We start from the raw sequence: 115343 nt of genomic DNA on the forward strand, positions 1-115343 counted from the left end.
TGAATAAGGTTTATATAAATTTCTGTCTTTCCACTTCCGGTGATGCCATGTAACAATACCGTTTCCTTGTTTTCAAATTGGGCTTTTATGTCCTGCAAGGCCTGTTCCTGGAATGCCGCCAATGCAATGTTCACATCTCCCCCAGGAAGATGCTCAAAGCGGCTTATGGTAACCTTGAACTCCTCAAACACTCCCTTTTTTACCAAACTTGCAACCGCACTTGGGGAAAATCCCTGGTCTATGATCACTTTTTTTTCCAGACCCTCGGCGTTTCTTTTTGGGTTTTGGTAAACTGGTATTTCCTGAAGGTACTTTAGCAAAACCTCTTCCTGCTTCTGAGCCCTAGAAAGACTTTGAAAAAGGGATTCAAGTGCCGATTTTTCCTTTAGATAGTCTCTATGCAGCCTTACCCTAGTTTCCGTTTTGGGTTGGTATTTATCTTTTAACTCTTCGAAAATCAAAATCGCCCCCTTGGCTAGAAGGCTTTTAATTATGGTATGGGAGGATTTCTGCGAAAGCAACTCATTACAGCTCTGTAGGTCCAACTCCTTTTCTCCGGATAAGGCCTCTAATATCACCCATTCCCTGTCGTCAATGGGCATCCCAGGCTTTTCAATGTCAAAATCAGGGTGAAGTTGCACCTTGCTTTCACTACTGATCTTCAGTCCACTCGGTATTGCGGCATTCATTACCTCCCCGATGTGGCAACAATAATAGTCGGCCATCCACTTCCAAAAATTGATTTGGAGGGGATTTGCCACATGGGACTCATCCAACATGTCCAAAATTGCCTTAGCCTCATAGGCAACAGGGGGCTTTTGGTGAACTTTCCCTACTATCCCCGTCAGTATTTTACGCCTTCCGAAGGGAACAATCACCCTAAAGCCAATACCGATTTTATCCAACATCTCGGGGGGGATGCGATAACTGAACAGTTTGGGAATGGGTACCGGCAAAATAACATCTGCAAATTGCAATGCTGGCACTTGGGTCTCTGGTACTGGGCCAAACAAATCTTCCATAGAAAAAGTAAGATAAAACTTGTCAAAATTGGGAAATTAATCCCAAGTAGGCAATTGTGAAATTGCTTCTTCCAGTTTCGTCACCGGCCTTCGGCAGGACCTGTTATAGCAAACATAAAATGTGGTGGCTTCATCTATTAGCTCTTTGCCTGACAGAAGAGGTGGATGCTCCTCCCCCTTCCCCCCTGCTGAAAGGATGATGTTTGGGTGATACCTGCTAAGCAATTGGCCTGCCGCATCTTTGGCATGCTCACCCACTACCGCAATTTCAGCCGTTGGAATCATCTGGCTCAAGAGCACATTGGCCCACTGACTCATGAAACCAGGTTCCTGCATCACCAACTTGCTTACTAGCCCCAGCATCTTTTTCGATCGCTGCACCCACTTATCCTCCTGAAAATAGCTCCCTAGAAGATGTAAATTTTTTGCCATCAGTGCGTTGCTACTTGGGATCACATTGTCGAAAATCTCCTTTTTATCCGCAATTAGCTTTTCCGCTTTGGGGTCATTGTAAAAATAAAGCCCTTCCTTTTCATCCCAGAAATGTTCATTCACGTGGGTCATTAGAGTTTTTGCAGTTTCTAGCCATTTAAAATCGAAGTCGACTTGATAAATCTCAATGAGAGCCTGTATCACAGCAGCATAATCCTCCAAAAATGCGGGAGTATAGGCCTTGCCACTTTTATAACTTCTATATAATATGTCATTGCCCATCATTTTTTGCGTGAGGAATTGGGTCGCTTGTAAAGCAAGTTCATAGGCCACTCTATCTCCCACAGCCCTATAGGCCTGTACCAACCCTATTATGGCCCAGGCATTCCAACCGCTTAACTGTTTATCGTCCAGACCGGGGCTAACCCTTTTGGACCTTTGCTCAAGCAACACAGCTTTAACTTGACTTAATTTTTCCTTTAGCTCCCCTTCCTCTAGGCCATGATCCTTGGCCACTTTTTCATATGATTTTGTTTGAAAGAGGATATTTACCCCATTTTCCCAATTTCCATCTACTTTGAGGGAATAAAGGTCCTGAAACCAAGCCATGTTCTCCTCCCCTACAAAGCTCTTGAGCTCTTCATAGGTCCAGCAATAATATTTACCCTCTTCCCCCTCACTATCGGCATCTAAGGCAGCATAAAAACCCCCATCGGGACTCTGCATCTCCCTTTTTAACCAACCCGAGGTCTCTAGCACCTTTTCCTTGAAAAACACATCCTGTGTCACTTGATAAGCCTTGGAGAAAAGACTAAGCAACTGCCCGTTGTCATAGAGCATTTTCTCAAAATGCGGGGCAAACCACTCTCCATCCACACTGTACCTAGCGAATCCTCCACCTACAGCATCATATATGCCACCCATTCCTATTTTTCTCAGAGTGAAAATCACCTTACCCAACATGGGCTCATCGTCTTTCAACAAGCCATAATCCAGCAAAAATGCCCAAATAGCAGGCATGGGGAATTTGGGCACCCTTTGTAGCCCCCCCCACTTGGGATCAAAATTACGGATGAGTAGCTGTGCCGCCTGTTCCATTTCTTTTCGCTGGGGTAAATCCCTGGCATCCGTTAAGCCGTATTTAGCCACCACACTATCTTGAAGGGACCGTCCAAATCCATCAGCACTCTCATCCAGCTTTTCCCTGTTGGATTGGAAGGCCTCCGCGATGCCCTTCAATAATTGCATCCAGTTCTTTTTTGGAAAATAGGTGCCTCCATAGAAGGGCTTTTGTTCTGGGGTCACAAAAACATTCAAAGGCCAACCTCCCTGTAGGCCCATAGACTGTAAGGCATCCATATAGATATTGTCCAGGTCTGGCCGTTCCTCCCTATCTATTTTTATGGAAATAAAGTGTCTGTTCATCCATTCAGCCACTTCCTCGTCCTCAAAGCACTCCCTTTCCATTACATGGCACCAATGGCAGGCTGAATAGCCAATACTTACAATGATTGGTTTGTCTTCCTCTTTGGCTTTCTTCAGGGCTTCCTCTCCCCAGGGATACCAATTGACGGGATTATTGGCATGTTGAAGTAAGTAAGGACTTTGGCTTTGAGCCAAATGGTTGGTATGTGAAGCCATTTTTTTTTGGTTTTAGTTGGTGTGTAGTTGAGCCTTCACCTGGCTGATCTCCTTTGCAAAATCAAATTCCCCGCTGAATTGTTCCATTTCTTGAAGAAGCTTTTTCAGAAACTTTTGATGGGCGGCACCTTGGGGAAAAAAGGGTTTATGGGCTAAGGACTGATGAATTTTAAGTATAGCCTCGTAGGTTTCTATTACGGACTTCTCCATAAAAACCTGGATGAATTTTTCCCATATATAATCCTCTGCCAACTTACTGGGATGGATGAGGTCCTCTGCATAGAAACGATAATCCCTTAGGTCATCCAAGAGCCATTCATAGGCTGGGAAATAACTGACATCTTCATACTTTTCCTCAAGTTCATGGCAGAAAACCCTTAATAAACTCTTACTCACTTGGTTTTGAGGTAGGCCATCTTTGATGTGCCTTACTGGACTTAGGGTAAGGATGATTTGCATTCCAGGAGAAATCGCTTTCAATTGAGGATAAACCTCTCGAAACTTTTGATGCATCTCTTCAAGGGTCAATAGTCGCTTGGTGAAGAGTTTGGTGGGTTGCTTATGGCAGTTAGCAACCAAGCTTCCATCGGCTTTTCTTTCATAAGCATATGCGGTACCCCAGGTGAGAAAAAAATGCCCTGCATTTCGCAAACTGGCCAGTACATCTGCCTGGATATGCTTAGTATGACGAAGAAACGGTTCCTCTTCCACCCCGAAAATACCAGAATGAAGATGATAATGAAGGATATGGTCCTCTCGCTTAAGCAAAGCGGAAGGATCCAATCCTTCCTCCTTAATGGTAAGATATATCAAGTGGAGTAAGGAAATTGGATTGTAAATAATACCAAAGGGATTACAAGTAACCTTAAATTTTCCCCTTTCTAGTCTTGCACCTATCATATCAGCAAAGCAGGAACCCATAGAGATGATAGGTAATCGGTAATTCAGGGGTTTTGGAAAGGCAGGAAATTCAAACGTGGTCCTTAACTTCATAGAAAGTAATTGGCTAAAGGCAAAAGCAGGCCTTCACAAAAATACTAAATCCAAAAGGTAAAGTCATTGGAAAGGATAACAAGGAGTTTACATTTTGATAAAATTAGAACCGAAATTTTAAATTAATATTAACACAAATCCCGTGCTTTAATAATTTGATAAAATTTTTTGGAAAAATTTGGATATTTGAACAAAGTTAAAGATTATTGCGGTAAAATTCAGGGTTTGCAATAACCACCACTTAAACAACGACTTATGAAATAGAGCATGACGAAGAAGACACACAGAGGGATGATTATTGAACATGCGAGATTCTCCCCAGCGAGTCCCCCTAAACAAGTTCGGGGCAGGCTATATTGCCATTGAAAAGAAAATATAAACACATGAAATGCCCATGAGAAAGTATTCTAACACAGGGGGATGATTAATCTGGGCATTCCATCTGACCATTGAAATACAAATATAAACAGATGAAATCGAGCATGACGAGCACGTCACACACTGGGATGATTATCGTTGCGAGATTCCCCCGAAACAAGTTCGGGGCAGGCTATATGACCGCTGAAAAGAAATTATAAACATATGAAAACAGCACTATTAGAAAAAACAGTAGAAAACACCATTGAGAAATTACAAAAGCTAAATGCCAATGAGGCTTTGGTATCCGAATTGGAATGGTGTCTTGGGAGTTATCGTTATGACCAGAATCCGGCAGGTTTGATCGAAAAAAGCCAAACGGCGTATGAATTGCTGAAGACTAAAAAAGAAGAAAACAGCAGAGCAGTTTCCCAGAAGCTACTTCAAGACCTTGAAAAAATCACCCTGAATTAAAAAAAGAGGGGATTTTTGTAGAAGATAAGAGGCCTTTCCACGGGAAAGGCCTTTTTGCGTTTGGCCTCTAAAGCTATTTTGACCGTACTTTACAATGGAAGCCTACATTTAAATTTACCAGTAGCTTTATACCATATAAGGAGGACAGGTCCGAATTTGGGGAGAGGATTTATTGAGTATACCTCTGAAGTAGATTATATCGATAGTTTCCTTCTGGTCATAGATACATTGGTATGATCATTGACATTCATATAAAAAACCCAACACTATGGAAACTCAGCAATTAATTCAACTATTAAACAAATGTAAATCAGCATGTGAGATTTGCGCAGATGCCTGCCTTGCGGAATCAGACCTAGCCCATATGGAAGATTGTATTCGCTCATGCAAAGTTTGTGCTTCCATTTGCGCGACAAGTTCCTCCATGCTGGCAACCTCTTATCAAAATGTGAGTCCTTTACTAAACTATTGCATTCAAGTTTGCGAGGATTGTGCCAAGAATTGCAAAGAGCATTCGCATGAGCATTGCCAAAAATGTGCGGAAAGCTGTGAGGAATGTGCCAAAAACTGTAATATTTACCTAGAAACTATTCAGGAAATCACGCTTTAAGGTTCTTAAAATCCCATAATTTTTTTAACTTTTCAAATCAATAATTTACTCTCCCATGACATCATCTTCAAACCGATTTGAAAAAACGATAGAGGCCATAGATTCCTTGAACTCCTTGGATCCACACCTTGAGGAAAGCAATGGTTCCCAGATTCCCAAGGAGCTGCTTTACAGTCAGCGAATGACCGAAACGCTTAACCAGTATGAGCCATCGGCATCAGAGACTCTAAAGATCGCAGCAAGGGCCCAGCATATTCAACGTTGGAAAATTCCCAGGGAAAGTTACCCCATGGATAGAAAAGGATATTTGCTTTGGCGTACGGAACTTAAAAAATTCCACGGTAAACTTACAGCCGATATTATGGCCAAACATGCTTACTCAGAAGCTGAAATAAAGAAAGTGGAAGACTTGATCAATAAACGTAGATTGAAGACAGATCCGGAAGTACAAACATTGGAAGATGTCATCTGCTTGGTTTTTTTGCGATATTATTTTGACGAATTCATCCAAAAGCACGAAGAAGAACAAGAAAAAATCGTTGAAATCATACATAAAACATGGAAAAAGATGTCGCCTGAAGGACAGGAAGCCGCCCTTAAACTTCCGCATTCTCCGAAAGCCTTAGAATTGGTTTCGGAGGCAATAGATGAATAGAGTCAGAGGAGCCTAAAAGCCGACTTGGGACTCTCGCAAACCGGACAGCTATAGTCTGTAGGAAGCTTGGAGAAAGTAGTCCCTGGTTCTATCTCGGCACTGGTGTCCCCATATTCCTCATTGTAAATCGTTAAGCAACTGGAGCATTGGTATTTTTTATAGTTAAGAAGCTTGGGAACCCTCCCCGGTTCGGTAGTTTCTTCCTTTTTTCTCGCATCTAATTGATCATAATAAACATGACTAAGTTCTATCAACAAGGCAGGTAAAGTCTCCAGTAATACCCCTTTTACAAAATAGGAGTATTCCATCAGGTTGGGGTTGAAATCTTTGGAATACATGATATTAAAGGTGTTGTCACCCCCGTCTGAGGAATCTATATTTTGTTCTATCACTATAGAGGTGAAAAGTACCATTTTAGGAGCTACTTTCACGGAAAATGAAAGACCATATGTACTTATATCTTGTTTATCCAATGCCCTTACCAGGTAGTTTTTGATTTCTAATGCCTTTTCTTCCAATACCGGTAAATGCCAGTTCAACTCCAAGGAACTATGGCGAATATTGATACCGTATTTTCCCAGTAACTTTTCCCAACTCAACCTGTCTTTTTCTGCAATACCCCGGACAATGAGTGATTTCCAAGGAGTCAGGCTTAGCTTACCAATATTGGTAGCAACGCAAAGGCCACAAAGGGCTTCCAGAAAGTCAATGGTAAACCGATTATTCCTCCAATACAGCCCTAGCCAATATTTGCCTCCGGCCACTCTGTTTAACCCCTCATAATACGGGGAAGTTGCTTCTGGGTAGTTCAACTCCTGGTCTACAGGCTGAACGTTGACTTTCAGACTTTTTCTGGCTTTCTGATAAACCTGTTCATAGCCCAACCCTGCCTCTTGGGGTTTGAGGGCTTCCAGAGCCTTTGCCAGATGCACAAGATCGTACCCAAAGATCAATTCGGGTGCGCACCAGGGCTTTGCAGATATCTCGGAAAATCTTAAAAACACATACCAATAATTATCCTGATTTGAAGCTATGAAATTGATATTGCCAGTAAATAGCGGAACCAAGGTTTGAACCGGGTCCACAATATTAATTTTCAAACTTGGCTGGTAATCAAAGGTATCCAATACATAGTGATAAATATGGGATGCTAACCAATGGGTGGTGGGCATGACATCCAGAGCCGTAAAGGAACTAACTATATTTTGAAATGATTCCCCATCCGTATCATAATTGGTCTGAATGGACTTGAACGTTTCGTCGAGTACTTTGATGTCCTTGTTTTTGACCGGAAAAAGAACGTCCTGCCTGGATCCCAAGTGGATATAGGTGGCTCCAAGGGAACGGGCGGTTTGTATGATTTTCTTAAAATCACCCGGAGAAATTATCCCTCCCTTTACAAACACCCGAACCAGGTCTGCTTTTTCCAAAGGTGTGTTTTCGCTCATCCTTCACTCATTTCGGGCAATTTACACAATTGATTGAGAATATCCTTTACCTCGGGTTTACATGAACCACAGCCCAAACCGGCTCCCGTGGATTGGCAAAGTTGCCTAAAATCCACTACCCCTCCTTCAATGGCTTTTTGCAGATTTCCCCTACCCACATTACCGCAACTACAGACCATCTTCCCCAAAGGTGGTTCCTTTGTGGTGTTGGCCCTGAGCAGTTCCTGCCTTTTTTCTGAAAGTTCAATCTTGTCTTCAATGAGGGTTTTGAAGGTGGCGAACTCGGATTTGTCCCCCATCAAAATAGCCCCCACTAACCTGTCTTGGTACACGATACATTTTTTGTAATAAGTTTCGGCAGCATCTATAAACACCACTTCTTCATACCCTTTCGATTGGGCAGGAACCTCTGGTATGCCCAGAGAACAAAGATCCAGATCAGCAAATTTAAGTATGTTCATTGGAATAGTTCCCCTATACATGCTCCACTGGTCCCCATTGATGTACCTAGCTGCGATATCGGCTTGCTGTTCGGCAGCAGCAGTGATGCCACTCAGCTTTTGTTCGAATTCTGCGATTTCGCCCAAGGCAAAAATCCTTGGATCACTGCTTTGCATATAGGCATTTATCTTTACCCCTACGCCGCATTGCAACCCTGTAGATTTTGCCAGTTCCACATTGGGCCTTGTCCCTATGGCATACACCACCGCAGTACAGGAAATAGATTTCCCTCCCTTCAGTTGAACCTCCAGGCCTTCCTTTGCTGTGATCTGGTTCACCTGGTTATTCAGATAGACGTTAACCTCCATCTCTTCCATTTTTTCCTTAAGCAAAGAACTGGCCAAGGGATCGAGTTGTCTTTCCATCAGCCTGGAGGCCAATTGTACAATTGAAACTTCTATATCCATTTCCTTAAGGGATGCCGCAAGTTCCAAACCTAACAATCCCCCGCCCACGATCAAGACGTGACTTTCTGGGTTTAGCCTTTCCAGTAAGCTATCTGCGTCGTACCTCGAACGCATCGTAAATACACCCGGTAAATGCATGGGTGCATCCGGTGGCACAAATGCCCTACTTCCTGTGGCCATCACCAGCAAATCATAAGAGTACACCTTCCCTTTCTCATCCACTACGGATTTCTGCTCCTTATCAATTGCCGCTATGCCGTTTCCAATTTGTAACTTTATGTCAAGTTTTTCGATTTCTCCTTCCTTGAACTTCTGCAGGTCCTGCCAGGTTTTGTGCTTACTGACGTAATCGGGGAGCAAAACTCTATTGTAAAAAGGGTGTTTTTCCTGGGAAAATACGTATATCTCATCCTCTGTATTCAGTTCCCGGTAGGTTTGTATAAACCGATAAGCCGCAGCTCCTGCACCTACGACCACTATGCGTTGTTTGGGTTTGATAAACGGAGAGACCTGAACCCTAGAAAATTTGAAATCAGGCTGTTTGGAAACAGGGTCTATTCCATTTCCAGTCAGGTTATTGGTTCTAGAAAAATCTCGGTCCATTACCTTTCCCCAATGCATGGGCAAGAATACAACCCCTTTTTTCATTTTTGGGGACACCCTGGCATTTACCTTCACTTCTCCCCGGTGACCATGGATGACAACGGGTTTTCCATCGGTAATTCCCCTCATTTCTGCATCATCTGGATGAATTTCGAGGTAAGGAGCAGGGGCATGTTGATTTAGCCTATTTACTTTCCCAGTACGGGTCATGGTGTGCCACTGATCCCTAAGCCTTCCTGAGGTAAGTACAAGGGGAAAGGTAGGGTCTTCGGGTTCAGGGGTATGAAAAGGACCATCTGAAATAAGCTTGGCCCTCCCATTTTCAGTGGCAAATTGCCCATTCGTAAAAGGCCTGGAAGGCTCTTTCCCATTTGTAAAATAAGGCCATTGCACAGCGCCCTTTTGCTTAAGGGTTTTATAATCCAATTCAGAGATGTCTATATTAGACCCCTTTGTAAGGGCAGCATGCTCCGCAAATATTTCTGCTGGGCCATCAAAATCAAAGCCATTGAATCCCATTTTCTTTGCAAAACGCATGACGATTTCGGTATCGGGCAAGGCCTCTCCCGGAGGTTGAACCGCCTTGGAGAGATGGCCAATCCTACGTTCTGAATTGGTCATGGTACCTTCTTTTTCGGCCCAACCAGCAGCAGGCAACACGAGGTCTGCATAGGGGATGGCAGATGCGTTTTTGGAAATATCCTGTACTACCACAAACCTGGCTTTTTTCAGGGCCTTCTCTACCCTTCTACTGTCTGGCATACTGACCAGTGGATTGGTACATACTATCCAGATAGCTTTTAAACTACCTGTCTCCAAGGCTTCCACCATTTCTGTAGCGGTAAGCCCTGGTTTTTTGGAAATTTCCCCGACACCCCAAAAATCCGCCACTTCCTTTCTGTGGATAGGGTTGGCGAGTTTTTTATGAGCTGCCAGAAGGGTGGCCATGCCACCTACTTCCCTACCGCCCATGGCGTTAGACTGACCTGTTAATGAAAGCGGGCCTGCCCCTGGTTTGCCTATTTGCCCAGTTAAGAGGCTAAGCGCTAAAAGTGCGTGGTTTCGGTTCACCCCATCCCCACTCTGGTTGAGTCCCATTGCCCAAAGGCTAATGAACCCTTTTGCATTGCCAATCCACCGAGCAGCCTTTCGGATATCCGAAGAGGAGACATCACAAATTACCGCAGCCTCCTCCACTCCCTGAGCAAAGGCTCTCTCCTTATACAATTCAAAACCATCGGTGTGGTTCTCGATAAAGGAAATGTCTACCTCTCCTTCCTCAATTAGGCATCTTGCCATTGCTCTATAAAGTGTCGTATCCGTACCGGGTTTGATCTGCAAGTGCAAATCTGCCAACTCACAGGATTGGGTATGTCGGGGATCCACTACCACGATCTTAACATCAGGATACCTTTCCTTGTGCTTCTCAATCCTTCTCCAAAGGATGGGGTGGCACCAGGCAGGGTTTGCGCCAGCCACAAAGAAACAATCTGCCAGCTCAATGTCTTCGTAGGAAACAGGGACGATATCCTCTCCAAACACCTGTGTATGCCCTATCACGGCCGCACTCATACACAGCCTGGAATTGGTGTCTATATTATTGGTTTTGAAATACCCCTTAACAAGTTTATTGATAAGGTAGTATTCCTCAGTAAGGCATTGGCCGGAAATATAAAAGCCAACAGAATCTGACCCATATTTTTCCACTAGGGTACGAAAAACTGCCGCTCCCCTTCCAAGGGCAGTGTCCCAGTCCACTCTTTCCAGGGGCTGCTCCTTTCCCCACCTCATTTGGGGAAATTGCAAACGGTCCGATGTATCATTTACCACATGATTGAGATTCATACCCTTGGAGCATAGCATACCCTTATTGACGGGATGATCAGGATCACCTGTAACCTTAAGCTGACCTTTTTTGTCGGTATGGATCAAAATACCACAGCCAACGCCACAATAGGAACAGGTGCTTTTATAGGTTTCCGGTTTCTTCATTTTTACCTTTTGTTTTACTTTTCCATGCTGAAGGCAGGGGCCATTTCCAGGTCCTTGGATGCCAAGGCAACCTCTAATTCCTCCGCTGCTGCCTTTTCGTCTTCTGTAGAAAACCTTACCGCCAAAGTCAAGATAGAAATAACGGTGACGCAAATGCCAAGAATAAACAAGCCCTGTTGGTAGGGTATGCTTTCGGATTTAAAGAGAAACCCGGCCATCACCGCACCTACATTACCGCCAGCGCCTACTATTCCAGAAACTGCTCCTACAGCCTTTTTATTGATAAAAGGAACAACCGCAAAAGTGGCACCTTCGGCCATTTGGGTAAAGAGGCTAAAAATTACCAAGGCTACGATGGCCAAAGAAAGTAAAGACATCTGGGAAAAAACCATCAGAAAAACGCCTTCCAACAGTAAGAGTCCACCCAATAGCCAGACCCTACCTTTCAATCCCCATTTAATTCCTGACTTGTCCCCAAAATAACCACCCGCAGATCGCGCAAAGAGGTTCATAAGCCCAAACAAACCAGCGATTAGGCCAGCAGTTTTTAAGTTTAGTTGGAACTGGTCATGAAAGTAGATGGCTGCTACGTTGTTTATGGTCAACTCAATCCCAAAACAGGCACCATAGATCATAAAAAGCGCCCATACCCTGCTGTCTTTTAATGCTTTCTTAAATGCGCCTTTGCTGTCCTTTTTCCTTTTGGCATGGTGAGCATCATTGCTCAGGTCCTTGATATTGCCTTCTGGAAAATCAGTTGTATATCGGTAATACACTATCCCACATACAATCATGGCAATTCCCGGCACGACCATGGCAAATCTCCAAGCCTGCTCATTCAGGAACCCCAATGCTACAAATCCCGCGAAAACCAAGGGCATTATCATTTGGGTCACTCCTCCACCCAGATTTCCCCAGCCTGCGCTGGTGGCATTTGCAGTTCCCACTACATTTGGAGCAAACATCACAGAGGTATGGTATTGCGTGATGACGAAAGAGGCGCCTATTGCCCCAATAGCTAGCCTAAAGATCATAAAGGCCTCATAACTGTTGCTTAACCCTATTCCCATTACTGGTAAAGCTCCAAGTATCAGCAGATAGGTATAAGTGAGTCTGGGGCCATATTTGTCACAAATCCAACCCACCAGAAGCCGGGCTATTACCGTAATGGCTACCGAGGCAATGATGATGTTACCAATTTGGGACTTGGTCAAACCCAATTCGTCTCTTATCAGGGGCATGAGTGGGGCTATGCCAAACCAACCGAAAAAGCATAGGAAAAAAGCAATCCAGGATAAATGAAAAGCCCTCATTTGAGGGGTTTTTAAGCTCAACAGCCGAATAGATGTGGCTTTTTGTGCACGAACTTTCATAAGTGTCTTTTTTTTAGGGGTTAAAGATCAATCCAAGGCTATTTAGGGTTCGCTTAGAAGTCGCAAGATAAAAAAGAAAATAATAAATTAAGTATTTTTACTTATTTATTTACGTATTTTTTGAAAAATTACTTAGTTTTGAGGCAAAAAAGAGAGTCTAATACGTAAATTTAACTATAGAACACTAAGTAATATTTTCATAGCTTATTACGTACAGAACTTGTTTGGTACTTAAAAACCCTTAGATTTGTAACTATAATATTTAAAATCTTTTCAAAACCTGATTTTTATCATGTGTTTGAATTGCAATAGGTTATAGTTTTACGTCGCAATAATACCTAACAGCAGCTATGGGTACTTGGAGAAAAACTAAAAGGAAGCTATTTCAATACAACCTGATACCACCGAAAAGGTGGAGACCAGTGGCTATCGTATTAGTTGCCAGTATTTTTGGACTGGGATTGTACACGTTGAAGTTAAGCAATGCGGCTTCTTACCTCTCAGACGACCCCCAGGCCTGCGTTAATTGCCATGTAATGACCCCTCAGTATATTACCTGGACGCATAGTTCTCACAGGGAAGTGGCACATTGCAACGACTGTCACGTCCCGCATGACAATGTGTTGAACAAATATTACTTTAAAGCCTCTGATGGATTGTACCACAGCACAATTTTCACACTTAGGGCAGAACCCCAAGTAATCAAAGCAAGAAAGGCATCCATAAATGTGATTCAAAACAATTGCATAAGGTGCCATCAAGACCAGGTTACTGATGCCAAACTGATGGACATGGTTGCGGATCACCAGCATAAGCGTACAGACAGGTTATGTTGGGAATGCCATCGGGAAGTACCCCATGGTAAGACCAGAAGTCTTTCTTCCGTCGGCCATCAGATTGAACCAATCAGGGCACATGCCCCTCCGGATTTGGAAGTTATCCCCAACTGGTTAAAAGAAACCATGAAACAAGAGAAGCAAAAATAATCCTTTCAACTAAACTCAACCTAAGATGAAATCGAGTATTGCGAGCACGTCACACACCGGGATGCCCCCCCCGATAGCTATCGGGGTTATCGGGGCGTAGCGAGATTCCCCCGAAACGAGTTCCCTGAAGCGAGTTCGGGGCAGGCAGGGGCAGGCTACCTACCTGACGGTTTACCTGCCGAAGGCATGGCAGTCAGGTATGACCGCTGAAAAAAAATTATAAAAAAAAATCATAAACCTATGAAAAACTGGATACTTTTTGGATTAACAGCGATAGTGGTATTTCTGCTTGCCATGTTGGCCTATACCATAATGGACCGGAAAGCAGAAGCAAGGTTTGCCTATCAGCCTAAGGTGCAAATAGAAGGTATAGAACCCAGAGACAGTGTATGGGGGCTCAATTATCCCCGGCAATATCAGTCCTATATGAAGACCAAGGACACCACCTTTCAGAGTATGTATAATACCAGTGGGTTTAAAGATGTTTTGGACGAGCAACCTGAGTTGGTGATATTATGGGCAGGTTACGCATTCTCCAAGGACTATAACCATCCACGGGGACATGCCCATGCGGTTTCTGATGTTCACGAAACCCTTCGAATAGGTGCACCTATGGAAGAAGGAGATGGGCCGCAACCCAGTACCTGCTGGACATGTAAGAGCACTGATGTACCTCGTCTGATGAGTGAGATGGGGGTTACGGAGTATTATAGCCATAAGCTATCAGATTTTGGTAGTGAGGTGATAAATCCCATAGGCTGTGCGGATTGCCATGACCCAAAAACGATGAACCTCACCATCACCCGGCCTGCATTAATAGAGGCTTATGAAGCCATGGGAAAAAACATCAATGAGGCCTCCCACCAGGAAATGCGTTCGCTGGTGTGTGCCCAATGCCACGTGGAATATTATTTTGACAAAACCAAGGAAGGCAAAGAGGATGCTCAATACCTAACCTTTCCATGGCACAAGGGTATGGATGCCCAATCCATAGAAGCCTATTTTGACGAAATTGACTTCACAGACTGGACCCATCCCCTTAGCAAGGCAAAGATGCTGAAAGCACAACACCCTGATTATGAATTATACACTACAGGGGTACATCATAAAAGAGGCGTTTCCTGTGCGGATTGCCACATGCCATATAAAAACGAAGGAGGACAAAAATTCACCGATCACCATATCGGTTCTCCTTTGAGTAATGTGGAAAACTCTTGCTTTGTTTGCCACCGGGAAAAAAAGGAGGATTTAATGACCGATGTTTTTGACCGGCAAAGAAAAATAAAAGAGGGTTCCTCCCAGCTTCAAAAGCTCATAGCAAAGGCCCATTTGGAAGCTGCCAAAGCATGGGAATTGGGTGCTACAGAAAGTGAGATGGACCAGATACTAAAGGGGATCCGGCATTCTCAATGGAGATGGGATTATGTGGTGGCATCCCATGGTGGTGCCTTCCACGCACCCCTGGAATCCAGTAGGCTGATTTCCTCTGCTACTAACCTTATTCAGGAAACCAGGGTTTCTCTGGCCAGGTTACTTGCGGACAAAGGACACAACAAACCTGTGGAAATGCCGGATTTTAATGACAAGGCTGAATTACAAGCTTATATAGGCTTGGATATCGAGTCCGAAAAGGCAGCTAAAGAGAAATTTCTGGAACAAGTGGTGCCCAAATGGCTAAAGGAGGGCAAACAAAGAGAAGCAAAAAAGGAAGTGAAAACGGTAAGCTCCAAATAACCTACCACCTTAATATCTCAAACCTTTAATATTCAAAGACATGGCCAGGTTATCAATTATCTGGATAGGGATACTTACATTCTTGTCCATACAGGATCTCTATGCCCAATTTAGCGTTGATGGGCAAATCATTCAACGATCCGAATTTAGGAACGGGTTCAACAGAATGATTCCCGAAGACCACAACCCTGCATCGTTTATTGCCCACAGGGCAAGGTTACAAGCTCGGTATGAATTTGAAAACCTAACCCTTTACATGAGTGTACAGGATGTGAGGACATGGGGTAGCGCTCCACAGGTAAAAGCCACCGATGCCTACCTTTCCCTACATGAAGCCTGGGCAGAAACCAAAATTGGGGAGTACTGGAGCGTCAAGCTGGGAAGACAGGAACTGAATTATGATAATTTTAGGTTTCTTGGCAACTTGGATTGGGCATTGCAGGCACGGTCTCATGATTTTGCGTTGGTCAAGTACGAAAGGGACAACGCCAAGCTGCATCTCGGTGGGGGATATAACCAAGATGCCCAATTTTTAAGTGGAAATGTGTTTCTTACCCCAAATCAGTACAAAACGGCACAAATGGCAAGGTATGAAAACCTTTTTGGCAACTTGGAGTTCTCGGCCCTTTTCTGGAATGACGGTAGGCAATTCGTGGTTCGGGATGGCACAGGTACTATCACCGAAGAAAGACTCTTTCACAGGCAGACACTCGGAATCCCCATGCTTCGCTACAAGCATGGTCAAAATTCCCTGCAATTTTATTATTACCACCAATTCGGCAAGGATCCCATAGGGAGAAATGTAAATGCCTTCAATGTTTCCTTGAATTACAGTCATGTGATTCCTTTTGATGCCGAAAAAGGCAGTGCACTCACCCTATTGGGAGGGGCGGAAATCCTATCAGGAACGGACAATAACCAGGTAGGCACCAGCAATTCTTACAACCCTCTATATGGTACCAACCATTTGTTCAATGGCTATATGGACTTGTTTTATGTGGGAGGTACTCATGAAAACACAGTAGGACTTCAGGATTATTACCTTAAATCCCGCTATGCTTTTAACAAAAAACTGTTCCTTCAGGGAGATGTGCATGCCTTTTTTTCCGCTGCAGAGGTATGGAGTGCACCGGAGGGAACTGGAGGGGAAAGAATGAGTTCCTTTTTTGGAACCGAATTGGATCTGTCATTGGGATATGTTTATACCTCTGCTATTTCCCTACAGGCGGGCTACAGCCAACTTTTCCACTCCGATACTTTTGCGTATATTCAAGGAATAAGCGCACCAAAAAACACACAGAACTGGGCCTATTTGATGTTGATATTTAGGCCTACCATGAAAAATAAGTTTATTGGAATATTGCTTTAAATCCAAAAAATTGAATATGAATATAGCGACACATGGGAAGATACGCCAAACTCCGATAGCTCGGGGTAATCGCTGAAAAATAGGTATAAACACATGAAATCGAGCCTGTCCTGACGGCAGTCAGGACATGAGGAGAACCTCACACGGAGGGATGATTATAAAACATGCGAAGATTCCCCCGAAACAAGTTCCCCGAAGCAAGTTCGGGGCAGGCAGGGGCAGGCTATATGACCGCTGAAAAGAAATTATAAACAGATGAAATCGAGCCTGTCCTGACGGCAGTCAGGGCATGACGAGCACGTCACACACCGGGATGATTATCGTTGCGAGATTCCCCCGAAACAAGTTCCCCGAAGCAAGTTCGGGGCAGGCAGGGGCAGGCTATGTGACCGTTGAAAAGAAAATATAAACACATGAAAAAACTTCAACTATTAGTATCAACTCGTGTCACTTTGGTATTGTTCCTTGCTTTTGCTGGAGCCATGGCAGTGGCCACCTTTATCGAAAACGACCATGGTACAGCAGTGGCAAGGAGTCTGGTGTATGAGGCCTGGTGGTTTGAAATAATAATGGGATGGATGGCCATCAACTTCATCGCTCATATTGGGCATTATAGGCTTTTTCGTCGGGAGAAATGGCCCATAGGGCTGTTTCATATCGCCTTTGTGATAATTGTATTAGGTGCAGGAGTCACAAGGTATTTCAGCGAGGAGGGCGTGTTGCATATTCGGGAAGGAAGGGCACAGGACACCTTCTTCAGCAATGAAAATTTCGTTCAACTGCACCGCAAGGAGGATCCTTCTGTTTCCCCATTTAAAAAACAAGTATCCCTGATTCCAAAGGGGTTTAAACCCAGGGAAATAAATGCAAATATTGGTAACCAACCCTTCAAAATCACTATCGAAGAATACATTTCCGGAGCCAAACAGGTTTTTGAAGATGGGGAAGAAACCTATTTGGACATAGCCGTTGCGCTTCAAGGGGGAAGAGAAGATTATTTGGTGGATATGGGCAAATACCTGGAGCTGGACAACTTTACCTTAGCCACCAAAAATGACCCGGAGCATGCTGTCCGGATTTTCAAGGAAAATGGAGATTGGGTGATTTATACCGACACCCCCATGCAAATTATGGAAATGGAAACCCAAAAAATGGGCAACCTTCCATCCGGAGAAAAAAAAGCCCTAAAATTACGGACATTGTACCAATGGGACGGAGGTGCCTTTATGGTCAAGTCCATCCATGAAAATGCAAAGGTGAGTTTTGTGGCAGAAAGGAATGAAAAAATGGCTGAAGATTTGCCCGACGCGGTGAAATTGTCGGTTATTAATCCCGAAAATGGAGAAATTCTTAATGTTTCCTATAGCAAATTAACCCGACTTGGTACGGATTGGACACAATTCGAACACGAGGGAAACCTGTATGTGGTGGCTTACGGAGCCAAAGCAAAAAACCTTCCTTTCTCTCTATATTTAAATGCCTTTGAATTGGAAAGGTATCCAGGTAGCCAAAGCCCCTCCAGCTACGCTAGTGAGGTGATGGTAATGGATGGGAAGGATGAGTTTCCCTACAGGATTTTCATGAACAATGTATTGGACCACAAAGGATATCGGTTTTACCAATCCTCGTTTGACAATGACGAAAGAGGTACTATACTATCGGTAAATAGGGATAGGGCAGGAACCATGATCACCTATCTGGGATATTCTTTATTAACCCTTGGTATGTTTTTGACCCTTTTTACAAAAGGAAGTAGGTTCCATCTTCTTAACTACAAATTGGGATTGAAAAAAAAGACGGAAGATACGGGGCAACGGGTACCGAAGAAATATGCAGTAGCCACCTATGGCTTTGCAGGCCTACTACTGTTCCTTCTTTTTGTGGGTAGTTCTCAAAAGCCTCCTTCTGACACCCCCGCAATGGTCCCATTAGATCAAGCAGAAGCATACGGGAAATTGGTGGTACAGGATCTGGATGGTAGAATGAAGCCACTTAATACCTTGGCAAATGAAATAACCAGGAAACTCAACGGCAAAAACTATGTCTCCATTGCGGATCTAAACGGTTCTACTTACCGGTTAAGCCCAGAACAATTTTTACTATCCGTACAGCTGAACCCTCAAAGGTTCAGCTCATTACCCATCCTAAAAATTGACAAGCAAAAGGGTCAGATCATTATGGGAGAATTGGGTCTTCCCATTGCCGAAGAACTCAGGTTTACAGATCTGGTAGATGAGGAAGGAAATTACTTGATCCAGCACCTGGTGGAGGAGGCGAATAGGTTAAAGCCCTCAGAAAGAAATGAATCCCACAATGAAATTCTAAAAGTGGATGAAAGGTTTAATATATTCTATGGAGTATTGACTGGGGATTTTTTAAAACTTTTCCCCAATAAACTGGATCCCAACAATACTTGGTTTACTAGCCAACAACACCGTCAGGGCTTCGAAGAAGACGATGCAGTATTCGTAAAGAACATCACCAATTTATACTTGGGCGCACTTCAAAAAGGAATTGAGGATGGGGATTTTTCGGAGGCGGAAGAAACACTTTCCTATATTTCGCTTTATCAAGAAAAGGCAGGCAAGGAGGTTTACCCGAGCAAGGGACAACTACAGACAGAATTACTCTACAACAAGCTGAATTTGGGATCCAAGCTTTTCGGGTATTTTTGGTTGCTTGGGGTTTTGCTTTTGGTGGTAGTGATCCTTATGTTGTTTTATGGGCATCCAACATTAACTATTTTGTGGAAATCGGGAAAGGCATTCGCCTGGATAGGTTTTCTCGTGTTCACCATACATTTGGGGCTCAGGTGGTATATTGCCAATCACCCCCCGTGGAGTGATGGGTTTGAAATGCTTGTTTTTGTAGCTTGGGGAGTGCTTTTATTTGGTCTTTTGTTTGCCAAAAAATCAAGGTTCACAATCCCTTTGGGACTTTTGTTTGCTGGCACTTTGTTGTTTGTCGGGTTTTTGGATTGGCTAAACCCTGAGATTACCAATTTGATGCCTGTTTTGAATTCCTATTGGCTCAAAATCCACGTGGCAATTATTGTAAGTGGATATGCTCCACTTGCCCTTGCTGCCATTATTGCTCTGCTGAGCCTTTTTCTATTGATTTTCAAGCCGAAAGTGGCGTCGAATAAGTGGTGGCAAAGCTTGAGGGAACTACGGATCGTAAATGAGTTGTCCATTACCATAGGGTTGTTTTTGCTCACAGTAGGCACCTTTCTGGGTGGTGTGTGGGCCAATGAAAGCTGGGGAAGGTATTGGGCCTGGGACCCTAAGGAGACATGGGCGCTGATATCCATTATCGTGTATGCATTTGTCTTGCATATGCGGTTAGTGCCAGGTTTGAAAAGTGGACTCATCTACAGTTTAAGTAGTCTATGGGCTTTTTCTGCCATTATCATGACATCTTTTGGGGTGAACTACTATCTGTCCGGATTACATTCTTACGCAAAGGGGGATCCCGTTCCAATCCCAGGTTGGGTCTTTTGGGTAGTGGCTGGTCTGCTCTTAGTCTCTGTTTTCTCCTATTCCAGGTTCCGTGAGCTCACCGAGCAGGAGAAACGAAAATTGTTGGTTTGATAATCTTTAGGGAAAATATAGAAGCAATTGATATTGAGCACGATTGTTTAGTGCTGTTCTATAAAATCCAATGAAATATGGTATTGATGGGCAAAATGGTTAATTTACTGTGTATTTTAGTTTATTCACTAAACACAAACCAGCTTTATGAAAATCGAACATGTTTCCATGTGGGTATCCGACTTGGAAAAAATGAGAAAATTCTATGAAAAATACTTTGGGGCAAGGTCTGGAAACAAGTACCATAACGCCGAGAAAAATTTCTCCTCCTACTTTTTGAATTTTAAACCAGGATGTAGGTTAGAACTCATGCACAAACCGGACTTGGGAGCAAATCCCCAAGAAAAACAGCCGCACCTGGGCATGGCGCATTTTGCCATATCGGTAGGCTCTAAACAACTGGTAGATGACTTGACAGCCCTATTAAAAAAAGATGGGTTCACCGTAGCGAGCAAACCCAGAACCACGGGTGACGGGTATTACGAATCTGTGATTAAAGATCCCGATGGTAATTTAATTGAAATAGTGACCTAGTACAAATTGGAGAGGTCCCCCTCTCCTACTCTGTCAATGAAAATATCTTTTGCATAGGCACCCATTTCTGTCCTTCTTTAGCCCATGGTAGAGCCTGTTGCAAGGTAGACATTACTGATTCCCATTCCTGGACCGATTGGTTTTCGGCATCCATTCTGGCCTTTTTTTCAAAGTCAAAATCATCGCTTACCTCCATAAGCATCATCAGCCTGTTTCCGGTAAGAAATATTTCCATTTTCAGGATTCCAGCTTCCTTGATGCTTTTGAGGATGGGTTCAGGTACCTTTTGATGATATTTGATGTATCTATCTATGGATTGCGGGTCATCCTTTAGATCAAGAGCCAAACAATACTTTTGCATATAATTTTTTTTCAAAGATTTAACCTATAGCATTTCTCAGCGTTTGCCCCGATAATTTTATTTTTCACTTCCCCACTTTTATCGCTTAAAAAAGATTCAACAATACCAAAAACCTCAGAGAAGGATGCAGCCAACAAACAAACCGGCCAATCGGAACCAAACATCAACCTATCTTCACCAAATGCCTCAAAAACCGTCTCCAAATAGGGAAAAAAATCCTTTTGCTCCCAACCATCCCATCGGTTTTCAGTGACCATTCCAGAAAGCTTACAATAAAGGTTGGGAAATTTGGCCATTTCTTGAATCAATTCCTTCCATGGTTGGATTTTGCCTTCTCTAATTATGGGTTTGGCGCTGTGATCCAGTATGAAGGTGGTATCAGGTTGCTTTTCCAAGGTTTTGATTGCCCCAGCCATCTGGTGGGGAAAAACCAGGATATCGTAGGAATACCCCCTGTTGCCTAAAATTTTCAGTCCATTTTGGAAAGCAGGTCTTAAAATATATTCCGGATCAGTTTCGTCCTGTAGGATATGCCTAAAACCCTTCAATTTTCGGAAAGGCAAATAAGCATCCAACTTTGATTCAAGGTCTTTGCCTTCCAGGTCTACCCATCCCACTACCCCCTTTATAATATCATGGGAATCCGCAAGATCCAATAAAAAATGGGTTTCAACATCTGTTTGGGAAGCCTGCACTGCCACACATCCCTGGATTCCATGGTGATCTAAATGAGGCTTTAGATCCTTAGGTAAATAATCCCTCTTGAGGATTTTAAGTTCTTCCCCTATCCAAGGAAGATTATCCGGATCATACTTCCAGAAATGTTGGTGGGCATCAATCTTCATCAGTGCAAGTTCTTTGGATACCCAATGATACAAAATTTTTATGGAACCCTATATACAAAAGCATTGATGTTCATACCTGCCCCTACAGATGCAAAAAGCAAATAATCACCCTTATTGACCTTTTGGTTTTTTACCCTTTCCTTGACTACCAAATCGTATAAGATGGGTACAGTGGCTACAGAGTTATTCCCCAAATGGGAAATGGACATGGGCATAATATCCGGGTCGGGATTAGTTTGACCATAAAGCTCAAACAACCTTTCCAAAATATTGTAATCCATCTTTGCGTTTGCTTGATGGATAAAAACCTTTTTAATATCTGAAAGACCCAAATTTGCCTTTTCAATACATTCTTTCAATGTGCTCGGAACAGTCTTGATCGCATATTCATAGAGTTTTCTTCCATTCATCTTAAGAAAGAGGGTATCATCACCGAAGCAGGGGTTGTTTGAGGTAGTCATCTTGAGCAAGTGAGCATGGTCGTAGGTGTCAGACCTAGTAAGGTGCTTAATCATCCCTACTTTGGTTGTACTAATCCGGGCTTCCAAAATGACAGCACCTGCACCGTCCGAAAATAACATACTGTCTATGTCATGGGGATCAGAAATTCGTGAAAGTGTCTCAGCACCAATAACAAGCACCTTTTTGGCATCTCCTGATTTGATGAAATAATCCGCCTGGATCATAGCCTGCACCCATCCAGGACAACCAAAGGGAAGGTCATAGGCTACAGTATATGGATTTTTAATCCCCAACTTATGCTTAATTCTTGCCGCAAGTGTAGGGCAAGTATCTATTCTCCGGTTGTCTTCCTTTATATCTCCAAAATTGTGGGCCACCACGATATAATCAAGCGTTTCTGGATCCAAACCAGCATCGGAAATTGCGCTATTGGCAGCAATATATCCCATATCCGAAGTTACCATGTCTGCATCTATGTAGCGCCTTTCTTGGATCTCTGTTATTTTTTCCAGGGTCGCAACAATATCTTTGTTTTCTTTTTGAAGTTTTTTCCCTTGGTTGTCAAAAAAAGTACGATTTAAAAAATCCTCGTTGCTCACAACCTTGTTTGGCACATACCTCCCCGACCCCGTAATTACAGAGCAAATCCCTTGATTTTCCATTTACTATCCATACTGTTTATATGCTCATAAATATACATAAAATGAGAATATCTATGGAAATGTGTAAATCTTAAGTCCTAATTTGTAAAAGAAAGGCAGACGAAATCGAGCCTGTCCTGACGGCAGTCAGGGCATGACGCAAGCGACACACGGGGGGATGATTATCGTTGCGAGATTCCATCTGACCATTAAAAAACAATTATAAACAGATGAAATTAGTTTCGCCTGCCTGGAATACAACTCATAAATTAGGTTGTGGAGTGGTTCTTAAATAGGGCTTAATTTCCTTATGTCCCTTTGGGAATTTGGAGGGGATTTGTTCATTGCTTATCGCAGGGGCGATTACAACATCTTCTCCATGCTTCCAATTGGCAGGAGTAGCCACTGAATAATTTGCGGTCAATTGTAGAGAATCAATGACCCGTAGCAATTCATCAAAATTCCTTCCTGTACTAGCCGGATAGGTAATGATAAGTTTGACTTTCTTGTCATTCCCTATTACGAAAACGGATCTCACAGTGAAGTTCTCATTCGAATTGGGATGTATCATATCGTAGAGTTCGGAAACTTTTCTATCCTCATCTGCTATAATGGGAAAATTAACCGTTGTCTGTTGGGTTTCGTTGATGTCTTTCACCCAACCTTTATGGCTTTCGAGGCCATCTACGCTCAAAGCCAACATTTTGACTTTTCTTTTGTCAAATTCGGATTTCAACTTGGCGGCTGTTCCCAGCTCAGTGGTACAAACGGGAGTGTAGTCAGCTGGATGGGAAAATAAAATTCCCCAATGATCTCCCAAATACTCATGAAGGCTAATAGTGCCTTCTGTAGATTCCGCAGTGAAATCTGGTGCCGTGTCTCCTAATCTTAGAGCCATAAAATTTTAGTTTAATGATTAATTGATTTAACCTATAGATTTTGTAGGTTAACACACATCCCGCCCAAATAGTTTAATCCAACGCCATTAAACTTCTGCTTTTTTCGGGACACAGGCTGAGGAATTTTCCTTCCAGGCTTTACTTCTGATTAACAAAGGATTGCATTAATTCCCAGAATATTTTTTTGTCCAGTTTGGTAATACTGCCTAATACCTCTATATTTGCAGGACATTTCTGGGATAGGCAGGCAAATATCTTATCAGGTCCGTTCGTCTAGGGGTTAGGACGCATCCCTTTCACGGATGAAACACGGGTTCGATTCCCGTACGGACTACGAAAAAATTGCTATATTGCCATCCCGAGATGGTCCGTTCGTCTAGGGGTTAGGACGCATCCCTTTCACGGATGAAACACGGGTTCGATTCCCGTACGGACTACAACAAATGATGTTTGTCATCTTGCGATTAGCTTCGAAAGCATGATGAATTTTGTTTGTGGTTGTTAGTGGTTAAAGTGAATAAAAAAACCCGGTCAATAGATCGGGTTTTTTTGTTTCAGCGAGGTTAGACCAATCTTCAACACGGCAAGGGCACAAAAAAAGCAGGCCAAGATAGGACCTGCTTTCTTTGAATGATAAACCCTGTGACATTTATTTCTTTACAATCAATCTCAATTGCTTAATATACCCTTTTTCTCCAAGTACTCCTACCAGGTATACCCCCTGCTTTAGATGATCCACTGGGATTTCAAATGCTTTTTGCATCGCATCGTTAACGTGAATTTGATGCACAAGGCTTCCCCTCATATCGTGAAGAGTGATCATTTTGACTTCTTGAGAGGTTTCAACTAAGAGCTTGCTTTGATGTTCAGCAGGATTAGGAACTAGTCGGAAGGTTGCCTCTCCTTTACTATAAACCTCATCCACCTTAAACTTGACATTCTCTGAATAAAACAACCGCATGGACTCACCACCATTTAATGAACTTCCCTTCAACTCATTGATGGATAAACCGGATATACTTGCATTGTTAGAAGAGGCTACCAAGTCGATGTTCAAAACCTCATCTTGTACTTCAACTTCTTCGAAAATAAGTTCTGTAGGTTGATTTCCTGCTTCCACAAACATGTCGAAGTTTTCTTTCACCATCACTCCTTCTATCAGTATACTGAACACTCGCTGTCCTGCTTCAGCAGCTGGACCGAATTTACCAAAATACAGTTCATTGTGGTAAGTTTTCACCACGTATTTACCATTTGGTACAGGGATAGAATATTTTAAATTGGCATTAAATCTTTCGGAATGAAACAGTGGGCTTACATTCCCAGTATTGTAGTTCGTGATTCCGCTTGTGCTAAAGTATTGGCTAAAATTGACATCCCCATTAAAGGTAATATTATTAAATAGGATATTATTGGACGAACCCGTATTCAAGTGTAGACTGAAAGCAGGAACTTGATCGAAAACCTGTATCTGCAAAGTTTTCGAAGACTGTGCTCCATTGATGTCAGCAACAGTAAGAGAAACATTGTAATTTCCTGGGTCCTGAAAAACGTGGCTTGGATTTGCAGCCGTTGAGGTAGAGCCATCCCCAAAATTCCACTGATAATTTAATGGCCCTTCGCCAGTAGTCCCTTGACTACTAAAAGCCACATTCAAGGGTGCCAGCCCACTAGTGGGAGAGGCTGAAAGGGTCACTAATGGCTTGGCTTCTACCGTACCAATTGACTCAATACGCAGACCGGATATAGTGGCATTATTAGCTTTGGCCACTAAATTCAGGGTTAAAACACCATTTGTAACTTGAATAGCAGAAAAATCCAAGATAAGTGGCTGATTGTCATTTTCGACAAACAAATCTAAGTTTTGAAATTTGTTTTGCCCTTGGATATTAATATCGAATACCCTTCGACCTGGCTGGGCAGTAGGCCCATTCAAACCGAACCAAAGTTCATTGTGATAAGTGCTTACCTTATAAGTCCCGTTCGGAACCGGAATGGAGTAAGTAAGATTTGTGCCAAACCTCTCCGTTCTAAAAAGCACCGGGAATGCAGTTAAACCTGTTGCACCAACAGTAGTGGTATTGAAATATTCCGGGAAACCGCTATCTCCCAAATAATCCTCTCCTCCAAATTGAACATTAGCTGAGGTACCCGAATTAAGCCGAAGCAAAAACTCTGGTATGGAAGATGGGTCTATAACTGTGATAAGAATTTCATCAGCAGCCACTGCCCCAGTGCCATCCTCAATGTCAACTTTCACCAAAAATTCTCCTTCTTGGGTAAAGGTGTGAACGGGGTCTTTTTGGCTTGAGCTAGTTCCATCACCAAAATCCCAAAGATAACTTAGCTCCCCTTCTTCATTTTCAACTACACTGGTGAAACTAACTTCGAGAGGCATATTCCCGGAGGTGACAGAGGCATTCGCCGTGACCTCAAGCTTGGGTGGAAGTATAGCTTCAGACCTTATGGCAATAGCTGAAATGCTGGCGTTGTTCTCCTTTGCAACCAAATTCAACGTCAACGTGCCGTTGGTCACCATAACCTGCTCAAAATCAAGCACCAGGGGTTGGTTGTTATTCTCTACAAATAGGTCAAAGTTTTGAAGCTTGTTCTCTCCCTGAATATTGATATCAAAAACCCTCCTTCCAGGCTGAGCAGATGGACCATTAAGTCCAAACCATAGTTCATTATGGTATGTACTTACTGTATAGAGGCCATTGGGAACAGGTATAGTATAAGTGAGATTGGTGCCAAATCTCTCCGTCCTAAACAGAACTGGAAACGCGGAGGAGCCTGTCGCACCCACTGTAGTGGTATTAAAATAATCAGGGAAATTACCATCACCCAAATATTGTTCCTGCTGATAGTTGACGTTGGCAGTTGTCCCTGCATTTAGGAGTAAGGTGAATTCAGGGTCTCCAGGTATGGGACCTGGATCGGATGGCTGAGGATTAACCGAGATCTGCAGTGAGTTACTATCCGTGTTTCCCTCCAAATCTGTAACGGTCAAAACGGCAGTGTAGTTACCAACCACCGTGTATGTGTGGCTGGGACTAACATCTGTAGCCGTATTTCCATCACCAAAATCCCAAAAATAACTGTCTATTCCCGCACTTGCGCTAGAGCTTGAGCCATCAAATTGAACAGTAAGAGGGACTTCACCACCCGAAGTGGATGCAGATAGGCTTGCTGATGGCGGGAGTATGGGGGTATCAAATTCGTTCACAATTGAAATTCCCGAAATGGTGGCATTATCCTTTGAGGATATAAGCTGTATATTGAGGACTCCATCTGCAACCAAAACATTTTCATAAGTAAACACAACTGGGTTATTGCCACTTTCATAAAACAAGTCAACATTACTTTTTACAGTCTCCCCTTCTACTTTAATATCAAATACACGTATTCCACCTCCACCTTGGCCACCTCCTGGTTTGCCAAACCACACTTCATTGTGATAAGTTCTCACTCTATAAGTACCATTGGGGACGGGTATATTGAAGGAGAAGTTGTTGCCATATCGCTCAGATTGAAACAACAATTCATTGCTTGCATTGGGATTGGTAAATGCACCACTTGCCGAGAAAAGTCCGGAACCTACATCCCCTACATAGTTTTCTCCTTCAAAATTGGCAGTTGTACCTGAACCAGCATTGTAAAAAACCCGTACTGACTCAAAAGTGCCGTCTCCAATTAGCTTAATGACCTTTTCTAGGTTACCCTGGTACTTAATTACAAGGTCTGCCTGAGCATCTGATTTATTTCCTACATACTCAATTTGGAAGGATGTCTTTTCACCAACTTTTAGCAAACTGTTGGTTAAAAGTGCTTGGCTGAAAACAAAGCTATCTCCATCATCTCCTTCTATATTCATAGATTGAATGAAAGCACCAGTATTTCCATTTTCAACAGACAGTTCAAGGGTTTTGGGAAACCCTGTTTCTAGCAAGATCTCATCCGGAGCGATCAGTTCGCTGGCCTCGATAGGTGTTCCCTTAGGCTCATCTATTCCGAAAACCTCCATGTTTTTTTGGTTACCTCCCCCCAAGTTGGGAGAACCTGCTAGCACGTAGAGCCCCTTTCCAGAAACAATGCCTTGAGTGCCATGCCTTCCAAAATTGAGATCCTTAAGCCGGGTCCAAGATTGGCTTTTAGGGTCAAACATTTCAGTTACTTTCAAGGCCTGACTGGAAGTTTCAACCTCTCCTCCAGCAACTATTAACCTGTCCCAAAGATTGTTCGTAATTGCGGCTGCTCGCGGTGTTGGTAGGTTTTTGTCGGCACTTAAACTTCTCCAGGATTTGTTAGAGAAACTATACACGTCGACCTCTGGCACTAAGGGGGCAAAAACCCCACCTGGTCCTCCTGACCTTCTACCAGAAACCACATACATTTCATTGCCAATTACTGTGGCAAAAAAATGGTCTCTGGCTCGAGGACTATTTTCCAGTACAGTCCATTCCCCAGTCTTAGGATTGTATTCGTCAAAATAACTAACGAACTCACCATCATGGCCTTTCTTATTGCCATTGACCAGATAAAATTTATCTTCAAAGACGACCAATCCCGCAGAACCCCTTCTCCTCTCTTCTGGTATTTCAGGCCCTTGTATCCAAACTTCTTTTGCCGGATCAAAAGCCCAAACATGCTCGGCTGGTTCCTCTGCTGGAAAATTATTAGTTTTAAAGGCGCCAATTATCCAAATCAAGCCTTCATAAGTGACTGCCTGAAAGTGGTTGAAGTCCAGAGGACTGCTATTTGGCAAAGACCTCCAAGTGTCGTTTTTATAGTCATAAATTTCTACAGTACGGGTATTTTCTCTTCCCCCTAACAGGTAAAACTTCTCCCCTGCCTGTACAAAACTATTTTCATGCCTTCCAGTGTAATTTTGGTTTTCGCCTTTTACTGTCCAATCCATTTCCTCCCAAGCCGGTAAAATTGTCCATACAAATGTGAAAGAAACTGCATCAGAACTAAAATTATCTGAATCATCTATAATTACTTCCACCGTGTAAGGGCTGTTGGCTATGGCATTATCGGCAATTTTACCATAAATGCTTCCATTGGAACTATCAATGAATACTCCGGGTGGCATTCCTTCCGCAGTATAATTTAAATTACCATCCCCTCCTGACGCTTCCACAATTAATTCTCCACTTAAATCATCCCCAGCAAATCCCGTCAAATTATCCAATGCGGTGAATTCAATGGGAGTCTGGATTGGTTGACCAATAATCTCAATTGCATTCACCAAAGGGTGTTCCACAACTTTCACAAAATCTATGTTTAATTCCCCATCTGTTAAAGTGACAGGGAAAGATTCCATTGCGCCTACCTGATGGCCATAGGTACCGGATAAATCCACCAAGCTGCTCCTTTCTTCACCCTCTATTTTTATGTTAAATATCCTTTGGTTGGGTAGTGAGGTTCCAGACCATCCATTTCCCATATAAATATTCACGGTATAATCACCATCGGGTAAAGGAATAGCATATTTAAACTCAGACTGAGTTGAATATCTTTCGTGGGCAAAAATCTTGGTATAGGTATCATCGGTAATATAAGCCGGAATACTGGAATGCCTGTTGGCCGGGTTAAAACTGTTAGGTACCACAACACCTGAGTTTACACTAAATTCCGCTTGCGAAACACTGCCAGGAACATTGTTGGCCAGCCAATTTGGGTTATCCGTAGAGTCTTGAATAACAGGCCCTCCAGCATTTATTCTGAGCAAAATTTCATCACTGATGTCCACATTAACATTGAAGCTTTGCTCGATGAAGAAGCCGTCTGAATCTGTAGCACGGATGGTAACTTCACTATCCGTCTCACGATCCGAAAAACCTAAGGTCAAAATGGATCCTGATATTTGTGCAAGTAGGTTCTGGTCTGTGTTCCCCTCTACCGTGTAGATGAGGTTTTCGCTCCCATTTTCATCACCAAAGAATTCCATCAAATCCAATTCTAAGTCCAGGTCACCGATCATTCTGCTGATATCACCGATTTGCCTTACTATAAATGGTTGCTGACCACTGACTTTGAAATAATTCCAAACACCGATAAAGTCCTTATTGAAATCATTTGAGGTACCATATATTCCAATTGCCAATGGGGTTTCGACCTCCTTAATGGCCTGTTCAACCATACCTTCCGCTACAATGACTCCAATGGAAACCCTTGGATCATTATCGAATTTATAGAATGCTTCTATTTCTCCAGAGGAGGGCGTTACCTCAAACTGCAACTCTATCAGCGTATTGGTACCAGGCCTTTCACTTTCCTTGATTTCATGCATAATGGGTGTGGCACCCGGCACATCATTGATTTCTTGGTTAAAAACCAAATGACTTTTGGTAAACACCAATTTGAGAAAGTTGCTTTGGGTGCCATCTCCCATTTGAATACCCACTTCCCCATCTCCATCAAAATCAAATAACTGACCAGGAGAGGACAATCCTATTAGGCCTGACCTAATTAAAAATTTCCCGGTTTGAGTGCCTACGTTCACACCGAATTGAAAGCCTTTCTCTTGATTGTTCTGCGTCCCATTTGCAGTTCCACCTGTCATCGAAACTTGTATGGCACCTGCTGTCCCTCCATAAATATCATTTGGCCCAGGTCTTTCTTCTGGCTTATCTAGCCAATTTAGCCAATTTGGGTTAGGGGCACCATTGTTCATTAACCCAGTCAGTCCAAGTCCCAAATAGCCGCTTTGTCTGTCGCGATTGTCAATCTGGTCTGAGAATAACTGGTTTTCAATGGGAAGATTCCTGGGATCTCCGATTTGAAAAGGGTCATCCTCATCTAAAATTCCATCCCCGTCATCATCAAGGTCATTCAAATCTGAAACAAAATCCTTATCATAATCATTGGGAATAGATGCTCCGTTGCAATAGTCAGTTCCGTTGTCTATCTCATCTTGGTTAGTGTACCCATCTCGGTCATAATCCGCGAGTGGATCGAAATTTGGATGGTCAGGATCAACACAGAAAATGTCGTCAGCAGGGGTCAATACCGTAATTCGACTGTCGAAGGTGGCTACCCAAATAGTGCCTGGAAAGATTTCATCGTCTCCGTTGCAGGCAATGCCCAATGCATTGCCACCATTCATATTGAACTTATTAATTTCTAATTTCTCCAGGGATCCATCTTCTTTCAAATAAACTACATGAACATCCCCGCCATTTTTTCCAACAATCAGCGCTCCTTTTAGTGCTTCGTCAAAATTGGAAGCCTTATATTCATCAATCCCATTCGAATTGTTTGGGAAAATAGTCACAATATTTGGCTGAGGGCCATTAGGGTTTGCCAGCGTAGGCGCAATAAAATCCGCTTCGGCCGGATTTGACAGCGTGAGAGGAACCGGTGGCCAATTCGCTGGCAGAGAATTTGCCGCATATTCTTCAAACCCTGGCTGGCCAGGTGCGATAGGCTCCAATATCTCCGTCCTGAATTTATCGTTGGGGGGAAATAAAGGATTAATATTCGCCCAGTCATTGTCATCGCCAATGAATTTGGTGTACAACCCTGCTCCTTCTGGCTGAAAAGGAAAAGCCGAACCAGAAGTATAGGGTTGCCCCGGATTTGCCCTTATTGGTGTAGGGTGCCCTGCATAAAAACTACCGAATTCATAGGAACTTAAATCATCCGTGATTAGAAGCAAATGGTCTTGGTTGTCCACATGTTCTCCTGAGGGACTAGGGTTTAAGGGACTTCCACCAGGTTCAGAAGGGAGATAATTGTTCGTTACGAGGTTGGGATTTCCCTCGTTTTCCGGAAGTCCCCCCCAGTTAATATTGGCACCATTATCAGTAGCATAAACCCTTCCTGATTGAGTTACTACTAGGTCATATGCGTTCCTATAGCCTGAAGAAAAAATCTGTACAGGTCCGCCCTCCACTACCATGCCCATATTCAACCCGTCATTTCCCCCAAAGGGATCCCCGACGTCAATCCCATCATAACCAGGATCATTTGGATTATAGATCCCATTTTTGTTAGGTCGGGTAGGGTCATCAAGGGTAGGGATGTCATATTTATATTTTCTTCCTGAATTTTGATCCTCTAGAATAGGGAGGTTTTCAATCATGTCCAAATCCACGCTGAGTATTGCTGCTGAGAGCGCATATTCAGTGATGTAGGCAAAGTTTTTTGAAGGCGACCCCGCATTGGTAAGACCTCCACTTGCCACTAAAAGATAGGGTTTTCCATTAATTTCGGTATATTCCAACCCATTGGTAGAATGGTTTTCTTCGGACCTTGGAAGCCCTCGTACCAAATCAACCACCTCCCAATTCGATCCTGTCCAGGTTAATCTGGTAATGATCCCCGAATTTGTATCCAACACCTTGTCCCCACTTGGCCCACCCCATTTTGGATCACTGGAACTCACATAAACAACTGGGTTGGATGAAGATCCTGCTACTGTTATCCCGGTTATTTGTCGATTTCCGCGGTTGTCGAATGCGAGCTTGCCCGTATCATCGTGGTTGGGAAGGGCTTTCACCATTCCTAGTACCTCCACACCTTCTACCTTATATTCTGCGACACCGGACTGGATAATGGTATAGGCTTTTATGTCGCCATTCAATTGAGCTACATAAAGTCGTTCATCTGGTCCAAACTTCAAAGATGTCCCCTGAACGATGGCACTAAAACCATTGAAATCCAATGTAGTCTGGTCAAATCCAATGTTTTGAGAGAGAGCTTGTAGTGTTAATGATAAGGATAGCACACACCCTTGAATTATTCTGGAAATACACATAATTTCAAAAGACCCTGAAGTCCCCTTAAATAAAAATTGAAAATGTAAAAATCTTAATTTTTTTAATTTAGTGCTCCCCCCAAGGAGAACAAACCTTTAAACTGCACCAACAAAATTAGGCTAATTAATTTAACATAAAAATTTTGAAATACATTTTTGTACCCTGTAAGCGCATTTTTTTTATTAAAACATTAGAATTCAGAAATAGTCTTATTTTTTCTTCGAAAAGAATTTTTTTTTTGTAATCAGGGTTTATGCTGTGTAGTCAACTTGTTATCAATAATGGCCAACCGGAATCTTTTTACCCTGATCTTACTTTTAGGGTCACTAAGTACCATAAGTCCTTTTTCCATAGACATGTATTTGCCTGGGTTCCCTGCCATTGCCAGTAGCCTAGGTACCAGCATTGCCAGGGTTCAGCTTTCCCTTACAAGTTACCTTGTGGGTATAGCGGTAGGTCAACTGTTTTATGGCCCTCTTCTGGATAGGTTTGGCAGGAAAAAACCTCTGTACGTGGGATTGGTCATTTATATCCTTTCTTCTTTTGCCTGTGCAGCAGTTTCTACAGTGGATGAGCTGATTTATCTGCGTTTTATCCAAGCTATTGGGGGATGTGCGGGTATGGTAGCTGCTCAGACTCTTGTCAGGGACCTCTTTCCAGTCAACAAAATTGCTCAGGCATTTGCCTACCTGACCTTAGTAATCGCGGTTTCCCCCATGATTGCACCCACAGTTGGTGGATATCTCACCGCACACTTGGATTGGCACTACCTCTTTATAGTGTTGGGGGCGATTACTACAGTTATTTTGATTTTCACCAAATTGTATCTTCCCCCAGGTCTACCTCCTGACCCCAGTATTTCCTTGAAGCCACTTAAAGTGTTTCACAAATATGTATATGTACTCAAAAACAAGCAATTCCTTACTTATATTTTGGTAGGTGGCATCGCTGGAGCTGCCCCATTCGCCTATATTGCAGGTTCATCTGATGTATTTATCAACCTTTACGGACTTTCTGAAACCACATATGGATGGATTTTTGCCTTTTTGGCAGTGGCAATGATCGGTTCCACTCAGCTTAACCATATTTTGCTCAAAAAATTCTCCAACCAACTCATCATAAGGGTAGCCTTGTCCTATCAGGTGGTTCTTGGAGTAATATTGGTGTTGGGAATTTATTATGATTGGTTTTCCGTGTGGGTATTTGTAGGCATGCTCTTCGTTTTCCTCACAGGCCATGGACTAAGTATACCAAATTCTGCTGCACTGTCGCTGGCACCTTTTAGTCAAAACGCTGGAAGCGCTTCTGCCATGATGGGATTTATGAGAATGGCAATAGGTGGTCTGGTTACTGCCTTGGTGAGCATCTTTCACGACGGATCCGCCTTGCCCATGGTGCTGCTAATGGCTTTTTGCATCGCAGGAGGGTTGTTGATTTTGTCTATCTATCACAGAAAGAGGATTTTGGTGATAGCCAGAAAGAGCAAAAACTCCCTAAAAATGGCCTACCGTTAAAAAGGTCATTAATTGGCTAAACCTACTTTAATTTGGATAATATCCCTAACTTTGCACTTTATTTCATAAATACAGCATAAGCATACATGATTTCAGTAGATAATCTCTCCTTAAAGTTTGGCAAAAGAACTCTTTTTGAAGACGTCAACCTAAAATTCACCCAAGGAAACTGTTACGGAGTAATCGGAGCCAATGGTGCAGGAAAATCAACCTTCCTAAAAATCCTAACAGGAGAAATGGACAGCACTAGCGGGCAAATAAACATCACTCCTGGGCAGCGTATGGCCGTTCTTTCTCAGGATCACTTTGCCTTTCAAGAAGATGAGGTCTTGAAAACCGTGATCATGGGACATAAAAAACTTTATAAACTTATGTCTGAAAAAGACGCCCTATACATGAAACCGGACTTTTCCGAGGCCGATGGTAATAGGGCTGCAGAGCTCGAGGCGGAATTTGCCGAGATGGACGGTTGGAATGCGGAAAGTGACGCCGCAGCCTTGCTCTCGGGTTTAGGAGTCGAAGAAAGCCTACACTATAAAAAGATGAAGGAGCTAGGGGGAGACCAGAAGGTGAGGGTGCTTCTGGCCCAGGCATTGTTTGGCACTCCGGATATTCTTGTACTGGATGAACCAACCAATGACCTAGATGCGGAAACCATCGCCTGGTTGGAGGATTTTTTGGTCAATTTCAAGAATCTAGTTATTGTGGTTTCACACGACAGGCACTTTCTGGATACTGTTTCTACCCATATCGTGGATATTGATTTTGGGAAAATAAACATTTATACCGGTAATTACTCCTATTGGTATGAGTCCTCCCAACTGGCCGCTAAGCAAAGAACTGACCAGAACAAAAAAGCGGAGGAAAAAAGAAAGGAACTTCAAGCTTTCATCGACAGGTTTTCTGCCAACGTGGCCAAATCCAAGCAGGCCACTGCCAGGAAAAAGATGATTGAAAAACTTAATGTAGATGAAATCAAGCCTTCCAACAGAAAATATCCTGGCATAATTTTCAAGCCCGAACGAGAGGCAGGAGACCAAATCCTCATGACCGAAGAATTGTCCCTCTCAGAAAATGGAACCACCTATTTTAAAGATGTCAACCTAATGGTAGACAAGGGAGATAAAATTGCGTTTATTTCTAGGACTAAGCAGGCAGTAAGCAGGTTTTTTCAGACCATTATGGAGGAAACCAAACCTGAAAGAGGTTCCTTTAAGTGGGGGGTGACAATAAACAAAGCCTATTTACCTAACGATAACTCTAGTTATTTTAATACGGACATCAAGCTCATCGACTGGCTATCCCAGTACACCGACAATCAGGAAGAGGCCTATGTGAGGACATTTTTGGGAAGGATGCTGTTTACGGGGGAGGAATCCTTTAAAAAGGCATCTGTGCTCTCCGGTGGTGAAAAGGTGCGTTGCATGATTTCCAAAATGATGCTCCAAAATCCGAACTTCCTAATACTGGACGAGCCTACCAACCACCTTGACCTTGAATCCATTCATGCCCTTAACAACGCGATTATAGAATTTACGGGCACAGTATTATTGTCTTCCTTTGACCATGCATTCGTCCAGTCTGTGGCCAATAGAATCATTGAATTTACACCAAACGGTACCATCGATAGAAGGATGCCATACGAAGATTACCTGGAAAATGCGGAAATAAAGGCATTGAGGGATAAAATGTATGCAAAAAGTTAAGTAAATCCATGCTTGCCGGGGCCATAATCTGCTATTTGTTGGCTACCATGGCCATAGGTGCTTTTGCCTCCAAATGGGTGAAAAATGCCCAGGACTTTGTCTTGGCGGGCAGGCAATTGCCACTTTTTCTCAGTGCCTCTGCCCTTTTCGCCACCTGGTTTGGATCTGAAACTATTTTCGGGGCAAGTTCGGAATACCTTGAGCACGGATTATTAGGTGTCATTGAGGACCCCTTTGGTGGGGCACTATGCTTGCTGCTTTTTGGCCTTTTTTATCTTAAACCCATGTATAAGATGAACCTGCTTACACTTGGGGATGTCTTTAAAAAGCTATTTGGGAAAAAAGTGGAACTTATTGCCTCCCTGTTTATGGTTCCCGCCTTTTTTGGCTACGTCGCCGCCCAACTGGTAGCACTGAGCCTCATCTTGGGTGCGGTTACCGGTATAGATTTAAGCGTAGGCATCCTTGTGAGTGCTTTTATAGTGGTCTTTTATACTTTCATGGGTGGCATGTGGGCGATATCCATTACCGATTTTATTCAAACTATCATTATTGTTGTAGGTTTGATATGGATTGCGGTGATGGTTACTAGTGAAGCAGGTGGCATTGGGAATATCTTAGCAGAGGCCCCTGAAGGGAGTTTTACTTTTTTCCCCCAGGCAGCCCCCAAGGCTTGGTTCCACTATTTAGGGGCGTGGGCTATTATCGGACTCGGCAGCATCCCCAGCCAAGATATTTACCAGCGTGTAATGGCAGCAAAAAGTGAAAAAGTAGCACAGTACTCCCTTTATCTTGCTTCCTTTTTTTATTTGAGTTTTGGTTTGTTTCCTTTATTTGTGGCGCTAGGGGCAAAAATACTATATCCTGATCTCTATCTAGAAAACCAACAGATGCTCTTGCCAGAAATGGTACTACAACATGGTGGGCTGGCACTACAAATCCTCTTTTTTGGGGCATTGTTGTCTGCCATCATGAGTACTACCAGTTCCGGACTTCTTGCCCCCTCTGCCATCCTTTCAGAAAATATCATCAAACCATTATTTAAAAGCAAATTGTCTTCCGCCCAATTACTCTGGGTACTTAGAACTAATGTGATAATCGTAGCCATCATCGCAACATTGCTTGCCAATTGGAAAGCCAACATCTATGAACTTGTTGCAGAGTCCTCCATGTTGCTTTTGGTATCCCTATTCGTGCCCCTGACCGCTGGCCTATATTGGAAAAAAGCAAACGCAACCGGAGCGCTTTGTGCCATAGTGTTTGGCATGTTTACCTATTTGCTTCTACATTCCTTAGAAGACTTAACGGTTCCTGCCCATTTATCGGCCACCTTTGTAAGCGCACTTGGGCAGCTAATCGGCTCCTTACTAACACAAAAAAACCGACTAGAAATATGAACTACCCCTCCATCATTCTTAAAAAGGGAAAAGAAATATCCCTTCTACGCAGGCATCACTGGATTTTTTCTGGAGCAGTGGCAAATTACGACCCTATATTGAAAGATGGGGATCTGGTTCAGATTATTGATCACAGGGAAAGGATCCTAGGAATAGGCTGTTTTTCCCCCGGTTCCATTATGGTAAGGGTTCTTTCCTTTATTCCCGAAACCATTGATCAGGACTTTTGGAACCGGAAAATTGGAGATGCACAGGAACTACGTAAAAATATAGGATTGTTGGATGACCCATCCACAAACGCCTATCGCCTGGTCCATGGGGAGGGAGACCTTCTTCCCGGATTAATCATTGATATTTACGACAAAACTGCCGTCATTCAAGCCCATCATATCGGGATCCATCAGTGTATTGGTGACATTGCAATTGCATTGCAGAATTGTTTTAGGGATCAAATCACTGCTATATATGATAAAAGTGCCTCTCTGCTTTCAGCACCCACCAGCGATGGAATGATATGGGGGGAAGCCCAAAAATCACAGGTATTGGAAAATGGGTTGAAATTTGAGGTGGACTGGGAAAAAGGACAAAAAACAGGCTTTTTCCTGGACCAAAGAGAAAACCGAAAATTACTTGGTAGCTACTGCAAGGACAAAAAAGTGCTCAATGCCTTTAGCTACTCAGGGGGGTTTTCGGTTTACGCATTAGCCAATGGGGCAAAAGAAGTACATTCTGTGGATATTTCAGCCTCAGCTATCAACCTGGCAGAACAAAATGTAGTTTTGAATCAATTCCCAAGAGAAAATCACGTTACCTTTGTAGATGATGTGAAACGGTTCCTCAAGGAAATGCCGATGGACTACGATCTCGTAATAATAGATCCACCCGCATTTGCCAAGCATATTCGGAGTAAACACAAGGCAATTCAGGCTTATAAGCGAATAAATGCCTTAGCGATGAAAAAAATGCCCAAAGGCAGTGTTTTGTTTACCTTTTCCTGCTCACAAGTAGTGGATCAAGCCCTCTTCGTGCATACGCTTACGGCTGCAGCCATGGAAGTGGGAAAGGATATCAAAATCCTGCGTCAGTTGGGGCAACCTTCAGACCATCCCATTAACATTTATCACCAAGAAACCTCTTACCTGAAAGGCCTTGTTATTTATGTAAACTAATTTCCATATAATCGAGCCTGTCCTGACGGCAGTCAGGGCATGACGTAAACGTCACACAGTGGGTTGCCCCGATAGCTATCGGGGAGATGCGAGATTCCCCCGAAACAAGTTCCCCGAAGCAAGTTCGGGGCAGGCAGGGGCAGGCTATATGACCGCTGAAAAGACAATTATAAACAGATGAAATGCCCATGAGAAAGCATTCTCATACAGGGGGATGCCCCGATAGCTATCGGGGCTGGGCATTCCATCTGACCATTAAAAAACAATTATAAACAGATGAAATCTTCAATAATTATTTGTGTCACCACTCTTATCCTAGCATCTTGTGGTACAGATTCTTCCCTAAAACATCAACACAGTATGAACCCATTGTTGCAAATTTTTGACACTCCCTATGGAGTGCCTCCATTTGAAAAAATCCAGAACAGGCACTTTGAACCGGCAATTAAGGAGGGGATTGTAAAACTCGAAACCGAAGTAAAAGCAATTGCCGATCAGGATGAAGCTCCTACTTTCCAAAATACCATTTTAGCACTGGAAAATGCAGGCAGTGTTTTGACCCAGGTTTCTCGTGTATTCTACAATCTAAACTCTGCACATACCAACGACTCCATTCAGGCAACAGCACGTGAGATGGCCCCGGAGATATCCAAAAGCTCCGACAACATTTATTTAGACGAAACACTTTTCTTACGGGTAAAAGAGGTTTGGGATACACGGGAAACTCTCGGCTTAAATGCTGAGGAGCAAAAGCTGCTGGAAAATACCTACAAAAGGTTTGTAAGAAGCGGAGCAGAGCTCGTAGATAAGGATAAAGAAAGATTAAGAGAAATCAATGGAAAACTTTCGGTGCTTACGCTGAACTTTGGCCAAAACATATTAGCCGAAACCAATGCCTTCCAGTTGGTAATAGAAGATGAAAAAGATTTGGTTGGGTTACCCCAGGAACAAATAGAAGCCGCAGCTCAAGAGGCAAGAGAAAACGATCTAGACGGAAAATGGGTATTTACCCTAAATAACCCCAGTGTCATGCCTTTTCTGCAATATGCTGAAAACAGGGCGTTGAGGAAAAGGATTTGGGATGCCTATCAGATTAGGGGCAACCAAGGGAATGACAATGATAACAATGCCATTATAACGGAAATTGTAACCCTGCGGAAGGAAAAAGCAAAACTCCTGGGATATGAAAACCACAGTGCTTTCGTACTTGAGGAGACAATGGCGAAGGATCCCAAAACTGTTTATACTTTTCTCCAGCAACTTTGGAATCCTGCATTGGCTAAAGCAAAGGTGGAATTGCAAGACATCAAAGAACTTGCAGCAAAGGATGGCGTTGACCCTGCCCCTTATGATTGGAGGTTCTATGCCGAAAAAATACGAAAGGCGAGGTTTGACTTGGACGAACAAGAGTTGAAGCCCTATTTCAGTCTGGAGAAAGTAAAGGATGGTGTGTTTGATGTGACCCATAAGCTCTTTGGACTCACTTTTGAGGAGGTTCAAGATCTACCAAAGTACCACCCTGAGGTGACTGCCTATAAGGTAATGGAGGGGGATGGTGAGTTCCTCGGTATACTTTATATGGACTTTCATCCCAGGTCTTCAAAAAGAGGTGGGGCGTGGATGACCTCTTACCGTTCTCAAGGAGTAAAAAACGGAGAGAGGGTAGCCCCTGTGATTTCCATCGTGTGTAATTTTTCCAAACCCTCCGGGAATAACCCTGCATTGCTCACCTTTGACGAGGTTACCACTTTCTTTCACGAATTTGGACATGCCCTGCATGGATTGCTATCTGACGTGCAGTTCCAGAGCCTGGCAGGCACCTCAGTGCCTAGGGACTTTGTGGAGCTGCCCTCGCAGATCATGGAAAACTGGGCAGCTGAACCAGAACTTATGCGGACCTATGCGATTCACCATGAGACAAACGAACCTATTCCCCAAGAACTCATTGAAAAAATAAAGAGGAGTGGGACTTTCAATCAGGGCTTTGCCACTGTGGAATATTTGGCAGCTTCCTTTTTGGATATGGATTATCATACTTTGGAAAATCCTTTGGAGGAAGAAGTAGAGGAATTTGAAAAAAACAGCATGGACAGGCTTGGCCTAATCGATGAGATTATCCCAAGGTATAGAAGCACATACTTTAATCACGTGTTCTCTGGGGGGTATTCCAGTGGCTACTACAGCTATATCTGGTCGGGGGTGTTGGATACAGATGCCTATCAAGCATTTAGGGAAAGTGGCGATTTGTTTGACCCAACAATTGCAGGGAGTTTCAGGGAGCATATTCTCTCTAAGGGTGGAACTGGAGATCCATTAGAAATGTATGTGCAGTTTAGGGGTAGAGAACCAAAAATCGATGCCCTGTTGAAGAAAAGAGGGTTAGATGAGGTGGAGATAACTCCCCGATAACCCCCACCTTAGAGATATCAGCTTGATATAAAACCCATATATTCGGCTGAAAGGTATTGGGTTAAAAGAGTTTTATTTAAAAAGGCTCAGGACACAGTTTGTACTTTATAAAAGTTACCACCCAAGTCCTGAGCCATTTTTTTTCTTATCTCCTTAAAATTTTTATAAAAACCGTATTTTCCGCTAAAATCGCAACTATTCTTTTTACATTTCAGTTAATTATAATGTAGCTAACCTTTAAAAATCAAATTTTCATGGATATCACAAAAAAAGCAAAAGAAGAATTAGAAGATCGATTGGATAAAATTGAAGCCTTCATCGCCAAAAAAGGCATCGGTTCTACCCAATTGCAAAAAGTGCGCAAAACACAAAGGGATTTGAACCTAGGTATTATGTTAGGCGGAATCATCACAGTCGCAGGGCTTATCATTTGGATGAAGGCTGCAGGCAAGGAAGAATAAGGACTTGAAAGTATTCAGGTTTTCCAATCATCAAATACAAGACCAAGGTCTTGTATTTTTTACCAATGTTTTGCCCTATTTGAGGATGCATAAGGTTTTCCAGTTTTACTTATTTTAGGTTGATAGAGTAAAAACTCAACCTATCTGAAACCTTCTACCTTAAAAAGGGTCAATTTTTCTGTTCTGGATAAAGAACTTCCAAATGTATTACCAGATTTACCTTTAATTTTGGATTTCCCTCAAAAAATTCCCCAAACCTACAAATCACGAAATCACCTATTGCCCTATCATTAATTCAACCGATCAAACTTACCCCTTACCCAAAATATTTTTTTCGAGAAATGGATTAAGGAATTTTCCCTTGGGGTCGTACTCCTGCATCAAATCCCTGAAGTCCTCCATTCTTTCGTACTGCTCATTAAGGTGCTTATATCCCAGGGTGAAGAGTTTACCCCAATGTGGCCTTACTTGATAGGGAAGAAGCGCCTGCTCTATCTTAGGCAGAAGCTTTTGTACGTTTTTCCAGTCCTGTTTCCAGGTAAAGTGTATGGCTATGCTGTCTCTTCCATATGCTGGACTTAGCCATAGCCTATCTGCGGAAATAGATCTGATTTCGGAAATTAACAAGTGAGGATAAATTTCGTTTCCCATGCGATAAATGGCTCGGATGGCATCCATTGCATGTTTTCTAGGGACAAAGTATTCCGATTGAAGTTCCTCCCCACTACTGGGGGTAAAGTCCATCTTAAAATGCGGGAGCCTTTCATGCCAAGGACCCAGTTCACCTCTTTGCGGGGTGCAATTTTCTGGGGAAATTTCTTTTATGGGATGAAGGTGGTTTTCAGAAATTCTTGCCCCAAACAACTCTTTGTTAATTCTGGGTATGCGGCCCTCCAAGACCTTGAATTTAAGCCACACCTGGTTTATGCTTTCATTTTGCCAATCGGTGAAAAGGCTTACACTATATGCTGCTCCAAAAACCTCTTCAAAATGCTCTTCTAGTGCCCTTAAAGGCAGCTCTTCATAGACATGCTGTACCACTTCAAAGGTAGGAAGGATCCGTAAGGTCATCCTCGTGACTACCCCAAGAGCTCCCAAGTTGACCACAGTGCCGTTAAACCTACCCACATGTTGGTCTTTGGATAAGCGAACCCTTGAACCATCGGCGGTAAGCATTTCTAATGCTACCACCGACGAAGACAAGTTCCCGTTTTGATCCCCTGAACCGTGTGTGCCAGTTGCACAAGCCCCTGCTACTGATATATGAGGCAAAGAGGCCAAATTGTGCAAAGCGAAGCCTCCTTCCTGCAATCTTTTGGCCAATACCCCATACTGAACCCTACCATTTAGGGTTACCGTTTGGTTTTGTGCGGAAATGTTAATTCTCTCCTCCACCTCTGCCTGACTGACATGCCTGCTATATGTATCTGCTACCGGGTTGAAAGAATGCATGGTACCAAGGGGTTTGATACTGCTAGATGCCTTGACTAAGCTTGCCAACTCATCAAGATCCTTCGGCTTATCCAAGCCTTTGGAATTGTAGGTAAGATTTCCTGCCCAATTTTTCAACGGCCCTTCCTGCATAGTTTTACTTAATCCCCCCATTGGAGACAGATATTGACTAGCCAACAACAAGGTGGATGTTTTGAGAAAATTCCTTTTTTTCATCTGATTATAATTTGTTTTTCAGCGGTCAGATAGCCTGCCCCTGCCTGCCCCGAACTTGCTTCGGGGAACTTGCTTCGGGGAACTCGTTTCGGGGGAATCTCGCAACGATAACTATCCCTACCATTGACATATTACTTTTAATCAAATAATTTATTGATAAAATACAGATTTTAAAGATACTACGCTGCGAGCGTTGCGAATTCGTTGCGCCCCCCTGAAAAAACTCAGGGCAGGGCTGCGAGAAACTAAATGTCATTTCCTTTCTGTAAATGCCAATTTTTAATACTCCGTATGACGTAATCGTCATGCCCTGACTGCCGTCAGGACAGGCTCGATTTCATCTATCCCGAATTTATGGAAAAATCCCTAAGTCCATATAACTTATCGCAATTCTTTCCAATGCCACGATAAATCCTGCCGTCCTTAAACTTTGTATTCCCTTATCTTTCCTTACACTATTCATATGATGGTAGGCATTTACCATGGTTTCTTCCAGACCGGAATACACCAGGTCCTGTTCATCTGCACCCCTGGCAATTAGGTCGCGTTGTTCTTGGGTAAAGCTCTTGCCTGTGGCTTTTTCTATACTGTCCAGCAAGTTTTCATATTTCCTTCTATCATATCTTTTTTCCAATTTGCCAAAGGACACTCGGGAAAGGTTTTTCAGCCATTCGAAATAGGAAACAGTTACACCACCTGCATTGAGGTACATATCTGGAATAATTAACACATTGTTTTCTAACAGAATTTTTTCCGCTCCCTGTGTTACCGGACCATTAGCTGCCTCAGCAATGATTTTTGCCTTTATATCTTTGGCATTTTCCTCGGTAATTTGGTTTTCCAATGCTGCTGGAATAAGTATATCACAAGCTTGTGTGAGTAAGCTTTTTGACTCTTTCACAAACTCGCCCTTGTCATATCCCTTAAATCCTTTGTTGTGATTTTGATAGGCTTTAAGGTCTTCGATATCCAGGCCATCCGCATTGATTATACCTCCATTCCACTCTGCCACCGCGATTATCTTTGCTCCGGCTTCACTAAGGTATTTTGCGGAATGATAACCTACGTTACCCAAGCCTTGGATTATGACGGTTTTACCCTTTAAGCTTGTGTCCAAGCCCAGCACATCCATGTCTTCCTTTATGCTTACCGCTTCTCTGATCCCATAATAAACCCCTAACCCAGTGGCCTCTGTCCTACCCCTGATGCCGTGTTGTGAAAGAGGCTTACCTGTTACACAACCTTTTGCGTTTATGGCCTCAGGGTTAAAGGCTTGGTAGGTATCGGCTATCCACGCCATTTCCCTAGCACTTGTGCCATAATCCGGAGCAGGCACATCTATGGCAGGTCCAATGAATTTTTTGCTGATCAATTCAGAGGTGTATCTCCTGGTGATCTTCTCCAGTTGACTCACGTCATATTTTGATGGGTCTATGCTTACCCCTCCCTTGGCACCTCCATATGGGATATTTACCAAGGCACATTTATATGTCATCAGTGCTGCTAAACCCTTAACCTCTTCCTCGTTTACATAGCTACTGTATCTAATCCCCCCTTTTGCGGGCAATTTATGATGAGAATGCTGTACTCTATACCCTTCCAGTACTTCATAGGAGCCATCCTCGTGTTTGAGAGGAAAGGAGAACTTGTAAATACTGTTGCAAAATTTGATCTGATCCAACAAGCCTGGATGAATGTCTACATGTGAGGCAGCATTATCCACCGCTTGACAGACATCTTCAAACAAACTATATTCTGTATTGCTAGTCATAACTATATGGTTTTATTGCGTTAAATATTGATTATCTTCTTGCAGGTACACCTGCAAACCTCCCCACTTCTCTCCTGTTTTTTCCTTCCTTATTAGTAAGTGCATCCCCAAGATCTTCCCTGGCCCTATCTGCCAGAGCCATCATCTCCTGGACAATTTGGGGATTCTCATCTATTACATTACGTGATTCCTTAATATCATCTTTAAGGTTATAAAGTTCTGGTTCCTCAAGGCTCAGCATTTCATACTTCATTGGGGTACCGTCAGAGGGTGTGGCTTGCCCTGGTTGGATTGACCTGTATGTATGCGGAAAATAAAGTTTCCATTCTCCCATGAGTACTGCTTGTAGTTCATTGGTGTTATAGTAGATAAAGTAAGCGTCATGAGGCGAATCCCCACTTTCTGGATTTTCCATCATTGGCCAGATATTCTTACCGTCAATTTTATGATCGGGAAGTTCCGCATCGGTGAGGTGGGCTATGGTAGGGAGGATATCTATCGTCATTCCATTTTGGGCTTGTACCTTTCCAGCCGGCAGTCTTCCAGGCCACCTCATAATGGTAGGAACCCTTATCCCACCTTCCCAAGATGTCCCCTTACCTTCTCGGAGTGGGTCAGCGGAGCCGGAATGCGCTCCATAGGAAAGCCAAGGACCATTATCCGAGGTGAAAATCACTAGGGTATTTTCTTCGATCCCATTTTCTTTTAAGCTCTTTAAAACCTCACCCACCGACCAATCTATTTCCATGATCACATCTCCATAAAGTCCATTTTGGGATTTCCCCTTGAACTTATCTGAAACAAACAAGGGCACATGGGGCATATTGTGCGCCAGATACAAAAGGAATGGGGTATCCTTGTTTTTTTCAATAAAGCCTACCGCCCTTTCAGTGTACCAGGTAGTCAAATTACTTTGATCATCTAGTGTGTCTATCACCTGGTTTCCCTCATAAAGAGGCAAAGGAGGATAGTGGTTAGGCCGCTCGGGATGATGTGGCCACATATCATTGGAATAAGGCAGGCCAAAAAACTCGTCAAACCCTTGTTCCGTGGGCAAAAAGGGAGACAAATGCCCCAGATGCCATTTCCCTACCATGGCCGTCTGATACCCTAGAGGCTTCACTAGTTCGGCGATGGTCACTTCCTCTGGGTTCAATCCATGTTTAGCCGTGTGATCCAAAGCCCCATAAATACCCAGCCTATTAGCATAACATCCAGTAAGAATAGAGGCCCTAGATGCTGAGCAGACGGCATGTGGTACGTAAAAATTGGTAAATTTAACCCCTTCCTCGGCCATTTGATCCAAATTAGGAGTTTCAAATCCTTGAGCCCCGAAAACACCTACATCGTTATACCCTTGATCATCCGTGAAGATAATTACAATGTTTGGAGGGGGATTAGTCCCTTCAGAAACTTGCTGCTCCTCTTTCTCAGAGCAACCTAGCAAATTTATGCATAGGCCCATACAGGCAAAAAACGGTAAGTGATTTTTCATTTTCATAAACCAAAATGGCATTGTCTATCCAAATATTTTCATGTTCAAGTCAGCTTAGTCCTCGCCTGTATATTATGCCAAACCAGCTCCGCTCTCCTAGTTTCATACCTCCCAAAGGTCGGTTGCGCCGAAAGGACTACCAGGAACTTCTGTGAAGAAAGTGCCATCAATATACCTGAACTTATGACCAACTTCACGGATAAGGCTCATATTCTCTGTGGTTAGGTTAACTTTGGCCGCCTCAAGGTTCTGCTTTATACGTTCCTGATTAGCGGATTTGGGAATCACCACCAAGTCCCTGTGAAGTGCGTAAGCAATCAATAGTTGTGCTGGAGTACATTTATGCCTCTTGGCCAAGTCATTGATGGTAGGATCCTCCATCAGCACTGGGTCGTCCTCTTTTCTTCTGGCTTTTGGCCTGTCCGAGGAGCCTAAAGGGGAATAGGCGGTTACTCCTACACCGTGACTTTTACAAAAATCCACAAGCTTTTCTTGGGGAAGATAGGGGTGCAACTCGATTTGGTTCATCTCTGGATTTTGGGAGGCATTTGCCATGATTTCCTTGAGTTTGCTAATATTGAAATTGGACACACCTATATGTTTGGCTTTACCCTTCTCTTTAATTTTTTCCATGCCTGCCCATGTTTCTGCAAGGGGTACTTCCTTATAGGTAAGAAAGTCTTTCCCCTTCTCGGGAAACATCACGTCAGGCTTTAAGGATACCGGCCAGTGTATGAGGTACAGGTCCAGGTATTCCAATTTCAAATCCTTAAGCGTCTGCTCCAAGCCCTTTGACACCTGATCTCTTTGATGTCTATTATTCCAAAGCTTACTGGTGACGAAAACATCTTCGCGCTTTACCAAACCTTTCTCAAAAGCTGCATTTAAGGCATCACCTACCTCTTGTTCATTCTGATATATTGCAGCGCAGTCAATATGTCGGTAACCCGCTTCCAAAGCCCATGTCACTGCCTTAGTAACTTCACCAGGTGCCGATTTCCATGTTCCAAGCCCTATAGTGGGCATTTTATCTCCGTTTGAAAAACTGAAATGTTTCATTTATAATTGATTTTTAGCGGTCATCCCAAAAACTATCGGGAGGAATCTAGTTAGTTGTTTTAGATGATTTATATCGTTTAAATTGACCTATGAATGTTCATCCCATAAATCTGAAAGCTTGTAAGGACTTCCTTCAATTACCCATGCCGGGCCAGGAGTATACCTGTGGGGTCCCTCTAGTTGATCCATTACCTTCATTTGATTTTCAGAGAGCTGAATTTTCAATGCATCAAAATTTTCCTGAATTCGTTTTGGGTGGACCGATTTAGGGATCACCGAAGTTCCCCTCCTCATTCCCCAGGACAATGCCACCTGAGCGGCTGTTGCATTGTGGGAATTGGCTATTTCCTTCAAGGTTTTGTCTTCTAACAAAATAGGCAAATCCACCTCCTTATTGTCCACCCTATATGCCGCACCTAATGGGCCGTATGCAGTCAGAAAAATCGAATTCTGGTCACAAAACTCCTTCAGTTTATGCTGTGGCAAATAAGGATGCAGCTCTACTTGGTTAACCTCAGGAGGAATCTTGCAAGAAGCCAGGATCTCTTTTAACTTATTCCTGTTAAAATTTGAAACGCCTATGTGCCGGACTAACCCCAGTTCATGAAGACTTTCCATAGCCTCCCAGGTTTCTGGCAAGGGAGCTTCTTGGTAAGACAAAAAGTCCCCAGATGTTGAGGGGAAGTCAATTCCCTTTTTAATGGCTACCGGCCAATGGATCAAATATAGATCCAAGTATTTAATTTGGAGGTTGGAAAGGGTATTTTTTAGAGCTGGATGTACATCATGGGACAGGTGACTGTCATTCCACAACTTGGAGGTTATCCACAGATCCTCCCTTTTCACCAATTTATCTGAAAAGGCCTTTTGCAAGGCCTCTCCAATTTCTTTTTCGTTTTGATAGATGTGTGCACAGTCAATGTGCCTATAGCCATAGTTTATGGCCTCAATAACTGCATTAAAAACTTCCTTTGGTTCTGAACGCCAAGTACCTAGTCCCATTGCGGGCATTTGATCTCCATTGGCGAAGGTAAGTGGCTTGGTGGTCATTAAGGGTTGGTTGGTTTTTGATTAAAATAGTTTGGTTTAATTCGACAGCATTTGGGCGTTTTGCAAGATATACATTAATTTTTCCGGATCGTTGTCATTGAGTGTAAGGGTGCCCTTCACTTTTACCCTTTTGGAAGTGTACTTAATAGGGTCTTTAAGCATTACTTCCATTACGGTCTCTGGCCCCCCTGCCCCGCAAAAGAAGCATTCTGCCAAAGGCAGTGCGGAAATAATGATGTGTTCCGGCTTAAACATCCCCTCAAATGGAATGATATAGCCATCTGCCACTACTTCTTTACCTTCTAGCTTTTTAATATTATCCGAGAAAACTGGAAGATAAAGCTCTCCCCATTCGTCCTCCCCTATTTTGTAGGTAACCTCCGAGAGGTCTTTCCATACGGATTCTTGTTGAGAAAACCCCACAGTGGCCATAAAGCAAAAAGCCGCCAGCAAACACAAATACCTTTTTTTCATTCTGTTCTAAATTTACGATCCCGTCAATTGTTTGGCGATGTCTGTCCTGTAAGCATTCCAAGCAGGAATCAAGGATGCCAAAACACCCGTAATCAATGCTATTCCTAACAGCCACAATTCCTCTGCCAAAAAAATATCTGGCCTAAGTCCCGACAATGCGCCCTGTTCATTGTTTATAACCAATAACCATAAGAAAAAGTGTCCTATGGCAATTCCTAATAATCCTCCCAAAAGGGTCAATATGAATCCCTCCAGGATAATATGGACAAATAATGTTGCTTTCGAAGCCCCCAAAGTTCTCATTACTGCCAAATCATATTTCCTCTCTTTAAGGGAATTGTAAAGGGCAATGAATATGCCTAAACCTGCAATCGCGATGATCACAACCGCTAATCCCTGGATCAACTTTATCCCTACCCCCAGCAGTTCGAACAACCTGGAAATCTCAAAGGAGGGAGAGGCTGCCTGTAGCGAACTTCTGCTATTAATATATCTGGGCAATTGAACCGCTGCTATGGGGTTACGGTATTTTACCAAGAGGGAGGTGACTTCTCTGCCTTCCTGGTCGCTGGAAGGAAAGCCCGAGGTGGCTACGGGTTGTTCGAACTTCTCATGGTCATGGTCTTCATCGTGAGTGTACCAAACCGATTCCAAAGCAGTAAGGATCAATTGGTCAAGCACGTTATCTTGTTTCTCCAAAATCCCTACCACTATATAGTCATGTTCGTCATGGGCATGGCTAGCTGTCCCAATACCATGTGACCCTACAAATCTGCTGCCTACTTCCAATTCCAACTTGCTGGCCACCTCTTGTCCTAAAACCGTTTCAAAGGCGACTTCCCAGGGCCTGCCCTCCCTAAAGCCGGCATTGTAAAGCTCCAGGTAATCATGGTTGGTTCCAATGATCCGGTATCCATTATAGTTGTCCCCCATTCCCAATGGTATCACATTTTTTATCAACCTATTTTTGGACACACTTTCAGCTTCATCCAAGGGGATATTTCCGGTAGGGAAATCGATATGGTAAACAGATGAAAGCACCAACTGTAGGGGACTGCCCTTGGCTCCAATTACCAAATCTATCCCCTCTGCATCCCGTGTCATTTTATTTTCAAATTGGTCCTGCATCAAAAGCAGCACCGTAATAATCGCCAAACCCATAGACAGGAGCAGGATGTTCAGCCCTGTGTTCAAAGGTTTTGCGAGTAGATAGTTCCAACTAAGCTTTACTAAATTCATGCATTAAAGTTTTCATCCCAATAGATATAAATTTTGCAGGCATCCCTTCGTGTGAAGTTTTCGTTGCGGTCCCTTGAAAAAATTCAGGGAAGGACTGCGAGAAACCAAATGATATTTCCTTTCTGTATATGCCAATTTTTAGAACTCTGTGTGTCGATTTCGTCCTACTCGATTTCCTATGGTAAGATGGTTTTCAATATGGTCTTTTACCCTTTGGTCATGAGTGACAATAATCAATACGGCATTTAATTTTTTCGACTGTTGCTTTAACAAATTAACCACCGCCTCTGCATTTTTGTCATCCAGACTGGAAGTTGGTTCGTCTGCCAGCAAAAGTTTGGGTTGATTTACCAAAGCCCTGGCGATAGAAACCCTTTGTGCTTCCCCCTCGCTGAGCGTATTTACTTTGGCGTTTTTTTTATTCCCAATTCCTAGCTCTTCCAGGTAAGTACTTATGCTGCCATTTTCCTTTTTCCCTGCAAAAAAATTGGCAGCTTGAAGGTTTTCCATTACCGTCAAGGCGGAAAGGATATGCGGCTTTTGAAAGATGATGCCTATATTCTTCCCCCTAAACTTATCCAATTTGTCCTCTTTAAGGGAGTAAATATCAACATCGTCGATAATTACCTTACCTCCTTGGGGCTTTAGCAAGCCTGCTATGATATTAAGCGCAGTGGTCTTTCCACTGCCAGATTCCCCCAGCACAAGTAGCTCCTCCCCTGCCTTTAGATGTATATCGGGAATGGAAAAGGCAGGAACACCGGTATATTCAAATTGTATGGATTTTGTCGATAACATAAAATATACTATTTGATGGGTATTTCCAGGTGAAAAACAGTTCCTTTATTTACTTTAGATTCAAAATCGATCTTTCCGCCTATCACTTCAATACATTTTTTTACGATGGACAGTCCAAGACCAGAACCTTCCCTTAGGCCCACGTTCTTTCCTCTAAAGAAACGGTCAAAAAGTTGAGATTGTTCGGCCTCAGGTATTCCTATGCCTTGATCCTTAATAGTAGCCATTAACTTCTCCCCATCAGACCAAACCTTAAATTCCACCTGACCTTTATCCTTAGAGTATTTCACTGCATTACTAAGGAGGTTTTCCAAAATCTGGTACAACAAGTCCATGTCTGAGGTGATCATTTTGGGCAACTTTTCAAAATGAGTCTCGATTTTAACGCCATTTTCCACCCCAGCCTTCACCATGTCAACCACTTCATTCAAGAACGAGGAAGTGTATATCCGCATTGGCTTATAGTTCATCTTGTCAGCATCGGCCTTTCCAAAAAACAGCACACTGGTCAAAAGACTGTTCAGGTTGCGTACCGAGTTTTCGATTTTGGTGGCATGCTTCATTATCTTGACCTTGAAGGGGTGATCCCTTTCCGCATATTGCTTTAATAACTGAGCGGAGCTCAAAATGGAGGTCAAAGGGGTTTTGAATCCATGGGACACGTTTTGTACAATCCTGGACTTTAGCTCACTGAGCTCCCTTTCCTTTTCCAGGGCTTTTTGAAGTTCTTTATTGGCCTCGTTGAGGTCTGCTGTTCGTTGTTTAACTTTTTCCTCTAGCTCATTATTGAGGTTTTGTAACTCCTTTTCCTTTTTGTCCTTAAATATGGCAAGTTCTATCACCATATTAAGTTCCCTGATATTGAATGGCTTTATGACATAAGCACTGGGATTGGTAACGGCAACCTTTTGGAGTGTTTCTGAATCGCTGCTTGCAGTAAGGTAAACTACAGGGATATTGTATTTTTCGTTGATGATCTCCGTGGTTTTGATACCGTCAAGCTTTCCGGAAAGGTTGATGTCCATCATTACAATATCAGCCCGGTATTCAGACAGAATTTCAAGTGCCATTTCCCCTGAATCGGCAATTCCTATGATCTCATGATGGTTTTTCTCCAGTGCTTTTTTTAGAAGCAAAGCAGAGACCGTATCATCTTCGGTAATTAAAATCTTAAGAGAAAACATAATGCTGTTTCATTATATGCTAAAATATTGAAAAAACTGGAAAAGTGTCATTTAACCAAGTGGAATCGTAATTTCCACCCTAGTCCCATTCTCCTTTTCACTCTGAATGTCAATTTTCCCGGAAAGTTGATCCAAGAGGTGTTTGGTGATGAAAAGCCCCAATCCTACCCCTTCGTATTGCCTATTATACCCCTTACTTTCCTGTTCAAACGGCTGAAAAAGCCTATTTAAGTACTCCTTACTCATTCCCACACCTTGATCCGTAACTTTGATATAAATGCTTTGCCCTATCTTTTCCAACCAAACTTCAACCATCCCTTTTTCGGAATACTTTATTGCATTTCCCACAACTCTTTCAATGATCATTTTAAGGTATTCTGCTGAAGTTTTACCAATAAAAGGTTTGGTTTGTTGCTTTAATGTCACTAAGATACCCTTTTTTATGGCAGTTGATTTAAGATTGACCAAAATTTTGGATATTAAATCATTGATGTTTATCTCCTTGTAAACCACACCCACCTTATCTGCCTCTATCCTGCTTAAGTCCAGAATTGCGTCAATAGTATGGAGCAACCGTTCCCCACTCTCCTGGATAATCTCCAATTGCCCAACAAGTTCTAGGTTGTCCCTGTAGCAATTCAATATATGTTCGGTGCTACCCAAGATACCATTAAGTGGAGTTCTTATTTCATGGCTCATATTGGACAATATACTACTTTTGAGCCTGCTAACTTCTTCTGCCCGTTCCTTTGCGATTTTTAATCCCTTTTCAATTTCTTTTTTCTTTGTGATATCCCGGAATACATTCAGTAAGAGAGGTTTTCCCTCATAATCGGACATCATCCGGTTGATATGTATTTCAATTTCTCTAGCCCCGGATTTTAAGGGCATTGTCATTTCTAAGATAAGTGCTTCTCCATTGAGGTTTGAAAGTGCCGGGCGAATTACCCTGCTGGTATTGGAATAAAACTCGGGGTCAGTGAACAGGACAGGCAGACCCCCAGCTATGATTTCCTGCTCATTCATCCCTGTCATTTTGCAGATGGAGGGATTAGCCGCCAATACCTTGCCACCAACAGCAGAAATTACTAGCCCATCCTCTGAACTTTTCCACACATTCTTAAACTGGTCTTCTTTGACTTGAATTTGAGCATTTTTTTGAACCAAATCACTTTTCAATAGTCCTTGATTTTTATATTGCACGAACAAAAAGTTTATTAGAATCCCTAAGCCTATAAAAAACAAAACCAAGAGGGCTATGAACCATCCTTGTAAATATAGGGGGTAAGCTACCGTAAAGGGTTTTGAGGTAACAACCTCGGATTGGTTTTGGCCATTTAGTCCTGCCCTTATTAGCAGCTGGTATTGACCTGGTGGAAGATTATTGAAATAAATCTTGTTGTTTCTGGGGTTTTCGGTTACAATCCAATCTTGGTGCAAGCCCTTTAACATATACTCGACAGTAACTGGGGGCCATGCCGAAAAGCTAACAGTGCTATAGGTAACCTCTACGTTGTTAAATTGAAAAGGAACTTTATCCAATTCCACATCTTTTTCGTTCTCAGAGATTACCCTGATATTTTCCACAAACACTAATGGACTAGCCCTACTAACTATGTCTTCATCAGGAAAATAAACAGATATGCCATTCTGGGTACCAATAAACATACGTTGATTGTCAGCAAGACAGAGTGCTCCCCGATTGATATCATTGCCGATCAATCCATTTCTTTCGTTAAAATGCCTAAGCTTACCATTTGCCAAGACATAAACCCCAAAATTTGTACCTATCCAAAGTTGATTGATATGGTCTTCCTGAAAAACATAAACCGATTGCTCTAAAGTTTGCCCAGAAATTTCGTAAGGAACCAGTCCATTTCCGTCAATATAGAACAGTCCATCTTCAGTACCGACCAATAAAGTATCCCCCTTGGGATGAAAATCATAGCCACTAATGCGAATATGACTATCCTGTATGGAAAGCCCGTCAAATTCAAGGCTGCTCCCGTTATCCATTAACACCCATTTATTATCCACTTTCCCTATCTTCCGGATAAAATTGGTCGGATTTGCCTTGTCTTCCTTGATGAAAGGTAGGGCTTCCTCAAAGGAGGAAGCCAAACCATTGGCATCGATAAGCGCCTTGAAAATCAAATTATGGCTGACGGCATAAAGGGTGTCACCTTCTACATAGACATATTGAAATGGCCTTTCTGATGGGCCATTTATAATCTCAAATTTGTCCGTTTTTGGGTTATAATGTCCAATGCCTGCCTGGTAAGCAGAGAACCAAACATTACCAAAATCATCATTTGCGAAGTTCAGCACCCTTCCCAACCCCTTTTCTCCCTCCCTAGTGAAATCAAAGGAACGTACGGGATTTGTGCCCTCCCAAACCTGTATACCATTATTATAACCTAAAAGATATCTTCCGGGAGAAAAATTATTCAAAGCCGAAATATCGGACTCAAGGATGCCAACAGATATATCAAAATTTTGAAACCTTAGGCTGGGAATATTTACAACCCCTCGATAAGAGCCTAGCCAAATAATACCTTCCCTATCCACAAATGTAGATTGAACAAAATATACCTTTAAGTTTTCATATGCGGATATAACAAAAGTGTTTTTGGACCTGAAGTTATGTTTATAAAGCTGGGAATTGAAGAAAAAGTAAATATCCCCCTTATTTTCGAGTAGCTCGAATTGATCCCCAACAGCGTTAATCTTTTCAGAGAAACCTTCATAGACCACCTCTTCCACAACCCAAATACTTGATCCCCTAGCAAGAAAACCCTTCCCTAGGTAGTAATACATGTCCTCCCACGGGTTATAAACCACCTTCCTGATGGCACCAAAAGGCTCATTTCCCTTAGTTTCCACCGGAATGAGCTCTTCCCCACTCACCCGATAGATTATATTTTCAAAGATCAAGAAGGTTTCTTCTTTCTTGAAGAAGGAGGAGAAAGCACCTGTTTTTTCCTTATCAATGGGGAATTTTGCAATCAGCTCGCCTGTCATAAGTTGTATCACCACCTCATCATTGGCGGAGAGATAAACTTTTTTTTCCTCTCTGGAGCCAGATATCTTGAGCTGAAACCTAGGATGAAATTGTTGTAAGGTGCCTTCGGATAAGGCCAAAGGTATCTCATGCCAAGTCTGAAGGTCAAAATAAAACACCAAGGGTTTTCCTGTTAATTGGTAAAGCCAAATGTGCCCATCTTCATCGGCATGAACCATGGGTTTTCCCTTGAACCTTTTTTCTAAACTGTCAGGCAAAGAATAGGTGGAAATTCCATCCGAATATTTGGTGCCCTTGTCGGTAGCTAGCCAAATAAACCCTTTTTTATCCTGCTGAATCCCAAAAATAGCTTCCGAGGTAAGATCAAAACCCCTAATCCTCCTGTTAAGGTTAAAGAATTGGGCATTCGCCTCCTGCACAAGGAGTAGGAGCACCAGCAGATGGGAAAAATTACGGATCATTGGATTCAATAATGAATTTTAAATTTATAAAAAGTTATCAAAACTCTAAATTAATCCGATAATGTTTGGTAATTCTTTTTTTGATAGGGCTTAATCCTATATTTTTGTGGCAAATAATAAAATTTGCAATATGAGTGTTTTGGTAAATAAAAATTCGAAAGTTATTGTTCAGGGCTTTACTGGCAACGAAGGTTCTTTTCATGCCCAACAAATGATTGAATATGGCACCAATGTAGTTGGAGGTGTTACGCCTTCCAAAGGGGGTAGTACCCACCTTGGCAAGCCCGTGTTTAATACGGTAGAGGATGCTGTGAAGGCTACGGGAGCAGATACTTCCATCATATTTGTTCCTCCCGCATTCGCTGCAGACGCAATTATGGAAGCGGCTGATGCTGGGATAAAAGTAATCATCACCATCACAGAGGGTATTCCTGTAAAGGATATGATGAAAGCCAAACCTTATATTAAGAAAAAAGGAGCCACGTTAATTGGACCCAATTGTCCAGGTGTAATCACCCCTGGGGAAGCTAAGGTTGGGATTATGCCAGGCTTTGTTTTCCGACAAGGAAGGGTGGGCGTTGTGTCTAAGTCAGGTACTCTTACCTACGAGGCCGCTGACCAAATTTCAAAAGCCGGATTGGGAATTTCTACTGCAATTGGGATTGGAGGCGACCCCATCATAGGAACTTCCACCAAAGAGGCAGTACAATTGTTAATGGAAGATCCTGAAACTGATGCCATCGTCATGATTGGAGAAATCGGGGGGAACTATGAGGCTGAAGCTGCTAAATGGATAAAGGAAAATGGCAATAAAAAACCCGTCGTAGGCTTTATCGCAGGCCAAACTGCTCCTCCGGGCAGAAGAATGGGTCATGCTGGTGCCATCGTTGGTGGTAAGGACGATACCGCAGAGGCTAAAATTAGAATTATGAAAGAAAATGGCATCTATGTGGCCGAATCACCTGGTGAAATCGGTGAAGTGATGGCAAAAGCACTTGGAGTGGACGCATAAATTGACCACTTGGAAAGGAATATTACTTAAGGGGCTTAATGCCCCTTTTTTTTTCTGGAAGTTGGTATTTTATTTGTAGTCTCCTGTTTATGAACAAAACTAACCAACACCTACCATTGAAAGGCCAAACCAGCATTGTTACCGGAGGAAGTTCCGGAATTGGCCAAGGAATAGCCATAGCTTTGGGACAAGCGGGTTCAAATGTCTGTGTAAATTACCACGGCGATGAAGACGGGGCAAAAAAGACCAAAGAAATAATTGAAGATGCCGGGGCAAAATGTATTATTGTCAAAGGAGATGTGGGCAAACCCAAGGACATTGCCACAATTTTTGAAAAAACCAACGAAGCTTTTGGTGACCTTCATATCCTGATAAACAACGCCGGCATCCAGCAAGATAACCCCCTGGTGGACATGACTTATAAGGAATGGGATAAAGTCATACAGACCAATCTTTACGGCGCATTTTTGTCTGCACAAGCCGCGGCCAAGACCTTTCTTTCACAAGGGAATACCTCAAATAATGAAAAATGCAAAGGCAAGATTATTTTCATTAGTTCAGTGCATGATCTTATCCCCTGGGGAGGTCGGGTCAACTATGCAGCCAGCAAAGGGGGCTTGAAAACCTTGATGAAATCCATTGCCCAGGAGTTGGCTCCCAACAAAATCCGAGTAAACAGTATAAGTCCGGGAGCTATCCAAACCCCAATTAACGAAGACCAATGGAAAGACGAGAAAAACAGGAAGGCATTGCTGGAGAAAATCCCCTATGGCCGTATTGGAAAACCAGAGGATATTGGAAAAGTGGCCGTCTGGTTAGCCTCCGAGGAGTCTGACTATATTACAGGCACCACCTTGTACGTAGATGGAGGGATGACCTTGTACCCTTCATTTGCCGATGACTAAAAAAGATTGCTTTTATTAGGATCCATGGGTCAGGGCATGGCATTTCCCGTTGCTTTGGTTCATTTGCCTTCCATAAAAGAGGGGTTGCTATTTGACTGTGCCTTACCTATATTTTGAGTTGATATGTTATTACTCAAAACAAATAGGATGAATTTTAGTGGGATCTGCATTTTAGGCAGTCATGGGTTCATTTTAATTTTATTGCTTTGTTGTTTTTCGGTACGAGCCCAAGTAGCATTGGAGTACGAGAAAGATATCATCCCCGTTTTAAAAGAAAATTGCTATTCCTGCCACTGGGTAGGGGACTCAAAAGGGGGCATCAACCTTGAAAAATATGAGGAGGAAGGAAGGATAATCAAGGATGGACAGCTTTGGTTAAATGTGATAGAACAGGTAAAAACCCAAGAAATGCCTCCGGATACCAAGCCCCCCTTATCGGAGGATGACTACCACGTGCTGGTGGATGGGATAAACGGCATTTTACAAAAATCCTTAGCAAATAAAACCCCTGGCAAGGTGGTAATAAGGAGACTCAGTCACACCGAATACCAATACACCATTTTAGACCTCACCGGAGTGAAGTTTGAAGCGGTAAGTAAGTTTCCATCTGACGGGTCAGGAGGAGGTGGGTTCGACAATCAGGGAGGCTCTCTGTTTTTCACCCCGCTTAAGATGGAAAGGTATTATGAGGCCGCAGAAGAAATTGTGGAAAGCCTCTACGAGGACGAAGAAAAATGGGCTCAAATTGTTCCTTTTGAATATAAGTTAAACATTTGGCAGCGGATTTGGGGCTGGCTTAAGGGTCTTTTTTCTGCCAACGCCTCCCCAGTAAATCCACCGGAAAAGGCAGCCGAAAAGGTTATTTATCCTTTTGCCAGCAAGGCTTACCGAAGGTTTTTAAAACCTTCAGAAAAAACGAAGCTCCTGGATCTTTTTTCCAAGGTGTACCAAAATAACGAATCCTTTACCAACCCGGAGAGATTTAATAAAAGCCTGAGTGAGGTTTTCAAAGCGGTGCTAATTGCACCTTCTTTTCTATACAAAATGGAAGAGGAGCCGGAATTGGATATTCCAGTCCCGCTCAACGATTTTGAGTTAGCCACCAGGCTTTCCTACTTCCTTTGGGCAAGTATGCCCGACGAGGAGCTATTTGCATTAGCCGCAGAAGGCAAACTTCAAGAGGATGAGGTGCTTAGTCAGCAGGTAAGCAGAATGCTGGAAGACCCGAAATCCCTTCGCTTTGCCGAGTCTTTTATTTCCCAGTGGCTAGGCATCACCAAGCTTAGGGACCCTAATTTTCCCCTTGCAGAACTTGCCAAGTTCCCCATGTTTACCGAGGCCATTAAGGAAGCCATGTTCAAGGAAACCACTGCCTTTTTCTATCACGTTATTACGGAAAGCAAAAATTTTCTTGACCTGATCAAAAGCGATTATACCTTCCTAAACAGGGATTTGGCGGAATACTATGGAATAGATGGGGTAGATGACGAGGATTTCCAGAAGGTTAATTTGAGCGATGGTACCCGGGGTGGGTTATTAGGTATGGGCAGTGTTTTGGCAGTAACCTCGCTTCCCACACGTACCAGTCCCGTGCTTAGGGGTAAATGGGTGCTAGAAGAAATTTTGGGTACCTCTCCTCCCCCGCCTCCACCAGATGTAGCAGAATTGCCGGAAGATGAAGGCTTGCACGAAGACCTTGGGTTAAGAGCATTGTTGGAAAGGCACCGGTCGGACCCAGCCTGTCAATCCTGTCATGAAAAAATGGATCCGTTGGGTTTAGGTTTGGAGAATTACGATGCGGATGGAAGGTGGAGAACGGATTATGGAAATATCCAAATTGATCCCTCAGGGGAACTTGCCTCAGGCCAATCTTTCCAGGGGCCTACGGAACTTAAGGAAATCCTCTTGGAGGAAAAAGAAAAATTCGCTAGGAATATATCTTCTAAATTCCTTTCCTACGCCGTGGGAAGGGGAACCCTGTTCTCCGACGAAACCGCCATCCGTGACTTGACCGATAACCTGTTAGAAAACAACTTTCATCCTGATTCATTTATCCAAGAATTGGTGAAAAGTTATTCTTTCAGAAAGAAGGTTAAAGACTTCCAAAAAAAGTCAAACGAAATTTAATACAACCGCTTATACATAAAGCATTTGCAAATTGGAAATTGATTTGTAAATTGTTCAAAGAGTAAACCTGAAAAGAAAGTGATGCATAGAAAATGGCAAATATCTCGAAGAAAAATGTTAAAAGGTGTTGGGGCTGCTATTGCCTTGCCTTTTCTAGAGGCCATGGTACCTTCTTCCTTTGCGGCGCCTAGCCGGGCTAATTTCCCGGTTCGTTCGGCGTTTATGTTTATGCCAAACGGTGTTCACCCGGACAGATGGACCCCTTCCGGATTGGGAACCCACTTCGAAATATCCCCTACCTTACAACCCCTAAAGCACCTGAAAGACGAAATATTGGTACTTGGTCAGCTTATGAACAAGCACAGTATATTTCAGGGAGCGGATGGCCACTATGCTAAAACTGCAAACCTGCTTACCTGCATGCCTATTGCCAAAACGGCAGGGGACAACATCAACAGCGGTGGGGTATCTGTGGATCAAATTATTGCCAATCATTACAAAGAGGAAACCTTATTCCCCTCATTGGAATATGGGTTGGACAAAATTGCTACGGGGGTAGATATCAATGTAGGCTTTACGAGGCTATACGCCTCCAGTATTTCATGGAAAAACGCCACTACCCCGCTTTCCAAGGAGATAGACCCTAGGTTGGCCTTTGACAGGTTATTCAAGCCTTTTGTAAGCAATAAGCCAGACAACCCTCACAAAAACAGTATCCTAGATGCGGTGATGGATGATGCAAAATCCCTAAAAAACAATTTAGGGAGGTCTGATCAGGATAAATTGGAGGAGTATTTGGAATCCATAAGATCCATAGAGAAAAGAATCACCAATCAGGATAGCCTCAAGGATTTTGAGAGTAAAATAACCCCTGACATCAAAAAAGAACTGAAGCGGGTCAACCAAAATATCGACGAATATGTCGAGGTGTATGCTGGAGTGGATGTCACTGAAAAGACCCGGCTTATGTTTGACATTATGGCACTTGCATTATGGAGTGACGCCTCCAGGGTGACCACTTTCATGTTTGGTAATTCAGTGAGCAACAGGAATTTTTCTTTTCTGGACGGGGTTTCAGGGGCGCACCATTCCCTGTCCCATCACATGAATCACGAAGCAAAACTGGAGCAATACGATAAAATTACAAAATGGCATGTGGAGCAATATGCTTATTTCTTGGATAAGTTAAAGTCCATTAAAGAGGGTGACGGAACCCTATTGGATAACAGCATGGTGATGTTTGCTTCAGGCTTGAGAGACGGTAACAGGCATTCTCCAAGGGACCTGCCTATCATCATAGGAGGAAGAGGGGGAGGAAAGATTAAGTCTGGACAGAACCTTATTTTTGAGGAAAACACCCCACTTTCAAACCTCTACACCTCTTGGCTACAAACCGTTGGCGTGGAAACTGAAAAATTTGCCGATAGTACCCGTCCACTTTCCGAGATTATGGTGTAATAATGCCCTTCGCTTTTCGTAACATTTTATCCATAGCACCTTTACACTTAAGGTGATTGTAAAAAGCATGACCATTTATAAATCTGTTCCTCCTGTAAATAAGTCCGATACAGGTGATTTATTGAGAAAAGCAGGGCTTGTAATTCCCCTCATATTGGGAATGTTTTGTTTGATCGTTCCTTTTCTCCCTACTGAGCATAGTGGTAACCTACCCTTATTTTCTCTATTGGGCAGGTTTCATCCCCTCATTTTGCATTTTCCCATAGTGCTCATCCTACTTTTGGCTCTGTCCGTTTTTGCCGGAAGGTTTCATGCTTCTTTAAAACACCCCGTTCTTACCAAAGCCCTTTTGCTTCTAGCCTGCATCAGTAGTTTTGTGGCTGTCTTGGCAGGGTATTTATTGTACCTAACCGAAGACTATGCCGGGCAGTTGATAAACAACCACCTAATAGGTGGGGTCTTGACGGGGTTTTTTATAAGTCTTGCCACCTTCGTTTATTTTTTTAATGAAAAAGGGGTTCTTGCCTTTGGTATTTGGATATATCACGGGTTTTTGATGGCAAGTACCGTAAGCTTGGGTTATACCAGCCATATAGGTGGTTCCCTTACGCATGGTGCGGATTTTTTAACTGAACCTTTGGAATTGTTGTTCCCTCCCTCCTCTTCCCTACCCGATAAGCCGATGGAAGAAATGCTGATTTATGGGGATGTGGTAGCCACACTTTTAGATGCTAAGTGTGTAAACTGTCACAATGAAAACAAAACCAAAGGAGGGCTATTGATGAACTCCCACGATGCTCTCCTCAAATCTGGGGACGGTGGCAAGCCCGCAGTTGTGGAAGGAAAGCCAGAGGAAAGCGAAATGGTAGTGAGAATGCTCCTTCCCCCAGACCATGAAGACCGGATGCCACCAGAAGGCAAACCGGGTTTGAGTGAAAATGAAATAGCTCTTGTCAAATTCTGGATTGAAAAGGGGGCCCCAGAAGACATGACAGTAGGGGATCTTGATGAAGACAGCGATATTAACCGCTCTCTAGCAGCAATGTTGCCGCAAATCAACCGAACCAGGCATAAAATCGCCTTGGAAAACGAGGCTTTTGAAGAAGTCAGAAAAGAACTGGAACAGTTGGCAGAAAAGATCAACGTTCGCATAAGTTTGGACGAAAAGGCTGAGGGCAAATCGTTTGATTTAAAAATGAAATTTCCACCAAGGCCATTTTCCAATGAGGAACTTTTGGCACTGGCTCCATATGCAAGTTATTTTTCCAGCATCAGCTTGGCTTCGGCAGACATAGGGGATGACGAGCTTTTTTTTATTGGCAAAATGGAAAACCTGGAAAGGCTGTATATCCCCAAAACATCCGTAGATGGTAGTGGCCTGCCCTATTTGGTACACCTTGAAAAACTAAAAGAAATAAACCTCTCTTTTACTTCACTCAAGGGAGGGAATGCCCTTCATCTGCTGGAATTTCCTAACCTAAATAAAGTTTACATCTACGGTACTTCTGTGGGGAAAGATGTCATCCAGGCCCTTCAGGAGCGCAAAAAAAGCACTGAATTTATTTTAGAAGAGGGTCCAAATTACTAACCCAAAAAGGGAGTATTGCTATTATAATTTAGTAACAACTTAAGGGATTCTCCCTAAATTTGCTTATTCCCTATCAATTTGTTTGATTCACGTTTAAACAGGCTACCGTAAAAATGAAAAACACCATCCCCTTCATCCTAATCCTTCTCGTTGGCTTGAGTTGTTCCTCCAAACCAATAGCTACTATTGCCCTCACTGTAATAGAGGATAATAGGAAGTTTTCTCTTGTCACCCTAAAAGAAGATTTAGGGTTACAAAAGGAACAAAATTACCATTTAGTAGATATCTCTTCAGGGAAAATGATTCCCCTAGAAGTAAGGGATAATATGGAATTGATCTTTTTGGTTAGGGATTTGGAAAAAGGCACACATTATTTTGAAGTGAGGGAAGGAAAATACCAGTCCAGTGCCAAGGCCAAAATTGAAAAGCAAGATGAGGGTTACCAATTTTATGTGAATGATAAGCCGGTACTTTTTTACCAGGAAAAAACCACTTTGCCCCAAGATGTCAGTGAGGAATACTATCAAAGGAGTGGTTTTATCCATCCCCTTTATAGCCCCAGTGGACAGGTTTTAACAGACGACTTCCCAGAAGGGCATACCCATCAACACGCCATCTTCAACGCCTGGGTAAATACTCGGTTTAAGGGGGAAAAAGTGGATTTCTGGAACCAACACCAAGAAACAGGAACTGTGGCTCATGTGGATATCTTAGGAGTACATGAGGGCGATGCCAGTGCCACCCTATCCACATTGCTAAGCCAAATCAGTCTGGAGCACGGTGAGGTGCTATCGGAAAACTGGGAAATAACCCTTTACCCCTTTGAAGAGTTTTTTTTGTTCGACCTATTCTTTGAGCAAGAAAACACAAGTGAAGATACCCTTTACATCCTGGATTATCATTATGGTGGAATGGCATTCAGGGGTAGCAAAGAATGGAATGACGCCGATACGGAACATTTCTCCAATACATGGAGTATCAATACCAGTGAAGGACACGACAATGAATCCGCCAATCACACTCCTGCAAAATGGGTTACGGCCTATGGAAATATTGATGGAGAAGAAGCAGGGCTCACTGTTTTCAGTTTCCCAGACAATTTTAGGCACCCCCAGAAGATCCGGGTTCATCCTACCATGCCCTACTGGGTATATGCCCCTATGGTAGATGGGGAGTTTGTGATTGCCCCGGGGGAGAAATATAGAGGCAGGTACAGATACTACGTGCATCAGGGAGCAGGAAACGAGGAGGTTATCCAGAGCATACTGGATGATTTGGAAAAGCCTTTGGAGGTAAGTGTGCAGCACTAAGGCAATATAAAACTACAATGCCAGGCCATTATCCATCCATGGGATAAGGAATTGGTTAGCTTTAGTTAGGCATTTTCCAGCTTACATGCCATAACTGCCTCAATTCCCCCTTTAAGGTTATAAAGGTTCTCATAGCCTTTTTCCTCCTCAAGGGAACGAATGGCTCTGGCACTTCTACCCCCAGCTTTACAATGGATGATTACTTTGACATCCCTCCTTATCTGATGGCTGCAGTTTAAGATCTTTCCCATAGGAATTAAAATTCCTGACAAGTTATTGGCATAATATTCATGGGCTTCCCTGACATCGACTAATTGATAGTCCTCCCCTGACCCCATAAGACACCGAAATTCCTCAGCTGTTATCTCTTTTATTTCATGGTTATGGAAGCCACAGAAATGCTCATAATCAAACAGGCTCGGCTCTATGGAAGTTTTTCCAGTAAGTGGATTTGAGGGATTCTTTTTCAACATAAAGGTTCGGGAACTAAAGGAAAGGGCATCAAAAGTAAACAGTTTTCCACTTAAAGGTTGTCCCACACCTGTGATTACTTTTATAACCTCCAAAGCCTGCATGCTCCCAATAATTCCCGGTAAAACACCAAGCACACCACCTTCCGCACAACTGGGCACTAACCCCAATGGAGGCGGACTCTCATAAAGATCTCTATAGTTAGGCCCAATATTGCCATCCCTATCCTTAAAGTTAAAAACTGAAACTTGTCCCTCAAACTGAAAAATAGAGGCATATATGTTGGTTTTACCTTTTAGCACACATACATCATTGACTAAATACCGAGTAGGGAAATTATCTGTTCCATCTGCAACTACATCGTATTCTTCCACTAAACTCAAGGCATTTTTGAAGCTAAACCTCTCCTTGTAAACCTTTATAGTTATATAGGGATTCAAGGATTCCAGCTTTTTTTTGGCGGCATCCACCTTAGGCATTCCGACTTCCTCCTCCCCAAAAAGCACCTGCCTATGAAGATTACTGTCCTGGACGCTATCAAAATCCACGATCCCAATGTGGCCTACCCCAGCCGCTGCCAGATATAGCAAAAGTGGGCTTCCCAAACCACCTGACCCTATGACTAAAACCTTAGACGATTTTAACTTTATTTGTCCCTCTAACCCAAACTCAGGAATAGTGATGTGGCGGTCATAGCGCGCTAATTCTTTCTTGGAAAGAATTACCCCCTCACTTCCCCCAGCTATAGCAGGTATGATACTCACTAGCGTATCCGAAGAAACCTCTGTTTCCATCCTCTGTAAATTCCTGATATCCTCCTCCCCTACAAATACATTGATAAAAGGGGGTAATTGGCCATCAGAAGTAATCAGGTATTGTTTTAAGCTTGGAAATCTTTCCACCAATTGCTCTAGTATTTCAGAAACTGTTGCTCCAGCAATAGCAATATCGGATTGCTGGTCGGTAAACTTTCTCAAAGGGGTTGGTATAAATACTTTTGCCATCGGATTAATAGATTAAGGTGTATAGTAATTTAATTTCTGGATTAAGCTCCCAGGTTTTAAATTGGCTTTGGTTTTTTTTGTAGACCGAATAAATCAAATAATAAAAACCTGGAAATGCATTTTGCACGTCAAGGAGTGAAGGAATGGGCAATTGATCAATATGGGTATGAAAAATACCCAACAATTCTTTTTGGTCTTCCGTAGCTTTCTTCTCAGCCAACATGTATTCTTCCTTTGAAATCAAAAATCGAGAACTTCTGCATTGTGGCGCCCTATTTTTTACTATTAAACATTCTTTTATAATAAGCATGCCCTCTTTAGCTTCACCAACCAAAAACCCGCAAATTTCCTCATCAGCCTCTTTTCCCCATTTTTCTAACCTCAAAATTTGGGAATAAGGCAAACAAACCTGGTTAGAAAAAGTCTCATTGGATAACATTTGCATTCCATTTAAGCCCATTATGAAATTCCCATTTGTTTTTTAGCGATTGCAAAAATATAGGGATCATTCTATCGAAATCGGCAAGCACTAAACCGTCGTGTTTCATCCAAACTTCATCTGTCCCCCATTTGAGTATGTCGCGAATAGCTGTCTCTTCTTCCCTATTAAGGGTATCTGTAAGGAAATTACACATTGACTGCACCAACAGGGAGCTATATCCCTCAGCATCCTGCCTGTGTTTTCGAAATTCAGCTAAGGTATTCAATACCAAATTTGAATCTGCGGCTATAATGCTTGAACAAACAATATCACCTGCCAGGTTAATTTTCTTTCTCCGGTTCTCAAAAACATTGATGAGAAGATTCAGCTCATACGGATTATTCCAGTCTAATTGCCCCCTGAAAAACTTTTCACTGTATCCTTTGGGGTTACCGGTAAAAATGATGGGTTTTCCCGGACCATATTTTCTTATATAATACAAAGCAACCTCCAGACTTTCTACCGGCCACTCCAAATCCCTGACAAGTAAAAAATCACATTCCCTACCCTCGCTCTGGATAAGGGCGTTCAAAAGTAGGTAAGAAGCCTCCCTGACATTTTGTGCCGATACAAATTTGGAATGACTATGTACACTCACCCATGCCTCTTCCAGGGCCCTGCGACGAAGTAGCTGATCCATCAGGCTGTTTTCCAATATATGTGTGAACCTTGCCATTACATATTTCACCCTTCCAAGCTTATGAAATGTGCTAAACAAGTGCTCACACACCTTTTTGGTACCAGCATAAATCTCTTCCGTATAGTACCTGCTGGCCTTGCCCGTTGAGGAAAAAACACAGTTTTTTACCGAACTGGTGGATTCGCAGGCCATTATGACATTATAACTCCCTAGAATATTTGTACTTACTGTTAATGTAACTTCCCTCTCAGCTAGTCCAGGATTTCTTTGGGCAGCAGTATGAAAAACATAATCTGGCCGGTGCCTTTTAAATAAGAATTCCACCTCTTTTAAATTCCTTATATCAGCTTTTTCATATACTAGCTGAAAACCGACTGAACCTGTAGGGGGGCTTTGAGGGAGACTATTATCCAATATGACCACTTTGGCAGGTCTAAATTTGTGCAGATCCCGAATCAATTGGGAACCTACACATCCGCATCCTCCGGTAATAAGTACCGTAGAACCATTAATTCTTGCGGCAAGGTCATTTTCTTGAAGACTAAGTTCTCTGAGTTTGGTAGAGGCAAATGGATACTCCAGTGACCTTCCTTGGGATTGATAAGCATTGGATAGTTGCTCGGTTAATCCGATAAGTTTTAGCCTTGCCTTTTTTTCATTAAACCTGGCTTCTTTAGAGGCATGCCATATTTGATCAAATAATTCTTTGATTTCCATACAAACTATTTTGAAAAAGATACGAGGTCAGTTCGTTTTTGGATCTTCCAAAAGCATTTTTTTTCCTATTTATGCGTTTACATCCTTTTCGGAAGCGTGTTCGAAAAATCTTCAGGTAAGATTATTCCCATAGGTTGTTTAAAAAATGGATTTAATAGGGGAGTAATAATAGCCGACAGTAATTAATTTGTCACATAAAAAGTTTTGGCTCTAGATATTGCAAAGCAGATTCCTGCCCTCTTTTAATTTAGTAAACTATAGTATGAAATCTAGACTGACTTGGAAAAGGAACAATTACAATTAACTGTTGAATCCATGAATCTAGCATTTCTGGATTCCGATGTCGAGAAGCCTTCAGCAAAATGGTTAAAAGATTAAAGAAACTCCCGCCGGATTTCAAAGGAAGGAAGCCATTCGTTATCCACCATTTTTCCGAAATCGGGAAAAATCATCAGATTTATGGCATCGAAAGTGCCAAGGCTCCAATCGGTAGAAATCGCTCACACTTCGTGATGTTAAGCTCAAATCATTAGATGGGGAGACCATCAAGGTTGTAAAAACCTGGATAGTCTCAATCATAGAGGTTGGTTATTGAAAGATACGAAAAAGGTACTGCCGGCATGGAGAACACTCTCAGCCCAAATGCTGCCATTCATGGACTCGATCTGACATTTTGTGATATACAGGCCAAATCCCTTTGCGTCAGGATGAGTATGAAATACCTTTCTGATTTTGAACAGGTCCTTTCCGTGTTTGGTTAAATCCATGCCCAATCCATTATCTGCAACAGAAAGCACAATATTATTTCCTTCTCTTTTGCTTTGAACTCTTATATTGGGTCTTCGTAAGGGTGATTGATATTTCAAGGAATTGCTGATCAAGTTATGCATGATGCTCCGGACATATTTTGGAGGGAAAAAGAGAACAGGAGATGCTACAAAATCGCCTTCAATCAGCGCTTTGGAACGATTTAATTGCCCTCGTAAAGCAGCACATGTCTTCATAAAGTATTCCTTCAGGTCTATGGGTTTTGAGCTTATCTCCAAATCGTATTTCACTTGAAGTGATTCCATCAATTCATCCAATATCTCATTAAGGATTGCGGTGGATACTTTCAGGAGTTCCTTCAGAGTGGCCATTTCTGATTTCTCCTCGGTCTCTGAAATTTCATCCACCAACATGAATATATTATTGAGAGGGCCCCTTAGGTTATGTGAAACGATTTTGAAAAAATCTTCCAGTTGAACTTTCTGAACCGTAAGCTTTTTGTTTAATTGAATAAGTTCTGCTGTACTTTTTTCCTTTTCTTCATTTCGAAAAGTAAGCTCCATATGTGCAATGGCCAATTCATCAGCCCTTTTTTCCTTCTCTTCGTTTTGAAATTCCAATTCCAGGTTGGCAATAAGTAATTCATCTGCCCTATTTTTCTTCTCTTTTTTTTGAAAGGCCAGTTCCAAGTTGGCTATGATCAATTCATCTGCCCTTTTTTCTTTTTCTTTACTTTGATAGTCCAATTCGAGGTTGGCTATAACCAGTTCGTCTGCCCGCTTTTCCTTTTCTTGGCAAAGGAATTCGATTTTTTTATTCGCCGCTGCCAATTCATTTATATAATCCATCTCTTTTTCACTTTGATTTGTATTTTAGCAATACAGTATAAAAATCGTAAATTGTCCGGCAAAAGAGCTACAACTCCTTTAAAATATTAACTTATTTTTTAGTAGAATAATTATTTAAATTTACACATATTTTAATACAAAAATCTGTTTTTTCAATTTTTTATAAAATATTCATTGATGCTTTAGTTTTTTATTTATCAAGGTGCCCCCAGGGCCAACTCTTCCAAATCCAAATTTTACAACAAACTCATATTTTACAATTGATATATCATTTGAAATTTTGCTTACCGAATATTATTAATAAGCAAATTACCTTGCTTTTTCTCCATTTTGGCTTTAGCACTAGACTATTTGTTTTTACTGGTGGAATGGGCCAAAGCCACATTCCTATTGCCGGCACTTGGGGAAAAAAAGATGCTCCAGGTTTCAAAAACCCGGAGCGTCTAAAACCTGAATTGACTTTTCTGGTGATTCTTCAACTTTACATTTAAAAAATAAGAAATGTCCTCACAAGAGCAAGCCCCCAACTAGACCAACACTTTTTCCGCTATCGCTGCTTTTTCCATCAAGTACTCGGCAGAGGCTATTGCCTTTTGTTGTAGCGCATGTACATCGGCATGTAGCAGGCGGCCTTCACGCTTCACTGCTTTTCCTGCTACAAACACCGCATCCACATTGGCTGGGTTTGCCAGCAGTACCACAGCGGCAACCGGGTCGAGAACGGGTGCCATGTTTATCGCTGTGCAGTCTATCATAATAACATCGGCCTGTTTTCCCGGACTCAGAGAGCCTGTGACATGTTCCAGCCCTAAAGCGGTAGCGCCATCAACAGTAGCAAATTGTAATACATCCTTTGCTTTTAATTGCACCTGTGGCATCTCGGACTGTTTGAGCATTTGCTCATTTTGTAAGGCTCTTTCTGTTTGCAGCGCTATTTTCATTTGGGAGAACAAATCGCCTGCGGTCCCTGTCACAATGTCGACTCCTAGGCTGGGCCTGATGCCATTTTTCAAGGCACGCCCGGTTGCAGGCATCCCCAACCCCATTTGCATCTCCACCTCAGGCGTGATTGAAAGTGAACAGCCATGAGCTGCCAGCAATTGAAAGTCTTCATCCGTAAGGGTGTTGCCATGGGCGACATTTATGTCTGGACCCAGCAGCCCTTTTTTATGGAGCTCCGCAACAGCATTATACTTGGGGCCAAACCCGCCACAACCGGCATGCATAGAAATGCGGATCCCTAACTCCCGTGCAAGCTGAATGTCATGCTCACTTACTGCCAAACTTGAATATTCAGGCCCTCGAATGGCCAAGGCCATACTCAGCAACTGCCCCTCTGCAGAAAAGTATTCTTCCCTGACCCTGTGTGCGTCCTGGGGATGTGTAAGCTTGCTTTCATAAAACCATTCCCAAACAGAAGTTCCCGGAGTGCCATAGCCAAACACAGCACGCATGTTAGATGCCTGAAGTGCCATAATGGCCTGATCGGTGTGGGCTGCCGAGTTTTGAATATGCGACCAGTCAAACAGGGTAGTGATACCTGCATTGAGGGCCTCTAAGGAGCCCAATAAGGTGCCCACATACACATCTTCCGGCCTGTAGCTGGCAGCAAGAGGGCCGAGAATTTGCTGCAGGTACTGCATCAGTGACCAGTCGGCGGCGGTAGCACGTAACGCCGTTTCCCACAAGTGACGGTGTGTGTCAATCAATCCAGGCATCACAATTTTACCTTTGGCATCAATTACCTCGCAGTCACCCACCTCAAGTTTGGGAGCTACGGCTGCAATTTGGTTTCCTTCCAGCAAAACATCTCCTTGCTGTAAAGTACCGATGGAAGCATCCATGCTAAGCACGCAGCCTCCTTTTAATAAAATCTTGTCTTTTGTCATGGTTTTTGTAGATTTTTTATTCCACAAAGAAAGCGGTGTTCTTCTTTATCCTACTTGATCCAAATCAAAAAGGAACCACGCTGTAGAAAGACAACTAAATGGGTACAAAAAAATAAAGCACAGGTAGTTTTCCCCGTGCTTAGTAAACGATCAATTGGCTTAAACAGTGGACTAAAACTCCGCGTACTTTTCCGCTATCCATCGCTCTGCCTGAGATCTGGTTTCGCATAAAATGGTTGGCACTTTAAGGTTATGTTTCTGAGAAAGCGCCAAGGAAGACATTTTAGAAAACAGGTCCGGAGAAAGAATACTGATATTGTAACGCAATCCAAACTGATGGTTCATTGGAAGAAAATCATTGTTTATCCAGTCTACCAGACCAGCCCACGCGCTTTCCAGTTCTTTGGTATCATGCACGTGAAATTTACAACCTTTACGTTTTCCTTCCTGCTGCTGCCAAGCAAGCATCTTAAGAGAAGCAAATTTCACTTCTTCTTCAGTAATATAGCCAATCCATTTCATCAGGAGGTAGTTCTTGTTTGGCTCATAACTGATGATGGCATAAATCTGATGATCAGCATTCTTTATTTTATCTATGATTATCAAGGGAATGATGGTTTGATAGCAACTGAATAAAAATAAGCATTCTTTGATTCACTTGAATCAACCAACAGCTAAAGATTTATAGAGACTATTCACAACCATTAAACAGTTGATTACTTAAATTTTTTGCGGTAGCGGCTTAAGGTCTCAGGGGTAATACGTAAGTAGCTGGCTATGTGCTGCAAAGGTACCCGCTTAAATACCTTGGGATGTTCCTCTATTAGGTTCAGATAGCGCACCGTTGCAGGATCTTTCAGCAAGGAGGCTTCCCTACGTTCGATACGGATAAACTGGTCCTGTGCAATAATACGTCCCAGTTTCTGCCAGGCAGGATAGTGTTCGTAGAGGAAGATGACGTCCTGATAGCCCATTTCTAAAATATGCGTTTCTTCCAAGGTAGCTACATTAAGCGCAGAAGGAAGTTGTGTGAAAAAACTTCCAAAGGAACCAATAACGGAGTTTTCGAATAAAAAATCCTTTGAGACCTCCTTGCCATCAATGGTATAGTAAAGCCTGGCGCTTCCCTTTTCTATCAAGCCAATGGAAGTACAGACAGCCCCCTCTCTTAAAAACAGCTCATTTTTTGCCAATATCCGAGGTTTCAAGATGTTCTCCAGCGCTGCCTTCTCCTCTGGCGTAGGACGTATCAGGTTTTCTATATTATCCAGTACCCTCATTTTGTTTCGTTTTAATGCTTTAGTGAAAATAGCCTAATAGGAAAAAAGTTAGCTAAATGACAAAAGATATAGATTTTTTTATTTTGTGTCACATTTTACCCCATTCTTTCGTCTCAGGTCTGTAATCCTAATTTCAAAAAAAGATAAAAATCATGAAATACCATAAAATTTCCTCCGCCTATAGATTAATCGGCGCATGTCTGTTCGGTATTACACTACTTTCCTGCGAATCGGATGATCAAGTTCCCGAACTTAATAATTTTGAAATAAAGTCCTTGGGTCTGTCGGGTGTCCGGGTAAATGAATTGAGGTTAATGGGAAATGACCTCTACGCCATCACTCAAGACGGTATCTACAAATCGAATATCACATCATCAGGAACCATGGAATTAGTGGGGCTTAAGGGTAAAAATATCCTTACCGCAGCTTTACTGTCAGACACCGAATTTCTGGCCTCATTCAGGGACATAAACGATATGGACATAGCACCCCTACTCTACCACAGCACCGACGGAGGCGCAACTTGGAAGGAGCTGGAAAACGATTTTGGCGGGGAGGTTGAAGAACCCCTATTCCACTTTGAATGGAACCCCTCACAGCCAAGCGTGTTGTACGGCACCGGTTATCAGGTGATTGCCAAATCCACCGACAAAGGGGTTAGCTGGGAACCTATTTGGGGGGATTTCGACATGTTTGCCAACCGGATGAAGGTCTTTGTTAATCCAGCCCAACCAACTGATATCTGGGCCGGGGGACAGGGAGGCATGGAAAACGGTTACCTTATCCACCTCAGTGATGAAGAGGAAATCAACTATTGGAACGACTTGGTGCCCAACCCCACAACTGTTAAAAAAGTAGCCTTTGACACCCAAACGCCACAGGGTATTTATGTGGGCTGGGAAGGGGAACTTGCCCGAACCACCGATGATGGTCAAACATGGGAAACGCTAATTGACCGTCACGAGGAAGCCCATTTCTTCTTCGGTGTTGGGTTTAGTTCTACGAATCCCAACTTGGTCTTTGCGGGAAAGTGGGAGAAAACAGATGGGCCACAGCCGCTAGAGCTTTTTTATTCGCTTGATAAGGGTGATACCTGGGAGGTGAAAAGTTTTCCGGGCGTCACCTATGGAGGCATTCATGATCTGATCGTAAAGACCGAATCCGGCAAGGAAAGGGTCTTTGTGGGGTTGGACAAAGGTGGGGTATATGAGATCGTGATGAACCGGTAAGGTCACAACGCCAGGCAGGCCTTCAAGAGAAGGACACCAGATAAGTATCCATTTAAAGTAATACCTTCCAGGTTTTTTATTTTCCTAATCCTTATCTTATCCTTAGTAATTGTGATAAAAAAATGTCCCCGATTACGATAGTAGGATTCCAGGGTTTTGATCATGTGGTTTCAAGCGATTCCTCATTGGCAATTAAATCGGCTGCATATTCGAGTGCAGCCAGAACCTGCTCTTTGTTCAAATTGGGATAGCTCTTTAAAAGATCTGTTAGTGTAAAACCACCTGCCAGCTTTCTCATCAACAGTTCTACTGTAATACGGGTCCCTTTGATCACCGGCTTACCTAACATAATCTCTGGGTTCCTTTCTATATGTTGCTTATAATCCATCTTTCTTTTACTTAGATACGCTTATGAATTCGTACAATAATGGTATTTTTTTTGAAACAAACGGGTATACCCGTATTCTTCCATGGTGGAATAACTATTGGCCAAATCATATAATTAAAAATACGAAAGCCATTGAACATTACCAAAGTGTAATAAGCCGATTTTTATAATTGAAAAAATAAATCATTGAGTTGACACTTGTATTCCTAATCCTTTCCGAAAAATACCTTCTCCCGATGTTTCAGCCCCCAATCCTTTAAGGCATCAATTATAGGAATCAACGTGTTAGCATGGATATCCGGTAGGTATAAAATTTTTACCGGGAAGTCATCGATTACCTTACGCTTTATCAGTTGGTGTTCCTCTAAATCCTTTAACTCTTTTGCCAATACTTTGGGGGTGATGCCTGGGATACTGTTTTGAATATCCGTAAAGCGCTTGTTACCCACCATTACCGAAATAATGATCGGTAATTTCCACTTTCCATTGATTACATCTAAGGCGTCCCGAACGGGTTTTAGCGTATCCAAACAGGATAAATAAGTTTGTTTTTTTGCCATACAACGTTTTCCATAATTTGCTTTCCTTTAGGAAAGTACTATACAAAGGAAAGTATTTTTTTGATAACTTTGCATATGACATTTAAAGAAACCGTACATCTCAAATAGATAGAAAATGAAAATAGGAATTTTAGGGGTAGGGCATATTGGTAAAACATTGGCCTTGGCATTAGCAAAAGCAGGTCATGAAGTAAGTGTCGCAAATTCCAGAGGACCGGAAACCATTGACACCGAGGTGCTCGCTACGGGAGCTGATGCAGTAACTGCAGCACAGGCAATAAGGGACAAGGATGTTGTTATTTTATCCATTCCCTTGCACCGTATCCCTGAGACTGCGCCACTTTTTGCTGGTGTACCGGTAGAGACCATTGTGATAGATACATCCAATTATTATCCGCAAAGAGATAATAAGATTGAAAGGATAGAAGCCGGACAGGTAGAAAGTTTATGGGTAGAGGAACAATTAGGTCGACCAATAGTCAAGGCGTGGAATGCTATTGGTTCGGCTTCCTTTGCGGAAAAAGGGAAACCGGCAGGAAGTCCAGACCGTATTGCGATTCCCATATCGGCCAACCGGGAATCCGACCGGGAGGTGACCATGAAATTAGTCAACGACACCGGGTTTGATGCATTCTATACTGGTTCGTTAAGTGATTCCTGGAGACAGCAGCCAGGAGCACCCATTTATTGTACAGACCTCACGTTGAAAGAAATAGAAGATGTTATTGACACCACTGAAAGAGAGCGTTTGCCCAAACGGAGGGATATAGCAGTGGCAGCAATTACAGAGCGTGTTGAGGATGGTAAGACCAATCCGGGTGCGGTTTATGGGGTTCGTTTAAGTCGCATCTTATATATGTAAAAAAGTAGTTTTTATCTTTCAAAAGCGTGGACTTTTCCATCTGGGTTATAAAGGTAAAACTTTATGTGAACATTTTGGGGCTGCTAATCCATATGGGGCAGATCCTCGGATTGTAAATGAAACAAAAAATATAATTTAAACATGGAAATAGGAATCATTGGATCCGGCAATATAGGGAGCACACTTGCCGGTTATTTGGCACAGTTCGGACATCAGGTCAACATTGCCAACTCACGAGGACCAGCATCATTAAAGGAAATTGCGCAGAAAACAGGTGCTGCTCCGGTGACGGCTCCAGAAGCCGCTGGCGCTAAAGATCTGGTCATTATCGCAATACCCGAAAAGGCAATTAGGAATCTGCCGATAAACCTGCTGTCTTCTTCTAGTGCCATTATAATAGATGCCGGTAATTACTATCCTTCCCGCGATGGGCAGATAGCAGACATCGAAAATGGATTAGCGGAAAGCGAATGGGTAGCTAAAGTAATTGGTCACCCGGTAATAAAGGCTTTTAATAATATCACTGCTCCAAGTTTAGCGTCCAAGGCAGTACCCGCAGGAAATCCGAATCGAATAGCTTTATCGGTTGCCGGTGATAATAAGCAAGAAAAGCAAATCGTGATGGATCTGATTGATAAGGTGGGTTTTGACGTCATCGATGGGGGTTTGCTCTCGGATTCATGGAGACAAGAACCCGGAGAACCGGCTTATTGTCAAGATTTGGATAAAGAAACGTTGAAAGCAGCCTTACAAAAAGCGGACATCCGTAAACGTGCGGAAAATCGCGCACAAGCAGATGAATTAGCCCGTCCTTATCTTTAGGGGGGAGAAAAAATTTACGGTTTGCCTATTAAAAAAAAAGCGGAGAGATCAAAAGCCTGAAAGTATTGTTATATTGGCTAAAGAAGATCAGATTATGGTAACAATAATTAAAAAAGGAACTCCTAAAGAGGAGATAAAAAAGCGGGTAAATGAAATTGTTTCAAAGTCTCCCAAGAGAGATATAATGAAATATGCAGGAAAGCTAAAAACTGATATTGATCCATTAGAATATCAAAAACAGATGAGAGATGAGTGGGAATAGACTTTGTGTAGATACTAATATCCTTCTCTATTTTTTAAAAGGTGACCAGGAAGTAATCGAAATGATTTCGGACAAGGAACTTGTGATTTCATTTATTACGGAACTTGAACTTCTTTCATTTCCTAAAATAACGCCAGATTCAGAAGACACTATCAAAGGATTACTAAATAATTGCCAGATAGTAGATATAAGACCGGAAATAAAAGAATTGACAATTGAGTTCAGGAGGAAATCAAAATTAAAGCTTCCCGATTCTATTGTAGCTGCTACTGCATTTTATTCGAAATTACCATTATTGACTGCGGACAGGCAATTCCGGAAGGTCAAAGAATTAGAATTAATAATGTATCAAATATAGGAGCACTGGCACCAATATTATTCTTTTGGTTATCATCAGTTAAATGCAGACCTGGTATTCGGCAAACATGTTCGGTCTCTGTAGCGTCTGCGATAGGCCTTTCAACAGCCGGTTGATTAATCCATTTAATATGGGAAAGTAATATATCGACAGGGATATTACTTTCCTTATGGAATATTCTGGCCAGGTCCAGGGTCAGTGGTTTTTTACCGCTTAAAATCATGGAAACATAACTTTTGCTCCCCACTTTGCCAATAAAATCTTTATTTTTTTATTCATCAATTTTCATAACATTCGTGCATTCGTGGCAACAAAAATTGAAGCACATTCCAAAAAACAGCCTTCCACGGGACGGGCTGTGCCACCTTTTTTGTAATCGACCGCCTCCCAACCCAACCCGGAACAAGAGCTGGAGAAGGGCAACGCTACGTTTTGGGGAAAAAATACAGGGAGGGTGAATTCGAACTTCATCAAACAATCACCTCGCATGCTGCCAGATGCCTCCAACTGTTACCGGGAGCATAACCATTTTATACAAATTGCCACAATGCTAAACAAAACAAAAAGTTATCATAATGGTAACTTTTTTGATTATATTTGCATCAAATACCATTGATTTGAAAATATTTTCGAGAGGAACATTACGAGATTTTTGGGAAAAACACGGTGACTGTGAATTGCAGCTTAAAACCTGGTACCGTGAAACCGAAAAATCGAGTTGGAAATCAATTAATGAACTTAAATCTGAATACCCAAATGCGAGTATTTTAAGAGATAATCGAATTGTATTCAACATCAAAGGCAACGACTATCGGTTGATTGTCAAATTTAACTTCGAATACCAACTTGCCTGGATTCGATTTATTGGAACACACGCTGAATACGATACCTGGCAGGCAGGCAGGAAATTAACGCAAACGAAATTTAAAATGGAAATAAAACCGATCAGAAACGAAGCTGACTACAAAAAAGCCCTTGAACGTTTGGAATTAATATTTGATGCTAAACGAGGAACCAAGGAAGGTGATGAACTTGAAATTTTATCCATTTTAATTGATAAATATGAAAGTGAAAACTTTCCAATCGATATGCCAGACCCAATATCGGCCATAAATTTCCGGATGGAACAAATGGGTCTGAAGCAAAAGGACTTAGTGGAAATGATAGGGTTTAAAAGTCGCGTGAGTGAAATAATGAACAAAAAGCGAAAACTGACTTTAGATATGATTCGAAAACTAAACGCCAGTTTAAAAATTCCCACTGAAGTTTTAATTCAGGATTATTAACAAGTTGAATGACAAATGCGTCCGGATGGATTACTTGGATACTATCAATTTGCAAATCAAGCAATTTAAAATCTTTAAGATTTGCTGTGACGAGATAATCGGCATTGGCCTCCATCGCCGCCGCCAGGACATGTCTATTGATTATTTAGGAGTGTTTTGGCCTTTCTTAGTCCATCGATAATTCCTTCGCGATCATCTCCGCTTGTTTCAATACGGTTTCTGTCGCCAGCTTTTGCATGTCCGGTGGATAACCGTATTGTCTTAATGTTCGCTTGATGATAACTTTCAGTTTTGCCCGGACACTTTCCTTAATCGTCCAGTCGATGGATGCGTTCTTCTTTACTCGCTCGGTCAATATTACAGCCAGTTCTCTCAGCTTGTCTTGCTGCATGAGTTGTTTGGCTGAATCATTGTTTGCTACTGCCGTGTAGAACGCATATTCAAAGTCAGTAAGGCCAAGCTTCTTGGCTTCACTGTCCATGTTTACGATTTCCTTACTGAGCTTAATGAGTTCGTCCATCACCTCGGCAGCGGTCAAAATTTTGTTATGGTATTTCTTGATGGAATTCTCCAACATCTCCTTGAGTGATCTACTTTTGACAAGGTTCTTCTTGGAACGGGCTTTTATCTCATCATTCAACAGCTTTTTCAAAACTTCCAAAGCAACATTCTTGTGTTCCATGCCTTTCAGGTCCAACAAGAATTCTTCGGATAGAATGGAAATGTCCGGTTTCTTGATTCCGGCGGCATCAAATACATCAATCACTTGTTCGGAAACCAGGGCCTGATCAATCACCTGCCGAATGGTAGATTCGATTTCTTCATCTGCTCTACCTGAACCTGTTCCGTCAAACTTCGCCAATCGTGCTTTCACTGCCTGAAAGAAGGACACTTCATCTTTTACATCCATGGCTTGCTCATGCGGAACGGCAATCGCAAAAGCTCTTGACAAAGCTGTCACTTCGTTGATGTAACGTTTCTTACCATCTTCCAATCCGAGAACGTGTTCTTCAGCTCCCAGGATCAGCGAAAGCTTTTGACCTGTTTCGGCCTGGAAATAGTCTTCGTAGGGGAAACCACCCCGTCCGCCTGAGGCGGACACCCCTCCACTGGAGGGGAATTCATTGAACATCTGCGAAACCACTTCTAATTTCTCCAACATCAACGCAACCGCCTGTTCCTGTGCAATGGTTGGGTCACCTTTTCCACCTGCATCTGAATAGAAGGAAAGTGCCTTTTTCAAATCGGATGCAATACCCAAATAATCGACAACCAATCCACCGGGTTTGTCCTTGTAAACCCGGTTCACCCTTGCAATGGCCTGCATCAGGTTATGGCCTTTCATGGGTTTGTCGATGTAAAGCGTGTGCATGCTTGGTGCATCAAACCCTGTCAGCCACATATCTCGCACGATGACCAATTTCAATTCATCATCCGGGTCTTTCATGCGGTCGGCAAAGGTTCTTCGCTGTTGTTTGGTGGTATGGTGTTTGGCGATTTTCGGACCATCCGAAGAGGATGATGTCATCACAACTTTTATCACGCCTTTGTCCAAATCGTCTGAATGCCATTCGGGTTTGTGTTTGATGATTTCGGCATACAAATCAGCGGCAATTCTTCTGGACATGGCCACAATCATTCCCTTGCCTTCAAATACTTCTTGGCGTTGACCAAAGTGCTGAATGATATCGTTGGCTACATTCTTAATTCGGTTTTCACTACCGATTAAGGCTTCCAACTGTGTCCATTTTGCTTTGGCTTTTTGGGTTTCGGTGAGTTCTTCTCCGTCCAGCTCATCATCCAGTTCCTCCACCAGCTTTTTGCCTTCTTCACTCAGGTTTACTTTGGCCAATCGACTTTCGTAGTAAATGCGAACAGTCGCGCCGTCTTCAACGGCCTGTGCAATGTCATACACATCAATGTAGTTCCCGAATACCGCAGGTGTGTTGACGTCTGTACTTTCAATGGGTGTACCTGTAAAACCAATGTAGGTGGCATTAGGCAAGGCATCACGCATGTACTTGGCAAATCCGTACACGGTTTTCTTCCCAATTACATTGCCCTGCTGGTCTTTATCATCAACGGTTTTGGCTTTGAAACCATATTGTGTTCGATGGGCTTCATCAGCAAGCACGACAATGTTTTCTCTTTCCGAAAGCGTTTCATAGATATTGCCTTCTTCGGGAGAGAACTTTTGAATGGTGGTAAAAATGACCCCACCGGAAGCTACTTTCAGTTTTTCCCTTAAATCATTCCTATTCTCGATCTGTTTGGGTTCTTGCCGCAATAACTGGGTGGATGAAGCAAAGGTATCAAAGAGCTGGTCGTCCAGATCGTTGCGGTCGGTGATGACTACAACGGTGGGATTGTCTAATGCCAATACGATTTTGCCTGTGAAGAACACCATGGAAAGGGATTTCCCACTTCCTTGCGTATGCCAAACCACGCCGCCTTTTCGGTCGCCTTTATGCTGTGATTTCACGCCAGGTAAACCATAACTTTCTGGCGATTCTTGAACATTCCCCTCCTCTGGAGGGGTGCCCGCAGGGCGGGGTGGTCCTTCCCCCTCTCCAAAAAATGGACCCGATAGTGCCGGGTGGTCAAAAAGCATGTCCATTACCTCATCCATCCGTTTCAACACATCGTTAACTGGAATATGGATAACGGTTAGCCCCAGCGACTCAAGAAAATCATCCCTTGCTGCGTCGTATGCTACTTTATCATCGTGACTGCTACCATCAATTTCGATGACCACGTTATAATTAGCGCAGTAGAAATCTACAATGTAATTGCCGATGATTTTTTGACGATCAAAATCCAAGCCTTTGAATTGGCGTTTTTTAACCCGGTTCCAAAATAATACTTCCGAGAGGTTGCCAGCTTGCCGGAGTTCTCGGGCTTTTTCTTTTAATTTGGGATTGTAGGGAAGCGAGAAGTAGTTTTTTGAAGCTCTTTTCACATTCTCATCGTCCGTTTTTGGCGGAACGAAGCCTTGGTTAGGATGGGAATAGACCACCCCGGTCTGCGACCACCCCTCCCTGGGAGGGGAATTGACCACCCCGTCATCTCCCTGCGGTCGATGCCACCCCTCCAAGGGAGGGGAATAGCCCGTGGCCCGCAAAGCTGATTCTACCGCTCGGTTAACAGCATAGTATTGATGGTAAGCTGCTAATTTCTTGACGGTGGATATAGTGGTTACGCCTGTTTTGGCATCTTTCCCGATTCCTTCGTCTCGGGATTTCGCTAAAGGCTCAACCTTTTTTGACTTTTCAAAAACAATGAAATGACGAACCAAATCGAGCAGGGTTTCCTTGTTTAGCATACCACTGATAAGCGTTTCCAATTGGCTCACCAGGTGCGATGCTTCTTCTTTGCCGTCTGCTGATTTCCAGGCCATAAAACGGCTCATGCCAGATGAAAGCGTTCCTGCTTTGGCTTCTAAACCATCTGAAATGACGGTGAATGCATTGTACATAAACAGGATTGGAATAACCGCCTTGTAGGTTTCTATTTGGCGGAATGCAGATTTGATGGTGGCGTTTTCATTGGCTGCATTTTTAAGTTCGAGGACCACCAAAGGAATACCGTTGACAAACAGTATCACATCCGGGCGTTTGTTGACGCCATCTTCCACCACCGTAAATTGGTTGGCAACAATAAAGTCGTTGTTTTCGGGAGTTTTGAAGTCTACCAACCAAACCAAATCACCTCTTTGCTGTCCGTCCTTCTGATAACTGACGTTTATGCCTTCTGTTAAAAAGCGATGGAAACTTTCATTATTGGTCAATAATTCAGGTGAGTGAATGCGCTGAATCTCTTTGAGGGCTTCTTCCTGTGCTGCAGGTGGGACGGCTGGGTTAATTCTCCCTACCGCTTCTGCCATGCGATGGGTGAGCAGTACTTCTTCATAAGAACTGCGGATATCTTGACCACCCCGTCCGCTTGAGGCGGACACCCCTCCATCGGAGGGGAATTCGGGGGCAATGCTAGGGGCATAGATGTATTCATAGCCCAAATGCTCCAGTAGATTTATGGCAAAATCTTCGATGCTATGTTCGGTTATTCTTGACACTATTCTGTTTTCGCATTGTTTTTGAAAATTCTTTCGACTAAGCCGACTGCCGCAGGTTTGTAGATACTTGGAATTCCAGTTGGCAAGGTGCCATCCTTCTCATACGCTTCTTCCTGCCCAATATTACGAAAGACATAGGTTGAATACTCTTTGTTGTTTTTTACATCATTCTCCTTGAGAATACTATAGATTTCAGGTTGCTTAATGGCTGGTACTTTCTTTTTTACTTCTTCAATCAATTGACTACCTGATAATGGATACTCCTTCAATCTATTTTCTTTGACTCTTTTAACGATTTCTACTTGGTCAACTGGTGAAACTTCACCGACAAGCTTTAAGGTTTTTGCTCCCTTTGTTTCTTTGAACTCACCTTCTTTAATCCATTGCATCCCTTTTATAAGCTCTTCATCTACCACTAAAATTTGAGAATCCTTTTTCTCAATGATTCCTTTTTCTGTGTCAAGAATTGCTGCGTTTGCAGGACCAGATTGACCGATTTTTTGAACCAAGTCCAACCATTGATTATTGGTTTGCTCAATGCGTTGGTTAATGATGGTTTCTAACTCTGTTGCTTGAATTTTCTGAGTTCTTCCGCCGTAGCGATAATAGATTTCTCCATTCTTCAATATCTGGTCCTTGCCTTCATCTTTTGCACAAATGATGGGCTTTATTCCTCCTTGATGCACATAAAAAGCACCAAATGAAAGTTCTTCAATTTTGAAAATGTCATGTTCCCATTCAATATCCCCCTTGAAAATATCAAGCAAGTGGCCTGTGACGATTTCTGGGTCAAGCTTATCAAACTGTTCGATGGCTTTTTCTGACAATCCAATCAATTCCCTTCTTGGTCTATCCTTTACACCAAATATTAGATAACCACCTTTGTTATTAGAAAATGCGGCAAAATCTCTGTAATAATCAGCCAGACCAGCTAAGTTGAAAGACTCCTTAAATTCAAGATATTGACTCTCCCGATGGTACAAATTGCCATCTGGCTTTAATTTTAAGAGGTCTTCGATTATATCCTGATTAAGTCTTTCAGTCATTTTTTATACAATTCTTACTTCACCACTCATCAACTTCGGCAGCAGCGTATCCCGCAGGGCGGTGAGGGTGCGGATTTGGGTTTGATTGGATTTGATCTTATCGAAATAGTCAATAACGTAATTTTCAAATTTCGATAGTGTCTCGTCATCTGGAATTATTGCTTCCATATCCTTTATCATTCCAGAATTGATAGATGTCACAATAGACGAAGTGCTTCCTAAAGTTTCATATGGATATGTTTTCAAATAGAAGTACAGGAACTCCTTTGAAAATGGAGTTTTCTCATTGAATTTGAAATGAGCAATTGCTTCATTTGATAACATGTGTTCTGTTGTGATGGCTACTCGCCCTAAAGTCATTTTAAAACTCAAGAGTACTGTGTCAGGGGGAATTATTGGAATATTAAATTTTTCAACTGCTTCTTCCGTCAAATACTCTGATGTGTCTAAAACGAATAACCCACTATCTCCCAAATCTTTTATTGAAACCCACTTAACATCAGTTATTAACTTTGAAAACCAGTGAAATTCCTTTCTTGGTGGGGTCCGCCCAATTCCAATATTAACTAGTTCTTTGAGTTTTTTATTCTCCCAACCCTCATCCGATTCCTCCACAAACCACTGCCGAAACAGCGTCTCCGCCATTTGCTCCAGAGTTTGGTTTTGGCGGTGCAGCAGGTCTATTTTGTCGTCTAAGCTGGAAAGAATCGCTAAAATTGATTTCTTCTCATCTTCAGATGGATCAAGAATCGGTAGATTTCGAAGAGCCCCCAAGGAGATGTAAGGTTGCGATGAACCACTCTTATTTACATCCAGAATCATTTTCCCCATTGGGGAGTTAAGAAAATAGTGTAACCAAAGGGCTTTTACTTTTGAACCAGCCTTGAATAATCCTACATTCTTAACAGCATAATCTATTTCAGAATTTCTTTCAACGTATGTGAAACCACAATACTCACCAATCATACTAATTATTACATCCCATTGTTCTACTTGACTTCTTTCATTAATCTTTATAAAGTCTGATTCATCAATTAGATATGCATTTTCAAAATCAATATTTCGACCCTTTATGTGTTTTGAAGTAACTAGAAATTTTCCTTCGGCCTTTCTTTTCGGTGAATCATGAGTTCCATCTGTAATTTTTAAACAATAATCAGTCGCAATAGTAAAATTCCAATTTTTTGGGATTGCACCAAATTCTGTTTCTTTCAACTCACTCATCAATTTTCACTTTTTGAAGGTTAGCAGCAATGCGTTCGTTGAGTTCGGCTTCCTCTTTGAGTTGGGCTTCAAATTCAGCTTTTAGGCTGGTAAAGCTTTCGGCAAAGTTAAAGTCATCTTCTTCCTCTGCCAGGCCAACATAGCGTCCTGGGGTGAGTACGTAATCCAGCTCGGCTACCCGCTCTTTGGTAACAGAAGCACAGAAGCCTTTTACATCTTCATAACCACCCCGTCCGCCTGAGGCGGACACCCCTCCTGAGGAGGGGAATTTGTTGCGCCAGTTGTGGTAGGTCCTGGTGATCAAGTCATTGTCGTCCTGTGACAATACCTTGGTTCTGCGGTTTATCAAATGCCCCAGATTGCGGGCATCAATAAAGAGAATTTCACCTGAACGATTTCTGTAATTCCCCTCCTGCGGAGGGGTGCCCGCCAGGGCGGGGTGGTCCCCTTTCTTATTACGGCTCATAAACCAAAGAGAAGCCGGAATTTGGGTGTTTAAGAACAACTTCGCGGGCAGGTTCACGATGCAGTCTATCAAATCGGCTTCCACCAGTTCTTTTCTAATGTCGCCTTCACCACCACTTTTGGAAGTCAAAGCACCTTTTGCTAATACGAAACCTGCTTGACCGTTGGGTGCCAGGTGGTACATGAAATGTTGTATCCAGGCGTAGTTTGCATTTCCTGTGGGGGGTGTGCCGTATTTCCAGCGGCCATCAGTACGCAGCAAATCACCACTCCAATCGCTTACGTTAAAGGGGGGATTGGCAATGATATAATCGGCTTTCAGGTCTTTGTGGGCATCATTCAAAAACGAGCCTTCGTTGTTCCACTTCACCTGCGAGCTGTCAATGCCCCGAATGGCGAGGTTCATTTTTGCCAGTCGCCAAGTGGTTTGGTTGCTTTCCTGTCCGTAAATGGAAATATCGTTGATTCGCCCTTGGTGACTGGTTACAAATTCTTCGGACTGCACAAACATTCCACCGGAGCCACAGCAAGGATCAAACACACGGCCTTTATAAGGTTCAAGCATTTCCACCAACAATTCCACTACACTTCTTGGCGTGTAGAACTGTCCGCCCTTTTTGCCTTCTGCCAGTGCAAATTCACCCAGGAAGTATTCGAAAACATGACCGAGCACATCAGCACTTCTCGCTTTGGCATCTCCCAGGGCAATGTTTCCTATCATATCAATCAATTCACCCAAACTGGTGGGATCCAAATTTTGACGTGCATAGACTTTCGGTAAAACGCCTTTCAGTGAAACGTTTTCCATTTCAATAAAATCCATCGCATCGTCCACCGATTTTCCAATGGTAGGTTGTTTTGCTTGAGAGAGCAAATAATTCCAACGGGCTTTTTCCGGCACGAAGAATACGTTCTCGGCTTTGTACTCGTCTTTGTCTTCCGGGTCCGCTCCTGCATATTCCCCTTCTCCGGCTTTGAGTCTGTCATAGAGTTCCTCAAATGCATCCGATATGTATTTGAGGAAAATGAGCCCGAGAACTACGTGTTTGTATTCCGCAGCGTCAATGTTCTTGCGAAGCTTGTCTGCGGATTTCCAGAGCGACGCTTCCAGTTGGCCTACTGGTTGTTTCGTCAGTGGATCCTTTGTTTTTTTTTCCATTTACTTAATTACTTTTCTTTGTCAGTTTTTAAAAATACTTATTCTGTCCGAGCAATGGCCAAAAAACAGGCTATTTAGCTTGCTGAGCGTAAGCCTTTAGCTTCCGAGCAAGTATAAATGTGCCTTGAATGGTGAATATAGGTCAAAAAGTTGAACGTTCCAACGGGAGAATGTTTCTTAGTTGATGGAGTCGTTAAACAAAGCAAAGCAAGTGGAAGGGTGGTTTGGAGTGATCAACGCACTGAAGAAAGCCATACTCCAATGCGGTGGAACTTTGTCAAACCTAAAAAGAAAAGGGTATGAATCGATGCTTTCCTATTACCTTAAAACACAATACCCAATCCAGTGAACCGCCGAGTAGGAGTCCCTTAGGCTCGTTGGTGTGAGGGGTGCTCCGCAGGCTTATGACCTGCGGCCATCCACTCGATTGGCATTACAAGGACATAAACAGCAATTAAGCCTAGAACTATCCATTCACTAGCAGCCCAGGAGGTTAGTTCTTTCCTTAAAACCCTAATGTCCAATAGATCATTTTCAATTCCGTTAGTTAAAAAGTCCCCGAAATCTTTAGGAAAGTAACTAGGAAACTCAACTGCTATATAAGGTATATCTTTTGTCATAAAAGTCCAACCTGTTTTCTCCCAATATCCTTTGGTGTAAAATGATTATCTTCAATTTGAAAGAATTGTAAATCACCATTCCCGTTCAGAGTCGACTGATTGTCGTTGCCAACAAAAACACTTTTTTTGTTTTTGTATACTGTACACTCCGAAGCACCAAGGAAATTCAGTTTATTATTGACACTTTCTGGTTTTACCGCCACATTTATTCCTTCTCCTGCAAGTCGCACACTGGGATAAAGGATTCCGTCAAAATTTGAACAAATTATTTCTGAATAAAGAGCTGAAATCATGTAATGTAAGTGATTTGGAATTTCTGTCTTAGCAAATTCATGGCCTAAATATTCACTGATTTCTAATGTTGCTACATTTAAATCCGGATGTTTCTCGGCAAAGTCTTCAAAATCCGCCTGTAGCTTTTTGGATAATTCAGTAGATCTTTCAAAATTTTTATGGTGAACAAGAGAAAGCAATTCAATATCTTCTGAAACTTCCCAAGAGCTAAAAGTAATGCCTTCTTCTCCTACGGTTTCGGTGCTTCTAACAAACTCACTAAGCTCAAATAAGATTGTTATTCTAGCTGTTTCTGGCTCAGTTTTACCCGCAAATTCTGGAACCATGGACCCATAGAACATGGTATGTTTTGGTGTACTTGCTCTTTGATAGGAATGATTAAATTCTTGGGGCTTGAATGAAAGCTGAGAAACGTTCTTAAACGATTCTTTTTCTGATAATCTTGCACGAATAATTCTCTTTCCTTTATGGAGTGTGGCGATAATTATTCCAAACTTGCCTAATCTCTTAAGCCTTTCATAGATGAAATCTCGTTTGTCGGTTGAGAAGTCAACTTTTTTCAATTCGTCAATTATATTTCTGTGGTTCATTTTAAATTAATGCCAACAGACTTCGGATAAGAAACTTAGGGCATTTCGGACCTGCGTACTTGTCCACCGAGATCAAACTCTGTTAAATGAAAGAATCTTTCGGTAAGCCTAATCTGTTCTATGTTTTCTTAGCCATTGTTGTGTTGAGTTTCATTTCTTTTAACTTTTTGTTCAGCTGTCTGAGTTCGTTCTCATCTATTCTAACACTAAATACCCTTTCAAATTCGGACAGTTGTTTTTTAAAGTTTGGTCCATTTTCAAAAAGCTTCCAAATGTCTGTGACTCCTCTAAATCTATTTACAATTCGTCTTTCCTTATACCAGCCAAATAGCTTTTTAGCACCCTTGCCAGCAACTTTTCCGACATTCAAATCTTCAATCATGTCAGATGCATCTCCCGCATCAATAGCTTTGTCAATAGATTTTTCATATCCCGACTCATCTGCAATTTCCCAGAATTGATATAGTAGCCTAGAGTCTTTTGAATACTTCTTATTAAAAACGTTCCAAAATTCATTGACTTCATCAATGGCATCAAGTTGTTCTTTAATGTTCTCTGCTTCATTGATGCGTTTTTCATAGTTGAATACTGAATTTCGGAGGTTGGCAAAGTCTTTGCGTAGTTGCAGCATATTTTCCGGTAAATCGTCAACGGATTTGCACTGAGAAAGGAGAATCGAAACTAAAGGAGGAATCCCTTGGTTCGTTTGTCCAAAATACTCTTCTAGCTTATTTTGTCTTTTTTGGAAGCTATCTGAAAGCCTAGAGATGATCTCTCTTCCTAATCCTCTAGTCTGAATATCTTTCAGTTGATACTCATAACTATAGTAAGGAAGCGTGGCTTGTACATTTGAGTGTTTGGTTACCTCGCAAAGCTTATTGTAGAATTTTTCAGGCGAATTATTGCTTTCGGTGGCAACATATCCATCTTCTACCCTACCAATATTTAAGTATTTGATTTCTTTGGGATCTTCATTTGTTGACGGGATAATCAAATACTTCCTCCGTGTAACATCAGTCGGTAAACCATTCTCAATGTAATGTTGAATCCGCTCCTGATAACTCGTTGGGTTTTTGGGGTCAAACTGACCCATACTGACGACTGTACCAATATCATTTCCAATTCCTCCTATGGCCATAAGGCATTTTGATTTCGAAAGTAACTCAAAAATCGGCCTGCCTTCTGGAAACATTGCCTTTGAAACGATCTGAAAATGTTTAGCTTCTTGGACAGAAATGTAAAAGTAGTCACTAAAGATGAATGATTCTAAAAAAGCGTTGAGCGAGTAAATGAATACAGCAGATGGCTTTCCATAGCCACCTATAACATAGTCAAGTTCATCAATCAGGTTGATACTTATGTAGGTCGAGTTATATTTTAATTTAATGTCGGTCATTCAAATTCAACACAACTACTGGCTAACCACAACCCTTGCGGTTTTTTCCCTTATGGCCTGATAAGGAATCCCCGTTAAATATAGGAAAATCATTATAACCTTCAACTAGTGTTTTCATTTTCATTGGCAGGAATGTTGCTAGGCGTTAGGTAAGATCAAGATCCCCTAATACGATCCTTTTTAACTTTGGGAGTGGGCCGTAAAAAAGTCCTGCCAGACAATTCCGACAGGACCAATTCCCTTAAAGATTATTGGTGTTTTTGCACGTTTTTTGCACCAAAATCTTGTAACTTGCTGATAATCAGCGTAATTGTGGGCCCACCTGGGCTCGAACCAGGGACTTTCTGATTATGAGTCAGATACTCTAACCAACTGAGTTATAGGCCCATTTTAATATTTCTTGGCATCTTCCCCCGACAGCCATCGGGATGAGCTTTAGGCCCAAAAATAAAACAAGTGGGAATTGAGGGATTCGAACCCCCGACCCTCTGCTTGTAAGGCAGATGCTCTGAACCAACTGAGCTAAATTCCCTTTGAATTCGGAATGCAAATGTAGGGTTAAAATTTAATTACGCAAAGTGACATAAGGATAAATATTGCACTACTCCAATTGCCCCTTCATTTTCAGGAAGAAAATCTTTTTGGAGTATGCAGCCCGGGACCTAGCTGACCCGAACTGAACCAATTAAGCCAATGGGCCTGTTATTCTCTAAACCCAAAAGAACCCCTAATATTTTAAAGGCACCTTGCTTTTGGGATGTCTATGTTTCATATTTGGTTTTAGTTTCACATTAATTGAGTTCATGAAAAAATTAAAAGGGATCAAGAATTTGATCTTTGATTTGGGCAATGTTATCTATGACATTGATTATAAGCGCACTTTTGACCTTCTAAACAGCCGGCTTCCAAAGGAGAAAGAAAACCTGCCTGCGGCCTTTATGGTTTCGACTCCACATTTTGAATTGGAAAAAGGGCTGATATCCCCTGCTGCTTTCCGGGAAGCCGCAAGGACGTTTTTCCAAGCCGAATGGGAAGATGAATTTATTGACAGGGTATGGAACGCACTGCTAGTAGATATTCCCCAAGAAAGACTGGATTTGCTCCAAAATTTGAAGCAGGATTATCGTATTTATATGTTGAGTAATACCAATGCCATCCACTTTGAGGTGGTAGAGAAGGTTTTTCGGGAGAAATTGCCCGAGGGCTTATGGCCAAAGCTGTTTGACGAACTTTTTCTTAGCCATGAAATAGGTCTCAGAAAGCCCGAAAGGGCCATATATGAGGAAGTTTTAAGTCGCATAGGAGGAAAACCGCAAGAATGCCTTTTTTTCGATGACTTGAGGGAAAACCTTGAGGGAGCCCAGGTAGTTGGTATTCAAACCCATCTCATCGATCACCCTAAAGGACTTATGAACTTCTTTGCGGATGTACAGTAACAAGGAGTATCTCAAGCACGGAGGCCTATTTTTGCTTACCCTCGTGGCCACCACACTGGCAGGGGGAGAATGGTTGTTTGGCAGAAGTATCCTATCCAGCGAACGACCCCTCACTTGGGAATTTTTCTTTAAATCCATGCACTTCTCCATTCCTTTTATTGGAATATTGCTGATCCATGAACTGGGTCACTTGCTGACTTCCATCCATCATAGGATAAAATCCTCCCTACCCATATTCATTCCAGCATGGTTGGGCTTTATAGGGGCGCCCTCCATAGGCACCTTCGGAGCCATTATCAAAATGAAAAGTCTGGTGAGTAGTAGGAAGAAATTTTTTGACATAGGGGTAGCCGGTCCCCTGGCGGGATTTGTGTTGGCCCTGGCCGTGCTTTTCTATGGCTTCACCAACCTTCCAGAGGCGGACTATATCTATGAGATCCATCCCGAATATGCGGATCCGGATTACGATGCGGACAACCACCCGGAGGAAGTACTTGACCTTCGGTTGGGGTACAACCTGCTTTTCTGGGCCATGGAAAAGACGCTAGCAGATCCCGAACGTATGCCAAACATGGCTGAAGTTATCCATTTCCCCTATTTGTTTGCGGGGTATTTGGCCTTGTTCTTCACAGCCCTGAACCTGCTTCCAATTGGGCAACTCGACGGGGGGCATGTGGTATTCGGGTTGTTTCCCAACTACCACAGGCAAATCTCACTGGGAGCCTATACGGCATTCCTGTTTTATGCGGGATTGGGAGTGGTGACGCCCTATGAAGACATCAACTATTTGCTGATAGCCTTGCCCATCTATGTGGTATTTATCTATATCTGCTATAGAAAATCGGGGCTGTCCAACGAAAACAAATGGTTGTTTGCGGTGGGACTGGTCGCCCTGCAATATAGCCTTGTAAGCCTGTCCCCAGATATCGAAGGATATAGGGGATGGCTGTTTTTCGCCTTCCTGGTGGGCAGGTTGCTGGGCATCAACCACCCGGAAGTGATGGATGGAAGACCCCTCTCCCAAAACCAAAAGATTCTGGCCATTATCGCCATAGCCGTCTTTATCCTTTGCTTTACCCCTCAACCTTTTATCATTAAGTAAAAGCACGTGTATACCATCTAGACATGCTATAGCATAAACATCCTGTGGCGAGATCTTATTGAAGAATAAGCGATTTGGAAATTTTGGATATGGAACTTCCTGTTTGCTGGATCAGAAGAAGTTGGTACACCCCTTTTGATAAATGACTCAGGTCGGCATCCAACAAATACGATCCTGCCTGTTGGTTCTCCCTTTTCAGCACCTTTACCAACCTTCCATGAGTGTCATACAAGTTCAGGCTCATAAACCCATCAGCCATTAGCTTATAGGACAATGAAACTTTTGAGTGGCTGGGGTTCGGAAAGGGTACTAAAACCAACAATTCCCCAATTTCACGAACTTCAGGATGCTTCGCATAAGTTACTTTGATCTTGTCCTTTGCTTCTACCACCACATGATTGACTACTTTCATATCTATAGTGGCATGGTCAAGATGGAGCAACAACTGTTCAGTATCAAGCCCTTCAATCTCCCAAAAAAGAGTAGCCTTTTCTACGTTACTATTGATGCTGAATTCCCATTCGCCTTCCTCATCTATAGGGATAAATTCGCGTGTCAGTGGCATTTCAAGTACATTTCTACCGGTAAATTGTACACTTGCATATTCCCCTAGGTAGGGAGGTTCGGGCAGATCATAGCTATCGAAACCAAAGGAGGCATCCTTGCGCATACCCAAACCGGAGATTTGGGAAATTATTCCATCGCTACCTTCTACTCGAAATCTCAACTGCCACCCATCGGCAGGCTGAACCGGGAGGATTCGGGGCTCCGGTATAGGTGCATGATTAAAAGGAATGTGTAGCACCTGGGCTTCAGAACTGTATAGGAGTGCCCCTTCGAAAGGCCGCAACGTATCTAGTTCACTGTATGCTCCATCAAACCCTAGTGGACTGGAAATGGGTTGGTGTTTTTGATTATGATCCAAGATGCTGGACCATGTTCGATCAAAAAGATAGGGGTTTCCCACCATGTTCCATCCTTTCTGAAGCTTGAGATGATAAGGTGTGTCTTGACGTACCTCAGGGACCTTACCCTTAAAGTTAAGCGTATTTGGTAACGCTGAAATTAACCAAAAGGAATTTCCTATCTGGATATCATCTCCTCCGTTGAATTCGATAAATTTATTGTCGGTTAGGCCAAACACTCTCCAAAGTGCAGGGTGAAAATCCTGAAAATCTAATCCCATGTGATCATCAATTTTGGGTGATGCCAACTCGAGGGGAACGCTAAGCAACCTGTAATCCTCCGCAGAAGTCCCGATGTGGGAAAGCTCAATCGATAAAGGCAGTGCATCACCGTATTTCCTATATGCGTAAAAGGGGTTGGAATCAAGTGTATTGCCCAATTCATCCACTGCACTGATGACGTATTCCACGCCCAATTCATCAAAAACTTCCGGGGCTAACCGATAGTCTATCTTTAAGGTGTCCGAAATAACTTCGACCAGGTTTTGACTTGCTTCCCAGCCCTCTTCATCCTCATACGATCTAATGGGCCTATACCTCACGTTCAGTTGAGTGATCGGGCTGTGGTCGGTGATGGTTAAGGGAATCTCAAGTCCAGTGCTTCCTACCTCCCACCAAGTGACTTGGGGCAATGGGCCAAGCTCCGGTGCCAGGTTATCTGCAAGCGTCGTAAATATAACAGGATCACTCACTACCCTACCCTTTTGATTTTCGGCAAAAGCGACCACCCAATAGTCTCGCCCTGGTTTAAGGCCATGAATCACAAACTCAACATTTTCTCCAGTGATTTCCTGCGATAAGAATTTGTTTTCAGGGATTAACACCTCTGCGTCGTAGAATTCAAAACCCTTGCTCAAGAGATGCGCCGAGTCATTATCATTAAGCGATGCGGAAACTTTCGCCTCCACCATTCCCAGTGATTCAATGGAAGGAAGTCCTATTTCCGGCAGTTCGAACGTTGGGGTCCAGGGAAATTGAACCTCTACAAAAGAGTCTGAGAACCCTGAAGCTAAACCGGTATGTTCTGCCCTTCCCCAAACGTACAGCGATCCATCCTGCTTTAAGGCTAGATTGGTTCCGTGATTTGCTGCTATTTCTGCCCAATCGCTGTCTTGTCCTACTTGTACGATCTGAAATTCGGGGCCATTGATTTCCTTGCCACTATCAAAAATGTTCCTTCCAGAAGCCCACAAGGTACCGTCTTTTTTGATGTATAAAGAGCCTTCTCCTCCGGCGGCTGCCTTTTCCCAATCATTGGTATCACTTAATAGGATTGGCTCCAACGTTCTTTGTTTGTCAGAAGGAAGCTGACCACTGTGATTAACTCCCCAACCCCATAGCTCCCCTTTATCATTGATAGCCAGCGTATGACCATGGCTGTTTATGGTATTAATATTTTCTCCTAGGCCCCAGGGTACCCACCAATACAATTGGTCTTGAACTTTATGAGGTGGATGTTCCCAGAACTGAACGTAACTATATGGATCATATATATAATAGCCCCCCATCCTACTTTTCAGGATAGTATATGCAGTTCCCACCACCATACTTTCCCATTGTTCTTCAAAAGGTAACTTTCTGAAGTTACTGTCCTGTCCTCCTGGAACGCTACCGATTTTATAAATGGAACCATCGTCTTTAAGAACCAGGAAATAATCCGCATTCCCCTGCACATCCACCCAATCTTTATCCTCCGAGAGAAGTACTTCGTCCAATTTGGTAATAAAGGGGTTGTTTTCCCAGTGTCGAAACAACCCCCACGCGTAAAGTGAACCATCCACTTTTATCCCTACTCCACCATTTCGGGAATAATGCAATTTTTCATATCCCTTTCTGAAGGTTTTATAAGGTACTCGAATTTCCGTACCATCCGGCACAAAACTACGTTCAGGATGCTGGCTTCCCCAAATCCATACTTCATCCTCACTATCCAAGGCATAGGCTCCGTTATATCCAGGGGAAGCGCCAATTTTTTTGAATGTTCTATCAGGTAGCAGTGGCTGCGGAAGATCATATTCGCCAGGATCTCCAACACCCAATATCCCTCCTAAATTGAGGCCTTTCGCAAAGACGCTGCCATCCTTGGTAATTCCTATGGTATTATTGATTCCGGTAAAATAGTATTGCCATTCATCCCCCACTTTAACCAACTCCCTATTCTCGATCTTCCAAAGCCCATTATCCTCATCTTGAAACATGCAGTCTCTTGAATGGCATTTTACGGAACTCCACTTTATCTCCGGCTTTAGCTGAGTCAGCCCACCACCATGTGGCAACCCGTTTATCTGTGGTGTGACGGACCAACACCAGAGACTTCCATCCTCTTTTAGCGCAGCACCTAAGCTATAGCTGACAGCAACCATTTTCCATCCTTTATCCGAGTGGATTTGTATGGGATCAGCACTGTTGGTGATAAATTGGGTATCATTAAAAAGATGTGTAATCGAGTGCCCTCCCCAGCCCCATAGGGATCCATCTTCTTTAATCCCAACACTGGCATCAAGGCCTATGCTTACCTGCTTCCATTTATCGTCTATATGGGCTGCTTGAGGCTGGGAAAAAGAAAAGTTTTCTTTAAGACCTAGTTGCAAATGGTCATTTCCACCCAGCACCCAAATGGTATTCTCTTCGCTTAAACAAATCAAACTCGAATTTCTCACACTCATGTCCCTTATCTTTTCGGGAAAAGGAAGTTGAACTGGCTTTGTGTTATGTTTTTCTTCACCCGCAAAGAACACATTCGGTATTTTGGCACCCCAAGTCCAGACTCTACCCTCCTTGTCTAAGGCTACACTAAACTCTTCTCCTGCATAGATTTCTTTTATTTCAAAATCAAGTTCAATTCTGACCGGTTTACTCCTTGAAATCATATCCCCGGTTCCCAGCTGACCGAAGTTATTGCTACCCCAACCCCAAAGCTCCCCTGTTTCTGATAGGTAAAAAGCATGTAAACTGAAGCTAACCTGTTGCCCAATTCCCTGAAACACCAGGCACATTGCAATCGCCAAAAATAGTAAGATTTTCATAGTCAACTAAGATTTTGATTTAGTCAAGGGTGGGAAATGTAGGGGCATCGGGCAAGTGCTCGGCTGTTGAAAATTCTCCGACTTCTCCATAGGCTATACCTATCCGGTTTTCAGCGAAACTCCTTACATAATAGGTTGTTCCCGGCTGTAGTGAGGTAATTTTCGCTGAAAATACCGCATTCTCCTCCAATGCCAGAAAGTCCGATTGCAAGCTTGGGTCGGGATGTAGCGCCCAACAAAACCCCTTTTTCAGGATAAGTTCACCTCCATCATGAACGACATCTCCACTTACTTCCACAGAATGAACCGTGATATGCCGAATGGTGGTCTCATCTAATTCCGGAAGACCGGGTAAGGTTGTAAAGCTGATAGGCTTTCCTTCACCCTTTCCTATAGAATTAATCGCATAGGCCACTACACGATAAGCAGAACCTGATTTTAGTCCGGAAATTTCTACAGTAAATTGGCTATCTAAACCTTCAAGATCTTCCGCTACCAACCGCATGGCAGTAGGGGAATCGTGCGCTCCAACCAGAAAGCCTCTCTCTGTAAGGCTAGCAACACCTCCCATACTTTCTATGTCTGCAAATAGGATGGCAGCGTTTTCTTGAATACCACTAACTGGTAAGGTCTGGACGCGTGGAACAGTAAGCTCCAATTCATCCCGACAGGCAACTAAAAACCCGAGGCAAAACGCTAAATACGCCCAATTTTTCCACACAAAAAATTCATTCCGCACCCCCCTTCTCCTCTCCATACCTAAACAACTACCACCATTGACGACCTAAAAAAACTGCACTAATGTAAAAGAATTTCGATTGATTTAAAAAATTTATTTTTTTATTTTTTGATCCCCAGAATTATATAATATTTATACTTCAAAAAAATATCCTTAACCAACTAATGTTAGCATAGGAAAAGGAATTTAGATTCCCTATTTTTTAATTGGAAGTTAAGATTAAAGGGTTTGTTTGGACATTTTTCCTATTATTTCTGGTTTTCCGTTATTTTGGGGAAAGACTTGATGGAAACAACCTTGGAGCCTTGCCAAGACCCCACACCTATTATTTGCTCCCCACCCGCAATTATGCCAAGGTGCCGTAGTATGTAGGAAAAGTGTGAGGTACCTCCCCTTGATTTACTCATGGTCCGAAGGAAAATGCTTAGCGATTTTTTTGATAGAACCACTGCTTTTTTATGGGAATGACCAAGCAGCATTAACTCAACTTTTGACCTGATTCGATTTTCCTTGGCCACATCACTCACATCAATACTTATTAAGGTAAGACAAATTTATTCCCCACTATCGGAAAAAGCCCATTCATAAACTTCTCTCCTTGCGGAACCCTTCATTTCCGAATTGCATAGGTAAAGCCCTAGCTCAATTTAATCGACAAAAAGCCCCTTCAATCCTCTTTTCTATCTCCTCCAAGACTGTAATGATTGTTTTCTTCATCTTCTGAGCCAATATCCTCCTGCTCATCATCCAGCTCACTTCCCGGAACGTCCATTTCTCCACCGCTAAAATCAATTTCTTGTTGCCGTTGTTTGAGTTTCTCATCCGCCCCCATATCCATACTAAGGTCTTTGGGCCCTAGGGCCTCCATATCCTCTTCGGTAATTTCATGAGGGTTTTCCGTATTATCCAGCTTTTTGTCTGTTGATGCCGTGGTGCCTTTATCTGCAGCTTCTTTTTTTGAATTTCTCTTTTCCATGGTTTCTGATTATTGATTTACAAATGATAATTGGGAAAGTCTAGTTATACCTTCCCATTCATTTTATCGTCAATATCCATGCCTTAGGCTGTCAATAAACAATAAAAATGCATTAAATCTTATCCAGAAAAACTAAATAAAAATAAGATGGTCTGTTATTTGTAAGATAATTAATGCCTTTCAATTGAATAATTCAAAATTGATGCCTAAAAACTATGTATTTAGTGGTTAGGCATGATCGGAAATCCGTTTTCGAATTTCTAGAAGGCAATCAATAGTCTCCATCATGCAGGAAAGTATTAAAAACACCCTAAACGAATACCTAAATAAAGGGTCTCAAGTCAATATCAAGTTGGAAAATTGTGGTAAGCTAAAAAAGGAAAGGCTCCTTCCCTACCTGCTGGTGTACCGCTATGCATCTTTGGAGGACAAAAGTATCCGGTTGGTCTTAGGTGAATCTTCCTATCTCATTTCACCCCAAACCGAAGAGCAGGACGAGGAAACCACCCAAATCATAAAGTATGTTTCCAAGGAGATCTCCCAAAAAGTAGGGGCAGTCCTGGTTCTGGAGTTATGGATTGGTGAAGAAGGAGGTACTGATTTTTCAATATTTGCTCCCAAAGACATTGTGCCTTCAACTATTGAAACATTGGCCCTAGGACTGAAAACCTATACAGGAAAACACAGGCGATTAGGGGTTAAGGTCGAATACACCCGCATGCGGCATGCCCCCAATTCCCCTCCTCTGCTTACATTAGATCAGTGTCAGGAGGCAGGAATTCTGTTGCTGGGGCTGGAAATCCCACCTTTTTTTTTAGACAGAAAGAAGGGTGAGTTTTACTACCTGGAGTTTCGTAATTTTAAGATTGCTTTTTCACAAATTTTGAGGAAATGCATTTTTTCTTTTATCCGGGGCTACACTTCTTTAGGCATTCAGCATTATCATACACTAGGGAGTACTACCATTAATCCCTCCGTCTGGAAAATAGACAAACAATTATCAGAACTGGAAACTAAATACCAATTCCTGCTGCTTATCTCTCCCATAAATACTATGGAGGCAAAGAAGGAATTCCATGACAAGAAGTTTGAGTCCAAACCCAAGTTTCTATACCGTTTTTTACCTGTAGACCCAGACCAAATAAAAGAGGAACTTTTTAAAATAGACATCAGAAGCATAGAGGATCCGACGATCAACTTACTTTTTTCAGCAAAAAGGGAGGAAATAGATAAACAGGTGACTATGCTTAAAGAAAGGGGCACAAAGAATTTCTTGTTCAGCAGTATACGGCTATACAGTTCTGTGGACAAGGCCCTTTACCGGACAGCTGTATCGATTTTAAAAAGTTTACCATCCGAAAAAAATAAGGACGAAGAATGGGTGGATTGTCACTATCTCGCCGAAAAATGCCGGGAAGAGGTATCCTATTATCAGCAGTACTTTACAGCTATGGATGCTAAGGTGGAAATCAAACCGGATGTAGTGGGTATGCTTGTGTCCCAGGGGCAGTTATATATTGGTGAAAGTTTCAAAGTGCCCAAAAACAGGGTGGAGGCCCTGGTACATCATGAGATCGGAACACATGTACTTACCTTTTACAACGGAAAGGCACAGCCATTTCGCCAAATGAGTACTGGGTTTGCCGGGTACGAGGAATTACAGGAAGGCTTGGCGGTGTTATCGGAGTATTTGGTGGGGGGACTTTCCAGTGACCGGATGAGGATGCTGGCCGGGCGAGTAGTGGCCGCCCACAGCCTCATTGAGGGACATGAATTTCAAGAAACGTTTAAGCTCTTGACCAATACCTATCAATTCGATGAGAAGCCCGCCTTTGAAATAAGTGCTCGGATTTATCAGGGCGGAGGATGTACCAAGGACATCATCTACCTACGGGGACTTATCTCACTGATTAAGCACCTTCAAAATGACGGGGAACTGCCCCCCCTATATGTGGGGAAAATTGCATTGAACCATGTTCCCCTTATCAAAGAATTGCAGGTGAGAAAAATCTTGAACCCGCCTCCTTTACAACCACGGTTTCTAAAGCAGCCTAAGCCGTTAGAACGGTTGAACAGGGTGAAAAGGGGGCTACCACTATTAGAAATGATAAACTAGCTGAACCAAACCAATTATTACACGACCTATAAATAAACCAACGATGAAAATAGGATTCTTAGTAAACCAGATCTCCACCGAGGATGAGTGGTATGACACCACCTTATTGACAAATACGGCCGTAAATATGGGGCATGACGTTTATATCGCTGGCATCGGGGAGCTGAGCTATTTGGAAAACGGCCATATGCGAATCAATGCAATAAAGGCACCCCAAATAAAACCCAGGAACCTCAGTACTTATTTAAAACAGTTTCAAGACCCTAAACGAGAAAAATTACCTATCTCTTCAGAGGACTTGGATGTGTTGTTCCTGCGAAACAACCCCTGTGAGGAAAACGGAGACAGGTCCTGGGCAAAAACAGCGGGAATGCTTTTTGGTCAGATAGCCATGGAAAAAGACGTACTGGTATTGAATGACCCCTATTCCCTGATGACCTCATACAACAAGATGTATTTTCAGCATTTCCCCGAAGAGGTCAGGCCCCGGACCATTATTTCCAGGGATGTAGAGGAAATCAGGGATTTTTACACCAAAGAAAAGGAAAAAATCGTGGTGAAACCGCTGCAGGGTTCTGGCGGAAAGGATGTTTTCCTGATGGACAGTTCCACCAACCTCAACCAGATCTTGGAAACCATTTCCAGATATGGCTACGTAATTGCCCAGGAGTATTTGCCAGAGGCGAAAAATGGAGATACCCGCGTAATCATGGTCAATGGAAAAATTCTGGAGACAAAAGGAAAACCTGCAATTATGCAGCGGGTGAATAAAAGCGGAGACATACGAAGTAACATTCATGCAGGCGGAAAGCCTACCAAGGTAAAAATCACAGAGAACATCAAAAAGCTATGTGCCATTGTCGGCCCCAAACTCATCAGGGATGGTATGTTTATGGCTGGCATAGACATTGTCGGAGACAAAATCATGGAGCTGAACCTGGACAGTCCCGGGGGCATCGTGAGCATGGAAAGAATGGAAAAGGAAAAATTTTCCAACGAGATTATCAAAGCCATTGAGAAAAAAATTGATTTTAAACACTATTACCAAGGCAAATTGCCTAATGCTTTTCTCGCAACCTTGGATTTGTGAAGGACACCGTCGGGGTCATGGATAGGTTTACTGGCACTTTTTGACAACAAAAAATCCATCGCTCCCTTGGTGCTGATATAATGGCAAAAAAAGATAGGCATTCCAATTTGATAGCACTTGCTGTCCCCTCGAATAAGCCAGCAACTCCCCTCGGCTGATTTTATCGAAATTTTTAAAGCCCGGTTTCATCACAAATCCATCTTCTGGACTGATCTCATGTCGGTAAATGACCTCATATACAGCATCTGTCACCGACACTTCTTTAATAAGAAGTGCTAAATGGGAGCGATAATCAGGGATATCTTTTTCTTCCATCATTCCAGCAACCACCAAAGTGGCCCAGATAGCCGATTCGTGATGGTCCACTGATTTGGGATCATCATGCTGTCCGGCCTCTAGCGTAAACCCCAAATGGCCCCTAAGGGTTAGATAATGATCAAAATGTCCCGGAATGAATTTTTCAATACCACACACCACAGGCAAGGGAATTTGATTGGCAAAATTCAGGCTGTCAGGCCTTTTGTTGACACTGATATAGGGTACGGAAGGGGAAGAAGTGGTATGCAGGTCCATAAATCTTATTGTCGAGCCATCCTTTTCCGCCTCAATTTCATACACTATGGAAAGTAGGGAATTGAACTCATCCGCCTCGTGGAATCCGGGATGCCTGGTACTAATTAGGTCATCTTCGATCTCAGGAGTACATATCCTGTTCAGGTCCCGGTCGATAAGCCTCTTGCCATCAATTAAGGCCTTTAGGTTGCCTATTACACCGAGGATTTTCCCTTTTATCGTCGGCTTTAACACTTCAAGTTTATCCATAACCCTTCTTATCGCCTGTGGGCCACTGGGTTCGTTACCATGAACAGCTCCACTTACCAGAAGGATTGGCCCGGGAATAATAATGGTCTGGGGATACGAACCTATAACCCTTCTTATCGCCATTACATTGCTGCTTTCGGTTTTTTGATACATCATTCCTCGGAGTAATATTATTTTTTGCTTTCTTTTTTTATATGATGCTGAACCATTCGTTGCTTAGCCTCCTCTTCTAATACTGTCCATAACCCCACTACAATAAATTATACCATGGGCATTACTTTACCTTTAATGGATTAATAGTGGTTCAGGATATGGGGGCGTTTCATATTTCTCCTGTGGTTTTTTTGTTGGATTAGTAGTTGACTTGTTGGTAATCGTTGTAATGGATAATAAAAATCCTTACTTCAGAAAACTACCGTAAGGCCACAACCCAGAACTCCGAATGTAGGGGAAAATATTAGCGGAGTAATTTGGCCATGACGCTTACGGAGAGAATTGACAAAGGTCAGTTTAATCCGATCCTTCTGTTTTTACAATTTTATTGTAAACGCCCATCAACAAAAAGGGAGATGACCACTGTCCGACGAACAGTGCCAATTTATCCTTTCCAAACAGCTTAAGCGTTAAAGAAACACCCATCGAGGCTATAGACGTCCAAAGAAAGACGTCAGACGGAATTACTGCTGTCTTGTTTTCAATTTCTTTTGCAACTTTTCCTTCATTCTTTTGATCATTCATAATAGTTTGGTTTAGTAATTAATGATTTTAGCTTGCTGACTACTCCTATTTTAGGAAACATAATAATCAGATACTTTTCCTAAATTGACAAAAATTATTCCATAGTATCAATTTTTAAAATTAAATAATAAAAATATAATATTTAATCATTATTTAAGGCAATGATAATTCAAATTAAACGTAAAATCATGCGCAGGGCCGCCCTAACGCCCCTATGACAAAAACCATGTAGTAAGAATAAATATTAAACTAGAATTTGACCATAAAAGCACCAGGATGCAGCTCTTTGGAATAGGAAAATCCTTCCAGCAGGAGTAAATATCTTCGTAATGATTGAAATGATAACGAAAAATCCTAAATTGATCAGATATCAACTTTTTTAAGAAAATGGCTACAAACAAAACCAAACCCACCGAAAGAGATGTGCATGAATTCATCAAAGAATTTGTGGATTCGGAAAAAAAGAGAAATGACAGCCTGGAACTCCTCTCCCTATTCACTAAGCTTACAGGGCAGGAACCCAAAATGTGGGGGGAAAGTATTATTGGATTTGGACACTACCATTACAAGTATGCGAGTGGCCATGAAGGAGATGCACCTTTGGTTGGCTTCTCTCCACGCAAATCGGCCATATCTTTGTATGTTTTTACGGGATTGGAGGAACACTTCCATCTTGTTGAGAATTTGGGGAAATTCAAAATGGGTAAAGCATGTATCTATATCAAAAAATTGGAGGATATAGATATTCAAAAACTGGGTCTACTAGTGCAAACGACCATACACTATTTGGAGGAAAAATATGGGAAGCAACACTCCTCATGAACTGTTTTTGAAGAGGCACAGAATTTGAATGAGAATAAGAGTTATACCTTAATCGGATATCCGATTAGGGCAAATTATTTCAAAAAAAAATAAAATAGCTCATGGAAAATACGGAAAAGAATGAACTGGGAAACTTAAAAGACCTCCCTTCCACCAAAGTAAGCAAGAACGTCAACAAAAGAACCCAAAAAATCCTAAGTGAATATGGGAACCTCTCTTCAAAAGTAAACCTAAGGCTTGAGGAATTGGAAAAGGAATGGAATCTGGAGAAAGTTTTGGCGGTAAATGCCTCAGCCGCCATTTTGAGCGGAATGATTCTAGGGGCTGCCTCTAATAAAAAATGGTACATTCTTCCTACAGCAGTAGCCGGATTCCTCCTGCAGCATGGCTTTGAGGGATGGTGTGCTCCCGCTTCGGTTTTCAGGTTATTTGGATTTAGACGCAAGCAGGAAATTGAAGAAGAAAGGCAATCTCTAATGGCCTTGCGAGGGGATTATGATATTCTTGCGAAGGAGGCAGAGCCAACAACAACCCCCAGTACCCCAGCAGAATAATATACTATTGGGAATATTTGGAGTTACATGAGCAGAAGAGGAAAAATATTGACCATTTTAATTTGAAGTCATTTATTCTTCCTTATCCGTAAACCAGTTTCCCTGTATACAGTATACCAACCGTAATCTTAAGTTTTTAGTCTCCTCATTTAACTTATTCAATATCGGGGAAACCTGGGTCTTGTTTACTTGTAAAATCTATCATGATAAAATACTTATATCATTATCCCCTGTTAGTGGTCATCGGGATGGCCTTCCTGACGGGCTGCGCAAGAAACCCGGTGACAGGTAAAAGACAGTTGGTATTGATGTCCGAAAAGCAGGAAATTAGGATGGGTCAACAGGCAGATCCGGAAATCATTGCTTTTTTTGGACGCTATGAGAATCCGGAACTTCAGGAATTTATCACTGAAAAGGGGAAAGAGATGGCAGCTGTTTCTCACCGACCGAAACTGGATTATGAGTTCAAAATTGTCGATTCCCCGGTGATCAACGCTTTTGCCGTTCCCGGAGGGTTTGTATATTTTACCAGGGGTATCATGGCACATTTTAACAATGAAGCAGAATTCGCAGGGGTCTTGGGTCATGAAATTGGCCACGTGACGGCCCGGCATTCTGTGATACAGCAGCGTAATGCCATGCTGGGTCAGCTGGGTATGATTGCTGGGGTGGTGTTAATCCCGGAACTTTCACAATTTATGGAACCCTTATCCCAGGGTGTACAGCTTGCCATGCTCAGTTTTGGCAGGGGTGCTGAAAGACAGTCCGATAAATTAGGGGTGGAATATTCAACCCGTATTGGTTACGATGCAGCAGAAATGGCCGGGTTTTTCAGGACCTTGGAAAGACAGGAGGAAAAAGGGGGAGGCAGTCCTCTTCCTGAATTCCTCTCTACTCACCCCTCCCCTGCAGACAGAAATGTGACCGTCGCACAATTGGCAAAAGAATGGCAGGAAAAACTGAATGAGGGAGAATTTGCGGTAAACCGTGAAAGTTACCTTAAAATAATTGATGGATTGACCTATGGGGAAGACCCAAAGCAGGGATTTGTGGAAAACAGCACATTTTTCCATCCGGAGTTGAAGTTTCAGTTTCCCATTCCTGCTGACTGGAACTACCAAAACACCCCACAACAGGTACAAATGGCACCAAAAAACGGTGAAGCCGTGATGATGTTGACACTGGCACAGGGAAATTCCCTAAAAGAAATCGCCAACAAATTTATTGAACAGAATCAGCTGGATTTGATCTCTACAAAGGAAGAAACTAACCATGGGTTGAAAGCTCTCAGCTTGGTGGCAGAACAAAAACAGGATAATGCGACCATACGGCTTCAGGCTTATTTTATCCAGCAAGGAGAATATTTCTATCGTATAATGGGGATTTCCAAAAGCTCAAATTTTGAAAACTACCATCCGAGATTCCTAAATACCATGCAGAACTTCAAGGAGCTGAAAGATACGGATAAACTTAACCGAAAGCCGGAACGGGTAAGAATCAAAACATTGTCAAAAAACATGACCCTCCAACAGGCATTAAAGGCTTATAATATCCCTGATGACCGGCTAGAAGAATTGGCCATCCTTAACGGCATGGCTTTGGACGCATCTTTAAATGGAGGGACGATGATTAAGGTGGTGGAGAAGTAAGATAGGATCAAGCAATTAACTCCCTCTCAAAACCTTCAGGTTTAAAATTGGCTAACGGATTGGAATGGGCGTTAATATAACTTTTACGGAAGATTTCCAACTCTAAACATCCTGAAGGCCACCTTTGCAACCTATTGGATGTTAGGTAGCGTGCCTGCACGGAAAGGGTATTGTACCGAGAAGGATTATCACTAAAAGCCAATTTTCCCGGGTTTGGCCTGATTGAAATGCTTATTGCGATAGTTAAAAATATCTGCTAAGGTCATATCCTCGTGAGTAGATTCATGGTTAGTCGAATTTAGCAGTTCATTTGCTTTGGCCGAATTTAATGGCCGGAACTCGTAGTATGCAATCATTCGACCCTTTCTTAAGAGGGCTTTGTCGATTTTATCCATACTGGTATTGAAGGTACATATTATCTTGATGTTCAAATAATCACTGAAAAGCCCGTCTGTAAGCTGCAGGATGGTAGAAACCACAGAGTTTTCATTTACGTGTTCCCTGCTGGTCAACACCTTTTCTGCGTCCTCAATAATCAAGATGGAGTTTTGGTGTCTGAGCAAAAAGGAGATGAAATCCGGCTGAAGCAGGGAATTCACAAATTCATTTTGGATAAAAATAAAACTCTTATCAGCATGCCTGTTAATAAGGTGCTTTATGTAGGAGGTCTTACCAGTGCCAGAGGTGCCATGCAGCAAAATCAAACCTGCTTTCTCCAGGGACAAGCATTCTTCAATAATACCATTGACTTCGACAAAGTCATCATTGTACATTTTCTCAATATCAGATTCAAATTTTTCTGTAATTACCTCTTTAGTATAGAAACCATTTCCATTTCTGGACAACACATAAAATACAGGTGACTTATTTCGCCCGAAAATTGTTCTTAACCTGCAGATGTCTGAAATCGCCCATTGCTCAAGTTCCAAATCCGCACAATCATATAAATATTCCACCGAAAGCTCTTCACTGTGTAATGACAACCAAACAACCAGTTTTTTGGAGTTGCTTTTTAAAAGATATTGGTAGGGATAATCTTTGGCCAAGTCTTCATTTTTGGCATTTTCCAGGCACCATTCCTTATAAACTACCTCAAATTCCGACGATTGGAAATCTATGGCTTCAAGCACTGCTTCCATATTTTCCTTGTTCTCTTTTAAGGGAGTATCGAAGCGAAGCGTTGAAGCTATTCTGTCAAAACAAACAGTGAAGTATAAATCTCGATAAAATTCCTTATACTCACCGAAAGCGTCAATCAATTCTGCCATTGGTCAAACTGTCTAAAGAATTAGGGATTTTAAGGCATCAAGAAAAAACCAAAAAGGCTTAAACTCCTTGATTGTTTATATTCCCTATTCTGAAATGTTTAAATAGTATAGATGCAATTTATAAAAAATCTTGTTGCTAACAGTAAGAACTGCATTTTAATGAATAACTAGTGTAACGTTAGGAATAAGTTGACGGTAGGATTCCTGCATAGTAACCTGTGTACTGTGAAGCTCATCCGCGAATATCCGCGAAACCCTCGGGAGATATTTGTCCATAGCATGGTTAACATAACACTAGTGCCGGGATTGGGCTCCCCTTAAGTAAAAAGAAATTAAAAAATTTCGAACAGGTTATGCCCATTTTCGGGCATAATGGAAAGGAAAACCCAATTATTGAAACCTGTTTATTATAAAAAAAATAATTCGAATCCTTCTTAGTGAAGGAAAATCAAATGTCCAGATGAAGGTATCTTATTGTAATCAGGAAATATGGCGTGAGGGGTGCTCCACTGGCTTTATGGCCTGCGGCCATCCACACATATGCTTTTTATGAATATCCCTCTCTCGGCCATTTCAATGCCTGTGATATGATTATTGCAAAAACCAAAATTTCTACGAAGTTGAAAATAACAAAGAATGTCTGCCATTCATCTTCGATACTAGAAATTATAATTAGTATGGAAATACTGGCATAAATGAATGCAATAACGATATTCAACCACTTATTGACGTGTGGTTTTAGAAAAATGGAAAGAATTATCATCAAGGTGGGAATAATTAAAATTACAGAAAAAATCACCAAAATCCCAGGTGATGTTGGTCCCATTGGAGTTTGAAGATTCATCATTTTCTCCAATTTCATAGGGGTCATTAGCCGAAAATAGTCGGCATATATGTACAGAAACATCAATGCAGTCCAAAGAAATGCTAGTTTAAATTTTATATTGATGCTAAAATTGGCCAATGCATTAGGACTTGTCTTTTTTATACACATTTCTTTGACTTTACTAGTTGGAGTTAAGCTATGACAATTCATTGCAGATAATCGGGCCACTGCCTGAATCCTCAGGGCAAGCAAGGGAATTCCCCCCCAATGTTCCCACGGAACCCCGAATTTATTTCGGAGGCTCCTCATGTTATAAATCGCTTGGCACTAAATGTACCTAAGGTTGAACTAAATTCCAATGCAAAAAATATCCCGGAGAGGCCAAAGGTGCTTGCACCACTTATGGATTGGGTTAAGAAAGAATAGAAGCGCTTATGTGAGCTTGTAAATTCAGCAACCGGAAACCATTGGTGATAAAAAACAAAACTTTCTGCCCCACAAGTAGCCCCACTATTAAAAACAAAAACCCTAACAAACTCAAGTTGTTAGGGTTTCGCATTGCGGAATGGACGGGACTCGAACCCGCGACCTCCTGCGTGACAGGCAGGCATTCTAACCAGCTGAACTACCACTCCAATGTTTTAATATTTCAATGTTCAAACCAGCGACCTTCCCGACACCTCGGGACAGGCATTCTAACCAGCTGAACTACCACTCCAAATATTTTTGCTTTATAAGAACCGTAACCATATTTTCTAATTACAGTCTATAACCATTTACAGCTTAAGGTGTCAAGATAAACCTCAAAAACAAGGAGGCGAATTAGCTCCTAGGTTATTCCCAATACTTTATTCCGCTGTTTTACGATTCGTTTATCGTTTATGGTGATGCAAAGGTAATGGCTTTATTTTGCTAAGCAAAACGCATCCCTAAAAAAATATAGACAAAATTTTATCCTACTCAGAATCAAGCTCTTTTTTTTCTTTACCATGTCTAAGGAAGGTATAAAAAGTCCCAAAAAGGCAATTGGACTCTTCAATAATTGGAATGTACCTTTCTAAGCCATTCCAACACTTTTCTGCTGTCGTAGTTTTCGCGGTAATGGCTTTGGATAGACTTACTGATTTCCGGAAAACCCTGTACTTCTGCCTTTTCCACACAAGTTACTATCCCCTGCTTAACTTCCTCCAGGCCAAGGTCCACAAACTGAAACGCTGGATGGGTAAATTTATCCCTGGAATTGCCCCTGTCACTTAGCAGCAGGATATTCCCCCGGGCATAGGCCTCAAAGGCACTTTGGGAAGGATAGTTTCCTGTACTTATGATGGAAACATATATTTTGGATCTCTCAAACTCCTTTTCCAGTTTGGAGGAAAACCCAACCTCTACCCTGCCTTTGTCAATTTCTGCTTTAAGGGCCTTCCGGACCATAGGCTCCAAAGGCCCTTTCCCCCTGATAAAGACTTTCCAACCCTGTAATTTGCCTTCTTTAAATAATGCGGCAATGGCATTAGCAAAAAGCACGGGGTTTTTCCGGTCAAAGAAATTGGAGGCAAACACCATCAGGTTTTCCTTCTCCCTAAAGTCCAGAATTGGGGCGTCTTTCAAAAACGGGATTGGGTAGATGCTAAGATGTTGTCTCATCCAAGTGGCAAAAGCACTATTAGTAGCCACGTACTTCTCTACCTGCCCACTTATTACCTCACTTACTGCCAATAACTTTAATTTCTTATTCCTGACCCCTCCAAATAATTTCCAGTAATGACAAACCACAGGGCCATACACGGGGCTGGTGAGTTCGCAAATCCTTTGGACCTCTTTGTGCTTCAGGCGCAAACTGCAGGCTAATCCAGTTAAGCCAAAAATATGATGGTAAATATCCCCTTCATTCAACTTACTACGCATAAAATTGTAGAAACTTTCCGAATAGCGTTTAATTAAGGCCTTTAAAATAAAAGAAGGAAAATATTTCTTGTTTTTATAAAGCCACATCAGCCGACCATTGTTTCGTTTGGTAGTCAGTTCCTCCCCTTGGTCATACACAAGAAAGTCTATGGAAGATTCCTCCAAAATCCGACGTAGCTCTTCATCGGCCTCCATGACCTCCAACAGCATATTTGGGAGAACAAAATGGATCTTCAAATTATTAGAACCAAGAGCCAATGCTTCAGCTATTCGCATCGACCTTTTTTCCGATCCACCAATTTTTGTACTGTTGATACTGAAATAAAGGTTTGTCATTCTAGGATAATCCATCTGCTAACAACTTTCGATTTATACTTTTGTTCAGACTGCGAAAGTGTCCAGCCAAACGCAGGAAGTAACTGCTATTGCCTTTCCGAAAATTCCTCTACCAGTCCTCGCATGCTGCGGGATTCCATTCCTCTTTCCCGATGAAGGAACTGGAAGTGAGTCAAAATCTGCTCCAATTCACCTAGGGACTCCTCCAGGTAATAACCGTGGTTGTGCGGGTGCCACCACAGGTGATACACTTCGCTCTTCACGGCCGCCTTGGACATTTCCTCCTTGATCCTATTGAGCTTCAACTGGTTCATTTTAGGGGAATAATGCTGATAGGGACGGAAAAATCGGGAGGCAGGAATTCTACAGGGCTGGTTTTCGGTTTTGGGTGCTATGGAAGCAAGGGGAAAGGAACTTCTCTTTCCTAGGGGAATCAGGCTATCTGCACTTCGAAAAACCCTTTTCAATAAATCTGCTTCCTGCGGTTTTTTCCAATACCAATCTTCCGGATTGGTGCGCACGGCAGTAAAACCTTCTTTTGCCGCAATGGCTATGGCATTTTCATCATACTGGTTCCTTGGAAAAACCAATGAACTCATGTCCACTCCCAGTTTTTCCTTCACGATATTTTTGGCCGTTTTCAGATCCTCCCGAAAGCTGTCTGTACACTGCCCCTTTTCCTGGGTATAAAAATGGGAATAGGTATGGCAACCGAGTTCCTGCTTGGGGAAATTCAGCACTTCCGCTACCAAGTCAGGGGCAAAAACCAAATCCCCGCTTACCTCCTGGTTTTCAAACCAGCGATAGGCAGAGTATTTAGGCTGATGGTAGTTTGCCTGCAACAGGGGCGCATATCGGTGCCAATCTTCCCTGTCACGGGCCAAGAGCATACCCACCGTAGCCCAGGTTACGGCAATGTCATATTTTTCGAAAATCCTCAACAGCTGGGGAACTGCTTCCCTGGTCATCTGATAATAGGCTTCACTCCCCATAGGAGAAGTCTTATCAAACCTGCCCCAGTGAAGCTCAAAGTCCAGGGAAACCACAAAATAGGAACTGCTCAATTTTACTAAAGGTTTGCTACAAAAATACCCTTTGGTGAAAAGGAAGAATTTTGCTTCCCACTTTTATCCATAATCACTTTCCAGGCACCAAAATAGAAAAACACTACAAAGATGCTTTTCATACGCATAAAAATACCAAAATTATTTAAAGTCATGGCATAGATAGCCATCATCATTACAGTAAGTGCCAATCCGGCATAAAGAAATGCGGGCAATTTTGGTCTTTTCCCTTTAATAAGGAGAAACCATAAGGCAGTAATTACCAATACCAGAAAAATGGAATTCTCCAATGCCGCTGCCCATTGCCAAAAACCAACTGCCTCCCAGGGAAGGGGGCGAAACAAGACTGCCCAAAACCGCTCCAGGAAATTCATTTCAGCCATTTCCAAGTAGGAGTCGGCCCCAAAGCCTTCCAGGAACTTTTGCTGGGAGGAGAAAAAGGCCAAGATACTAGAAAAGTTTAATTCAGTGAGGTGGGTCTGCCTAAGCAGCACCTTTAAGGAGACCACTGAGCCGAGCAGCAAAACACCGAGGCCCACCCACTTGTATTTCTTACTCGCAATCCCTGACCCAAAGACCATCCAAACTGCAAATACCCCCACTAACAACGCGCCATGGATAGGCCTAACCATAAACGATAGGAAGATGCCAAATAGAGCCAAGTACCAGTATTTTTGGGGAAAGGAACACCACCTCAGGCACAGGACCAACCCCAGCCACAAGAGGGTCTCCTTCCCTACCCCAGCGGTCCAAAAGTGAAGGTTGGGTAGAAACAGTAATAGCACCCAACTATTTTCCCATGCCCACTCCTTACTCAATCCCCAGTAGTGATACCCCAATCTGAAAAGCTCCGCAAAAGCCAAGAAACCCAAGAAACCGTACAGCAGGTTTCCAGCAAAATAGGACATACCCAGTATTTTAAAAGGGACATAGTTTAGCCATTGCATAAAAAAATTCCCATATTCAAAATAGTCCATCCACCGCTCCGCGGTACGGTAATTGGAAATGGAAAGCTCCCAAAAACCAAGGGAGTCCCCGCCATGGGTGAGGATGTAAGAGTGGTAAAATAAAGAAAAAATAAGGTGATATGCTGCTAATAAAAAAATAATCCGAAGGTACTTTACGTACCCATTTGATTTTTTATAGTGGATGTATAAATATAACAAATATAAAAATAAAATAAATATTACAGTAAAAAAATCAATCACACCAATTGATTTTTTTTCCAGTATAAGTATCTTTTATACTTTTTTAGCTTAGCTTCATATAAAAAATTATCATAAATATAAACCAAAAATAGAATAAAATAAACGAAAGTCATATTTTTCATCCTTACGATAATACCAAAATTACTTAAAGCACCCGCAAAGGCGATAGAAGCCAATAAAAATGTCAAAAGCATGATTTTTATGGCATTGGGAGAATCTTTATACCCCCTAACAGGGTTTACTTTGGTAAAAACAGCAATGGTAAGAATTAAGGCAATAAAGTTTTCTATAGAATTAATAAAGCTGGAGATGTTATGAGCGTCAAAAAACAAGGGGCGATACCAATACGTGAAGAGCTTTAGCGGATATGGATAGCCGGACATGTCAATATGGGATTTACCATAGCTTAAATTTACTGAGGACGTTGAAAATAGGTTTTCAATATTCTCACCTGTAAGCTCGTCCATTTTCAAAAAGGCCAGCACCTCATCATAAATCCTAACAAAGCCAAAGACAGCAATGACAAAAAAGACCAATTTATAAGAGAAATGAAGCTTCCCGTCTATGATTAACATAAATGCAGTAGACAATAATACAATGAACGCCATATGGGGGCGGACATGGTATAGACAAACAACACTTATTCCTATCAAATAAAGGTACTTTCTCATATCTCGAATTCCGTAAAAAAACATGGACATAAATAAAAATACTAGGGAATCTTTCCCGATCCCAGAGGACCAAAAGTGTAGGCTTGGCAATAAAAGGATAGATGGCCAAATATTAAATCCATAAAGACTAATTTTGTTGGCTTTAAACAAATCCTGTCCTGCCAAAAACAATAAGATAAAAGCCCAAGAGGAAACACTGGCATATAAAAAAGTACCCGTCCAAAAATCCAAACCCAATATTCTGGAAAAGGGGTAATTGACAAAAAACACAAAATAATTATGGGTGCCATAGGCATCCCACCAAGATTCAAAATTAAAATGTCTAAACTTGTCACCTAAGTTCCAATAAAAACTAGTATCAGTCCCAAAAGCAAACCATCCATAATAGAACCCAATTATTATATGATAGTGCACTAACAAGATTGAAAAATTCAATCCTCTTGAATTCGTACGTGGTCGGACAAATTCAGAAATCAAGATCATATTGATCACATATAAAATTACACCAAAAAAAATATCCACCATAACTAATTAAGTTAAACTTTCACGAGAAAATCTACCACTCCTAATTAAAAACCAAACTCCCGTTCTAAATAAAAAATAATATGCAATGGAATAAAAAAAAATTGGAGTCATACTAAACCCAAATGAATATAATGAGGCCATTACGAGAAATATAGCATAATATTTCACTCGAAAATTATCCAAAGATCCAACCCATTTTTTCAACCATTGAATTTTATATTTTGGTTTTACCGCATGCTCAATTGTCCTAAGTATTGGAAAGCAAATTAAAATTATCCAATATGGCTCTAATCCATACTCGAATCCCAGATAAATGATAGGAAAAACCCAATACTTACAAACACATAAAAAGAAATAGGAAAGGATATTCCACCTAGACCTGATTCGATTATGCTTGTAGAAAAATAGCCTAACTAAGAGGACTATTAGTACAAACCATATAATTTGTTTGGTGCTCCATACATTAAAAAAAAAGAAAATACTTGTAGAACCCATAAAAATTAGAAGTCTAATCAAGACAATTTTACCAAAATTTATCTCAATAAAATTTATATCCTGCAAGGGAATCCTCAGATTTGGGTTAGATTCCTTTTTGATGGTCATAGCATCATTCTCCAAATACCCAATCTCATACATACTCATCCAAGCGACAAATGCCAAAAGAATGAGAAAAAGGTGAGGCATAGTATCTACCTGATAAAAGCCAAAAAGAAAAACCACCAAAAAAAGAGGGTAAATCCAGATCAGAGATAACTTTTCAGGGATGCTTTTTAACCGGGAATAGGTCAGGTAATAAAATGGAATGACAAACTTACACATGGAAAATATCGACATGTTGATGGGATGCCAATAAGCTTTCCCATTTTTTCAAATTTCGTTTTTTGGAAAGGACCAACGCTTTTTCAGCAATCCCAATCAATGAAATATCATCCAAATTATCGGTGTACACAAAAAATTCACCTTCCTGAACATTAAAATTTCTTTCTATCATTGTTAATTTTTGCCCCTTTAGGTCTTGGACCAATTTACCGGAATAAACACCTTCCTCTGATCTTTCCAATGTTGATGCAAAATATTCCTTCACCTGCAATTCATCAGCAATGGCTTTGATAACTGGATCCAGGGAAGCACTTACCAAAACTACCCTCCTATTCTGTTCTTGAGCTGACTTTAGTATCATTTGGGTTTTTAACAACCTTTTTGAACTCAAATAATCAGATACAAAGTGCTTAGCATATTCTTCAACCTCATGCGACTTTTCATTCTTCAGCAATCCAATCAAAAAAGTTCTTATTCCAGTTTTGATTCCCAACTTGGTTAAAACCACAGTCATTAGCCTTCCTGGCAAAGATAACGAAAGTCTGATAAAATTATATTTGCATTTATCTCTTTCTATAAAATAATATTTCAAAAATTCATATGTAGTATTGGCGTGGTACAGGGTACCGCACACATCAAAAACATACACTTCCTCTTTATCCTTCTCCATATTGTAAAGCTTGATGGTATAAGGAGGCGGATTCCTTCAAAGAAAAATGCTCAGCGGCAAATTGGATCACTGTTGTACTAGAATTCTGCTCCATTTGTTCTTTTATCCAAAAGGATAGATTTGAGGGATAAATATCTTTCTTTGGGTCCAAGCAAAAAGCGAATCCCTGCCCATATAATTGATCATCCATATCCCCTATCCCCGAATTATAGATCACAGGTAATCCTGCACTCAGGTATTCCACCACTTTAATCGGGGCAACACCCTGCATGGAAAAACTTGGTTTTCTAAAAGAAATGCCAATATGTGCTTTCCCCAACTCCTCCTTAACTTTCTCTGCGGTAACAGATTTAATTTCAACACCTGATAACAAATGTGGAAAATGCTGCTGAATGTAATCCTGGGCTTGCTCAATATGAAAAGTAAGGATTTTAAACCGGGCATCAGTAAATGTTCTTTTGGTGAATTGGAAGGTTTCCAACATTTCCGGCAACATATATTGTGGACCCAATGAACCAGCATAGATTAATGTGAGATGTTTTGGTTTGACCACGGAAGGAGGACTCTCATTGAGGACAAAAGTCCCATTAGGAACCACAAATACTTTATCACTATCAAACCCTTCACCTGCATTTTCAGTAATAACCTCCTTGGCTTTTTGTGTCCTGCAGATCAGTGAAGCTGCATGATAGTAGGCCTGATGCTCCATTTTTTTAAAAAACTTGTACCGTATACTATCCTTTGATAGGCCTGCAAAATCAACCCTTTCTTCTAAAGGAAAACCATCAGCATCCCAAACCAATCGGTATTTATTATTTTTAAATAATGCCTTCATAATAAAATAGGCATTGACTGCCCTAGGCATCAGGACTTCAATGCCGTGGTTCTCCGCATATTTTTTTACCTGATAAATATCCAGGAACTTAACCTTTAACATCCCCAATAAAGCTGATCTTTTGAATGTGGGAATTCCTAGAAAATAAATCCCTCTTGATTCTAAATCTTTTTTTCTTTGTTTGATTATTTCTTTGTTCGCTGAGGTAAATTGGATTACATGAAATTCGTAGCCGTGATTTTCCTGAAGCTTTAAAAAAATAGGGGTGAACAAATTTTCCACATAGGTCACTTCCGGTCCATCCCAACTCACAAACAAAACTCTTTTATATTTCAAGATTTAGATGGTTTTCAGGTAATTAAACCCTTTCCTTTTAAGAGTTGTAAGTACAAATTTTCCACTACTTGGCAGTATCGATCAGCAGTATAATGCTTCAAAGCCCTTTCACATCCCTTTTCCCCAAAAAATTTTCTCAATTG

84 protein-coding genes, 5 tRNA genes and 1 pseudogene (2 of these 90 cut by a window edge) are annotated in these 115343 nt (G+C 42.2%); 35 read left to right on the forward strand and 55 right to left on the reverse strand.

The annotated features are described in order from the left end of the window. The 3 genes in view from priA to DB520_RS12050 are tightly spaced (at most 36 nt apart) and all read right to left on the reverse strand, a layout consistent with a single transcriptional unit that may run on beyond the window. Positions 1–1022: the start of a replication restart helicase PriA gene (gene priA, locus DB520_RS12040; RefSeq protein WP_114749980.1), read on the reverse strand. 1495 nt of this gene lie to the left of the window's left edge; 1022 of the gene's 2517 nt are visible here — the first part of the coding sequence; the start codon lies at positions 1020–1022; its stop codon lies off the left edge, out of view. Between the two features lie 36 nt (positions 1023–1058). Then, positions 1059–3095, reverse strand: a complete 2037-nt coding sequence (locus DB520_RS12045) for a thioredoxin domain-containing protein (protein WP_114749981.1) — start codon at positions 3093–3095, stop codon at positions 1059–1061. A gap of 12 nt (positions 3096–3107) precedes the next feature. Further along, positions 3108–4088, reverse strand: coding sequence for a GSCFA domain-containing protein (locus tag DB520_RS12050; protein ID WP_114749982.1), 981 nt, complete (start codon positions 4086–4088; stop codon positions 3108–3110). A 582-nt stretch (positions 4089–4670) separates the two neighbouring features. Here DB520_RS12050 and DB520_RS12055 point away from each other — a divergent pair. Next, positions 4671–4919, forward strand: coding sequence for a hypothetical protein (locus tag DB520_RS12055; RefSeq protein ID WP_114749983.1), 249 nt, complete (start codon positions 4671–4673; stop codon positions 4917–4919). A gap of 665 nt (positions 4920–5584) precedes the next feature. Next, the gene (locus DB520_RS12060; protein ID WP_114749984.1) at positions 5585–6184 is read left to right on the forward strand and encodes a DUF4202 domain-containing protein; all 600 of its coding nucleotides are present in this window, start codon (positions 5585–5587) and stop codon (positions 6182–6184) included. Between the two features lie 2 nt (positions 6185–6186). Here the strand turns inward: DB520_RS12060 and DB520_RS12065 are convergent, their stop codons facing one another. Genes DB520_RS12065 through DB520_RS12075 form a run of 3 tightly spaced genes read right to left on the reverse strand, consistent with a single transcriptional unit; the run spans position 6187 to position 12508 of the window. Continuing rightward, complete coding sequence (locus tag DB520_RS12065; RefSeq protein WP_232834942.1) at positions 6187–7632, reverse strand: rubredoxin; 1446 nt, start codon at positions 7630–7632, stop codon at positions 6187–6189. Next, a complete protein-coding gene (locus DB520_RS12070; protein WP_114749985.1) occupies positions 7629–11135 on the reverse strand; it encodes a nitrate reductase in 3507 nt (1168 codons plus the stop codon). The genes DB520_RS12065 and DB520_RS12070 overlap by 4 nt, the downstream gene beginning before the upstream one ends. 14 nt (positions 11136–11149) lie before the next feature. After that, positions 11150–12508: a NarK family nitrate/nitrite MFS transporter gene (locus DB520_RS12075; RefSeq protein WP_198675316.1), complete on the reverse strand. Its 1359-nt coding sequence runs from the start codon at positions 12506–12508 to the stop codon at positions 11150–11152. A 422-nt stretch (positions 12509–12930) separates the two neighbouring features. On the opposite strand from DB520_RS12075, the gene nrfH reads away from it, so the two are divergent. From nrfH to DB520_RS12100, 5 genes are all read left to right on the forward strand, one after another. Continuing rightward, positions 12931–13494, forward strand: a complete 564-nt coding sequence (gene nrfH / locus DB520_RS12080) for a cytochrome c nitrite reductase small subunit (protein ID WP_232834943.1) — start codon at positions 12931–12933, stop codon at positions 13492–13494. 240 nt (positions 13495–13734) lie between these two features. Next, positions 13735–15228, forward strand: coding sequence for an ammonia-forming cytochrome c nitrite reductase (nrfA, locus tag DB520_RS12085; RefSeq protein ID WP_114749987.1), 1494 nt, complete (start codon positions 13735–13737; stop codon positions 15226–15228). Positions 15229–15268: 40 nt separating this feature from the next. After that, positions 15269–16597, forward strand: coding sequence for an alginate export family protein (locus DB520_RS12090; RefSeq protein ID WP_114749988.1), 1329 nt, complete (start codon positions 15269–15271; stop codon positions 16595–16597). A 413-nt stretch (positions 16598–17010) separates the two neighbouring features. Beyond that, positions 17011–20187, forward strand: a complete 3177-nt coding sequence (gene ccsA / locus DB520_RS12095; RefSeq protein ID WP_114749989.1) for a cytochrome c biogenesis protein — start codon at positions 17011–17013, stop codon at positions 20185–20187. 147 nt (positions 20188–20334) lie between these two features. Then, positions 20335–20721 carry a VOC family protein gene (locus DB520_RS12100; protein ID WP_114749990.1) on the forward strand — a complete coding sequence of 129 codons (387 nt, stop codon included), beginning with the start codon at positions 20335–20337 and terminating at the stop codon, positions 20719–20721. 25 nt (positions 20722–20746) lie between these two features. On the opposite strand, the gene DB520_RS12105 is transcribed toward DB520_RS12100, so the two are convergent. The 4 genes from DB520_RS12105 to DB520_RS12120 form a co-directional block, all read right to left on the reverse strand. Then, positions 20747–21082: an L-rhamnose mutarotase gene (locus DB520_RS12105; protein ID WP_114749991.1), complete on the reverse strand. Its 336-nt coding sequence runs from the start codon at positions 21080–21082 to the stop codon at positions 20747–20749. An 11-nt stretch (positions 21083–21093) separates the two neighbouring features. After that, positions 21094–21960 (reverse strand): amidohydrolase family protein, encoded by an 867-nt coding sequence (locus DB520_RS12110; protein WP_232834944.1) that lies wholly within the window; start codon positions 21958–21960, stop codon positions 21094–21096. Between the two features lie 5 nt (positions 21961–21965). Next, positions 21966–23051, reverse strand: coding sequence for a 3-oxoacyl-ACP synthase III family protein (locus tag DB520_RS12115; RefSeq protein WP_114749992.1), 1086 nt, complete (start codon positions 23049–23051; stop codon positions 21966–21968). 241 nt (positions 23052–23292) lie between these two features. Beyond that, positions 23293–23928, reverse strand: coding sequence for a peroxiredoxin (locus DB520_RS12120; protein ID WP_114749993.1), 636 nt, complete (start codon positions 23926–23928; stop codon positions 23293–23295). 263 nt (positions 23929–24191) lie between these two features. Between DB520_RS12120 and DB520_RS12125 the strand changes: the two genes are divergently transcribed. Together DB520_RS12125 and DB520_RS12130 are read left to right on the forward strand one after the other, a co-directional pair. Then, positions 24192–24263: transfer RNA gene (locus DB520_RS12125), tRNA-Glu, on the forward strand. Between the two features lie 31 nt (positions 24264–24294). Beyond that, a tRNA-Glu gene (locus tag DB520_RS12130) sits at positions 24295–24366 on the forward strand. 212 nt (positions 24367–24578) lie between these two features. Here the strand turns inward: DB520_RS12130 and DB520_RS27550 are convergent. Continuing rightward, positions 24579–32693: a malectin domain-containing carbohydrate-binding protein gene (locus DB520_RS27550; RefSeq protein ID WP_114749994.1), complete on the reverse strand. Its 8115-nt coding sequence runs from the start codon at positions 32691–32693 to the stop codon at positions 24579–24581. Positions 32694–32975: 282 nt separating this feature from the next. Between DB520_RS27550 and DB520_RS12140 the strand changes: the two genes are divergently transcribed. From DB520_RS12140 to DB520_RS12165, 6 genes are all read left to right on the forward strand, one after another. Continuing rightward, positions 32976–34208, forward strand: coding sequence for a multidrug effflux MFS transporter (locus DB520_RS12140; protein WP_114749995.1), 1233 nt, complete (start codon positions 32976–32978; stop codon positions 34206–34208). Positions 34209–34294: 86 nt separating this feature from the next. After that, positions 34295–35914, forward strand: a complete 1620-nt coding sequence (locus DB520_RS12145) for an ABC-F family ATP-binding cassette domain-containing protein (protein WP_114749996.1) — start codon at positions 34295–34297, stop codon at positions 35912–35914. A gap of 8 nt (positions 35915–35922) precedes the next feature. Further along, positions 35923–37311, forward strand: coding sequence for a sodium:solute symporter family protein (locus tag DB520_RS12150; protein ID WP_114749997.1), 1389 nt, complete (start codon positions 35923–35925; stop codon positions 37309–37311). Next, positions 37308–38480, forward strand: a complete 1173-nt coding sequence (locus tag DB520_RS12155) for a class I SAM-dependent rRNA methyltransferase (RefSeq protein ID WP_114749998.1) — start codon at positions 37308–37310, stop codon at positions 38478–38480. Before DB520_RS12150 ends, DB520_RS12155 begins: the two co-directional genes overlap by 4 nt. A 276-nt stretch (positions 38481–38756) precedes the next feature. Next, positions 38757–40889 (forward strand): M3 family metallopeptidase, encoded by a 2133-nt coding sequence (locus DB520_RS12160; protein ID WP_114749999.1) that lies wholly within the window; start codon positions 38757–38759, stop codon positions 40887–40889. Between the two features lie 254 nt (positions 40890–41143). Beyond that, a complete protein-coding gene (locus DB520_RS12165) occupies positions 41144–41350 on the forward strand; it encodes a hypothetical protein (RefSeq protein ID WP_114750000.1) in 207 nt (68 codons plus the stop codon). A 309-nt stretch (positions 41351–41659) separates the two neighbouring features. Here DB520_RS12165 and DB520_RS12170 read toward each other — a convergent pair whose 3' ends face one another. The 10 genes from DB520_RS12170 to DB520_RS12215 form a co-directional block, all read right to left on the reverse strand. Beyond that, positions 41660–43018 carry a D-arabinono-1,4-lactone oxidase gene (locus DB520_RS12170; protein WP_114750001.1) on the reverse strand — a complete coding sequence of 453 codons (1359 nt, stop codon included), beginning with the start codon at positions 43016–43018 and terminating at the stop codon, positions 41660–41662. A gap of 352 nt (positions 43019–43370) precedes the next feature. Further along, positions 43371–44789 carry a Glu/Leu/Phe/Val family dehydrogenase gene (locus tag DB520_RS12175; RefSeq protein WP_114750002.1) on the reverse strand — a complete coding sequence of 473 codons (1419 nt, stop codon included), beginning with the start codon at positions 44787–44789 and terminating at the stop codon, positions 43371–43373. Positions 44790–44820: 31 nt separating this feature from the next. Then, positions 44821–46284 carry a sulfatase family protein gene (locus tag DB520_RS12180; RefSeq protein ID WP_232834945.1) on the reverse strand — a complete coding sequence of 488 codons (1464 nt, stop codon included), beginning with the start codon at positions 46282–46284 and terminating at the stop codon, positions 44821–44823. A 102-nt stretch (positions 46285–46386) separates the two neighbouring features. Further along, the gene (locus DB520_RS12185) at positions 46387–47343 is read right to left on the reverse strand and encodes an aldo/keto reductase (RefSeq protein ID WP_114750004.1); all 957 of its coding nucleotides are present in this window, start codon (positions 47341–47343) and stop codon (positions 46387–46389) included. 87 nt (positions 47344–47430) lie between these two features. Beyond that, on the reverse strand, positions 47431–48393 hold the full coding sequence (locus DB520_RS12190) for an aldo/keto reductase (RefSeq protein ID WP_232834946.1): 963 nt from the start codon (positions 48391–48393) through the stop codon (positions 47431–47433). A gap of 36 nt (positions 48394–48429) precedes the next feature. Next, positions 48430–48825 carry a hypothetical protein gene (locus tag DB520_RS12195; protein ID WP_394340935.1) on the reverse strand — a complete coding sequence of 132 codons (396 nt, stop codon included), beginning with the start codon at positions 48823–48825 and terminating at the stop codon, positions 48430–48432. Between the two features lie 54 nt (positions 48826–48879). After that, on the reverse strand, positions 48880–50106 hold the full coding sequence (locus tag DB520_RS12200) for an ABC transporter permease (protein ID WP_114750006.1): 1227 nt from the start codon (positions 50104–50106) through the stop codon (positions 48880–48882). A 138-nt stretch (positions 50107–50244) separates the two neighbouring features. Continuing rightward, positions 50245–50904 carry an ABC transporter ATP-binding protein gene (locus DB520_RS12205; RefSeq protein ID WP_114750007.1) on the reverse strand — a complete coding sequence of 220 codons (660 nt, stop codon included), beginning with the start codon at positions 50902–50904 and terminating at the stop codon, positions 50245–50247. A gap of 8 nt (positions 50905–50912) precedes the next feature. Next, the gene (locus tag DB520_RS12210) at positions 50913–52088 is read right to left on the reverse strand and encodes a hybrid sensor histidine kinase/response regulator (protein ID WP_114750008.1); all 1176 of its coding nucleotides are present in this window, start codon (positions 52086–52088) and stop codon (positions 50913–50915) included. A gap of 51 nt (positions 52089–52139) precedes the next feature. Next, positions 52140–55571: a sensor histidine kinase gene (locus DB520_RS12215; protein WP_114750009.1), complete on the reverse strand. Its 3432-nt coding sequence runs from the start codon at positions 55569–55571 to the stop codon at positions 52140–52142. 130 nt (positions 55572–55701) lie between these two features. On the opposite strand from DB520_RS12215, the gene sucD reads away from it, so the two are divergent. From sucD to DB520_RS12245, 6 genes are all read left to right on the forward strand, one after another. After that, complete coding sequence (gene sucD, locus DB520_RS12220) at positions 55702–56583, forward strand: succinate--CoA ligase subunit alpha (protein ID WP_114750010.1); 882 nt, start codon at positions 55702–55704, stop codon at positions 56581–56583. Positions 56584–56672: 89 nt separating this feature from the next. Beyond that, positions 56673–57488, forward strand: a complete 816-nt coding sequence (locus tag DB520_RS12225; RefSeq protein ID WP_114750288.1) for a glucose 1-dehydrogenase — start codon at positions 56673–56675, stop codon at positions 57486–57488. 123 nt (positions 57489–57611) lie between these two features. Then, complete coding sequence (locus DB520_RS12230; RefSeq protein ID WP_232834947.1) at positions 57612–59615, forward strand: DUF1592 domain-containing protein; 2004 nt, start codon at positions 57612–57614, stop codon at positions 59613–59615. A 114-nt stretch (positions 59616–59729) separates the two neighbouring features. Next, entirely contained in the window at positions 59730–61073 is a 1344-nt protein-coding gene (locus DB520_RS12235) for a DUF1552 domain-containing protein (RefSeq protein WP_232834948.1), read from the forward strand. A 67-nt stretch (positions 61074–61140) separates the two neighbouring features. After that, the gene (locus tag DB520_RS12240) at positions 61141–62661 is read left to right on the forward strand and encodes a c-type cytochrome domain-containing protein (protein ID WP_232834949.1); all 1521 of its coding nucleotides are present in this window, start codon (positions 61141–61143) and stop codon (positions 62659–62661) included. Positions 62662–62774: 113 nt separating this feature from the next. Next, positions 62775–63971 (forward strand): DUF6807 domain-containing protein, encoded by a 1197-nt coding sequence (locus DB520_RS12245; protein WP_114750013.1) that lies wholly within the window; start codon positions 62775–62777, stop codon positions 63969–63971. A gap of 65 nt (positions 63972–64036) precedes the next feature. Here the strand turns inward: DB520_RS12245 and moeB are convergent, their stop codons facing one another. The 7 genes from moeB to DB520_RS12285 form a co-directional block, all read right to left on the reverse strand. Next, complete coding sequence (gene moeB, locus DB520_RS12250; RefSeq protein ID WP_114750014.1) at positions 64037–65446, reverse strand: molybdopterin-synthase adenylyltransferase MoeB; 1410 nt, start codon at positions 65444–65446, stop codon at positions 64037–64039. A 4-nt stretch (positions 65447–65450) separates the two neighbouring features. Further along, entirely contained in the window at positions 65451–65831 is a 381-nt protein-coding gene (locus DB520_RS12255) for a Mov34/MPN/PAD-1 family protein (RefSeq protein WP_198675317.1), read from the reverse strand. A 40-nt stretch (positions 65832–65871) separates the two neighbouring features. Next, the gene (locus tag DB520_RS12260) at positions 65872–67284 is read right to left on the reverse strand and encodes a polysaccharide biosynthesis protein (protein ID WP_114750016.1); all 1413 of its coding nucleotides are present in this window, start codon (positions 67282–67284) and stop codon (positions 65872–65874) included. Between the two features lie 575 nt (positions 67285–67859). Further along, positions 67860–68900 (reverse strand): sensor histidine kinase, encoded by a 1041-nt coding sequence (locus DB520_RS12265; RefSeq protein ID WP_114750017.1) that lies wholly within the window; start codon positions 68898–68900, stop codon positions 67860–67862. A 527-nt stretch (positions 68901–69427) separates the two neighbouring features. Continuing rightward, on the reverse strand, positions 69428–70789 hold the full coding sequence (locus tag DB520_RS12275) for an amidohydrolase family protein (RefSeq protein WP_114750019.1): 1362 nt from the start codon (positions 70787–70789) through the stop codon (positions 69428–69430). Positions 70790–70960: 171 nt separating this feature from the next. After that, entirely contained in the window at positions 70961–71395 is a 435-nt protein-coding gene (locus tag DB520_RS12280) for a hypothetical protein (protein WP_114750020.1), read from the reverse strand. A gap of 110 nt (positions 71396–71505) precedes the next feature. Continuing rightward, complete coding sequence (locus tag DB520_RS12285; protein ID WP_114750021.1) at positions 71506–72069, reverse strand: Crp/Fnr family transcriptional regulator; 564 nt, start codon at positions 72067–72069, stop codon at positions 71506–71508. Between the two features lie 152 nt (positions 72070–72221). Here DB520_RS12285 and DB520_RS12290 point away from each other — a divergent pair, with 152 nt between their 5' ends. Continuing rightward, complete coding sequence (locus DB520_RS12290; RefSeq protein WP_114750022.1) at positions 72222–73298, forward strand: WD40/YVTN/BNR-like repeat-containing protein; 1077 nt, start codon at positions 72222–72224, stop codon at positions 73296–73298. A gap of 160 nt (positions 73299–73458) precedes the next feature. Here the strand turns inward: DB520_RS12290 and DB520_RS12295 are convergent, their stop codons facing one another. After that, positions 73459–73686: a DUF433 domain-containing protein gene (locus DB520_RS12295; protein WP_114750023.1), complete on the reverse strand. Its 228-nt coding sequence runs from the start codon at positions 73684–73686 to the stop codon at positions 73459–73461. 206 nt (positions 73687–73892) lie between these two features. Further along, positions 73893–74246, reverse strand: a complete 354-nt coding sequence (locus DB520_RS12300) for a winged helix-turn-helix transcriptional regulator (protein ID WP_114750024.1) — start codon at positions 74244–74246, stop codon at positions 73893–73895. Between the two features lie 115 nt (positions 74247–74361). Between DB520_RS12300 and DB520_RS12305 the strand changes: the two genes are divergently transcribed. The 6 genes and pseudogenes from DB520_RS12305 to DB520_RS12340 all read left to right on the forward strand — a co-directional run bounded on the left by DB520_RS12305 (position 74362) and on the right by DB520_RS12340 (position 77836). Beyond that, a complete protein-coding gene (locus DB520_RS12305; RefSeq protein ID WP_114750025.1) occupies positions 74362–75108 on the forward strand; it encodes an NADPH-dependent F420 reductase in 747 nt (248 codons plus the stop codon). 141 nt (positions 75109–75249) lie between these two features. Further along, positions 75250–75930, forward strand: coding sequence for an NADPH-dependent F420 reductase (locus DB520_RS12310; RefSeq protein ID WP_114750026.1), 681 nt, complete (start codon positions 75250–75252; stop codon positions 75928–75930). A gap of 73 nt (positions 75931–76003) precedes the next feature. After that, positions 76004–76192 (forward strand): hypothetical protein, encoded by a 189-nt coding sequence (locus DB520_RS12315; protein ID WP_114750027.1) that lies wholly within the window; start codon positions 76004–76006, stop codon positions 76190–76192. Beyond that, the gene (locus tag DB520_RS12320) at positions 76179–76550 is read left to right on the forward strand and encodes a type II toxin-antitoxin system VapC family toxin (RefSeq protein ID WP_114750028.1); all 372 of its coding nucleotides are present in this window, start codon (positions 76179–76181) and stop codon (positions 76548–76550) included. Before DB520_RS12315 ends, DB520_RS12320 begins: the two co-directional genes overlap by 14 nt. A 617-nt stretch (positions 76551–77167) precedes the next feature. Then, positions 77168–77437, forward strand: a pseudogene (locus tag DB520_RS12335) (type II toxin-antitoxin system HigB family toxin); the annotation flags it as partial. 42 nt (positions 77438–77479) lie between these two features. Further along, positions 77480–77836 (forward strand): helix-turn-helix domain-containing protein, encoded by a 357-nt coding sequence (locus DB520_RS12340; protein ID WP_114750290.1) that lies wholly within the window; start codon positions 77480–77482, stop codon positions 77834–77836. Between the two features lie 166 nt (positions 77837–78002). Here DB520_RS12340 and DB520_RS27260 read toward each other — a convergent pair whose 3' ends face one another. The 9 genes from DB520_RS27260 to DB520_RS12385 all read right to left on the reverse strand — a co-directional run bounded on the left by DB520_RS27260 (position 78003) and on the right by DB520_RS12385 (position 89234). After that, complete coding sequence (locus DB520_RS27260) at positions 78003–81908, reverse strand: type I restriction endonuclease subunit R (protein WP_114750031.1); 3906 nt, start codon at positions 81906–81908, stop codon at positions 78003–78005. After that, the gene (locus DB520_RS12350) at positions 81908–82954 is read right to left on the reverse strand and encodes an ATP-binding protein (protein WP_114750032.1); all 1047 of its coding nucleotides are present in this window, start codon (positions 82952–82954) and stop codon (positions 81908–81910) included. The genes DB520_RS27260 and DB520_RS12350 overlap by 1 nt, the downstream gene beginning before the upstream one ends. A 3-nt stretch (positions 82955–82957) precedes the next feature. Further along, a complete protein-coding gene (locus tag DB520_RS12355; RefSeq protein WP_114750033.1) occupies positions 82958–84178 on the reverse strand; it encodes a restriction endonuclease subunit S in 1221 nt (406 codons plus the stop codon). Beyond that, positions 84171–85802: a type I restriction-modification system subunit M gene (locus DB520_RS12360; protein ID WP_114750034.1), complete on the reverse strand. Its 1632-nt coding sequence runs from the start codon at positions 85800–85802 to the stop codon at positions 84171–84173. The genes DB520_RS12355 and DB520_RS12360 overlap by 8 nt, the downstream gene beginning before the upstream one ends. A 368-nt stretch (positions 85803–86170) precedes the next feature. After that, entirely contained in the window at positions 86171–86422 is a 252-nt protein-coding gene (locus DB520_RS12365; protein ID WP_114750035.1) for a hypothetical protein, read from the reverse strand. Next, a complete protein-coding gene (locus tag DB520_RS12370; RefSeq protein WP_114750036.1) occupies positions 86419–87306 on the reverse strand; it encodes an RES family NAD+ phosphorylase in 888 nt (295 codons plus the stop codon). The genes DB520_RS12365 and DB520_RS12370 overlap by 4 nt, the downstream gene beginning before the upstream one ends. 118 nt (positions 87307–87424) lie before the next feature. After that, a complete protein-coding gene (locus DB520_RS12375) occupies positions 87425–88702 on the reverse strand; it encodes a hypothetical protein (protein ID WP_114750037.1) in 1278 nt (425 codons plus the stop codon). Between the two features lie 313 nt (positions 88703–89015). Continuing rightward, positions 89016–89089, reverse strand: a tRNA-Ile gene (locus DB520_RS12380). A gap of 70 nt (positions 89090–89159) precedes the next feature. Next, a tRNA-Val gene (locus tag DB520_RS12385) sits at positions 89160–89234 on the reverse strand. Positions 89235–89505: 271 nt separating this feature from the next. Here DB520_RS12385 and DB520_RS12390 point away from each other — a divergent pair. Further along, on the forward strand, positions 89506–90138 hold the full coding sequence (locus DB520_RS12390) for an HAD family hydrolase (protein ID WP_114750038.1): 633 nt from the start codon (positions 89506–89508) through the stop codon (positions 90136–90138). Further along, the gene (locus DB520_RS12395; RefSeq protein WP_114750039.1) at positions 90128–91240 is read left to right on the forward strand and encodes a site-2 protease family protein; all 1113 of its coding nucleotides are present in this window, start codon (positions 90128–90130) and stop codon (positions 91238–91240) included. The genes DB520_RS12390 and DB520_RS12395 overlap by 11 nt, the downstream gene beginning before the upstream one ends. Before the next feature lie 55 nt (positions 91241–91295). Here the strand turns inward: DB520_RS12395 and DB520_RS12400 are convergent, their stop codons facing one another. The 4 genes from DB520_RS12400 to DB520_RS12415 all read right to left on the reverse strand — a co-directional run bounded on the left by DB520_RS12400 (position 91296) and on the right by DB520_RS12415 (position 96946). Next, positions 91296–95231 (reverse strand): T9SS type A sorting domain-containing protein, encoded by a 3936-nt coding sequence (locus DB520_RS12400; protein WP_114750040.1) that lies wholly within the window; start codon positions 95229–95231, stop codon positions 91296–91298. A 19-nt stretch (positions 95232–95250) separates the two neighbouring features. Further along, positions 95251–95988 carry a fibronectin type III domain-containing protein gene (locus tag DB520_RS12405; protein WP_114750041.1) on the reverse strand — a complete coding sequence of 246 codons (738 nt, stop codon included), beginning with the start codon at positions 95986–95988 and terminating at the stop codon, positions 95251–95253. 230 nt (positions 95989–96218) lie between these two features. Then, positions 96219–96377: a hypothetical protein gene (locus tag DB520_RS26650; protein ID WP_157972055.1), complete on the reverse strand. Its 159-nt coding sequence runs from the start codon at positions 96375–96377 to the stop codon at positions 96219–96221. 260 nt (positions 96378–96637) lie between these two features. Continuing rightward, on the reverse strand, positions 96638–96946 hold the full coding sequence (locus tag DB520_RS12415) for a hypothetical protein (RefSeq protein WP_114750043.1): 309 nt from the start codon (positions 96944–96946) through the stop codon (positions 96638–96640). Between the two features lie 286 nt (positions 96947–97232). On the opposite strand from DB520_RS12415, the gene DB520_RS12420 reads away from it, so the two are divergent. Both DB520_RS12420 and DB520_RS12425 read left to right on the forward strand, forming a co-directional pair. Next, positions 97233–99062 carry a flavohemoglobin expression-modulating QEGLA motif protein gene (locus tag DB520_RS12420; protein ID WP_114750044.1) on the forward strand — a complete coding sequence of 610 codons (1830 nt, stop codon included), beginning with the start codon at positions 97233–97235 and terminating at the stop codon, positions 99060–99062. Positions 99063–99105: 43 nt separating this feature from the next. Next, positions 99106–100152: a glutathione synthetase gene (locus DB520_RS12425; RefSeq protein WP_114750045.1), complete on the forward strand. Its 1047-nt coding sequence runs from the start codon at positions 99106–99108 to the stop codon at positions 100150–100152. Positions 100153–100179: 27 nt separating this feature from the next. Here the strand turns inward: DB520_RS12425 and DB520_RS12430 are convergent, their stop codons facing one another. Together DB520_RS12430 and DB520_RS12435 are read right to left on the reverse strand one after the other, a co-directional pair. Further along, positions 100180–101130, reverse strand: a complete 951-nt coding sequence (locus DB520_RS12430; RefSeq protein ID WP_114750046.1) for a succinylglutamate desuccinylase/aspartoacylase family protein — start codon at positions 101128–101130, stop codon at positions 100180–100182. Positions 101131–101484: 354 nt separating this feature from the next. Next, the gene (locus DB520_RS12435; protein ID WP_114750047.1) at positions 101485–101712 is read right to left on the reverse strand and encodes a hypothetical protein; all 228 of its coding nucleotides are present in this window, start codon (positions 101710–101712) and stop codon (positions 101485–101487) included. A 387-nt stretch (positions 101713–102099) separates the two neighbouring features. On the opposite strand from DB520_RS12435, the gene DB520_RS12440 reads away from it, so the two are divergent. From DB520_RS12440 to DB520_RS12450, 3 genes are all read left to right on the forward strand, one after another. Next, the gene (locus DB520_RS12440) at positions 102100–102534 is read left to right on the forward strand and encodes a DUF1801 domain-containing protein (protein ID WP_114750048.1); all 435 of its coding nucleotides are present in this window, start codon (positions 102100–102102) and stop codon (positions 102532–102534) included. A 101-nt stretch (positions 102535–102635) separates the two neighbouring features. After that, on the forward strand, positions 102636–103088 hold the full coding sequence (locus DB520_RS12445) for a hypothetical protein (RefSeq protein WP_114750049.1): 453 nt from the start codon (positions 102636–102638) through the stop codon (positions 103086–103088). 203 nt (positions 103089–103291) lie between these two features. Next, positions 103292–104737, forward strand: a complete 1446-nt coding sequence (locus DB520_RS12450) for a M48 family metalloprotease (protein ID WP_114750050.1) — start codon at positions 103292–103294, stop codon at positions 104735–104737. 191 nt (positions 104738–104928) lie between these two features. Here the strand turns inward: DB520_RS12450 and DB520_RS12455 are convergent, their stop codons facing one another. The 10 genes from DB520_RS12455 to DB520_RS12505 form a co-directional block, all read right to left on the reverse strand. Then, a complete protein-coding gene (locus DB520_RS12455) occupies positions 104929–106005 on the reverse strand; it encodes an AAA family ATPase (protein ID WP_114750051.1) in 1077 nt (358 codons plus the stop codon). Positions 106006–106552: 547 nt separating this feature from the next. Further along, complete coding sequence (locus tag DB520_RS27645; protein WP_114750052.1) at positions 106553–107140, reverse strand: DUF6326 family protein; 588 nt, start codon at positions 107138–107140, stop codon at positions 106553–106555. A gap of 252 nt (positions 107141–107392) precedes the next feature. After that, positions 107393–107466: transfer RNA gene (locus tag DB520_RS12465), tRNA-Asp, on the reverse strand. A 400-nt stretch (positions 107467–107866) separates the two neighbouring features. Next, on the reverse strand, positions 107867–109087 hold the full coding sequence (locus tag DB520_RS12470) for a glycosyltransferase family protein (protein WP_114750053.1): 1221 nt from the start codon (positions 109085–109087) through the stop codon (positions 107867–107869). 71 nt (positions 109088–109158) lie between these two features. Next, on the reverse strand, positions 109159–110136 hold the full coding sequence (locus tag DB520_RS12475) for a polysaccharide deacetylase family protein (protein ID WP_114750054.1): 978 nt from the start codon (positions 110134–110136) through the stop codon (positions 109159–109161). A gap of 5 nt (positions 110137–110141) precedes the next feature. Then, positions 110142–111302, reverse strand: coding sequence for a hypothetical protein (locus DB520_RS12480; protein ID WP_198675318.1), 1161 nt, complete (start codon positions 111300–111302; stop codon positions 110142–110144). A 38-nt stretch (positions 111303–111340) separates the two neighbouring features. Continuing rightward, positions 111341–111952, reverse strand: coding sequence for a hypothetical protein (locus DB520_RS27020; RefSeq protein ID WP_198675319.1), 612 nt, complete (start codon positions 111950–111952; stop codon positions 111341–111343). Positions 111953–113351: 1399 nt separating this feature from the next. Continuing rightward, a complete protein-coding gene (locus DB520_RS12495) occupies positions 113352–114029 on the reverse strand; it encodes an HAD family hydrolase (RefSeq protein WP_114750057.1) in 678 nt (225 codons plus the stop codon). After that, entirely contained in the window at positions 114016–115200 is a 1185-nt protein-coding gene (locus DB520_RS12500; protein ID WP_114750058.1) for a glycosyltransferase family protein, read from the reverse strand. Before DB520_RS12500 ends, DB520_RS12495 begins: the two co-directional genes overlap by 14 nt. A 14-nt stretch (positions 115201–115214) precedes the next feature. Then, on the reverse strand, positions 115215–115343 hold the 3' end of the coding sequence (locus tag DB520_RS12505; protein WP_114750059.1) for a glycosyltransferase. It continues 999 nt past the right edge of the window; the window shows 129 of its 1128 coding nt (coding positions 1000–1128); the start codon falls outside the window, past its right edge; the stop codon is at positions 115215–115217.

The organism is Pleomorphovibrio marinus (genome assembly GCF_003347495.1).
GTDB classification, from domain to species: domain Bacteria; phylum Bacteroidota; class Bacteroidia; order Cytophagales; family Cyclobacteriaceae; genus Pleomorphovibrio; species Pleomorphovibrio marinus.

Bases quoted from the DNA above. Each gene is read 5' to 3' on its own strand.
- DB520_RS12045 (WP_114749981.1), bottom strand. From the start codon at position 3,095: ATGGCTTCACATACCAACCATTTGGCTCAAAGCCAAAGTCCTTACTTA.
- DB520_RS12050 (WP_114749982.1), bottom strand. From the start codon at position 4,088: ATGAAGTTAAGGACCACGTTTGAATTTCCTGCCTTTCCAAAACCCCTG.
- DB520_RS12055 (WP_114749983.1), top strand. From the start codon at position 4,671: ATGAAAACAGCACTATTAGAAAAAACAGTAGAAAACACCATTGAGAAA.
- DB520_RS12060 (WP_114749984.1), top strand. From the start codon at position 5,585: ATGACATCATCTTCAAACCGATTTGAAAAAACGATAGAGGCCATAGAT.
- DB520_RS12065 (WP_232834942.1), bottom strand. From the start codon at position 7,632: ATGAGCGAAAACACACCTTTGGAAAAAGCAGACCTGGTTCGGGTGTTT.
- DB520_RS12070 (WP_114749985.1), bottom strand. From the start codon at position 11,135: ATGAAGAAACCGGAAACCTATAAAAGCACCTGTTCCTATTGTGGCGTT.
- DB520_RS12075 (WP_198675316.1), bottom strand. From the start codon at position 12,508: ATGAAAGTTCGTGCACAAAAAGCCACATCTATTCGGCTGTTGAGCTTA.
- nrfA (WP_114749987.1), top strand. From the start codon at position 13,735: ATGAAAAACTGGATACTTTTTGGATTAACAGCGATAGTGGTATTTCTG.
- DB520_RS12090 (WP_114749988.1), top strand. From the start codon at position 15,269: ATGGCCAGGTTATCAATTATCTGGATAGGGATACTTACATTCTTGTCC.
- ccsA (WP_114749989.1), top strand. From the start codon at position 17,011: ATGAAAAAACTTCAACTATTAGTATCAACTCGTGTCACTTTGGTATTG.
- DB520_RS12100 (WP_114749990.1), top strand. From the start codon at position 20,335: ATGAAAATCGAACATGTTTCCATGTGGGTATCCGACTTGGAAAAAATG.
- DB520_RS12105 (WP_114749991.1), bottom strand. From the start codon at position 21,082: ATGCAAAAGTATTGTTTGGCTCTTGATCTAAAGGATGACCCGCAATCC.
- DB520_RS12115 (WP_114749992.1), bottom strand. From the start codon at position 23,051: ATGGAAAATCAAGGGATTTGCTCTGTAATTACGGGGTCGGGGAGGTAT.
- DB520_RS12120 (WP_114749993.1), bottom strand. From the start codon at position 23,928: ATGGCTCTAAGATTAGGAGACACGGCACCAGATTTCACTGCGGAATCT.
- DB520_RS27550 (WP_114749994.1), bottom strand. From the start codon at position 32,693: ATGTGTATTTCCAGAATAATTCAAGGGTGTGTGCTATCCTTATCATTA.
- DB520_RS12140 (WP_114749995.1), top strand. From the start codon at position 32,976: ATGGCCAACCGGAATCTTTTTACCCTGATCTTACTTTTAGGGTCACTA.
- DB520_RS12145 (WP_114749996.1), top strand. From the start codon at position 34,295: ATGATTTCAGTAGATAATCTCTCCTTAAAGTTTGGCAAAAGAACTCTT.
- DB520_RS12150 (WP_114749997.1), top strand. From the start codon at position 35,923: ATGCTTGCCGGGGCCATAATCTGCTATTTGTTGGCTACCATGGCCATA.
- DB520_RS12155 (WP_114749998.1), top strand. From the start codon at position 37,308: ATGAACTACCCCTCCATCATTCTTAAAAAGGGAAAAGAAATATCCCTT.
- DB520_RS12160 (WP_114749999.1), top strand. From the start codon at position 38,757: ATGAAATCTTCAATAATTATTTGTGTCACCACTCTTATCCTAGCATCT.
- DB520_RS12165 (WP_114750000.1), top strand. From the start codon at position 41,144: ATGGATATCACAAAAAAAGCAAAAGAAGAATTAGAAGATCGATTGGAT.
- DB520_RS12170 (WP_114750001.1), bottom strand. From the start codon at position 43,018: ATGAAAAAAAGGAATTTTCTCAAAACATCCACCTTGTTGTTGGCTAGT.
- DB520_RS12175 (WP_114750002.1), bottom strand. From the start codon at position 44,789: ATGACTAGCAATACAGAATATAGTTTGTTTGAAGATGTCTGTCAAGCG.
- DB520_RS12180 (WP_232834945.1), bottom strand. From the start codon at position 46,284: ATGAAAAATCACTTACCGTTTTTTGCCTGTATGGGCCTATGCATAAAT.
- DB520_RS12185 (WP_114750004.1), bottom strand. From the start codon at position 47,343: ATGAAACATTTCAGTTTTTCAAACGGAGATAAAATGCCCACTATAGGG.
- DB520_RS12190 (WP_232834946.1), bottom strand. From the start codon at position 48,393: ATGACCACCAAGCCACTTACCTTCGCCAATGGAGATCAAATGCCCGCA.
- DB520_RS12195 (WP_394340935.1), bottom strand. From the start codon at position 48,825: ATGGCCACTGTGGGGTTTTCTCAACAAGAATCCGTATGGAAAGACCTC.
- DB520_RS12200 (WP_114750006.1), bottom strand. From the start codon at position 50,106: ATGAATTTAGTAAAGCTTAGTTGGAACTATCTACTCGCAAAACCTTTG.
- DB520_RS12205 (WP_114750007.1), bottom strand. From the start codon at position 50,904: ATGTTATCGACAAAATCCATACAATTTGAATATACCGGTGTTCCTGCC.
- DB520_RS12210 (WP_114750008.1), bottom strand. From the start codon at position 52,088: ATGTTTTCTCTTAAGATTTTAATTACCGAAGATGATACGGTCTCTGCT.
- DB520_RS12215 (WP_114750009.1), bottom strand. From the start codon at position 55,571: ATGATCCGTAATTTTTCCCATCTGCTGGTGCTCCTACTCCTTGTGCAG.
- sucD (WP_114750010.1), top strand. From the start codon at position 55,702: ATGAGTGTTTTGGTAAATAAAAATTCGAAAGTTATTGTTCAGGGCTTT.
- DB520_RS12225 (WP_114750288.1), top strand. From the start codon at position 56,673: ATGAACAAAACTAACCAACACCTACCATTGAAAGGCCAAACCAGCATT.
- DB520_RS12230 (WP_232834947.1), top strand. From the start codon at position 57,612: ATGTTATTACTCAAAACAAATAGGATGAATTTTAGTGGGATCTGCATT.
- DB520_RS12235 (WP_232834948.1), top strand. From the start codon at position 59,730: ATGTTAAAAGGTGTTGGGGCTGCTATTGCCTTGCCTTTTCTAGAGGCC.
- DB520_RS12240 (WP_232834949.1), top strand. From the start codon at position 61,141: ATGACCATTTATAAATCTGTTCCTCCTGTAAATAAGTCCGATACAGGT.
- DB520_RS12245 (WP_114750013.1), top strand. From the start codon at position 62,775: ATGAAAAACACCATCCCCTTCATCCTAATCCTTCTCGTTGGCTTGAGT.
- moeB (WP_114750014.1), bottom strand. From the start codon at position 65,446: ATGGCAAAAGTATTTATACCAACCCCTTTGAGAAAGTTTACCGACCAG.
- DB520_RS12260 (WP_114750016.1), bottom strand. From the start codon at position 67,284: ATGGAAATCAAAGAATTATTTGATCAAATATGGCATGCCTCTAAAGAA.
- DB520_RS12265 (WP_114750017.1), bottom strand. From the start codon at position 68,900: ATGGATTATATAAATGAATTGGCAGCGGCGAATAAAAAAATCGAATTC.
- DB520_RS12275 (WP_114750019.1), bottom strand. From the start codon at position 70,789: ATGACAAAAGACAAGATTTTATTAAAAGGAGGCTGCGTGCTTAGCATG.
- DB520_RS12285 (WP_114750021.1), bottom strand. From the start codon at position 72,069: ATGAGGGTACTGGATAATATAGAAAACCTGATACGTCCTACGCCAGAG.
- DB520_RS12290 (WP_114750022.1), top strand. From the start codon at position 72,222: ATGAAATACCATAAAATTTCCTCCGCCTATAGATTAATCGGCGCATGT.
- DB520_RS12295 (WP_114750023.1), bottom strand. From the start codon at position 73,686: ATGGATTATAAGCAACATATAGAAAGGAACCCAGAGATTATGTTAGGT.
- DB520_RS12300 (WP_114750024.1), bottom strand. From the start codon at position 74,246: ATGGCAAAAAAACAAACTTATTTATCCTGTTTGGATACGCTAAAACCC.
- DB520_RS12305 (WP_114750025.1), top strand. From the start codon at position 74,362: ATGAAAATAGGAATTTTAGGGGTAGGGCATATTGGTAAAACATTGGCC.
- DB520_RS12310 (WP_114750026.1), top strand. From the start codon at position 75,250: ATGGAAATAGGAATCATTGGATCCGGCAATATAGGGAGCACACTTGCC.
- DB520_RS12320 (WP_114750028.1), top strand. From the start codon at position 76,179: ATGAGTGGGAATAGACTTTGTGTAGATACTAATATCCTTCTCTATTTT.
- DB520_RS12340 (WP_114750290.1), top strand. From the start codon at position 77,480: ATGGAAATAAAACCGATCAGAAACGAAGCTGACTACAAAAAAGCCCTT.
- DB520_RS12350 (WP_114750032.1), bottom strand. From the start codon at position 82,954: ATGACTGAAAGACTTAATCAGGATATAATCGAAGACCTCTTAAAATTA.
- DB520_RS12355 (WP_114750033.1), bottom strand. From the start codon at position 84,178: ATGAGTGAGTTGAAAGAAACAGAATTTGGTGCAATCCCAAAAAATTGG.
- DB520_RS12360 (WP_114750034.1), bottom strand. From the start codon at position 85,802: ATGGAAAAAAAAACAAAGGATCCACTGACGAAACAACCAGTAGGCCAA.
- DB520_RS12365 (WP_114750035.1), bottom strand. From the start codon at position 86,422: ATGACAAAAGATATACCTTATATAGCAGTTGAGTTTCCTAGTTACTTT.
- DB520_RS12370 (WP_114750036.1), bottom strand. From the start codon at position 87,306: ATGAACCACAGAAATATAATTGACGAATTGAAAAAAGTTGACTTCTCA.
- DB520_RS12375 (WP_114750037.1), bottom strand. From the start codon at position 88,702: ATGACCGACATTAAATTAAAATATAACTCGACCTACATAAGTATCAAC.
- DB520_RS12390 (WP_114750038.1), top strand. From the start codon at position 89,506: ATGAAAAAATTAAAAGGGATCAAGAATTTGATCTTTGATTTGGGCAAT.
- DB520_RS12395 (WP_114750039.1), top strand. From the start codon at position 90,128: ATGTACAGTAACAAGGAGTATCTCAAGCACGGAGGCCTATTTTTGCTT.
- DB520_RS12400 (WP_114750040.1), bottom strand. From the start codon at position 95,231: ATGAAAATCTTACTATTTTTGGCGATTGCAATGTGCCTGGTGTTTCAG.
- DB520_RS12405 (WP_114750041.1), bottom strand. From the start codon at position 95,988: ATGGAGAGGAGAAGGGGGGTGCGGAATGAATTTTTTGTGTGGAAAAAT.
- DB520_RS26650 (WP_157972055.1), bottom strand. From the start codon at position 96,377: ATGAGTAAATCAAGGGGAGGTACCTCACACTTTTCCTACATACTACGG.
- DB520_RS12415 (WP_114750043.1), bottom strand. From the start codon at position 96,946: ATGGAAAAGAGAAATTCAAAAAAAGAAGCTGCAGATAAAGGCACCACG.
- DB520_RS12420 (WP_114750044.1), top strand. From the start codon at position 97,233: ATGCAGGAAAGTATTAAAAACACCCTAAACGAATACCTAAATAAAGGG.
- DB520_RS12425 (WP_114750045.1), top strand. From the start codon at position 99,106: ATGAAAATAGGATTCTTAGTAAACCAGATCTCCACCGAGGATGAGTGG.
- DB520_RS12430 (WP_114750046.1), bottom strand. From the start codon at position 101,130: ATGATGTATCAAAAAACCGAAAGCAGCAATGTAATGGCGATAAGAAGG.
- DB520_RS12435 (WP_114750047.1), bottom strand. From the start codon at position 101,712: ATGAATGATCAAAAGAATGAAGGAAAAGTTGCAAAAGAAATTGAAAAC.
- DB520_RS12440 (WP_114750048.1), top strand. From the start codon at position 102,100: ATGGCTACAAACAAAACCAAACCCACCGAAAGAGATGTGCATGAATTC.
- DB520_RS12445 (WP_114750049.1), top strand. From the start codon at position 102,636: ATGGAAAATACGGAAAAGAATGAACTGGGAAACTTAAAAGACCTCCCT.
- DB520_RS12450 (WP_114750050.1), top strand. From the start codon at position 103,292: ATGATAAAATACTTATATCATTATCCCCTGTTAGTGGTCATCGGGATG.
- DB520_RS12455 (WP_114750051.1), bottom strand. From the start codon at position 106,005: ATGGCAGAATTGATTGACGCTTTCGGTGAGTATAAGGAATTTTATCGA.
- DB520_RS27645 (WP_114750052.1), bottom strand. From the start codon at position 107,140: ATGAGGAGCCTCCGAAATAAATTCGGGGTTCCGTGGGAACATTGGGGG.
- DB520_RS12470 (WP_114750053.1), bottom strand. From the start codon at position 109,087: ATGGATTATCCTAGAATGACAAACCTTTATTTCAGTATCAACAGTACA.
- DB520_RS27020 (WP_198675319.1), bottom strand. From the start codon at position 111,952: ATGGCGTTCATTGTATTATTGTCTACTGCATTTATGTTAATCATAGAC.
- DB520_RS12495 (WP_114750057.1), bottom strand. From the start codon at position 114,029: ATGGAGAAGGATAAAGAGGAAGTGTATGTTTTTGATGTGTGCGGTACC.